The sequence below is a fragment of the Bacillus sp. JJ1533 genome (assembly GCF_036965045.1).
Classification (GTDB): Bacteria; Bacillota; Bacilli; order Bacillales; family Bacillaceae_L; genus Ferdinandcohnia.
In genome coordinates, this window is record NZ_JBALOV010000022.1 from 1 (window position 1) to 111,719 (window position 111,719).

Annotated in this window: 147 protein-coding genes, 1 tRNA gene, 1 other RNA gene, 2 pseudogenes and 1 riboswitch (1 of these 152 running past the window's edge); of the genes and pseudogenes, 118 read left to right on the forward strand and 33 right to left on the reverse strand. The window is 37.5% G+C overall.

Annotated elements, in window-relative coordinates:
• Positions 1-434 precede the first annotated feature (434 nt).
• Positions 435-1,151: a trehalose operon repressor gene (treR, locus tag V7138_RS10540; RefSeq protein ID WP_335396813.1), complete on the reverse strand. Its 717-nt coding sequence runs from the start codon at positions 1,149-1,151 to the stop codon at positions 435-437.
• A gap of 97 nt (positions 1,152-1,248) precedes the next feature.
• Positions 1,249-2,676, reverse strand: coding sequence for a PTS system trehalose-specific EIIBC component (treP, locus tag V7138_RS10545; protein ID WP_335396815.1), 1,428 nt, complete (start codon positions 2,674-2,676; stop codon positions 1,249-1,251).
• A 218-nt stretch (positions 2,677-2,894) separates the two neighbouring features.
• Between treP and V7138_RS10550 the strand changes: the two genes are divergently transcribed.
• The 9 genes from V7138_RS10550 (at position 2,895) to V7138_RS10590 (ending at position 10,561) form a co-directional block, all read left to right on the forward strand.
• Positions 2,895-4,028 (forward strand): zinc-dependent alcohol dehydrogenase, encoded by a 1,134-nt coding sequence (locus V7138_RS10550; RefSeq protein WP_335396817.1) that lies wholly within the window; start codon positions 2,895-2,897, stop codon positions 4,026-4,028.
• Between the two features lie 93 nt (positions 4,029-4,121).
• Positions 4,122-5,243: a M20 metallopeptidase family protein gene (locus V7138_RS10555; RefSeq protein WP_335396818.1), complete on the forward strand. Its 1,122-nt coding sequence runs from the start codon at positions 4,122-4,124 to the stop codon at positions 5,241-5,243.
• 100 nt (positions 5,244-5,343) lie between these two features.
• Positions 5,344-5,922, forward strand: a complete 579-nt coding sequence (locus V7138_RS10560; RefSeq protein WP_335396819.1) for a DJ-1/PfpI family protein — start codon at positions 5,344-5,346, stop codon at positions 5,920-5,922.
• Positions 5,923-5,929: 7 nt separating this feature from the next.
• Entirely contained in the window at positions 5,930-6,439 is a 510-nt protein-coding gene (locus tag V7138_RS10565; protein ID WP_335396821.1) for an HXXEE domain-containing protein, read from the forward strand.
• A 19-nt stretch (positions 6,440-6,458) separates the two neighbouring features.
• Positions 6,459-7,115, forward strand: a complete 657-nt coding sequence (locus V7138_RS10570; protein WP_335396823.1) for an MOSC domain-containing protein — start codon at positions 6,459-6,461, stop codon at positions 7,113-7,115.
• Between the two features lie 54 nt (positions 7,116-7,169).
• The gene (locus V7138_RS10575) at positions 7,170-7,487 is read left to right on the forward strand and encodes a hypothetical protein (protein WP_335396824.1); all 318 of its coding nucleotides are present in this window, start codon (positions 7,170-7,172) and stop codon (positions 7,485-7,487) included.
• Positions 7,488-7,515: 28 nt separating this feature from the next.
• Positions 7,516-7,977, forward strand: a complete 462-nt coding sequence (locus tag V7138_RS10580; RefSeq protein WP_335396826.1) for a hypothetical protein — start codon at positions 7,516-7,518, stop codon at positions 7,975-7,977.
• A gap of 227 nt (positions 7,978-8,204) precedes the next feature.
• A complete protein-coding gene (locus V7138_RS10585; RefSeq protein WP_335396827.1) occupies positions 8,205-9,023 on the forward strand; it encodes an SDR family NAD(P)-dependent oxidoreductase in 819 nt (272 codons plus the stop codon).
• On the forward strand, positions 9,020-10,561 hold the full coding sequence (locus V7138_RS10590) for an AMP-binding protein (protein ID WP_335396829.1): 1,542 nt from the start codon (positions 9,020-9,022) through the stop codon (positions 10,559-10,561). The genes V7138_RS10585 and V7138_RS10590 overlap by 4 nt, the downstream gene beginning before the upstream one ends.
• Positions 10,562-10,599: 38 nt before the next feature.
• On the opposite strand, the gene V7138_RS10595 is transcribed toward V7138_RS10590, so the two are convergent.
• Positions 10,600-11,070, reverse strand: a complete 471-nt coding sequence (locus V7138_RS10595; RefSeq protein ID WP_335396832.1) for a hypothetical protein — start codon at positions 11,068-11,070, stop codon at positions 10,600-10,602.
• Between the two features lie 436 nt (positions 11,071-11,506).
• Here V7138_RS10595 and V7138_RS10600 point away from each other — a divergent pair, with 436 nt between their 5' ends.
• From V7138_RS10600 to V7138_RS10620, 5 genes are all read left to right on the forward strand, one after another.
• Complete coding sequence (locus tag V7138_RS10600; protein ID WP_335396835.1) at positions 11,507-12,517, forward strand: phosphotransferase family protein; 1,011 nt, start codon at positions 11,507-11,509, stop codon at positions 12,515-12,517.
• Between the two features lie 209 nt (positions 12,518-12,726).
• On the forward strand, positions 12,727-14,337 hold the full coding sequence (locus V7138_RS10605) for a spore germination protein (RefSeq protein WP_335396836.1): 1,611 nt from the start codon (positions 12,727-12,729) through the stop codon (positions 14,335-14,337).
• The gene (locus V7138_RS10610; protein WP_335396837.1) at positions 14,330-15,433 is read left to right on the forward strand and encodes a GerAB/ArcD/ProY family transporter; all 1,104 of its coding nucleotides are present in this window, start codon (positions 14,330-14,332) and stop codon (positions 15,431-15,433) included. Before V7138_RS10605 ends, V7138_RS10610 begins: the two co-directional genes overlap by 8 nt.
• Entirely contained in the window at positions 15,430-16,623 is a 1,194-nt protein-coding gene (locus tag V7138_RS10615) for a Ger(x)C family spore germination protein (RefSeq protein ID WP_335396839.1), read from the forward strand. The genes V7138_RS10610 and V7138_RS10615 overlap by 4 nt, the downstream gene beginning before the upstream one ends.
• An 867-nt stretch (positions 16,624-17,490) precedes the next feature.
• Entirely contained in the window at positions 17,491-17,997 is a 507-nt protein-coding gene (locus V7138_RS10620; protein WP_335396840.1) for a GNAT family N-acetyltransferase, read from the forward strand.
• Positions 17,998-18,147: 150 nt separating this feature from the next.
• Here the strand turns inward: V7138_RS10620 and V7138_RS10625 are convergent, their stop codons facing one another.
• Positions 18,148-19,341 (reverse strand): MFS transporter, encoded by a 1,194-nt coding sequence (locus V7138_RS10625; RefSeq protein WP_335396842.1) that lies wholly within the window; start codon positions 19,339-19,341, stop codon positions 18,148-18,150.
• Positions 19,342-19,536: 195 nt separating this feature from the next.
• On the opposite strand from V7138_RS10625, the gene V7138_RS10630 reads away from it, so the two are divergent.
• Both V7138_RS10630 and V7138_RS10635 read left to right on the forward strand, forming a co-directional pair.
• Positions 19,537-19,977 carry an NUDIX hydrolase gene (locus tag V7138_RS10630; protein WP_335396844.1) on the forward strand — a complete coding sequence of 147 codons (441 nt, stop codon included), beginning with the start codon at positions 19,537-19,539 and terminating at the stop codon, positions 19,975-19,977.
• Between the two features lie 29 nt (positions 19,978-20,006).
• Positions 20,007-20,507: a phosphoribosylanthranilate isomerase gene (locus V7138_RS10635; protein ID WP_335396846.1), complete on the forward strand. Its 501-nt coding sequence runs from the start codon at positions 20,007-20,009 to the stop codon at positions 20,505-20,507.
• A gap of 98 nt (positions 20,508-20,605) precedes the next feature.
• On the opposite strand, the gene V7138_RS10640 is transcribed toward V7138_RS10635, so the two are convergent.
• A complete protein-coding gene (locus tag V7138_RS10640; protein WP_438824341.1) occupies positions 20,606-21,829 on the reverse strand; it encodes an MFS transporter in 1,224 nt (407 codons plus the stop codon).
• Positions 21,830-22,286: 457 nt separating this feature from the next.
• Here V7138_RS10640 and V7138_RS10645 point away from each other — a divergent pair, with 457 nt between their 5' ends.
• Complete coding sequence (locus V7138_RS10645; protein ID WP_335396849.1) at positions 22,287-22,559, forward strand: DUF2277 domain-containing protein; 273 nt, start codon at positions 22,287-22,289, stop codon at positions 22,557-22,559.
• A 47-nt stretch (positions 22,560-22,606) separates the two neighbouring features.
• Here the strand turns inward: V7138_RS10645 and V7138_RS10650 are convergent, their stop codons facing one another.
• The gene (locus V7138_RS10650; protein ID WP_438824343.1) at positions 22,607-23,272 is read right to left on the reverse strand and encodes a LysM peptidoglycan-binding domain-containing protein; all 666 of its coding nucleotides are present in this window, start codon (positions 23,270-23,272) and stop codon (positions 22,607-22,609) included.
• Positions 23,273-23,469: 197 nt separating this feature from the next.
• Here V7138_RS10650 and V7138_RS10655 point away from each other — a divergent pair, with 197 nt between their 5' ends.
• The 7 genes from V7138_RS10655 (at position 23,470) to V7138_RS10685 (ending at position 30,649) form a co-directional block, all read left to right on the forward strand.
• Positions 23,470-23,913, forward strand: a complete 444-nt coding sequence (locus V7138_RS10655; protein WP_335396854.1) for a VOC family protein — start codon at positions 23,470-23,472, stop codon at positions 23,911-23,913.
• 333 nt (positions 23,914-24,246) lie between these two features.
• The gene (locus V7138_RS10660; RefSeq protein ID WP_335396856.1) at positions 24,247-24,624 is read left to right on the forward strand and encodes a VOC family protein; all 378 of its coding nucleotides are present in this window, start codon (positions 24,247-24,249) and stop codon (positions 24,622-24,624) included.
• Between the two features lie 231 nt (positions 24,625-24,855).
• Positions 24,856-25,671, forward strand: coding sequence for an undecaprenyl-diphosphate phosphatase (locus V7138_RS10665; protein WP_335396858.1), 816 nt, complete (start codon positions 24,856-24,858; stop codon positions 25,669-25,671).
• Between the two features lie 215 nt (positions 25,672-25,886).
• On the forward strand, positions 25,887-27,050 hold the full coding sequence (locus V7138_RS10670; RefSeq protein WP_335396861.1) for a cation:proton antiporter: 1,164 nt from the start codon (positions 25,887-25,889) through the stop codon (positions 27,048-27,050).
• A gap of 149 nt (positions 27,051-27,199) precedes the next feature.
• A complete protein-coding gene (locus V7138_RS10675) occupies positions 27,200-29,062 on the forward strand; it encodes an LTA synthase family protein (RefSeq protein ID WP_335396863.1) in 1,863 nt (620 codons plus the stop codon).
• A gap of 56 nt (positions 29,063-29,118) precedes the next feature.
• Positions 29,119-29,526 carry a GNAT family N-acetyltransferase gene (locus tag V7138_RS10680; protein ID WP_335396866.1) on the forward strand — a complete coding sequence of 136 codons (408 nt, stop codon included), beginning with the start codon at positions 29,119-29,121 and terminating at the stop codon, positions 29,524-29,526.
• 148 nt (positions 29,527-29,674) lie between these two features.
• Entirely contained in the window at positions 29,675-30,649 is a 975-nt protein-coding gene (locus V7138_RS10685) for an NAD(P)H-dependent flavin oxidoreductase (protein WP_335396867.1), read from the forward strand.
• Between the two features lie 80 nt (positions 30,650-30,729).
• On the opposite strand, the gene V7138_RS10690 is transcribed toward V7138_RS10685, so the two are convergent.
• Positions 30,730-31,029, reverse strand: coding sequence for a 4a-hydroxytetrahydrobiopterin dehydratase (locus tag V7138_RS10690; protein WP_335396870.1), 300 nt, complete (start codon positions 31,027-31,029; stop codon positions 30,730-30,732).
• Between the two features lie 53 nt (positions 31,030-31,082).
• Positions 31,083-32,534 carry a PQQ-dependent sugar dehydrogenase gene (locus tag V7138_RS10695; protein WP_335396873.1) on the reverse strand — a complete coding sequence of 484 codons (1,452 nt, stop codon included), beginning with the start codon at positions 32,532-32,534 and terminating at the stop codon, positions 31,083-31,085.
• A gap of 155 nt (positions 32,535-32,689) precedes the next feature.
• Here V7138_RS10695 and V7138_RS10700 point away from each other — a divergent pair, with 155 nt between their 5' ends.
• The 3 genes from V7138_RS10700 (at position 32,690) to V7138_RS10710 (ending at position 34,622) form a co-directional block, all read left to right on the forward strand.
• A complete protein-coding gene (locus V7138_RS10700; protein WP_335396877.1) occupies positions 32,690-33,262 on the forward strand; it encodes a hypothetical protein in 573 nt (190 codons plus the stop codon).
• 83 nt (positions 33,263-33,345) lie between these two features.
• Entirely contained in the window at positions 33,346-34,053 is a 708-nt protein-coding gene (locus V7138_RS10705) for a DNA alkylation repair protein (RefSeq protein WP_335396880.1), read from the forward strand.
• A 230-nt stretch (positions 34,054-34,283) separates the two neighbouring features.
• Entirely contained in the window at positions 34,284-34,622 is a 339-nt protein-coding gene (locus V7138_RS10710) for a YmaF family protein (protein ID WP_335396882.1), read from the forward strand.
• A 75-nt stretch (positions 34,623-34,697) separates the two neighbouring features.
• On the opposite strand, the gene V7138_RS25295 is transcribed toward V7138_RS10710, so the two are convergent.
• Entirely contained in the window at positions 34,698-34,784 is an 87-nt protein-coding gene (locus V7138_RS25295) for an IS3 family transposase (RefSeq protein WP_438824344.1), read from the reverse strand.
• Positions 34,785-34,997: 213 nt separating this feature from the next.
• Positions 34,998-35,095, forward strand: a riboswitch (guanidine-I (ykkC/yxkD leader).
• 68 nt (positions 35,096-35,163) lie between these two features.
• Here V7138_RS25295 and V7138_RS10715 point away from each other — a divergent pair.
• The 7 genes from V7138_RS10715 to V7138_RS10745 all read left to right on the forward strand — a co-directional run bounded on the left by V7138_RS10715 (position 35,164) and on the right by V7138_RS10745 (position 39,558).
• Positions 35,164-35,505 carry a DMT family transporter gene (locus V7138_RS10715; protein WP_335396884.1) on the forward strand — a complete coding sequence of 114 codons (342 nt, stop codon included), beginning with the start codon at positions 35,164-35,166 and terminating at the stop codon, positions 35,503-35,505.
• A complete protein-coding gene (locus tag V7138_RS10720) occupies positions 35,505-35,819 on the forward strand; it encodes a DMT family transporter (protein ID WP_335396886.1) in 315 nt (104 codons plus the stop codon). Before V7138_RS10715 ends, V7138_RS10720 begins: the two co-directional genes overlap by 1 nt.
• A gap of 217 nt (positions 35,820-36,036) precedes the next feature.
• Complete coding sequence (locus V7138_RS10725; RefSeq protein ID WP_335396889.1) at positions 36,037-36,570, forward strand: GNAT family N-acetyltransferase; 534 nt, start codon at positions 36,037-36,039, stop codon at positions 36,568-36,570.
• Positions 36,571-36,769: 199 nt separating this feature from the next.
• Positions 36,770-37,234 carry a DUF3291 domain-containing protein gene (locus V7138_RS10730; RefSeq protein ID WP_335396892.1) on the forward strand — a complete coding sequence of 155 codons (465 nt, stop codon included), beginning with the start codon at positions 36,770-36,772 and terminating at the stop codon, positions 37,232-37,234.
• Positions 37,235-37,308: 74 nt separating this feature from the next.
• Positions 37,309-37,755: a GNAT family N-acetyltransferase gene (locus V7138_RS10735; RefSeq protein ID WP_335396895.1), complete on the forward strand. Its 447-nt coding sequence runs from the start codon at positions 37,309-37,311 to the stop codon at positions 37,753-37,755.
• 262 nt (positions 37,756-38,017) lie between these two features.
• A complete protein-coding gene (locus tag V7138_RS10740; RefSeq protein ID WP_335396897.1) occupies positions 38,018-38,956 on the forward strand; it encodes an NADP-dependent oxidoreductase in 939 nt (312 codons plus the stop codon).
• A gap of 98 nt (positions 38,957-39,054) precedes the next feature.
• Complete coding sequence (locus tag V7138_RS10745) at positions 39,055-39,558, forward strand: DinB family protein (RefSeq protein WP_335396899.1); 504 nt, start codon at positions 39,055-39,057, stop codon at positions 39,556-39,558.
• 52 nt (positions 39,559-39,610) lie between these two features.
• On the opposite strand, the gene V7138_RS10750 is transcribed toward V7138_RS10745, so the two are convergent.
• From V7138_RS10750 to V7138_RS10760, 3 genes are read right to left on the reverse strand one after another with little or no spacing between them, the layout of a single operon-like run.
• Positions 39,611-41,068, reverse strand: coding sequence for a serine hydrolase domain-containing protein (locus tag V7138_RS10750; RefSeq protein WP_335396902.1), 1,458 nt, complete (start codon positions 41,066-41,068; stop codon positions 39,611-39,613).
• Positions 41,065-41,547 carry a hypothetical protein gene (locus tag V7138_RS10755; protein ID WP_335396905.1) on the reverse strand — a complete coding sequence of 161 codons (483 nt, stop codon included), beginning with the start codon at positions 41,545-41,547 and terminating at the stop codon, positions 41,065-41,067. Before V7138_RS10755 ends, V7138_RS10750 begins: the two co-directional genes overlap by 4 nt.
• Entirely contained in the window at positions 41,544-41,885 is a 342-nt protein-coding gene (locus V7138_RS10760; RefSeq protein WP_335396907.1) for a PadR family transcriptional regulator, read from the reverse strand. The genes V7138_RS10755 and V7138_RS10760 overlap by 4 nt, the downstream gene beginning before the upstream one ends.
• Before the next feature lie 128 nt (positions 41,886-42,013).
• On the opposite strand from V7138_RS10760, the gene V7138_RS10765 reads away from it, so the two are divergent.
• The 4 genes from V7138_RS10765 (at position 42,014) to V7138_RS10780 (ending at position 44,875) form a co-directional block, all read left to right on the forward strand.
• Positions 42,014-42,673: a hypothetical protein gene (locus V7138_RS10765; protein WP_335396909.1), complete on the forward strand. Its 660-nt coding sequence runs from the start codon at positions 42,014-42,016 to the stop codon at positions 42,671-42,673.
• 117 nt (positions 42,674-42,790) lie between these two features.
• Positions 42,791-43,336 (forward strand): signal peptidase I, encoded by a 546-nt coding sequence (gene lepB, locus V7138_RS10770; protein WP_335396911.1) that lies wholly within the window; start codon positions 42,791-42,793, stop codon positions 43,334-43,336.
• A 153-nt stretch (positions 43,337-43,489) separates the two neighbouring features.
• Complete coding sequence (locus tag V7138_RS10775; protein WP_335396913.1) at positions 43,490-44,287, forward strand: HAD family hydrolase; 798 nt, start codon at positions 43,490-43,492, stop codon at positions 44,285-44,287.
• Positions 44,288-44,524: 237 nt separating this feature from the next.
• Positions 44,525-44,875: a VOC family protein gene (locus tag V7138_RS10780; protein ID WP_335396916.1), complete on the forward strand. Its 351-nt coding sequence runs from the start codon at positions 44,525-44,527 to the stop codon at positions 44,873-44,875.
• A 14-nt stretch (positions 44,876-44,889) separates the two neighbouring features.
• Here V7138_RS10780 and V7138_RS10785 read toward each other — a convergent pair whose 3' ends face one another.
• A complete protein-coding gene (locus tag V7138_RS10785; RefSeq protein ID WP_335396918.1) occupies positions 44,890-45,492 on the reverse strand; it encodes a LysE/ArgO family amino acid transporter in 603 nt (200 codons plus the stop codon).
• 176 nt (positions 45,493-45,668) lie between these two features.
• On the opposite strand from V7138_RS10785, the gene V7138_RS10790 reads away from it, so the two are divergent.
• From V7138_RS10790 to V7138_RS10980, 39 genes and pseudogenes are all read left to right on the forward strand, one after another.
• The gene (locus tag V7138_RS10790; RefSeq protein WP_335396920.1) at positions 45,669-46,838 is read left to right on the forward strand and encodes an MFS transporter; all 1,170 of its coding nucleotides are present in this window, start codon (positions 45,669-45,671) and stop codon (positions 46,836-46,838) included.
• A 121-nt stretch (positions 46,839-46,959) separates the two neighbouring features.
• Positions 46,960-48,354, forward strand: coding sequence for a serine hydrolase domain-containing protein (locus tag V7138_RS10795; RefSeq protein WP_335396922.1), 1,395 nt, complete (start codon positions 46,960-46,962; stop codon positions 48,352-48,354).
• Positions 48,351-48,803 (forward strand): GNAT family N-acetyltransferase, encoded by a 453-nt coding sequence (locus V7138_RS10800; protein WP_335396925.1) that lies wholly within the window; start codon positions 48,351-48,353, stop codon positions 48,801-48,803. Before V7138_RS10795 ends, V7138_RS10800 begins: the two co-directional genes overlap by 4 nt.
• Before the next feature lie 142 nt (positions 48,804-48,945).
• Positions 48,946-49,449, forward strand: coding sequence for a GNAT family N-acetyltransferase (locus V7138_RS10805; protein ID WP_335396928.1), 504 nt, complete (start codon positions 48,946-48,948; stop codon positions 49,447-49,449).
• A 59-nt stretch (positions 49,450-49,508) separates the two neighbouring features.
• A complete protein-coding gene (locus V7138_RS10810; protein ID WP_335396930.1) occupies positions 49,509-49,775 on the forward strand; it encodes a hypothetical protein in 267 nt (88 codons plus the stop codon).
• A 300-nt stretch (positions 49,776-50,075) separates the two neighbouring features.
• A complete protein-coding gene (locus V7138_RS10815; protein ID WP_335396933.1) occupies positions 50,076-50,846 on the forward strand; it encodes a serine hydrolase in 771 nt (256 codons plus the stop codon).
• A 29-nt stretch (positions 50,847-50,875) separates the two neighbouring features.
• Positions 50,876-51,670: a class I SAM-dependent methyltransferase gene (locus V7138_RS10820; RefSeq protein WP_335396936.1), complete on the forward strand. Its 795-nt coding sequence runs from the start codon at positions 50,876-50,878 to the stop codon at positions 51,668-51,670.
• A gap of 82 nt (positions 51,671-51,752) precedes the next feature.
• Complete coding sequence (locus V7138_RS10825; protein ID WP_335396939.1) at positions 51,753-52,019, forward strand: adhesin; 267 nt, start codon at positions 51,753-51,755, stop codon at positions 52,017-52,019.
• A 15-nt stretch (positions 52,020-52,034) separates the two neighbouring features.
• Complete coding sequence (locus V7138_RS10830) at positions 52,035-52,376, forward strand: rhodanese-like domain-containing protein (RefSeq protein WP_335396942.1); 342 nt, start codon at positions 52,035-52,037, stop codon at positions 52,374-52,376.
• A gap of 444 nt (positions 52,377-52,820) precedes the next feature.
• Positions 52,821-53,204, forward strand: coding sequence for a hypothetical protein (locus tag V7138_RS10835; protein ID WP_335396945.1), 384 nt, complete (start codon positions 52,821-52,823; stop codon positions 53,202-53,204).
• A gap of 98 nt (positions 53,205-53,302) precedes the next feature.
• Positions 53,303-53,653, forward strand: coding sequence for a hypothetical protein (locus V7138_RS10840; RefSeq protein WP_335396947.1), 351 nt, complete (start codon positions 53,303-53,305; stop codon positions 53,651-53,653).
• 16 nt (positions 53,654-53,669) lie between these two features.
• Positions 53,670-54,158 (forward strand): hypothetical protein, encoded by a 489-nt coding sequence (locus tag V7138_RS10845; RefSeq protein ID WP_335396950.1) that lies wholly within the window; start codon positions 53,670-53,672, stop codon positions 54,156-54,158.
• A 39-nt stretch (positions 54,159-54,197) separates the two neighbouring features.
• Entirely contained in the window at positions 54,198-54,557 is a 360-nt protein-coding gene (locus tag V7138_RS10850) for a hypothetical protein (RefSeq protein ID WP_335396952.1), read from the forward strand.
• A 16-nt stretch (positions 54,558-54,573) separates the two neighbouring features.
• Positions 54,574-55,053 (forward strand): annotated as a pseudogene (locus V7138_RS10855) (NUDIX domain-containing protein).
• A 158-nt stretch (positions 55,054-55,211) separates the two neighbouring features.
• Complete coding sequence (locus tag V7138_RS10860) at positions 55,212-55,430, forward strand: hypothetical protein (protein WP_335396955.1); 219 nt, start codon at positions 55,212-55,214, stop codon at positions 55,428-55,430.
• 280 nt (positions 55,431-55,710) lie between these two features.
• Entirely contained in the window at positions 55,711-56,205 is a 495-nt protein-coding gene (locus V7138_RS10865; protein WP_335396958.1) for an NUDIX hydrolase, read from the forward strand.
• Positions 56,206-56,371: 166 nt separating this feature from the next.
• On the forward strand, positions 56,372-56,920 hold the full coding sequence (locus V7138_RS10870) for an AAA family ATPase (RefSeq protein WP_335396959.1): 549 nt from the start codon (positions 56,372-56,374) through the stop codon (positions 56,918-56,920).
• A gap of 21 nt (positions 56,921-56,941) precedes the next feature.
• Positions 56,942-57,499 carry a histidine phosphatase family protein gene (locus V7138_RS10875; RefSeq protein ID WP_335396961.1) on the forward strand — a complete coding sequence of 186 codons (558 nt, stop codon included), beginning with the start codon at positions 56,942-56,944 and terminating at the stop codon, positions 57,497-57,499.
• 108 nt (positions 57,500-57,607) lie between these two features.
• Positions 57,608-57,970, forward strand: a complete 363-nt coding sequence (locus V7138_RS10880; RefSeq protein ID WP_335396964.1) for a hypothetical protein — start codon at positions 57,608-57,610, stop codon at positions 57,968-57,970.
• Between the two features lie 67 nt (positions 57,971-58,037).
• On the forward strand, positions 58,038-58,217 hold the full coding sequence (locus V7138_RS10885) for a hypothetical protein (protein ID WP_335396967.1): 180 nt from the start codon (positions 58,038-58,040) through the stop codon (positions 58,215-58,217).
• Positions 58,218-58,313: 96 nt separating this feature from the next.
• Positions 58,314-58,628, forward strand: a complete 315-nt coding sequence (locus tag V7138_RS10890) for a hypothetical protein (protein ID WP_335396970.1) — start codon at positions 58,314-58,316, stop codon at positions 58,626-58,628.
• Between the two features lie 134 nt (positions 58,629-58,762).
• Positions 58,763-59,275 (forward strand): DUF4352 domain-containing protein, encoded by a 513-nt coding sequence (locus tag V7138_RS10895; protein ID WP_335396973.1) that lies wholly within the window; start codon positions 58,763-58,765, stop codon positions 59,273-59,275.
• A 182-nt stretch (positions 59,276-59,457) separates the two neighbouring features.
• Positions 59,458-60,414, forward strand: a complete 957-nt coding sequence (locus V7138_RS10900; RefSeq protein WP_335396976.1) for a PstS family phosphate ABC transporter substrate-binding protein — start codon at positions 59,458-59,460, stop codon at positions 60,412-60,414.
• A gap of 53 nt (positions 60,415-60,467) precedes the next feature.
• Positions 60,468-61,406 carry a phosphate ABC transporter permease subunit PstC gene (gene pstC, locus V7138_RS10905; protein WP_335396979.1) on the forward strand — a complete coding sequence of 313 codons (939 nt, stop codon included), beginning with the start codon at positions 60,468-60,470 and terminating at the stop codon, positions 61,404-61,406.
• A 2-nt stretch (positions 61,407-61,408) separates the two neighbouring features.
• The gene (gene pstA / locus V7138_RS10910) at positions 61,409-62,293 is read left to right on the forward strand and encodes a phosphate ABC transporter permease PstA (RefSeq protein ID WP_335396981.1); all 885 of its coding nucleotides are present in this window, start codon (positions 61,409-61,411) and stop codon (positions 62,291-62,293) included.
• A 268-nt stretch (positions 62,294-62,561) separates the two neighbouring features.
• Positions 62,562-63,392 (forward strand): phosphate ABC transporter ATP-binding protein PstB, encoded by an 831-nt coding sequence (gene pstB, locus V7138_RS10915; RefSeq protein WP_335396983.1) that lies wholly within the window; start codon positions 62,562-62,564, stop codon positions 63,390-63,392.
• Positions 63,393-63,407: 15 nt separating this feature from the next.
• On the forward strand, positions 63,408-64,067 hold the full coding sequence (gene phoU, locus V7138_RS10920) for a phosphate signaling complex protein PhoU (protein ID WP_335396986.1): 660 nt from the start codon (positions 63,408-63,410) through the stop codon (positions 64,065-64,067).
• Between the two features lie 19 nt (positions 64,068-64,086).
• Positions 64,087-64,242: a hypothetical protein gene (locus V7138_RS10925; protein ID WP_335396989.1), complete on the forward strand. Its 156-nt coding sequence runs from the start codon at positions 64,087-64,089 to the stop codon at positions 64,240-64,242.
• 138 nt (positions 64,243-64,380) lie between these two features.
• Positions 64,381-65,202, forward strand: a complete 822-nt coding sequence (locus tag V7138_RS10930) for a glycerophosphodiester phosphodiesterase (protein ID WP_335396991.1) — start codon at positions 64,381-64,383, stop codon at positions 65,200-65,202.
• 45 nt (positions 65,203-65,247) lie between these two features.
• Positions 65,248-65,667 carry a GNAT family N-acetyltransferase gene (locus V7138_RS10935; RefSeq protein ID WP_438824342.1) on the forward strand — a complete coding sequence of 140 codons (420 nt, stop codon included), beginning with the start codon at positions 65,248-65,250 and terminating at the stop codon, positions 65,665-65,667.
• 1 nt (position 65,668) lies between these two features.
• Complete coding sequence (locus V7138_RS10940) at positions 65,669-66,166, forward strand: GNAT family N-acetyltransferase (RefSeq protein ID WP_335396994.1); 498 nt, start codon at positions 65,669-65,671, stop codon at positions 66,164-66,166.
• A 161-nt stretch (positions 66,167-66,327) separates the two neighbouring features.
• Entirely contained in the window at positions 66,328-66,870 is a 543-nt protein-coding gene (locus V7138_RS10945) for a histidine phosphatase family protein (RefSeq protein WP_335396996.1), read from the forward strand.
• 112 nt (positions 66,871-66,982) lie between these two features.
• Positions 66,983-67,303, forward strand: coding sequence for a hypothetical protein (locus tag V7138_RS10950; RefSeq protein WP_335396999.1), 321 nt, complete (start codon positions 66,983-66,985; stop codon positions 67,301-67,303).
• A gap of 12 nt (positions 67,304-67,315) precedes the next feature.
• Positions 67,316-67,756, forward strand: coding sequence for a hypothetical protein (locus V7138_RS10955; protein ID WP_335397002.1), 441 nt, complete (start codon positions 67,316-67,318; stop codon positions 67,754-67,756).
• 15 nt (positions 67,757-67,771) lie between these two features.
• Entirely contained in the window at positions 67,772-68,287 is a 516-nt protein-coding gene (locus V7138_RS10960; RefSeq protein ID WP_335397005.1) for a hypothetical protein, read from the forward strand.
• 27 nt (positions 68,288-68,314) lie between these two features.
• The gene (locus tag V7138_RS10965; RefSeq protein WP_335397008.1) at positions 68,315-69,094 is read left to right on the forward strand and encodes an alpha/beta fold hydrolase; all 780 of its coding nucleotides are present in this window, start codon (positions 68,315-68,317) and stop codon (positions 69,092-69,094) included.
• 142 nt (positions 69,095-69,236) lie between these two features.
• The gene (locus V7138_RS10970; protein ID WP_335397012.1) at positions 69,237-70,013 is read left to right on the forward strand and encodes a TerC family protein; all 777 of its coding nucleotides are present in this window, start codon (positions 69,237-69,239) and stop codon (positions 70,011-70,013) included.
• A gap of 68 nt (positions 70,014-70,081) precedes the next feature.
• Positions 70,082-70,270 carry a PspC domain-containing protein gene (locus tag V7138_RS10975; RefSeq protein WP_335397016.1) on the forward strand — a complete coding sequence of 63 codons (189 nt, stop codon included), beginning with the start codon at positions 70,082-70,084 and terminating at the stop codon, positions 70,268-70,270.
• A gap of 63 nt (positions 70,271-70,333) precedes the next feature.
• Positions 70,334-70,807, forward strand: a complete 474-nt coding sequence (locus tag V7138_RS10980; RefSeq protein ID WP_335397018.1) for a hypothetical protein — start codon at positions 70,334-70,336, stop codon at positions 70,805-70,807.
• A 76-nt stretch (positions 70,808-70,883) separates the two neighbouring features.
• On the opposite strand, the gene V7138_RS10985 is transcribed toward V7138_RS10980, so the two are convergent.
• The gene (locus V7138_RS10985; protein ID WP_335397021.1) at positions 70,884-71,327 is read right to left on the reverse strand and encodes a hypothetical protein; all 444 of its coding nucleotides are present in this window, start codon (positions 71,325-71,327) and stop codon (positions 70,884-70,886) included.
• 408 nt (positions 71,328-71,735) lie between these two features.
• On the opposite strand from V7138_RS10985, the gene V7138_RS10990 reads away from it, so the two are divergent.
• Positions 71,736-72,236 (forward strand): DNA-deoxyinosine glycosylase, encoded by a 501-nt coding sequence (locus tag V7138_RS10990; RefSeq protein WP_335397024.1) that lies wholly within the window; start codon positions 71,736-71,738, stop codon positions 72,234-72,236.
• On the opposite strand, the gene V7138_RS10995 is transcribed toward V7138_RS10990, so the two are convergent.
• A complete protein-coding gene (locus tag V7138_RS10995; protein WP_335397027.1) occupies positions 72,231-72,707 on the reverse strand; it encodes a glutathione peroxidase in 477 nt (158 codons plus the stop codon). The genes V7138_RS10990 and V7138_RS10995 overlap by 6 nt on opposite strands.
• 137 nt (positions 72,708-72,844) lie before the next feature.
• Between V7138_RS10995 and V7138_RS11000 the strand changes: the two genes are divergently transcribed.
• Positions 72,845-74,071, forward strand: a complete 1,227-nt coding sequence (locus tag V7138_RS11000; protein WP_335397030.1) for an MFS transporter — start codon at positions 72,845-72,847, stop codon at positions 74,069-74,071.
• A 56-nt stretch (positions 74,072-74,127) separates the two neighbouring features.
• Here V7138_RS11000 and V7138_RS11005 read toward each other — a convergent pair whose 3' ends face one another.
• Entirely contained in the window at positions 74,128-74,397 is a 270-nt protein-coding gene (locus tag V7138_RS11005; protein WP_335397033.1) for a YobA family protein, read from the reverse strand.
• Positions 74,398-74,589: 192 nt separating this feature from the next.
• Here V7138_RS11005 and V7138_RS11010 point away from each other — a divergent pair, with 192 nt between their 5' ends.
• Entirely contained in the window at positions 74,590-75,150 is a 561-nt protein-coding gene (locus tag V7138_RS11010) for an AAA family ATPase (RefSeq protein WP_335397036.1), read from the forward strand.
• Between the two features lie 30 nt (positions 75,151-75,180).
• On the opposite strand, the gene V7138_RS11015 is transcribed toward V7138_RS11010, so the two are convergent.
• On the reverse strand, positions 75,181-75,783 hold the full coding sequence (locus tag V7138_RS11015) for a lysophospholipid acyltransferase family protein (RefSeq protein ID WP_335397038.1): 603 nt from the start codon (positions 75,781-75,783) through the stop codon (positions 75,181-75,183).
• Between the two features lie 79 nt (positions 75,784-75,862).
• Here V7138_RS11015 and V7138_RS11020 point away from each other — a divergent pair, with 79 nt between their 5' ends.
• Both V7138_RS11020 and V7138_RS11025 read left to right on the forward strand, forming a co-directional pair.
• Positions 75,863-76,375, forward strand: coding sequence for a topology modulation protein (locus V7138_RS11020; RefSeq protein WP_335397041.1), 513 nt, complete (start codon positions 75,863-75,865; stop codon positions 76,373-76,375).
• Positions 76,372-76,815, forward strand: a complete 444-nt coding sequence (locus V7138_RS11025) for an ASCH domain-containing protein (RefSeq protein ID WP_335397044.1) — start codon at positions 76,372-76,374, stop codon at positions 76,813-76,815. The genes V7138_RS11020 and V7138_RS11025 overlap by 4 nt, the downstream gene beginning before the upstream one ends.
• Before the next feature lie 19 nt (positions 76,816-76,834).
• On the opposite strand, the gene V7138_RS11030 is transcribed toward V7138_RS11025, so the two are convergent.
• Positions 76,835-77,059: a hypothetical protein gene (locus tag V7138_RS11030; protein WP_335397046.1), complete on the reverse strand. Its 225-nt coding sequence runs from the start codon at positions 77,057-77,059 to the stop codon at positions 76,835-76,837.
• Positions 77,060-77,210: 151 nt separating this feature from the next.
• On the opposite strand from V7138_RS11030, the gene V7138_RS11035 reads away from it, so the two are divergent.
• Genes V7138_RS11035 through V7138_RS11050 form a run of 4 tightly spaced genes read left to right on the forward strand, consistent with a single transcriptional unit; the run spans position 77,211 to position 79,344 of the window.
• A complete protein-coding gene (locus V7138_RS11035; RefSeq protein WP_335397048.1) occupies positions 77,211-77,654 on the forward strand; it encodes a hypothetical protein in 444 nt (147 codons plus the stop codon).
• A 9-nt stretch (positions 77,655-77,663) separates the two neighbouring features.
• A complete protein-coding gene (locus tag V7138_RS11040; RefSeq protein WP_335397051.1) occupies positions 77,664-78,185 on the forward strand; it encodes a GNAT family N-acetyltransferase in 522 nt (173 codons plus the stop codon).
• A gap of 16 nt (positions 78,186-78,201) precedes the next feature.
• Positions 78,202-78,681 (forward strand): SRPBCC family protein, encoded by a 480-nt coding sequence (locus V7138_RS11045; protein WP_335397054.1) that lies wholly within the window; start codon positions 78,202-78,204, stop codon positions 78,679-78,681.
• 42 nt (positions 78,682-78,723) lie between these two features.
• Complete coding sequence (locus V7138_RS11050) at positions 78,724-79,344, forward strand: NAD(P)-dependent oxidoreductase (protein ID WP_335397058.1); 621 nt, start codon at positions 78,724-78,726, stop codon at positions 79,342-79,344.
• A gap of 511 nt (positions 79,345-79,855) precedes the next feature.
• Here the strand turns inward: V7138_RS11050 and V7138_RS11055 are convergent.
• Entirely contained in the window at positions 79,856-80,317 is a 462-nt protein-coding gene (locus tag V7138_RS11055; protein WP_335397177.1) for a CarD family transcriptional regulator, read from the reverse strand.
• A 348-nt stretch (positions 80,318-80,665) separates the two neighbouring features.
• Here V7138_RS11055 and V7138_RS11060 point away from each other — a divergent pair, with 348 nt between their 5' ends.
• From V7138_RS11060 to V7138_RS11070, 3 genes are read left to right on the forward strand one after another with little or no spacing between them, the layout of a single operon-like run.
• Entirely contained in the window at positions 80,666-81,100 is a 435-nt protein-coding gene (locus V7138_RS11060) for a VOC family protein (protein WP_335397061.1), read from the forward strand.
• On the forward strand, positions 81,078-81,608 hold the full coding sequence (locus tag V7138_RS11065; RefSeq protein WP_335397063.1) for a cysteine hydrolase family protein: 531 nt from the start codon (positions 81,078-81,080) through the stop codon (positions 81,606-81,608). Before V7138_RS11060 ends, V7138_RS11065 begins: the two co-directional genes overlap by 23 nt.
• Entirely contained in the window at positions 81,605-82,078 is a 474-nt protein-coding gene (locus V7138_RS11070) for a tetratricopeptide repeat protein (RefSeq protein ID WP_335397066.1), read from the forward strand. Before V7138_RS11065 ends, V7138_RS11070 begins: the two co-directional genes overlap by 4 nt.
• A gap of 24 nt (positions 82,079-82,102) precedes the next feature.
• Here V7138_RS11070 and V7138_RS11075 read toward each other — a convergent pair whose 3' ends face one another.
• Complete coding sequence (locus tag V7138_RS11075) at positions 82,103-83,707, reverse strand: ribonuclease J (protein ID WP_438824345.1); 1,605 nt, start codon at positions 83,705-83,707, stop codon at positions 82,103-82,105.
• A 393-nt stretch (positions 83,708-84,100) separates the two neighbouring features.
• On the opposite strand from V7138_RS11075, the pseudogene V7138_RS11080 reads away from it, so the two are divergent.
• The 4 genes and pseudogenes from V7138_RS11080 to V7138_RS11095 form a co-directional block, all read left to right on the forward strand.
• A pseudogene (locus V7138_RS11080) lies at positions 84,101-84,361 on the forward strand (DUF4181 domain-containing protein); the annotation flags it as partial.
• 57 nt (positions 84,362-84,418) lie between these two features.
• A complete protein-coding gene (locus tag V7138_RS11085) occupies positions 84,419-84,685 on the forward strand; it encodes a hypothetical protein (RefSeq protein WP_335397071.1) in 267 nt (88 codons plus the stop codon).
• Between the two features lie 40 nt (positions 84,686-84,725).
• Entirely contained in the window at positions 84,726-85,148 is a 423-nt protein-coding gene (locus V7138_RS11090; RefSeq protein ID WP_335397074.1) for a DUF1801 domain-containing protein, read from the forward strand.
• A 190-nt stretch (positions 85,149-85,338) separates the two neighbouring features.
• Complete coding sequence (locus tag V7138_RS11095; RefSeq protein WP_335397077.1) at positions 85,339-85,482, forward strand: hypothetical protein; 144 nt, start codon at positions 85,339-85,341, stop codon at positions 85,480-85,482.
• A 66-nt stretch (positions 85,483-85,548) separates the two neighbouring features.
• Here V7138_RS11095 and V7138_RS11100 read toward each other — a convergent pair.
• Positions 85,549-85,622: transfer RNA gene (locus tag V7138_RS11100), tRNA-Arg, on the reverse strand.
• A gap of 120 nt (positions 85,623-85,742) precedes the next feature.
• Positions 85,743-85,937, reverse strand: a non-coding RNA gene (gene ssrS, locus V7138_RS11105) — 6S RNA.
• Between the two features lie 228 nt (positions 85,938-86,165).
• Between ssrS and V7138_RS11110 the strand changes: the two genes are divergently transcribed.
• On the forward strand, positions 86,166-87,173 hold the full coding sequence (locus tag V7138_RS11110) for a DUF3231 family protein (RefSeq protein ID WP_335397080.1): 1,008 nt from the start codon (positions 86,166-86,168) through the stop codon (positions 87,171-87,173).
• Between the two features lie 40 nt (positions 87,174-87,213).
• Here the strand turns inward: V7138_RS11110 and V7138_RS11115 are convergent, their stop codons facing one another.
• Both V7138_RS11115 and V7138_RS11120 read right to left on the reverse strand, forming a co-directional pair.
• On the reverse strand, positions 87,214-88,524 hold the full coding sequence (locus V7138_RS11115; protein ID WP_335397082.1) for a DUF4179 domain-containing protein: 1,311 nt from the start codon (positions 88,522-88,524) through the stop codon (positions 87,214-87,216).
• On the reverse strand, positions 88,517-89,041 hold the full coding sequence (locus V7138_RS11120) for a sigma-70 family RNA polymerase sigma factor (protein WP_335397084.1): 525 nt from the start codon (positions 89,039-89,041) through the stop codon (positions 88,517-88,519). The genes V7138_RS11115 and V7138_RS11120 overlap by 8 nt, the downstream gene beginning before the upstream one ends.
• 133 nt (positions 89,042-89,174) lie before the next feature.
• On the opposite strand from V7138_RS11120, the gene V7138_RS11125 reads away from it, so the two are divergent.
• The 8 genes from V7138_RS11125 to V7138_RS11160 all read left to right on the forward strand — a co-directional run bounded on the left by V7138_RS11125 (position 89,175) and on the right by V7138_RS11160 (position 94,480).
• Positions 89,175-89,810: a Type 1 glutamine amidotransferase-like domain-containing protein gene (locus V7138_RS11125; protein ID WP_335397086.1), complete on the forward strand. Its 636-nt coding sequence runs from the start codon at positions 89,175-89,177 to the stop codon at positions 89,808-89,810.
• On the forward strand, positions 89,803-90,234 hold the full coding sequence (locus V7138_RS11130; RefSeq protein WP_335397089.1) for an NUDIX hydrolase: 432 nt from the start codon (positions 89,803-89,805) through the stop codon (positions 90,232-90,234). The genes V7138_RS11125 and V7138_RS11130 overlap by 8 nt, the downstream gene beginning before the upstream one ends.
• A gap of 65 nt (positions 90,235-90,299) precedes the next feature.
• Positions 90,300-91,154, forward strand: coding sequence for an AraC family transcriptional regulator (locus tag V7138_RS11135; RefSeq protein WP_335397092.1), 855 nt, complete (start codon positions 90,300-90,302; stop codon positions 91,152-91,154).
• A gap of 279 nt (positions 91,155-91,433) precedes the next feature.
• A complete protein-coding gene (locus V7138_RS11140) occupies positions 91,434-92,216 on the forward strand; it encodes an alpha/beta fold hydrolase (RefSeq protein ID WP_335397095.1) in 783 nt (260 codons plus the stop codon).
• 5 nt (positions 92,217-92,221) lie between these two features.
• On the forward strand, positions 92,222-92,605 hold the full coding sequence (locus V7138_RS11145; protein WP_335397098.1) for a VOC family protein: 384 nt from the start codon (positions 92,222-92,224) through the stop codon (positions 92,603-92,605).
• 21 nt (positions 92,606-92,626) lie between these two features.
• The gene (locus tag V7138_RS11150; RefSeq protein ID WP_335397101.1) at positions 92,627-93,889 is read left to right on the forward strand and encodes an MFS transporter; all 1,263 of its coding nucleotides are present in this window, start codon (positions 92,627-92,629) and stop codon (positions 93,887-93,889) included.
• 11 nt (positions 93,890-93,900) lie between these two features.
• Positions 93,901-94,140, forward strand: a complete 240-nt coding sequence (locus V7138_RS11155) for a hypothetical protein (RefSeq protein WP_335397103.1) — start codon at positions 93,901-93,903, stop codon at positions 94,138-94,140.
• Between the two features lies 1 nt (position 94,141).
• Complete coding sequence (locus V7138_RS11160; protein WP_335397106.1) at positions 94,142-94,480, forward strand: hypothetical protein; 339 nt, start codon at positions 94,142-94,144, stop codon at positions 94,478-94,480.
• Positions 94,481-94,490: 10 nt separating this feature from the next.
• Here the strand turns inward: V7138_RS11160 and spoIIP are convergent, their stop codons facing one another.
• The 3 genes from spoIIP to V7138_RS11175 all read right to left on the reverse strand — a co-directional run bounded on the left by spoIIP (position 94,491) and on the right by V7138_RS11175 (position 97,097).
• Entirely contained in the window at positions 94,491-95,636 is a 1,146-nt protein-coding gene (gene spoIIP / locus V7138_RS11165) for a stage II sporulation protein P (RefSeq protein ID WP_335397108.1), read from the reverse strand.
• 162 nt (positions 95,637-95,798) lie between these two features.
• Complete coding sequence (locus V7138_RS11170) at positions 95,799-96,176, reverse strand: VOC family protein (RefSeq protein WP_335397111.1); 378 nt, start codon at positions 96,174-96,176, stop codon at positions 95,799-95,801.
• Positions 96,177-96,212: 36 nt separating this feature from the next.
• Positions 96,213-97,097: a YitT family protein gene (locus V7138_RS11175; RefSeq protein WP_438824346.1), complete on the reverse strand. Its 885-nt coding sequence runs from the start codon at positions 97,095-97,097 to the stop codon at positions 96,213-96,215.
• Positions 97,098-97,226: 129 nt separating this feature from the next.
• Between V7138_RS11175 and V7138_RS11180 the strand changes: the two genes are divergently transcribed.
• From V7138_RS11180 to V7138_RS11215, 8 genes are all read left to right on the forward strand, one after another.
• Positions 97,227-97,991 carry a class I SAM-dependent DNA methyltransferase gene (locus V7138_RS11180; RefSeq protein ID WP_335397114.1) on the forward strand — a complete coding sequence of 255 codons (765 nt, stop codon included), beginning with the start codon at positions 97,227-97,229 and terminating at the stop codon, positions 97,989-97,991.
• Complete coding sequence (locus V7138_RS11185; RefSeq protein WP_335397117.1) at positions 97,972-98,799, forward strand: GNAT family N-acetyltransferase; 828 nt, start codon at positions 97,972-97,974, stop codon at positions 98,797-98,799. The genes V7138_RS11180 and V7138_RS11185 overlap by 20 nt, the downstream gene beginning before the upstream one ends.
• 13 nt (positions 98,800-98,812) lie before the next feature.
• Positions 98,813-99,844 carry a S66 family peptidase gene (locus tag V7138_RS11190; protein WP_335397120.1) on the forward strand — a complete coding sequence of 344 codons (1,032 nt, stop codon included), beginning with the start codon at positions 98,813-98,815 and terminating at the stop codon, positions 99,842-99,844.
• A 134-nt stretch (positions 99,845-99,978) separates the two neighbouring features.
• Positions 99,979-100,167: a hypothetical protein gene (locus V7138_RS11195; RefSeq protein ID WP_335397123.1), complete on the forward strand. Its 189-nt coding sequence runs from the start codon at positions 99,979-99,981 to the stop codon at positions 100,165-100,167.
• Positions 100,168-100,306: 139 nt separating this feature from the next.
• A complete protein-coding gene (locus V7138_RS11200) occupies positions 100,307-100,819 on the forward strand; it encodes an RNA polymerase sigma factor (protein WP_335397126.1) in 513 nt (170 codons plus the stop codon).
• Complete coding sequence (locus V7138_RS11205) at positions 100,812-101,534, forward strand: hypothetical protein (RefSeq protein WP_335397129.1); 723 nt, start codon at positions 100,812-100,814, stop codon at positions 101,532-101,534. The genes V7138_RS11200 and V7138_RS11205 overlap by 8 nt, the downstream gene beginning before the upstream one ends.
• Before the next feature lie 24 nt (positions 101,535-101,558).
• Positions 101,559-101,951 (forward strand): hypothetical protein, encoded by a 393-nt coding sequence (locus V7138_RS11210; protein ID WP_335397132.1) that lies wholly within the window; start codon positions 101,559-101,561, stop codon positions 101,949-101,951.
• A 95-nt stretch (positions 101,952-102,046) separates the two neighbouring features.
• Entirely contained in the window at positions 102,047-102,184 is a 138-nt protein-coding gene (locus V7138_RS11215; RefSeq protein WP_335397135.1) for a hypothetical protein, read from the forward strand.
• 25 nt (positions 102,185-102,209) lie between these two features.
• Here the strand turns inward: V7138_RS11215 and V7138_RS11220 are convergent, their stop codons facing one another.
• The gene (locus V7138_RS11220) at positions 102,210-102,926 is read right to left on the reverse strand and encodes a DUF4181 domain-containing protein (protein WP_335397138.1); all 717 of its coding nucleotides are present in this window, start codon (positions 102,924-102,926) and stop codon (positions 102,210-102,212) included.
• 162 nt (positions 102,927-103,088) lie between these two features.
• Between V7138_RS11220 and V7138_RS11225 the strand changes: the two genes are divergently transcribed.
• The 4 genes from V7138_RS11225 to mqo all read left to right on the forward strand — a co-directional run bounded on the left by V7138_RS11225 (position 103,089) and on the right by mqo (position 106,680).
• The gene (locus V7138_RS11225) at positions 103,089-103,970 is read left to right on the forward strand and encodes a pirin family protein (RefSeq protein WP_335397141.1); all 882 of its coding nucleotides are present in this window, start codon (positions 103,089-103,091) and stop codon (positions 103,968-103,970) included.
• Positions 103,960-104,202, forward strand: a complete 243-nt coding sequence (locus V7138_RS11230; protein WP_335397144.1) for a glutaredoxin family protein — start codon at positions 103,960-103,962, stop codon at positions 104,200-104,202. Before V7138_RS11225 ends, V7138_RS11230 begins: the two co-directional genes overlap by 11 nt.
• Positions 104,203-104,286: 84 nt before the next feature.
• On the forward strand, positions 104,287-104,670 hold the full coding sequence (locus V7138_RS11235) for a YkvA family protein (RefSeq protein ID WP_335397182.1): 384 nt from the start codon (positions 104,287-104,289) through the stop codon (positions 104,668-104,670).
• 435 nt (positions 104,671-105,105) lie between these two features.
• The gene (mqo, locus tag V7138_RS11240) at positions 105,106-106,680 is read left to right on the forward strand and encodes a malate dehydrogenase (quinone) (RefSeq protein ID WP_335397146.1); all 1,575 of its coding nucleotides are present in this window, start codon (positions 105,106-105,108) and stop codon (positions 106,678-106,680) included.
• A 98-nt stretch (positions 106,681-106,778) separates the two neighbouring features.
• Here mqo and V7138_RS11245 read toward each other — a convergent pair whose 3' ends face one another.
• Both V7138_RS11245 and V7138_RS11250 read right to left on the reverse strand, forming a co-directional pair.
• A complete protein-coding gene (locus tag V7138_RS11245) occupies positions 106,779-107,747 on the reverse strand; it encodes a DUF4179 domain-containing protein (RefSeq protein WP_335397149.1) in 969 nt (322 codons plus the stop codon).
• Complete coding sequence (locus V7138_RS11250) at positions 107,728-108,270, reverse strand: sigma-70 family RNA polymerase sigma factor (RefSeq protein ID WP_335397152.1); 543 nt, start codon at positions 108,268-108,270, stop codon at positions 107,728-107,730. Before V7138_RS11250 ends, V7138_RS11245 begins: the two co-directional genes overlap by 20 nt.
• A 310-nt stretch (positions 108,271-108,580) precedes the next feature.
• Here V7138_RS11250 and V7138_RS11255 point away from each other — a divergent pair, with 310 nt between their 5' ends.
• Both V7138_RS11255 and V7138_RS11260 read left to right on the forward strand, forming a co-directional pair.
• Entirely contained in the window at positions 108,581-108,955 is a 375-nt protein-coding gene (locus V7138_RS11255; RefSeq protein WP_335397155.1) for a DUF4440 domain-containing protein, read from the forward strand.
• 106 nt (positions 108,956-109,061) lie between these two features.
• Positions 109,062-109,388 (forward strand): YnfA family protein, encoded by a 327-nt coding sequence (locus tag V7138_RS11260; RefSeq protein WP_335397185.1) that lies wholly within the window; start codon positions 109,062-109,064, stop codon positions 109,386-109,388.
• A 15-nt stretch (positions 109,389-109,403) separates the two neighbouring features.
• Here V7138_RS11260 and V7138_RS11265 read toward each other — a convergent pair whose 3' ends face one another.
• Both V7138_RS11265 and V7138_RS11270 read right to left on the reverse strand, forming a co-directional pair.
• The gene (locus V7138_RS11265; RefSeq protein WP_335397158.1) at positions 109,404-109,610 is read right to left on the reverse strand and encodes a hypothetical protein; all 207 of its coding nucleotides are present in this window, start codon (positions 109,608-109,610) and stop codon (positions 109,404-109,406) included.
• Positions 109,611-109,795: 185 nt separating this feature from the next.
• Positions 109,796-110,032 (reverse strand): YjcZ family sporulation protein, encoded by a 237-nt coding sequence (locus V7138_RS11270; protein ID WP_335397161.1) that lies wholly within the window; start codon positions 110,030-110,032, stop codon positions 109,796-109,798.
• A gap of 638 nt (positions 110,033-110,670) precedes the next feature.
• Between V7138_RS11270 and V7138_RS11275 the strand changes: the two genes are divergently transcribed.
• Complete coding sequence (locus V7138_RS11275) at positions 110,671-110,964, forward strand: hypothetical protein (RefSeq protein ID WP_335397164.1); 294 nt, start codon at positions 110,671-110,673, stop codon at positions 110,962-110,964.
• Positions 110,965-111,089: 125 nt separating this feature from the next.
• Positions 111,090-111,554 carry an inner membrane protein YiaA gene (yiaA, locus tag V7138_RS11280; RefSeq protein ID WP_335397168.1) on the forward strand — a complete coding sequence of 155 codons (465 nt, stop codon included), beginning with the start codon at positions 111,090-111,092 and terminating at the stop codon, positions 111,552-111,554.
• 23 nt (positions 111,555-111,577) lie between these two features.
• Here the strand turns inward: yiaA and V7138_RS11285 are convergent, their stop codons facing one another.
• On the reverse strand, positions 111,578-111,719 hold the final stretch of the coding sequence (locus V7138_RS11285; protein ID WP_335397170.1) for a hypothetical protein. 827 nt of this gene lie beyond the right edge of the window; the window shows 142 of its 969 coding nt (coding positions 828-969); its start codon lies off the right edge, out of view; it ends in the stop codon at positions 111,578-111,580.

Here is a 111,719-nt window from a genome sequence, read left to right on the forward strand (position 1 = left end):
ATATAACAGGTTTTAACACCTTAAATATCATCGCAATTGAATACTAAATTAGAATAGAAATTCAAGGGCAAAATGAACATTAAGGATTCCGTTTTCGGGTGCTGATAACAAGTTGTTGATTTCTGTAACTAGGTCCAGACTAATGGTTGGGGGATCAGGTTAAGCACCGCTGATAATAGACGGAAAAACTCCGCTTAATTAGTAATTTTAATTAAAAAAAGCTTAAATAGACGGAGGGATTCCGTCTATTTACTCAATAAATCTCAAATTGTGGACTTTAGCTTAGCATAATCGGAAAAACTCCCCTTATTTACCCCGAAACGAACTCCATTCTGCATATAACCGGAAAATCACCGCTTATTTTACTAATACTGGTTACTAGATTAAGAACAATACATCTTAATTAAAAGGGAGTGAACTAGCCATAAATCCCTCTATACATGCGTCCGTCTCGCAAAATCGACAAACCGGAATTTGTCCGGGCGGTGACGGGACTCGGTGTATTGAAATAAACTAGCATTGTCCAAATACACATAGTTTTTGATGACGACAATATTATGAAACCCATCCAAATCAAGAAGCTCCCGGTCTTCGTCTGTTGGTTCCACAACCGTTATTTCCTTTTTGGCAAAACTAATTGCCAGCTGCAGCTCATTTTCCAAATACGCATAAATCGAGTCCTGACATATCTCCTTGGTGAGCTCTGGGACGTATTTACGCGAAATAAAATCCTTGTCCAAGATAATTTTTTCGCCACCCATTTCCCTTGTCCGAACTACCTTCCACACTTGATCTTTGCTTGAAAGCTGAAGTTGCTGTTTGATAAACGAATCCGGTTTTCCAACCGTTAATTCGTGCACATTTGTCTGAGGCTTATTCCCCATTTTCTCTGCAAGTTCCTTAAAACTGACAAGACCTGAAACTGGGAAATCAAATTTATTCACGTCAATCACAATGGAGCCTTTGCCCTTCATCTTTTGAATATACCCATTTTGCGAAAGCAAGTTCAATGCCTTACGAATCGTTTCCCGAGAGGTATTATAGGTGTCTTTTAATTCATGTTCAGAAGGTAATAGACTATTCGCTTTAATGTTACCGCTTTTAATTTCATCTACTAATTCGCTATAGATTGCTAGATACTTGTTGTTCATAAAGAATCCCCAATCGATGTATAAAATATTTTTAATTACTATTTTACCGCATTAACGCAAAAAAGAGGAGAGGAATTTTCCTCCCCTCCCTCCTATATTACTTTTTACCAAATGAAATTTTGCCAACATTCGCTTTTGCGAAAACCACAGTTAAGATAAATGGAACGACAACTGCTACAATCATCGCAACGAAGAACATGAACCAGTGTCCAGCCTGGATAGATAAGATACCTGGAAGTCCACCTACCCCGATTGAGTTAGCCATAACACCGCTGCCCACTGAGATGATCGCTGCAACCATCGAACCAAGCATTGCAGCTAAGAATGGGAAACCATATTTTAAGTTAATACCGAACATCGCGGGCTCCGTTACACCTAGATAACATGAAATACATGCTGGGATGGAAACTTGTTTTTCTTCTTCATTTTTACGGTTAATATAAATCATTGCAAGTACGGCAGAGCCTTGGGCAATGTTTGATAATGCAATCATTGGCCAGAGGTTTGTTCCGTTGAACTCGCTCATCAATTGTAGGTCAATTGCATTTGTCATATGGTGTAAACCAGTGATAACAAGTGGTGCATAGGCAAATCCAAAGATTGCCGCAAATAACCAACCAAATGCTGAAGTTAAGCTAGTGTATACAACATCAGAAATCCAAGAACCAATTGTCCAACCGATTGGTCCAAGAATGGTATGTGCAATTAAAACAGTAGGAACTAATGCAAAAAATGGAACAATGATCATTGAAATCGCATTAGGTGAAATCTTACGTAACCATCGCTCTAGATAAACTAGCACGAAACCTGCTAAAATAGCCGGAATAACCTGTGCCTGGTATCCAATCATTTCAATTTGTGCAAACCCAAAATCCCATACAGGAATTTCATCTGCATTAGCTACTCCGTAAGCGTTCAATAATTGTGGAGAAACAAGCGTAATACCTAAAATAATCCCAAGGATTTGTGAGGTTCCCATCTTACGAGTAATGGACCATGTGATTGCGACCGGTAGGAAGTGGAAGACCGCTTCACCGATTAACCATAGGAACGCATGAACTCCAGCCCAAAACTGAGAAACTTCTACAATCGTTTTTGTACCGTCATCAAGTAATTTAATGTCTCCAATTACATTTCGGAAACCTAAAATTAGACCCCCAACAACAAGGGCCGGAATAATCGGTGTGAAAATATCCGCAAGATGCCCCATCATACGTTGTAGCCAGTTCATATTTTGCTTTGCAGCAACCTTAGCTTCTTCCTTGCTTGTGCCATCAACACCAGCGTGTTTTACGAATTCATTATAAAAAGAAGCAACTTCATTACCAACAATGACTTGGAATTGACCGGCCTGTGTGAATGTTCCTTTAACAAGGCCAATTTCTTCAATTTTTTCTATATCGGCGTTTTTCGGATCATTTAAAACGAAACGCATTCTTGTTGCGCAGTGTGTAACTGCAGCAATATTTTCCTTACCACCAATGTGGTCAAGTAAGTCCTTTGCAGGTTCTGTGTACTTACTCATTGTTTTTCCCCCTAACTAACACAAAATGTCGAATCTTGTATATACATGTCGTGATTACGTTTTCAGTTTAACCTGTATATACAAGTATGTCAATTATTTTTATTCATTAATTTTTAGCTTTTACGAACAAAGGGTTTTTATGCCAAATCATCCTAAGTATAACTTCCCACACACCGTGAAAAATAACCAGTAAACCAAAATGGAAATGGAGTGTAATAATGAAAGCTGTAACATATCAAAATCCATATAAGGTTGAAGTGAAAGAAGTAGAGGATCCGAAAATCATCAAAAAGGATGATGTGATTGTTCGCATCACCTCAACCGCGATTTGTGGCTCTGATCTTCATTTATATCAAGGTAATTTTCCGCTGCCAGATGGGTATGTAATCGGGCATGAACCGATGGGAATTGTCGAGGAAGTAGGTCCCGAAGTCACTCATGTAAAAAAAGGAGATCGAGTTGTTATTCCTTTTACGGTAGCCTGTGGAAAATGCTATTACTGTGAACACGAACTTGAGAGCCAATGTGACAACGCGAATCCACATTATGACTCAGGGGGTTATTTTGGCTACTCTGAAAAATTTGGTGACCACCCAGGAGGACAAGCGGAATACTTAAGAGTTCCATTCGGAAACTTTACTCCTTTTAAAATACCGGAGTCATGCGAATTAGAAGATGAGGCATTGCTTTTCCTCAGTGATGTTCTGCCAACTGCCTATTGGAGTGTATTGAACGCAGGTGTCAAAGAAGGAGACACCGTCATTATCCTTGGCTGTGGGCCTGTCGGCTTGATGGCGCAAAAATTTGCTTGGATGAAAGGGGCAAAACGTGTCATTGCTGTCGACTACATTGGGTATCGAATGGACCATGCAAAAGCGACAAACAAAGTAGAAGTGTTTGATTTTACAAAAAATGATGATATGGGTGAGCATTTAAAGGAAATCACAAGCGGTGGAGCAGACGTAGTCATTGATTGTGTAGGAATGGATGGGAAAAAATCACCGCTTGAATTCATCGAACAAAAGCTAAAGCTTCAAGGTGGAACACTAGGTCCGATTCAAATTTCAACAAAGGCCGTTCGAAAAGGCGGTACTGTGCATCTAACTGGAGTGTACGGTGCGAACTATAATATGTTCCCGCTCGGTGCATTTTTCACCAGAAACATTACCTTAAAAATGGGCCAGGCTCCTGTTGTTCATTTCATGCCGGAGCTCTATAAAAAGATTGTCAACAAGGAATTCGACCCAACGGATATCATTACCCACAAGCTGTCCCTTGATGAAGCCAGCCACGGCTACAAAATCTTTAACGGCCGCGATGATGATTGCATAAAAGTTGTTTTAAAACCATAAAGAAGAATCTCGACAAGTGTTGCACTTGTCGATTTTTTATGGAGACGTTTCTCCTAGTTATCTAGTAAAATGGAAATAACAGGGGGGATCTCAGTGGATAAGAAAAATCTGGAGTTGGCTATTCAACTTCGTCGTGAATTACATATGCATCCTGAATTGTCCTATCAGGAAGTCTGGACGAAACAACATTTAATGGATTTCCTTAAAAAACATACTTCAAACTTAGACATCATCGATAAAGGGAAGTATTTTTATGCGAAATATACGGCTGGAGTGGATAAACCAACTATTGCATTTCGAGCAGATTTTGATGCACTCTCCATTCCAGAAACAATTGACCTGCCGTGGAAATCAAATGTTCCGGGAGTTTCTCATAAATGTGGCCATGATGGGCACTCGGCTACTCTTGCTGGATTTGCACTTGAAGTGGATCAGAAGGGCGCAGATCAAAATATTATCTTTCTTTTTCAGCATGCAGAAGAGACAGGACAAGGTGCCATTGAATGTACCGAAGTAGTGAAAGAAGAAAAAATCGATGAAATGTATGGCTATCATAATATGTCAGGTATTGAGTTTAATGTTGTACATGTGATTGATGGTACAGCCCATTGTGCCTCAAAAGGGATGTCCATTGAAATGATAGGTTCACCTGCCCACGCAAGTCAGCCCGAAAATGGAATAAATCCTTCTTTTGCAATTGCCAGAATCATAGAAGCTTTACCTGTGTTAACCTCACAAGACCAGTACGAAGGACTCGTTCTATGCACGGTTATTCAGGTCGATATTGGTTCGGAAAATTACGGGATTGCAGCCCATGAAGGAGTACTCCGACTAACCATTCGGACAGAAAAAGAAGCGGAATTACATTCACTTCAACAAAGGATAGAAAATATCGCATTAACATTAGGAAAAGAGCATGGGCTAGACGTTCATTTTCACTATCGGGATGAATTCCCTGAAACAGTTAATCATAAGGAATCGGTAGAAAAGGTACGCAAGGTTGGCGTCGACAAAGGATTTCGAATCCATGAACTGACCTCACCCTACCGTGCATCAGAGGACTATGGTCACTATTTAAAGCTTGTAAAAGGGGCCTATTTTTATATTGGAAACGGTGAGAAGCATCCGCCGATCCATACCTACGAATATGATTTTCGTGATGAGATTATTGAAACTGGGGTAGAAATGTTTAAAGGACTTGTGGGGATGGTGTGATATATACTAGATACGTTCAACCAACATCTCTCTTTAATAGAAACCTAGAAGGGAATTGTTCCAACCTTGTAGAATCTTAAGGGAAAAGGGGTGCATTTTTATGAAGAAAATATTACTCGCCATTTATGATTCTTTTTCCGAATTTGAGATAACCGTGGCGACCGCCATGCTGAGAGGGACATATCAGATTGTAACAGTTGCGGATTCGCTAAAGACGATTACTGGTGAATCAGGTTTGCAATTTGTGCCGCATTTGATGTATCAACAGGTAGACCCAAAGGAGTATGAGGCGATTCTTATCCCTGGTGGAGACCTGATCAATATTAAGGATACGGAAGAACTGTTTCAACTCACAAACATTCTTTACCAACAGAATAAATTAACTGCAGCCATTTGCAGCGGTACATATGTATTAGCACGGGCGGGTGTACTTGGGGACAAACCTTATACAGTTACCCTTCACCAAGAGCAGCGTAACTTCCTAGGTTGTTTTGAAGAAGAAAAATTTCGTTATGAACCCGTTGTGAAATCGGGGACTATCATCACTGCACAGGGCCACGCTTATGTTGAATTTGCACTTGCTGTTACGGAACAGCTCGGAGTACTAAACCATCCCGAGTTCACGCGGGAGTTTTATAAGGGACAACGAAATCGGCTGATGGAGGAGTCTGTAAAATGACCGAACAATGGGCATTATGAACCGAGCAAGATTAAACTTCTTTCTCTTATTGTTTCCACCACTTTATCTGATTCATGATATTGAAGAAATTTTGACAGTGGAGCATTTTTTAATTAAAAACTCTACTATCATCCCGTTTCATGTTTCAAAGTTAGAATTTGCAGTTGCTTTTTCTCTACTGTGGATTGTTGCTTCGGTTGGGTGTTTGATGGCTAAGCGTGGCAAGCAATTTCTAGGTATGAATCCAGTAACCTACCTATCATTTTTAGTGCCGGGTATCATTTTGGCAAATGCAATTGGTCATGTTCTACAATTTTTGTTTTTCAAAGATTATGTTCCTGGCATTATCACGTCAGTCTTAGTTCTAATACCCTATTCATTTTTAACGGCAAGGTTTTTAATCACCGAAGAAGTAACCGTAAAAAAACTTGTAACCTATTTTATTATCGGTTTTGTGATTCAAGGGCCACTTGCCTTACTTGCACATATCTTCTCTTCATTTATAGTAGAATTATAAATAAAAAGGGGGAACAGCGATGACAATCGAAATCAAGAATTTTTCAATTGGGTTACCTAAAAAAATGACGTACGGAAAAAATGAGGAAATGATGACCGCGATTCGTAAACAAGCTGTGGAAGAGGCATTTTTAACAAAAGACGGATTTCGTGGGGATGGTGTGGCTGATTTAAAGCACCACGGGGGTCCTGACCGTGCTGTTTGTATCTATCCGTATGAACATTATTCACTGTGGCAAAGTGAATTTTTAGTACAGTTTCCGCTTCCGACTTTCGGTGAGAACTTGACACTTACCAATATGGAAGAAAAAGATGTATGCATCGGGGATATTTTTCAGGTTGGAGATTCGGTTATACAAATTACCCAAGGTCGAATTCCTTGCAGCACCATCACAAAAAAAACCAACAACCCCTATCTTCTAAAAATGATGGTTCAAACGGGTTTTACTGGATACTTGGCGCGTGTTTTAAAAGAAGGCATCGTCCGAAAGGATTCTACCATTTCGTTAGAAGAGCGAAAATCAAACCAAGTCTCCATTCTTGAAGCAAATGAGATTTATTATAAAAGGCCACGGGATATTGAGGGGATACAGAAGATTTTGGCAGTTGAAGAATTGGCTGATGAGTGGAAGGACATGTTAAATGAGCGATTAAGTAGACTGGGTAAACGCCACTAATTTTGCGGAAAAGCTGTAAAAGGGATAATAAGTAAATCCGGGGAGTTGGGATGGGTGAGAAACGTTTATTGTGAAAGATGTTCGGCAGAAATTACAGATAAAAGCAATCTTATTATCACGACGCATTTTGTCTCTATTAAAGCCTATCATGATCATTGTTACTCAAAATCGCTGAAAGGCTGGGAAACGGTATTTGTAGGTAATGAGCCAATAAACGGAACATCAGGAAACATTAAAGCTTTCTTTGGATTAATAGTAGCTATGATTCTATTTTTGGTAGGTGGTCCGTATGCGTTTCTCGGGGCTATTGTCTTATACCTTCCAATAATGAGGTGGTATGCCTGGTACAGTATTGAGCGGCATGTAGAGTAGTGTTTCGGGTGTTAAAGGGGGAAGTTTGATGAAGTACAGAAAGACGATTGTCATCACAGCAATCGTGATGATTGCTGGGTTCATTCTATTAAAAAAAGACCTGTGGGACAAGAATGAGGAATTGCTTCGAAAACAGGTGCTTTCTATTGGTCAAAAAGTTGAGACAATCAATTTAGCTGACGTCACCCCTTTCGAATGGGATACGGTGTATTCTTTCGGACCATACACTTCGAAGGAAGATATCTATGAAACAGTGGGTTATAAATGGGACAACATTCAGGAAACTATGAATGAGGACATGGACCAAATTGTGTTTTTAAATGATGGGAAAGTAGTTTGCTATATCTATGGATACCCCACTAACAAGGGTTATAGCATCTTTTACCTAGGAGAAACTGTTTCTGAGTTTGCATCCGTTTTGAAACTGGAAGATGACCTACAGTTTCAGGTAAAACGCGAAAATGAGGTTGTTTATTTAAAAAAAGAGTAATATTTTTTTGTGATAAGGAACTAGCGCGAGCAGTGTCTCGCGGAACACGGTGAAGAGGGAAACAAGCATAAATCCTCTTCATAGCTTGGATGAAGTCCCGAACGAGTAGTCTGAAAAGCAACCGGTTCTTCATAAGGTCGATGAAGTCCCGAGCGAGCCACCACCTACAAGAAACGGTACTTCATTCAAACTAGTATTCCAATATCAATCATGAAAAAGGTGTACACATGCGAAAATTACTAGAATCACTCTTGTTTTTGCCCACATCCCTAAATAAAAAAAAGCTCCACGCCCAGCTCTCCGGCAAAACAATCCTCATCACTGGGGCAAGTTCGGGCATCGGCAAAGAAGTGGCTTATCTGTTAGCTGACATCAATTGTCATCTAATTCTTGTCGCCAGAAGAGTTGAACTGCTCACGAATATCAAAAATAAAATCGAAAAGCAAACAGCTAAAGTTAGTATTTTTCAAGCGGATCTTCGAGATGAGGAGGAACTTAGCAATTTTCTAGTATTTTTACACAAACAACCAACTTTAGATCTCTTCATCAACAACGCAGGTCTCTCCATCAGGCGGTCCATCTATGAATCTCTTGACAGATATCACGATTTCACACGGACAATGGCGATTAACTACTTTGCGCCCGTAAAAATATTGTTATCCATCATTCCACTGCTAAAAGAAAGCCAAGGACAGATTATCAATGTATCGACCATAAACGCTAGGTTAGCACCTGTTCCATATTTCGCAGCCTACCAGGCATCGAAAACAGCATTTGATGTTTGGTTAAGATCGGTTTCGCCCGAAATAGAAAATATTGAAACAACATCTATTTATCTCCCATTAGTCAGGACACCGATGATAGAACCAACCGCTGGATATCGCAATGTACCAGTAATGTTTCCACAGCATGCAGCAACAATCATCTGTAAAACGATGTACACTCGCAAGAAAAAATACCAACCATGGTGGTTGCTTTTTGGACAGCTAGTATCGATTTTTCGAATGAATTTTGGGGACTTCTCAAAGAAGGGGCAGCAGAAATGAAACTGATTAAACTATTTTATGTTTTATATAAAATAAAATTGCTTACTCCAATCGGGCTGTACAACTTATTAAGCTCTTTTTCAAAATGTGGGGTCAATTTGATGACACTCTTACATTTTGCCGAAAAGAAATACGCTAATCGAATCGCGCTCGTAGATGACCACGAAACTCTTACCTACAAACAGCTTCTAGAACAATCAACGAATCTCGCTCATTCATTAATAGAAAAATCTAAGCTCAAAAGCGGGCAGAAAGTGGGGATACTATGTAGAAATCATGCTTCACTTGTAAAATCGATTTTCGCCGTTTCTCAAGTGGGGGGAGACCTCTATTTATTAAATACTGAAATCAGCAAACAACAGTTTAACGGTTTCGCGGAGCAACACCATTTTGACCTGATCATCTATGATGCCGAATTGAGTCCCATCATCCAGGACTATTCCAAACAGAAGATTTTGAGTTATCATCCTGACCTACCAGCGATTAGTAATTTTCTACAATCAAAACCTAATCCAGATTCACTGCCACGAGCCACAAAAGGCAAACTCGTCCTGCAAACCAGCGGTACAACGGGAATGTCAAAAGACGCGGCACATAAACCGTCCCTTTTTCATTATTTACATCCATTTGTGGCGTTTATTAAACGATTGAAGATTTTAGATTATCAGAGTGCCTATATTGCGACTCCTATCTACCACGGATACGGGATTGCCGTTTTACTTTTATTTATCCCATTAGGGAAAAAGGTTGTGATTACTAGGGGATTCAAGGATAAAAAAGCTTGCGAACTCATTCATCAACATCAAATCGAAGTTGTCACCGTTGTCCCATTGATGCTCCAAAAGATGCTGCAATATAACAAAGAATATTTAAAGTCGCTCAAATGTATCGCATCAGGTGGGGCGAAACTGCCAAGCAAGCTTGTCGAGGTGACAATCCAAAAACTTGGTCCAGTCTTATACAATCTGTACGGAACATCAGAAACCGGATTGAATTTTATCGCCACCCCACAGGACTTAATGTATTCAGCCACAACCAATGGCAAAAAGATAACGGGACTAAACGTCAGTATCTTGGACCACAATAAAAATGAAGTTCCATCAGGCACAATCGGTCAGCTCTGTATGAAGAATGACTGGTCCATTCGAAAGGATACTTGGATTGAAACAGGTGATGTAGGATATCGTGACGAAAACGATTATTATTTTATATGTGGGAGAATGGATGATATGGTTATTTCAGGCGGGGAAAATGTTTACCCTATCGAAGTGGAGCAAGTATTAATCCAACACCCGCAAATTCTCGACGTCGCAATTATCGGAACAGACGATGAACAATTTGGACATCGCTTACTAGCATTCATCGTTCTGGAAGAAGACGAAAGCCTAACAGAAGAAGAATTATTGGGGTGGCTTCGCCAAAGGATAGCTAGGTACCAGCTTCCGAAAAAAGTCACTATTGTTGATCAATTACCCTACACGCCTCTTGGCAAATTGGATAAAAAACAGCTAAAATTGACAGTGCCTTTCGAATGTTAGGGTTTATCTTCCACTGGTAAAGGTTCTGATTACAGTTATCATTTTGACACCCCAATTGACATATAAAAAAGCAAAACTCGCTCAAAAAATTGGCGAGTTTTCTTTATCCTTAATCCCAAATAGTAATACCTATAAAAAATAGTACGATTACAATGAATAATGCCCAAAATAACTGTCCACCAATTAATTTTCACTTTTGTTAGTAACCGGTCAATGATAAAAAAGGAGATGGCAGAAGAAAGGCTAAAAAGTTGGAACACTGAACCGAATAAACAATGCAATAGAAAAGAACTTATTTCTCGAGAGCGAGTCGTCGTAAACATCTTTTTACTCATCCAATCGCTACATATCGAAGTAATAACCCCATATGAAACAACAATCATTAAGTTTAAATAATATATGTTAGCAAATGCATTCAGTTGAAAGCCACCTGGTATAGAAAAAATGAATGCAAAGAGCAAGCTACTAATGATGGCCGCTAAAATTTTTCTTTTTATTGTAGTAGACATTTGCCTCTCCTTATTCAATAAAGGATTTTTTGCTGCTAGCAGTTTGATTCGGCATAATTACTAGTCTGGTCAGATAGTTTTTATGAAAGCGAAGTATCTAAGAAGTTCATTTTCCGAAATTGTAATACTATCCGTCAAATCTTTCGTTCTCAAGACGTACTCCTTAACCCCAATAAATTCAGATTCCGCAATTAGGTAGAACGGTGTTCCTTTTTTATATCCCCTAAACGGCGCTTTTAGTGTATATAATTTCATAGAATAACCTGCCTGATTTAAAGATAGTTCAATTATATCTTGATTTATTACTTAAACAACAGAATTATCAACGAAAGGCTTTTAGAGAAGAGTTTAAACTAATGGTAATCAAGCAGGATTAGTTTTACTTTTGTTGAAGTAAGTAAGTTTACGGGGGAAAAATTCATGGGGGGGATACGATATGACTGCTAAAATAATCTTTGCATCAAATAAATTAGGTGAAGTACATGATGAGCAACTACAGTTCATGCTTGATAAATATAATCTAGGCAAACTCATTTCATCGCATAAAACAGCCTTTGGAGCAATGGGTCAAACGATGTTTGTCTCATCATCTGAAGGGGATTTTGTTTTAAAAGGAAACCCACTTTATACGGGCCAGTTAGTGGAGGAAAAGTTCTTTATTGAAAATATTTATAAGCGAACGAATGTTACTGTTCCAATACCGTATATAATCGATGATTCTGTAGAAATTTTTGGTTGGAATTATTCACTTATGCCACGTCTTAAAGGTGAACATATAAATTCAGAAAAATTGAAAGCTAAGCTAAATGTGGAAGATAAGTTTAAGATTGCGGAATCAATTGCTAAAACTTTATCTTCATTTCATAGTTGGAAAGTAACTGATTTTGGTGAACTGGATACTAATACGTTTGAAATAGTACCTTTTAAGGATTCCTATACTAAATGGCTTTTCATGAGAATAAAGTTTTGGGTAGAGGACGCCAAGAAGTATTGGGAAATAACTGATAAAGATGTCAATTGGGTTGAATCTTTATTAGAACAATCCGAAGGTGATTTTATTCAACTTTCGTCACCATCTTTTGTTATGGGAGATTTTAAACCAGGGAACTTTTTGGTCGATCAAGTGGAGCATGGCTGGGAGGTAAGTGGAGTATTTGATTTTACAAATTCGTATTTTGCAGACCCTGTTTCTGATTTAATAAAAATGATTACCTATTATTTAGATGACAATGAAGAAGAAATTGCAAAGCATTTACTGAATGCTTATTGTAGTGAATTGGTAGAAAAAGATGGAATAAAAAAACGTTTAAAGGTACATATGCTTCATCAACGAGTATTAGATTGGGGAAGTGCCAAAGCAACAAATATGGTTACTTGGGATAATAACCTACCATTTTATAAATGGGTAGAATCATACACGGATTCAGTTGAAAGGCTGTTGGAGTGAAAAACTTGGATAATAAATCCAAGTTTTTTTTGTTATTCATTTTGCTGATTCACTATAACATAAGAAAAACTTCACCCGTGACAAATAAAGACCTCATAAACTCCTTCCCCACCCTATAATCCAAAAGTACTAAAAAAGTACTATTTTTCCTAAATGATACATGAAAAAGTATGCATGACACAAAATACCCAATTGAAGGAGGGAGAAGGATGCCGTCATTTTTTAAAAAGAATGAAAGACCTCAACAAGAAGTCTCCTTACCTAATAATCAAGTCCTAGAGTCAAAGCAGATGAATATAAGCAGTGACATTAAACAAACAGTAGAAGAGTTTAAACAAATTTTCGATAAGGATCTTGATTTTTCAACGAGAAGGTTTCATTTATTTGGTGAAACCTTATCTGTCGTTCTTTATATGAGTAGTTTAGTTGATCAAGAAAAAGTGGATAGAGATATGATTAAGCCGCTTCAAGAGCATAGACTATGTAATCAATCCGAATTAAGCTCAAAAAGTCTCACGTCTATCCTCCTTAAAGATGTTCTTTATCATTGTTCAGGAACATCTGAGTCAGGAATGTCAGCTTTACTGTCAGGTTTATTGAGAGGGAAGTGTGTCGTTTTAATAGATGGTTCCGAACATGCTCTCCTTCTTGATGCATTCAAGCCTGAAAAGAGGGGGCTCGCGCAACCTGAGACAGAAAGAGTGGTTCGAGGTCCACGAGATGGGTTTATAGAACAAATCATGACGAATGTATCTCTATTACGTTATCGTTTACCTGTTCCTGAGTTTAGAGTAGAGCACATGGAGGTTGGTAGGCGTACAAAAACTAGAGTGGGAATTTGTTATATGGAGGGTATTGTCAATCAAGAGTTATTGAATGAGGTGAAAAAGCGTTTAGATCGGATCGATATCGACCGGATACTGGATGCTGGATATATTGAGCAGTTTATTGAGGATAATCCTCGATCGCCATTTCCACAGGTTCAAAATACGGAACGGCCAGATAAAGCAGTAGGTAATTTACTAGAAGGTAGAATCGTACTGTTAGTAGATGGTTCCCCGTTTGTATTGGTTGTACCTGCCATTTTTAATCAGTTTTATCAAACGAGTGAGGATTATAATGAGAGGTTCTTGATCACGAGTGCAGTTCGCTTGATCCGTTTTATGTCTCTCATCTTTTCATTAACGTTTTCGTCCTTTTATGTAACAGTTCTTTCCTATCATCCAGAGATGATTCCAGCGAAATTTGTTGTTGCTGCCTCAAGTGGTCGTGCTGGGGTCCCCTTCCCAGCGTTTATTGAAGTGCTGTTGATGGAGGTGGCGATGGAAATATTACGTGAAGCAACCGTCCGAATGCCTCAACAGGTAGGTGGGGCGCTCTCTATTGTTGGGGTGCTTGTTATAGGGCAAGCGGCTGTATTAGCTGGATTCGTTAGTCCAATAACAGTTGTAATTATTGCACTATCAACGATTGGGTCATTCGCAACACCTTCGTATAATGCAGCAACAGCTTTTCGGATGCTGCGTTTCCCCTTAATCATTCTGGCTGGAACCTTTGGATTACTTGGTTTAGCGTTTGGGGTTATTTTCATCCTCAATCATATGCTATCATTACGTTCCTTTGGTCTTCCGTATATGGCACCTGTTGCCCCAGGGAATTTTACGGGCATGAAAGATTCATTCATTCGCGCTCCACTTCGATGGTTAAAGAATCGGCCAGCAGAGATAAAGCCACAGGATGTAAAAAGGATGGAGCCTAAAGAAGAAAGGATTCCAAAGTCGTCATTGAATGGTCAAGAGGATGGTGATTCCAATGGATAAGCAAGGAGATAAAATTACAGCGGTACAATTGGCATTCATTGTAATTAGTTCTATCCTTGGTGTTGCAATGCTCGCCTTTCCGAGATTTGTGGTCAAGGGGGCGGGGATAGGAGCTCCATTTGCAAGCATAATTGGAGTTGGAATTACTTTCATTGGTCTTTTAGCAATTGTATATTTGGGAAAAATATTTCCAAAGCATACCCTCATTACATACAACGAAATAATCTTAGGAAAATTTATTGGCCGTATTTTTAGTATCATGATCATTCTATTTTTTACGATAAACATGGGCCTTGAAACACGACAATTTGCTGAAGTAGTAAAAGGCGCACTTCTACCTACTACACCAATTCAAATTGCCATTTTTATGATGATTTTCTTATGTGCAACAACTGGGTTTCAAAATGTTTCAACCTTTGCCTATATCCATTTTTTCTATATGCCGTTGATCATTTTTCCATTCGCACTTGTCTTACTTCCAGCCTTTGGAGACATTGAGGTGTATCACATTACTCCATTTTTGGGTAACGACCCAACTTGGAGAGAATTTTTAAAAGGAAGTATTGCGGTTACCCAGTCGATGTTAAGCTTTTTCATTATAACAATGGTCATCCCCTATATGAAACAACCAGAAAAATGTCTGAAAGGTGGAGTCTGGGGACTTCTGATAGCCGGTTTTATTGTCATTTTTATTGTGTTCATGACAGTTGGTGTATTTGGAGATGAGGATATTCTTCAAATGATTTGGCCAACATTAGTTCTAGGTAAAATGATTACTGTTCCTGGTGAAATTTTAGCAAGGGTGGATGCTATTTTGGTTATTTCCTGGATATATGGTGTTTTTACGACACTTCTATCCTATTATTTTATAATTGTTCGAGGAATAGGGGAACTTTTTCGCTACTACAATTACCGGGTGATCGCACTAGCAGGTTTTCCGGTTGTTTTTTGTATCGCCATTTTTCCACAAAATATTTATCATATGTATGATTATATATTGCTAGTAACAATGTATGGCCTCCTGTTAACGATTGTATATCCTGTGATCCTTTTAGGGATTGCGAAGCTGCGTAAAAAAGGAGGAGTTTCAGTATGAAAATAATACGAGTTTTTATGATCCTTCTTATATTTATTCTTTTTTTAACAGGATGCTGGGACAGGTACGAACTGGAGGACCGTGCAAATATACTGGCACTTGCAATTGATATTGCTGAGGGGAATGATAAAGCAGAGGTAACACATCTTAACGGAGACTTTCCTGAAGGGAAAAAAGATATTTTATATAAGGTTACTGCCCAAATCGCATTACCTGGAAAAATCAAGCTTGGCCCTGAAGGTGGTGGAGGGCAAGGGTCTGAGAAAACAGTGTGGTTATTAGACACATTTGGTCATACGATAAAGGATGCCATGTCCAACCTCCAGCAACAGCTTGCTGAAAAGTTATATCTTGGGCATCTACAGATTATTGTGGTATCCGATGAAGTTGCGAAGAAGGGGATTAAGGATATAAGTGAATTTTTAAAGCGTGATAACGAAGTCCGAAGAACAGCCTGGATGGCTATTAATAAAAAAGATGCAGCAAAAGTTTTGAGAACAGCGCCACCACTTGAAACAGTACCAGCACTTTATCTAGCAGATACATTAGATAATGCGGTACGTTTTGGAAAGCTACCAAGGGAATATCTCGGGAACTTTTGGATAGATGTTTTAGATAAAGGGATTGACCCAGTATTGCCGGGGGTAAAAGTTATTAACAATGATCGAATTATGGTTGATGGAATCGCTTATTTTCGAGGTGAAAAAATGGTTGGCCTAACATCCCCGATTGAAATAGGTGCCTTTATGGATATGAAAGAGAAAGCCTCCGGCGGTTATCCTTTAAGTATTTCGTTAGATGATCAGAGTGTTTACATGATTCAAACTCAACAACGAAACTCAAAAATAAAAGTCGATGTAAAAAACGGAATACCAAGAGCAACAATTCATGTAGAAATAGATGCGATTCTTGAGGAAGCCATTGACGTTACCTTAAGTGGCGACAAAATGAGGCAAATCGAAAAAGCAGCCAATAAAAAAATGGATGAAGTCAGCAGTGAATTAATCAAGGAGCTTCAGGAGCACGGGTCAGACATCCTTGGTCTAGGCGCTAGAGTCAGAGCCAAATTCGGAACGTATTGGGACGAGGAAGTAAAAACCGATGAAAAGTGGTCTGAAATTTACAAAGACATGGATATTAAAGTGACTTTTGACTATACAATCCGGCGGACTGGGATGAATTGGGAGTAGGGGGCAGTTTCGCTGACAAGAAGGAAGGTGCGAACATCGAAGAAGGATAGCGCACCTTTTTTTAAAGAAGGGGGGATTACCTACTCTCATATGGACATTTTCAAATAAGCTATGATATTAAGCCTAAAATTGCAGCTAGTAAAGCAAAACAAACAAACATGAGCCCTACAATTATTAATCTAAAACGTTTTTTATACCGTGCTGATTTAGTGGCTAAAAACGTTAATTTAGAAAATCCAAATTTATAGATAGATTCAGATAATATTACTAAAATAATAAAAATCATAATTTCAAACAACACAGATATGCACCTCAATATGATAATAAATAACTATACATTCGAAGTATTGAAATTACTAACAAATATAGTTTTAAACTACTAATTAATTGATAGGGTGCTTATCTTCAAAGAAGGAAAAGTACCCTTTTTTGTAGAAGTTATTAATCTTGTTTAAAAGTACCTTTTTAAGGAGGTTATTATGGTAAATAGTTCACCCAATTGGTTCGATTTTATAGCTGTAGTGTTTATTATATTAAGTTTTTATTTTACTCTCACTTTCTTTCAATATCTTAAAAGTGATGACGAGAGAGTAATCAAACAATCAAAATATGCGGCAGTGATTTGTTTAGCAATTGCACTAATCATAATTTTGGGTTTTGTGAATTAAAATTTTTAGAGGGGGATTTTCGGTGGAGAACGCCATCCTTAATTAATGATGATTTATTAGAAATGCTAGATGACTTTTTACGTGAGCCGAAGCATTTTTGGGAACAGTTTTATGAAGACCGAACAAACATAAGGTTCTACTAGAGAAAATACCATTCATTGTATTGGATTTACACAAAAAAGCGCAGGAGGATTAATAAATGGACAATCCAGTTATATCCACTGAAAGGTTATTATTAAGAAGAATGACTAAAGATGATACTAGAAATTTATTGGAAATTTTTTCAGACCCTGTAGCAATGAGGTATTATCCTTCAACCAAAAACGAAAGTGAAACAATGGAATGGATCAAATGGACCCAAAAAAATTATGATGAATATGGGGTAGGTTTGTGGATTGTAGAAGATAAAGGTAATGGAGAATTTCTTGGACAATGCGGAATTGTACCTCAAGAAGTGGATGGTGTAATGGAGATGGAGATAGGTTATTTATTTGTTCGTCGTGCTTGGGGGAAAGGATATGCAACAGAAGCAGCTTTAGCTTGTAAGGACTATGGGTTTGAACAATTAAAATTAAGCAGGATGGTCTCATTGCCCGATGTAAACAATATTCCTTCAACTAAAGTAGCAGAACGAATTGGTATGCAGGTGAAGAAAACGATAAAAAAATGGGGAAAAGAAGTGTATGTTTACTCCGTGTCTATATAAAATCAATGATTAAATTGAAGCTTGTGGAGAATTATATTTAAACTTTCAAGGGCTTTAGTCAAGTAGGGGCTGTCCATAAGTCAAATTTGACACTGGTACAGCCCCGGTTTGTTTTATTTATTCCGTTCGTTTGTGTTATTTAGGTTAGGATTATTTAACCTTATTAGCTTCAAATTTCACCGTTTTCCTGCTCCCAATTAGATACAATAACAAAATAATAATCATAAAAGCTGCTGAATAACTAAAAGTCATGCCATACCCAACACTTTTAGCTAAGAATCCAAGACCTACTGATCCAATAGCTAGACCAAAGTCGATAAAAATAAGTAGCATTGAATTGGCCGTTGCTTTTTTCTCAGGTGGTACAAGAGTTAATGCCCAAGCTTGGAAAATAGGATGGATGATGGCATATGCGATTCCAAATAATACCCCTGAAACCCAAACCATCCACATAGTAGTGGAAAAGCCTAATAAGATTAAACCTCCAGCCCCTGAAATGGCGGCTGGAATAATAAGGATTCTGTGGCCGAATCTATCGAAAATTTTACCTGAGAAAGATCGAAATAATACCATTGCAATCCCTTGTGCGATAAAAAACTGCGAAATCTTTCCGCCGACATTAATCTCTTTTCCAAACGCCCCCATAAAATTGACTGTCCCCGCAATTGTAATATAATTTAATGCTACCAGAATACATGGAAGAAGGACACGCTTATCGAACATGTACTTATAGAAAGGTTCTTTGTTTGTCTCCTTTGGACTTTCCTTTTCTTTTATAACGGTATTTTTTGTGAATAAACTGCACACAAATGAAAAAGACATAAGACCAAGAGTTAACATCATCATGGACTGGAATGAAAACTTTGCAAGATAAGATATTGCAATTAGTGGTCCCATTGTCGTCCCAACGCTTGTAGACATTGCGAAAAATACTATACCCTCACCTAACCGAGATTTAGGAACAATATTACTTGACATCGTAAAGACTAAAATCGTAAGCATACTAAATCCAATACCTTGAAGTGCTCTAATGAATATTAAAAATCCGATCGAGTCGTTTACAAAAGTAAGACCGATTGTCCCCAAAAAATAAAGGAGGGAAATAATAAGGAGCAATTTCATATTTACTTTTTGGATAATGACACTTGCAAAGAAGCGCGTAATTAGTGATGCTACCATTAAGGTGGTGGTCATGGTTCCTGCAATTGCGGGATTATCACTAATAGTTGATACGAAAATTGGGAAACCTGCTGTAATCATATAAAAAGAAGCGAACATCACTAAAGACAATAAAATAATAATTACATATTGGTTTGTCCATAGTTTACCTTTTTTTTTACCCATTGTATAAGACCGCCTTTCGAGGCTATTTCTAAATATGGTGATGATTTATACGTGAAGATTGCTTTTTCATTCATGATAAAATTATTCTTCTCTTATTTTTAAAAAGATATTTAGTTTATTTCCAAAAAAAGCAATTAATAATAAAATATCCTTTATAACAGATTCTATTGACTTAAATAAATGGGGGTGATTTGATTGAAAATAGGTGTCATCAGACCAATCGTTATTTGTGTATTTAAGAAAAACGATTCGATCCTTGTAGCTGAGGGGTATGACTCCGTAAGAAAGGATTACTATTATCGACCAATCGGTGGAGGAATTGAATTTGGAGAATCAAGCTCAGAAGCCTTAGTTCGCGAAATCCAAGAAGAAATAAAGGCAGACATAACTGACATCAATTATCTGGGAACACTTGAAAACATATTTACATACAACGGTGATACGGGGCATGAAATGGTTGTGGTATATGATGCAGCATTCGTTAATAAGTCCTTCTATCAAACTGATTTCTTTGAGGGCATAGAAGACAATGGAACAATAATAAAGATCTATTGGAAGCCTTTAAGTGATTTTCAAAATGGTAAGCTGCGTCTTGTTCCTGAAAGTTTATTAAGACTTATTAGTGTTACTCCATAAAAAGTTTTTAGAGCATATTGGAGGAGAAAATGAGCAATCACAAATTTGATGAATTTATTAAAATTACAAAAAAACTAAATGTTATTGATATTATTCCATTGTTAATGGGTTCAGTTGGTTTAGAGATTATTACAGGAAGGAGTTGGGATGCTCAAGACTTAGATATTCATGTGCCTGGTGATGAAAGAGGATGGGAAGTGCCACCCGAATTGTCTATACATAACTGGTCTGAGATAATGAACATCATGGAGACAATGGGATATAACTTAATAGATTTGCATGAACATGAGTTTTCTAAAGGAGGATTATCAGTTGAATTTGGTATTATCGACACTTTACCAAATTTTGCGGGGGTAAAAATAGAGGATTTAGAAATACATCAGTTTAGAGACGTGAAGTATTATTTACCGAATGTTGAACAATATATAAGTATCTACGAAGCTTCTGCTGAAGACAGTTATCGAGCAGATAAAAATAATAAAAAAGATAGTAGAAAAATAGAATTCTTAAAAAATATGAAACTAGGTTAAAATACGATAAACAAGAGATAACGTATGCATTTAGTACTTAAGTGAATGCAAAAAAAAAGGACAGAACCCCTATTAAAAGATCTGTCCTTTTGCTTGTTTTATTCCTTAGCTAACATTGGTTCTCCATGTTTCGGGCCTTTCAAATTGTATAAAGGTAGGATAACGAGCATACCGAATACAAATAAAAAGGCTGCCAATTCAAACATAACAACAATTGAAAATGTCTCCTTTAAAACACCTGCAATGCTCATTGTTAATACCATGGATCCTGTAAACAAAGGACTAAGTGTACCGTTCACTCGACCAATAAATTCAGCCTTTGTATTTTGAAGGATCATCGTATTAATCCCAATTTGAATACAAGGGAAGAATAGTCCGTTAAAGAATTGGGCTCCTAGTGTAATTGGCAAGCTGGATGAAAAGCCAACGACTCCCATTCCAATAGCATTTGCTAACATACCAATCATTAATAATCTTTGTGGTGGAACTGCTTTGGAAAACATAACAGAAACCGCACCACCTACAATCATACCGATTCCGTTAGCCATTAACAGCCATTGTAAATTTTCCTTTGGTAATACTAATTGCTCTGTCACAAGAAAGATTGTTAACGGTTGAATTAATCCTATTGCTAGCCCGGCTGCCATAAAACAAAGCCCGAGCAGCTTTAGTTCCTTTTTGGAAAGGACATACTGAATTCCACTTTTCATTTCTTCAAGCAAAGTAGACCCCTTCTTTTCCTTTTCCATGGAATGGTCAGCGGGAATAAATGCGAGCATAGCAGCTGAAAGTAAGAACGCGACTCCGGTTATTCCGATAGACACATCGATCCCAAATTGCTGGAAGACAAAAGTTCCAAGTACTGGTCCAAAAACCATGAACACTGCAAAAATTGTTTGGTAAATAGACATTGCTTGTTGGATGAGTTCCTCGTTTAAATGCATTTTGAATAATTTCATCCCGGAAGGCTGGGAAAATTGTGATAAAATAGCCGAAATTAGAGTGGCAAAAAAGATGATTTTCCACGAACCAATTACAAGGGTGATTAAAACGGCAAACACTGAAACGGCACTTAAAATATCACACCAAATCATTGTTCTTTTTGGCCGCCAGCGATCAGCAAAGGTTCCGCCAATAAAGGAGAAGATAAAAATTGGTGCAAACTCTGCAACTGAAATCATTGATACGGCAAAGGCATCTCCATCTGTTTTTTCCATTACGAATAAAAGAACGGCAAAATTCCGAATCCAGATCCCGACTTGGAGAAATAGGGCGGAAAGGAAAATGGCTTGAACAAAGCGATTTTTAAATAATGTTGACATCATATTCCTCATTTCTGAATGTAAATTTCAACTCAGGTATTTATTCATTAGACATGATAAACGTCTGTGTAACACATAAAATCACACAAAAATTCCCATCCGCCATATTTGGATGGGAATCCTAAAAAACCACAGGAAAAGACATAGCACACACATGTACTATTGCAACGATCTTCTTTTACCTATAAAAATATACACTAATCCCATTCAAATATGACTTCGTATTTTACGAATGTACGTATGAAACCGGGATTAGTAGATCATCGCCCTATGGTCACCCTTTCGTATAGTAGTGTAAATATCTTACCTCATGATTATAAGGAATATCAAGCGATTATTTTGTCGCTTTGTGTCATGTGATTTTCTAACCGGAAATGTACATATACTGGGAAAAGTGATGTATGGTCTATCAAGGTATCTAGTGATATATTTATTAAAAAACAATAAGGAGTAAACTATGTGCAGAAACATTCGAACACTATTTAATTTCGACCCGCCAACTACTGATGAAGAGATTCATGCAGCATCTTTACAATACGTCAGAAAGATAACAGGCTTCAATAAGCCCTCCAAAATGAACGAAGAAGCGTTTAATCAAGCCATCAATGAAATAACTTTGGTTACTATAAATTTATTAAACACATTGGAGACCAGTGCAGAGCCTCGTAATCGTGAGGTAGAAGCTGAGCGTGCGCGCATTCGATCGGCTAAAAGGTTTGGAACAAACTAAAATATACAAAGCAAACCCTCCTTACGTTAAAGGAGGGTTGATTACATTTAAAACATATCTGGATACAGCAGCACCATGGCGTCAGAAATAGTATCTGCCATCTCCCGCGCCTCTTTTTCAATTTTGTCATACACATCAATGTCCTTTTGATAATCCTTATTAATCATAAAGACGGCTTCCTGTTTCGTTAAATCCAGATGTAAATAGAACATTTTTCTAAAAGTCTCTTCAGATATATATGGATTTCCTCTACTTAAAAACCTCGCGATCTCATCTGCGTTTTGATACCAATTCTTTTCAGCAGTCGCGGCTGCTTGTTGGTCACCAGCTAAGGCTGCTTTGACAAGGTCTGCAGCAATCAGCAGATGCTCCTTTATTAAATTCCCATACGTGGTTGCAGCGGCATAACCATATAAACGACGAATCATGTTTCCCATGTCTGTAGCGTTCCTTAGTAGCCTTTTAAGGACAAAATCGATATCGGGTAGCTTAAAAATAAGACTAATAATTGCCATCCTTGTCCACGCTACATGCTCCTCCCAAAGGCTTCGCATATCGTTTCGATAGTCTAATTCAGCCTGACTGATGCAACGGTCCTTTTTTAAATGGGGATTTGGGATTTTAATAAATTCTCCAACTCGTAAGTAATATGGATTTACTCCAGGATTTGCAGCAAAAATGTCTTCTACGGTTGTCTTGTATGCTTGCGCCAATTGCCAAAAACTATCCCCTGGTTGAATGGAATGTGTGTAATAACGATTCAATGTATGCCTCTCCTTTTGAATACAATGTAGTTGTTTATTAGGCTATTCAGGTTGGATGAAATGGGTGAGTGTCTAGAAAGATAAAAGAAGGGAATTGGATAAACCTGGAGAAATAAATATACAAAGACTTTTGAGGAGGAAGAGGGATGAACAGACTAAACCTTATTACACTAGGCACAAAGGATATTGTGAAGTCACAGAAGTTTTTCAAAAAGCTAGGATTTGATACTTCTATTAGAGGCTCCGAATCGAATCCAGCCATTATTTTTTTCAGAAATGAAGGAACGAGAATTGCGCTGTATCCGATTGAGGAATTAGCATTAGATATAAATGAGGAAAATCCACCTGAGATTGGCTCAGGATTTCCAGGTATCACTCTTGCCTATAATGCGAAATCCATGGAAGAAGTAGATGAGGTTTTAAAAAAGGCGGAGCTAGCGGGAGCAACCATTCAAAAAGCGCCCAAAAAGACCGATTGGGGTGGCTATGGTGGCTATTTTACGGACCTTGATGGCTACTATTGGGAAGTTGCCTACGGGGAATCATGGGAATTCGATGAATCAAATATGTTAGTGATTGAGGATCAGTGAGACAGATTATTGCGATGGGTGGCTTTTCGATGGAAGAAGGTTACGGTGTTGAAGATGGTGAGCTCTTCATTTTATAAATGAATCACTCACTAAATCTGTAAGCTCCAGACCGAAAGAAAAGGCATATTTTGTTAGAAAAGTTCATAATCAAATTGTGGAAGAGGAAATGAAGACCGTTTATTTAGGTATCTAATTCTTGCTGTTAAGTAACTATATAGCGTAAAAAGCTCAAAAGTAAATAATTGAAATGGATTGGTACCATCGTTTTTTATAGTTAATACTAGGGAATAATAAATTAATAGATGGAGAATTCCGGAAAGGAAGGAGAAAATTATGTTTAGTCAAGTAGGTCAAATTATGTTGTATGTTAACAATCAAGATGAGGTAGTTAAATTTTGGACAGAAAAATTAGGTTTTACGATTATTGCTGAAGAAGATAATGGGCAAATGAGATGGATTGAGATAGCACCAAAAAAGGGCGCAGAAACAAGTATTATTTTACACGATAAGGAATTTGTTTCTAAAATGTCGCCAGGATTAAATCTTGGGACACCTTCGTTAATGTTTTTTACAGAAAATCTTGAACAATTACATAGCGACCTATCAAGTAAAAATGTAACTGTTGGAGATATTGTAAGTATGCCTACAGGGAAAGTATTTAATTTTGCGGATAATGAAGAAAATTACTTTGCGGTTATGGAGAAGAAATAATACTCGTCCTTCTTTCAAACGACTATCGTATAAGGTAGTCGTTTTTAATATGTTGGGATTAATAGAGGGCGATCTTAACTGTCAAAAAGCTTATGGAAATTACTTTTTCACTACATAAAACCTTACAAAAATGTAAGACAAGTAAAAGAATAATCGTTTTTCATATTAGGCAATAGATGATATACTACATCCCAGACAATACAAATTTATGAGTTATCTACGGAGGAAAAAATGGGTGAATCGCAGTTTATAGAAATTGTTAAAATGATTATTATTGGGCTTGTACAAGGTTTCACAGAACCTATACCTGTGTCATCTAGTGGCCATGTTATGATTGCCAGTGAAATTTTAGGCTTGGGTGAACAAGGGTTTACCTTTGCAATCCTCACAAATACTGCATCACTGCTTGCGATTGTGTATATTTACAGACAAGATATCGCAAGGCTTATAATGAATAGCATTTACTATTTGAAAACAAGAGAACAACGTTATAAAAGCGACTTTCTCTTTGCCTTTTATATCGTAATTGGAACAATTCCTGCGGGGGTCCTAGGTATTTTATTAAGTGACTATATTGCAGAAAATGTGAGTATGACAACAATTGCTATCATGTTATTCGTTACAGGTATTGCCTTATGGTTGATTCGAAATATGAAAGGCTATAAAGATGATCGTGACCTGACAATAAAGGATGCGTTCATTGTAGGTTTAGGTCAGGCTGTCGCGTTAACCCCCGGTATTAGTCGCTCAGGTGCTACCATTATTTCAGCGATTGCCGTTGGAATGAAACAAGATACTGCCCTTCGATTTTCATTCATGCTCTATATTCCGGTGAGCCTTGGCGGGGTCATTTTAGGTTTTTCTGACTTTATAAATGAACCGAATAAGGCAGACTTAGCCGTTCCATATTTAGCGGCATTTATTGCCACTCTTTTCATGACATATTTTGCGATGAGATGGTTTATGGGAATTATGAAAAATGGAAAACTCGTTTATTTTACATATTATTGTTTCATCGTAGGGGCATTGCTTTTAGTTTTCTTTTAAAATGGGGCTAAGGTTGTTCGAGACATGTAGCAAGTTGAACTGCTTTAAAAAAATCCCACTTTCATTCCTTGCTTACATGTGTTAGAATGCAAATATACAAACTTAATAGAAAAAGTGTACTTGGAGGAGTCTGTCACCAAGGGATATCTATGTCCTTTGGTAACAGGCTCTTTTTGCATTTTTAGAAATTAATAATATATGAAAGGTGGAAATGTATGTTCATTCTTCAATTAGCTCTTATTATTATTGCTGCCAAACTAGCAGGTGCCCTAAGTGTAAGGTTTGGCCAACCTTCTGTCTTAGGAGAAATCATTGTAGGTGTGTTACTTGGGCCGTCGGTTTTGGGATTAATCGAGGCAACAGATACCTTAGCCACATTCAGTACAATTGGTGTAATATTGTTAATGTTTATCGCGGGGTTAGAAACAGACCTTGGTGAGTTTAAGCGATCTGGCAAATCATCAAGCTTTGTAGGTTTTGGTGGTATTATCGTTCCATTATTTTTAGGGTATTTAGTTGGGGTCATGATGGATCTATCAAACTTGCAATCTTGGTTTTTGGGCGTCATGTTTTCTGCGACAAGTGTAAGTATCTCCGTTCAGGCTCTTAAAGAAATGAACCAATTAAAGACGCCTGAAGGAACGACGATTCTTGGTGCCGCTGTTCTTGATGATGTGGTGGTGATGATCATTTTAGCATTCTTGATGAGCTTTGCTGGCGGGGATGTATCATTAACGACATTGGTGATTAAGAAAGCATTGTTCTTTGTATTTGCTATTTTAGTTGCTTGGAAAGTCGTTCCTTGGTTAATGAATAAACTTACAAAATTACCTGTAAGTGAGGCGGTCATTTCAGCTGCATTGATTATTTGCTTTGTGTATGCATATGTAGCTGATTATACGGGTGTTGCTAACATTATTGGTGCATATATTGCGGGAATTGCTATAGGCTTAACCAATTTCAAACAGGAAGTTTTTGAAAAGGTTGAAGCAATCAGTTACTCCATTTTTGTTCCAGTATTCTTTGCTTACATTGGGATTTCAGCTGTATTTACTGGCATTCTTGATAATTTAGGTTTGATTATTGCGCTTAGCATCTTTGCAATTTTAACCAAATTTATTGGGGCAGGAGCAGGGGCAAAATTATCTGGATTTAACTGGAGAAGCTCTGCAGGAATTGGCTCAGCCATGGTTTCCCGTGGTGAAGTCGCATTAATTGTTGCTTCAATGGGAATCGCATCGAATTTAATCACTCAAGATTTATATGCAACAATGATTGTCGTTGTTATTGTAACTACGGTAGTTACGCCTCCGATGATGAAGATTTTCTTTAATTCAAATATGAAAGTAGATTCAAAATTAAATCGATCCATCAGCTAAGTAACTTAATATGAATTCGAAAAATAAGGATCATCATTTGATGGTCTTTATTTTTTTTGGAAAAGATTTGAAATCTTGTGTTAGTATAAGGCTATAAAGATTTTGTATAAATGACTTCGTATTGAATTTACTTTTGAGAGGGCTTATCCATGCTGAACATCAATCGCTTAACAAATTTTACAGGTTTAAAACTCACCTTACTCGTCACGAGTATTCTCTGGATTAAGACGGTAATTGTTTGTCTTGTCGGCTTTGATCTTAGCATCCAATCATTATTTGATGTTGTCTTAGTCCTAACAAGTTCGATTGGATCCCTATTATTGGTAATGGGTTTAAGCTTTTATTTTGGTAAAAAAGTAAATCGATTTGTATTGTTTGGATTTTTATTGTTGGGGACAGGAATTCTATACGGAGATCTCCTCTATTATCGCTTTTATATTGATTTTGTTACGATACCGATTCTATTTCAGTTCGATAATGTTGGCGGGTTGAGTGCCAGTACAATTGAATTGATGAGCCTGTGGGATATATTTATGTTTCTTGATTTATTTATTGTAGGATGGTTCCTTTTCAAATCAAAGTCCAGCCTTACCGTGCAAAACCGGACGAAAAAGAAGTATATTACGGCAGCTTCGTCACTTGTCGTTTTGACGATTTGTTTGGGATTGGTAAAATCGACTCATCTTTTTTCGGAAGTCTATGACAGGGAGCAAATGGTGAAATTATTGGGGCCACTCAATTATCATGCATATGATATTGCCTTAGGCCTCATAGCTCCTTTAGAGAGATTACTTGTTACAGAGGCAGATGCCGTTGCATTGGAAGAGCAATTACAGCTTAAGGATTCCGAGAGGACGGACTTATTCGGAATCGCAAAAGGTAAAAATATCGTCTTGATTACCTTGGAATCGACGCAGAACTTTGTGATTAATCAAAAAGTAAATGGGGAAGAAGTGACACCATTTTTAAATGAATTAATTGGAGAAAGTTTTTATTTTAATAAAATCTATGATCAAACCGCACAGGGAAAAACATCGGATGCAGAATTTATGATTGATACAAGTCTGTATCCTTTAGCAAGCGGATCTGTTTTTGTGAGGAAACCAGAAAACATTTATTATAGTCTTCCTCATATCTTAAAAGAAAAAGAAGGTTATTACGCGGCAACCTTTCACGGGAATGTAGACACGTTTTGGAACCGCGATGTCATGTACAAAGCTCTTGGATATGATCAGTTTTTTTCAAAGGAAGATTACGTGGTGACGGAAGAAAACGCAGTTAACTATGGGATAAAAGATATCCCCTTTTTCACACAGTCAGTGGAGCATATGAAAAACATTCCTGAGCCGTATTATGCGAAATTTCTTACCCTGACAAATCATTTTCCTTTCTTGTTAGATGAGGAGGATATGTTGATTGACCCTGCAGATACGAAGGAAGATGTAGTCAATCGCTATGTTACAACCGTTCGATATTTGGATAAAGCAATTGAAACATTTTTTGATCAATTAAAAGCAGAAGGTTTGTACGAGGACACCATGTTTGTGCTTGTCGGCGACCACTACGGTATTTCTGAGAAATATCATGATGGCCTGAATGAGTTACTAGATGAGGAGGATACTCTTAGCAATCAGGTAAAACATCAACAAATACCTCTGATTGTTCATGTTCCTGGCCAAGAAGGGGAAACGATTCCCACACAAGGCGGAGAAATCGACATACGCCCGACACTTCTACATCTTCTTGGAATAAAAATTGATAATCGTTATTCATTTGGTCATAACCTTTTTACAAGAGATAGTGATCATCCCGTTATTTTTCGTGATGGTAGTTTTATTTCTGAAAACTACATCTATAAGGGCAATAACTGTTATGAAAAGCAACATGAACAACCTGTTTCCCCACAGCAATGTGAACCATATTTGGATGTTGTCAGAGAAGAGTTAACCCTATCAGACAATATCATTTTCGGGGATGTCTTACGGTTTAGGGATGAAAAATACGATAAATAACAAAAAATAGGCGCTTCAAAAAGAGAAGCGCCTGGTTTCGAAATAGGAGGTGCCTAGTGGAAAATAAGATTAAGTATACAATACATCCCCCAGAAAGTTTCGAAGAATTATTGAGGTTATATGAAGCATTAGGTTGGAATTCACTAAAATTAAGTGCAAATGATGTAGAAAAAATGTGTAAACAGAGTTGGTATGCCGTATATGCTTTTGATAGACAACAATTAATAGGAATGGGGCGGGTCATCTCTGATGGCGTTATTACGGGAATAATTTGTGGAGTGGGAGTTCTGCCAAGCTACCAATCCCAAGGAATAGGTAAAGAAATCGTAAACCGAATCACAAAGTATTGTGAGCAACATAAGGTAATTCCTCAACTTATGTGTGTAGAAGAATTGGAACCTTATTATAAGGAATTAGGTTTTAAAAGATTTTCGATTGGGATGACGAAAAATAGAAGTCTGTAGTTTTAAGCTGTTGGGAAAACAATTTGACTATAACCCTATGATTATAGTATTACTAATAATAAGGTTTAATGTAAGCGATTTCCTAATCTGGCAGTCATCAGGGTTCTACTTTCTTGTAAAAATGTATTAAAATTGGAGGGAAGCAAAAATGTCAAACATTCCATCTATCCTAAAATCATTAAGAATTCCTGTTATCGGTTCACCCATGTTCATCATTAGTAATCCAAAGCTTGTGATTGAACAATGTAAGGCAGGAATCGTAGGCTCTATGCCTGCACTCAATGCTAGACCAGCTTCACAGCTAGATGAATGGTTGGCGGAGATAACGGAAACGCTAGCTGATTACAATGCGAAAAATCCTGACCGACCGGCAGCGCCATTTGCGATTAACCAAATCGTACATAGGTCAAATAATCGGCTAGAACAGGATATGGAGCTATGTGTAAAGTACAAGGTACCGATTATTATTACTTCACTAGGGGCTCGAGAAGAGGTTAATGTCGCTGCCCATAGCTATGGGGGAATTGTATTACATGACGTCATCAATAATAAGTTCGCCCATAAAGCAATTGATAAGGGAGCAGATGGGTTAATCGCCGTTGCTGCAGGTGCAGGAGGACATGCGGGAAGTAAGAGTCCATTTGCTTTAGTTCAAGAAATACGCGAGTGGTTTAATGGGCCATTAGCGTTAGCAGGTTCGATTGCAAACGGAAAGTCAATTTTAGCCGCTCAAGCGATGGGTGCTGATTTTGCCTATATTGGTTCCCCATTTATCGCAACACATGAAGCACGAGCAGCAGCAGAATACAAGCAAGCAATTGTTGAATCCACCTCTGATGATGTTGTATATAGCAATTTATTCACGGGAGTTCACGGCAACTATTTGGCTTCATCGATTCGTGCAGCAGGGTTAGATCCAGATAATCTTCCTGAAAGTGATCCATCCACCATGAATTTTGGTGGTGATGGGAAGGCAAAAGCATGGAAGGATATTTGGGGTAGTGGCCAAGGTATCGGTGTCATCAACAAGGTGACAAGTGCAGAAGAGTATGTCGATAAACTCCATCACGAATATATAGAAGCAAGAGACGAATTAATGAAGGCTAGCCGAGTTTTTGCTTAATAAAATAAAAATGGTGCTTACTTCAAGTTTTATTAAGAAGTAAGCACTTGTTTATTGGAAAAATTAACACGTCATTAGACTTACTTCTTTTTAATGTGTTCATACAATTCATCGTATTTTTCTGCTAATGTAAAATCCAAATCTGTTAGACCTCTCGCGCGCCAAGATGTGATTTTAACGGATATAAGTTTATAGTCAATGGAGATAAAGGGATGATGGTTCATTTTTTCTGAGAGATTGGCAAGTTCTTGAACAAATTCGATACCGTTTAAATAATCTTTAAATCGATACTTTCGTTCAATCCACTTTCCATCGATTAGTTTCCAGTTAGGATGTTCTGTTAGTTTATCTTGGATGGCTTCGCTACTTAATTTTTCCATGTTCATTCCCCTTTGTTGTTTGTGTTGAAGAGACAGTCCCACTGTGCCCTAAATTATGGAGTAATCTCAAAAATAGTCCCTTGGTTTAAATCAGTAACCTTCATTGAGCCATAAACTCCTAAGTATAGTTTGCTTTGGGCAAGATTTGTTCCCAGACTCATATAATAGGCAGCTTGAGACCCAAAATTATAATCGGTTTCAATCACACTAAAATCACTTAGTTTGCAGTCCAGTCTTTTCCTCGTATAAGCTAAAGCCCCTTTAACCGGAGCAAGAGATTCCTGTTTCTGTGCAATGTCGATAAACACCACGCTTCCTGTTAAAGCGGGGATGCCTGTTCCCGTATAGGATTGGACACCTGTCAGTGCAGTTCCTGAAAATTTATCGGGACGGTGATCTTCGTGGTAATAGCTAGTTAATGGCTGAATGCGCGCTACTGCCGTTTGAATGGCCTCATTATAATATGCAATCGTCTTTTCATTCAACTTCGGATCATCCGAGCAACCCCTAATAGTTGAGGTAGGAAATGCTCCTTCCCACCCTCGCCAACCAAAATTAATAAACCCTTCTTGCCTGGTTAAAGGCGTTTTACTTCCCCCATTTTGACCATTGTAGGTGTTCACAAGCTCAGTCACAGGGATTGGCTTGTATTGAACGAATGAAAAAATGGACTCGACTAAATCCTGTCCAACATTTCCTACATATTTTATATATTGATTATGATACCTTTGGAAAGCAACCCCAGGAATATTTCGAACTCCTTTGGCAATGACAGTAAGTGTTTCCTGAAAAGGTATGGGTAGTTCGTTAAAACGTGTGACGACGGGTGGATTAGAGACGGTCACATTTTTAGATACATCAATTTCAATAATTTTACCCGCAATTTCCATCTCATCCTGACTTAAATTAAATGGATCATAGCCAGCTCCACCATCTCCTGTTGTTAAAACAAGTTTTCCGCTTTCAGGTGAAAAATTTAAGCTATTCACTCCGTTATGATTAAAAAATGGTCTTCTTAAATTAAGCAATGTTCTTCGTTTTCGTGATTGACCATTGGACTGTATAATCCATTCTTCAACTGTATCAATATGATCAAATTGAGTATCTCGATTGGTCCATCTTAGGTTTAATGTTTTAGGATCACATGGGTTTGGTTTGAATGGTTCAGGAAGGGCACCCGGACCTTGTGAGCCAGCCACTGAATAATGAAGATAAAATAGACCATTAGAATTAAATTGTGGGTGAAATGCTAGTCCTACCAATCCCCGTTCATCATACCCACCACCTGAAACACCTGATTCAGATGTTCCAAGTTTTAGAATGCGTGAGCGAATATCTAAAAATAGCCTAATAGCTCCGTTTCCTATGTAAAAGATTTCTCCGACCTGGGTTGCAATAAATAATCTTTCTATGGAGTCACCGGGAAGAATGGCTGTTTTCAAGACAGTGGGTAAATTAATCCGTTCGACAATAGGAAGTAAACGTACCTTAACGTTTCTTAACAATTAGTACACCCCTTCTCAATGTTTTCTTCTACCAGAATATGAGTTGAAGGAGTCTATTAGTACCAATGGAGGATACGGAATCTTTAAATCGGTTTTTGCATAATTTCTAGCATAAACTTGATTTCCATTGCATTTACCTATATTGGGGGTGTCAGATGAAATCACTTTTTAAAAAAGTAACGTCTAGTGTTTGGGGAGATAAGCTAATTCCGCATATGGACGGTTATTCTAAGACAATGCGGATTGCAGTTGGTGCCTTACTAGGATCAATCGCCGTTATTTTTCAATCTGCGGGAGTTTTTACTGGTATTGGTTATGTCCTAAGCATGATGAGCACGGGACCTCTAGTGCTCGCTAGCTTAATGTCACTCCGAATCGGTGTAATGACTTATTTTGTAACGTCATTTCTATTAGCAGTACTTCAGCCAAGTGAGCTATTGGTTTTCCTTTTTACAACTGGATTATTAGGAGTCAGCTTAGGCATTGGTCTTAAGTATCTAAAGAAAAGCTTATTTATTATTCTATTTGCTGCCTCAAGTTTGACACTAGGTATCAGTTTATTATTATTTGTATTAAAATTTCCCATTCTGGGACCATCTGTGTCCTCTCATTTTAATAGTATCGTCATTTTAGGAACATTTGCGTTTGCCATCTTGTATAGTTGGATTTGGAAAACAATCAGTATCTCTGGCTTTAGAATGCTCAATAAAATGCTTACTCAACGATAGCGGTTCTGTGTCCCAATTGAAATAAGTGAGGAAGTTGGAGATAATAAAGAGGATGAACATGTCGAATGAGGAAGTGTTAAAAGATGGATTTTGAAACGGTTATGCAGGAGCTTGAGGCTTTCGGCAAGGAACGAACCAAAAAAATGTACATATCAAATGGCGCAAAAGAGCCCCTTTTTGGTGTGGCAACAGGAGCCATGAAGCCAATCGCTAAGAAAATAAAAATAAACCAACCTTTAGCTGAGGAGCTTTATGCCACAGGGAACTATGATGCGATGTACTTTGCCGGAATCATTGCTGACCCAAAGGGGATGACTGAGGCAGATTACGATCGTTGGATGGATGGAGCATATTTTTATATGCTAGCTGATTATGTAGTTGCCGTAACGTTGTCAGAGTCAGATATTGCGCAAGAAGTTGCGGATAAATGGATTGCAAGTGGGGAGGAACTCAGAATGTCAGCAGGCTGGAGTTGCTACTGCTGGCTGTTAGGAAATCGCAAAGACCATGAATTCTCCGAAAGCAAGCTTTCAGATATGCTTGATTTGGTGAAAAATACGATTCATGATGCACCAGAACGAACAAAGTCTGCTATGAATAATTTCCTATACACTGTAGGAATTTCCTATGTCCCACTACATGAAAAGGCAGTCAAAACCGCAACAGAAGTAGGTATTGTAGAAATGAAAAGGGAGAAGAAAAAAAGCAGTTTCCTAAATGCATACGAAAATATTCAAAAAGAATTGGATAAAGGAAGGCTAGGATTCAAACGTAAATATGTAAGATGTTAAAAAAAGCTTTTCATCAGGGTGTTGATCTAAAAAAGATTGACGCCCTTTTTTTATTAAAGATATGAGGAATTTTGTTTAGAACATTGGTTTCCGAAATCTTAGTAGATGAGGATGAATACTTATAAAAATTCTGTTCATAATCAAAACATATTTTGCTAATTAAAGTAATAAAGTTGTAGTAAAAGATATGAGAACTTTGAATATTGAATAACATCAGAAGGAGTGAGTAAATGGCTAAGGTAGGAAAAGATGACTTTGTAAAAGGTTTAGTACCACACCATAACCATGGGTCTGTTGATTATACAGGCTTAAGTGCAGGTCATGTTCATCAGTGCTTAGATGTGACTTCACCTCCAATACCTACACAAGATGGTGGACATATTCATTATACGGAAGGGTATGTATTATTTGAGAATGGTCATAACCATCATTATAAGGCTTATTCTGGACCGGCGATTCCAGTGGGAAATGGAATGCATGTTCATTATTATGATTTTTATACAACTGAAGATGATGGACATCGACACCGTATAAAAGGTGTTGACCATCCTGCTCCAGGTACTAAATAAAAGTTTAAATTTAGTAATAAAAATAGAAAATCACCCTAACTATTAATCTGAACCCAAAAAGTTAGACACAGAAATTCAGGCAGCTACCTGGGCATGATTTCGGTATTGAACCGAATTCATGCCTTTTAATTTTGCCTTAATCCGTTTGTTTAGAAGACGGATATTTTGAGAGTAAGCCTTTTAACCTCAATCGATTGGGGTAGATTTAATCTACCCCATAGTACTGTGATCTTCCATTTCCGGAATTCAAGAACCATTTTTTTGTAAAAAAATGAAGTTATACATATTAATTTCCACCTAATTTCATCTATTTTCCAAAGCTTTAATCTTGGAATTGTAAATAAATGTGTGTATAATGAAAAGCAACTGCATAAATGAAATGTTTTCTAGGGTTCCGCAACGGTATTGTTGGTCTGGTCCGAGAGAAAACTCACAGCTTTGCTGTGTCACGGAAGGATAAAAGCCTGGGAGAATACTAGTAAAACAGTTTCTCTTGGGCTTTTTTGTTTTGTGAACTAATAAAATTGGAGGTGTCCGATAGATGAGTAAAAATTGGATTAAAGTTTTTGTAGCAGCCGTTTTGGAAGTGTTTTGGGTGATTGGATTGACTCATTCCTATGATTTTTGGACGTGGACTGGGACTGTTATCGCCATCATCATTAGTAACTACTTAATGATTACAGCTGCCCAAGTACTTCCGGCTGGAACGGTTTATGCTATTTTTGTGGGACTAGGAACAGGAGGTACAGTTATTGCAGACATTCTTTTCTTTGGAGAACCATTTAAATGGACAAAAATTCTATTAATCATACTGTTATTAGCTGGCGTGATTGGTTTAAAACTGGTCACTGATGAAAAGGTAGAGAAAGGGGCTGAATCCTGATGGCTTGGTTTACTTTAATTATAGCGGGTTTATTGGAGACATTTGGTGTTGCCATGATCAATCAATTGTCAGTTAAGAGAAATTGGCAGACCGTCGTTTTATTGATAATAGGTTTTGGTTTAAGCCTAGCCTTCCTGAGTTATTCCTTGCGATATATTCCTATGGGTACAGGATATGCCATTTGGACCGGAATTGGTGTTGTAGGAAGTGCCATAATCGGCATGCTCTTTTATGGGGAATCACGAGATTGGAAAAGACTTGTTTTCATAGCGATGGTTTTAGGTGCAGCGGTCGGATTAAAACTTGTCTCATAATGGTTAGAGATAAAAGAAGGACAAGAAGCTACTAGTTTAAGCTAACTTGTTCTTCTTTTTTGCTTTAATTACATAAGAAAGTCGTATATTTTTTCGTCCTTTCTTCGTTTGATACATATTGAATGTAGGATGGTTCAAAAAAACAAACATTTTATTTTTAAAAAAATTTTGGAATAATAAAAAGTGGAAGTAATCAATTGAATAGGAGGCAAATGTAATGATCGAACTACAATACTTTGAACGTTCAGATTTCAGACAACTTATTGATTGGATTGATACCCCTCAATTCCTACTCCAATGGGGTGGCCCTGCATTCGAGTATCCACTAACGGAAAGTCAATTAGAAGAGTATATGGAGAATGCAAATAACAGTAAATCAGAAGTTTTAATTTATAAAGTAGTTGAGAAACAAACAGGAAATATTATTGGACATATCTCTTTAGGAAAAATAGACCGTAGAAACAAATCGGCAAGAGTCGGGAAAGTATTAATTGGTGATAAAAATGCAAGAGGTAAAGGAATAGGTCAACATATGATCAAGGAAGTCCTTAAAATCGCCTTTGAGGAACTTGAACTGCATAGAGTCAGTTTGGCAGTCTTTGACTTTAATAGTTCTGCTATTGCTTGTTATGAAAAAGCAGGATTTATAAAAGAGGGATTACATAGGGATACAGCGAAAAATGGCAAAGAATACTGGAGTGTATGGGAAATGAGTATTTTAGAGGATGAATGGTTGCAGTATAAAAACTAATTTCTAAAGTTCATTAATCAATAGAATTGTATAAAAATAGACCCTGGATTTTAGGGGGGAAACATATGCTGGAAAAGCTCTAGAAAAATGTAATGGAAATTTTGATGATACAGCTGCTGCTAAAAATAGTACTTAGAAGTTATGAGACTCCCTCCTACTTGAATATACCTAGGTATAGATTGAAAATGGAGGGCTGTTAATGGCTTTAATTGCAATTTATACAGTAGGTAGGTTAAAACACCCATATGACCACCCTGTCTCTCGGGAGTTTTATGAAATGGGATATAAAGTGATGCGTCAGGCATATGTTTCAGGACATCTTATAGAGGATTTTTCATCAGAGGGAGTGCCCTTACCTAAAGAAGCTAACATGAATGATTACCATGTACTGACATTAACTGTCTGGGATAACCTTCATTCCTTATATCGTTTTACCTATTTAGGTAAGCATAGCCAAGCGTTACGAAATAGGAGCAGATGGATGGAGCCATATCAAGAGAAGCACCTTCCATATGTCCTATGGTGGACAGAGAAGGTGAAGGATGTCTCATGGGAGGAGGCTTTGACGAGATACAATTATTATAGTCAGCATGGCCCTTCCCCTTTTGCGTTTGACTTTAAGAATGCTTTTGATGAAAATGGGAAGACGTGTGTGCTTAAGTAGCAGGCTAATTTAAAGTGAATATCCCAAATTTAGTATAAAATTGTCTGAAAGGAATTGTTATGAGGTGAGGAATTATGGAAATTTTTCAAGCTACAATTGAAGATGTAGAAGGAGTGTCAGATTTATTTAATAAGTATCGGATGTTTTACCAACAGGAATCTGATATGGACGGCGCAAAGACTTACATAAAAGAACGTATTGAAGGCAATGAATCTATTATATTTGTTGCGAAAGACAAAGAGAATTATGTCGGCTTTACTCAGCTATATCCTACATTTTCATCTATCTCTATGAAAAGAGCTTGGATTTTAAATGACTTATATGTTGATCGAAAAGCAAGAAAACAAGGAGTAGGAGAATTGCTTTTACATAAAGCAAAAGAATACGCAATTGAAACTGGTGCTAAAAGTCTTAGTCTCAGTACAGCACCAGATAATCATACTGCTCAAAAATTATATAAAAAAAATGGATACAAAAGGGATTCTCAATTTTATCATTATGAATTAGAGTTGGCCGAATAACCTTTAATCAGGTGCATGAGTGAAATAAGGGATCCTCAACATTATATATTTGTCTCATGGATGGAGACTTCTACAAGATACAACTATTATATTCAACATAGACTATCCCCTTTGCGTTTGACTTTATGTGTGCTTTTGATGAAATAGGAGAGACGTGTGTGTCTTAAGTAGCGTGGTAGTCTCAGATAAAAAGTATTTTTGAAGAGGTAGACTTTCTTAACAATATTTTGTTATTCCTTTAACTAAAGAAAGGAAGGTTGAAATGTTGAAAAAAATGATGAATGCTATCCGAGTTTATCAATATGGAGGACCCGAAGTATTAAAATATGAAAAGATTCCATGTCCCGAACCGAAGGAAGGAGAGGTACTGATACGTGTTCATTCCGTAGGTGTATTACCAGTGGACTGGAAAATTCGTCAAGGATTATTTAAAGATGTGCGTACGATACAATTTCCGTATATCCCTGGTACTGTTTTTTCAGGGGTTGTAGAAGACGTTGGAGCAAATGTAATAACTTACAGGAAGGGACAGCACGTATTCGGAAGAAGCACAATGGGAACATATGCAGAGTTTATTGTCGTTTCTAAGGAATCTCTTGTTCATAAACCTCTTTCGATTAGTTTTAATGACGCAGCAACCATATCTGGCGGTGCAGCAACCGCCTGGCAGGCACTTATTCATGATGGAAGACTAAAAGCTGGGGAAAGAGTATTGATTCATGGAGCAGCAGGTGGAGTAGGTTCGTATGCGGTACAATTTGCTAAATGGAAAGGTGCACATGTGATTGGTACGGCTTCACCGGAAAATACTGATTTTGTTCACTCATTGGGTGCAGAAACAGTAATCGATTATACCTCGACACCATTTGAACAAGTCATAAAAGATGTAGATCTTGTTATTGATACAGTAGGAGGAGACACACTTGAACGCTCTTGGTCAGTAGTAAAGTCTGGGGGAACGCTTATTTCACTATTGGAACAACCGTCATTGGAAAAAGCGAATAAGCGCGGAATCAAGGCGTTAAAGCCAAATCGTCTTTCAACAATTGCAGACTTAAAGGATATAGCTCAATTGATGGAAGAAGGAATTGTGAAAGCGATTATATCGAAGACATTTCCACTTCATGAAGTAAGACGTGCTCATGAAGTAAGTCAGATAGGCCATGGACGTGGGCGTATTATTCTTCACATTGCTAATTAACCGCCATCCTTTGAATGCTTAGATTTGAGACATCTAATTCATTGGATATTTTATAAAATATCGAATATATATGGAGTATTTAAGTGAGGAGGATGAAAATGTTTCAAACACTAAATGGATTTTTTACATTATGGGGCTTTGAATCAGATGCTACCCAAAAAATACTTAATCAGCTCACAGATAAATCCTTATCCCAAGAAGTAACACCTCAAAATTGGACACTAGGACGAATTGCTTGGCACACTGTAACAGCAATTGGCGTTATCGCTTCTCAAACAGATCTTTCCTTTGAATCGCCTACACAAGATTATCCGGTACCAACCTCTGCAAAATTTATATCAGAAAGCTATCAAAAAGCAAGTATCGCTTTGTGTGAAGCTCTAAAAAAGCAATGGACTGACGAAAAACTTAAGGATGTACAGGATGTTTTCGGACAAAACTTTTCCAATTCCGAACTGTTATTTTTTATGATTCAACATCAAATTCATCATCGCGGTCAAATGACAATTCTTATGCGCCAATCCGGTTTAACTGTCCCAGGTATATATGGACCATCAAAAGAGGAATGGGCTGTAATTGGTAGGGAAGCACCAAAGATGTAAGTTAACAATGTGCAATAAAATAATGCTCCTTTCCACTTAAAAAGCCGGAAGCTCATAAAGAGTTTTCCGGCTTGAATTTTTTTCTTTTATTATAGATTAAGAGAAGAATCCCATTTCCAAACAATAATACGGTTAATAGTACCGTGAGTAGAGCAAGATCAGGTGCAAACAATGTTATAGAATGCCAAGGAGAAGATGAAAAATAGATGAGTAGTGGAATTATAATAACAGCTAGCAAAATCAAAATCATGCCAACAACTATTGTCATACGGTGTTTTTTTCTGTCTTTACTAGATTTCAATTTTACTAGTAATCGAACCATGGTTCCAGCGAGTATCAATAGGAAAAGAGAAATAACAACTTGAATGGTTGGTTTATAAGCTTCTACAACCGTTGGTTCCTCTCCATTCATAATGGATATAATCCCATTCCTGAAATGGATGAGGGCGGCTTCTTCTAAAATATGTTCTTTATTTGTTAGAATGACAGCTCCCCAATTACCTTCGGGATAGAAAAAGATGTCTGTCCGAGAGTCAGGAGTGGATCCGGAATGCCAAATCATTTCGTTGTCTGAATCTGGGTCTGTTATTCTCCAACCAAAGCCATAATACCGGGTTTCTCCAGTTTGTACATGTGGTGAAAATGAGAGGTTTAAAAGTTCTTCATTTACAAGCTTCTCTCTATTACTCTCAATCAAGGCCGTCAAATAGTTCACCATGTCATTAGAACTAGCTGTTATGTATCCGTACGAAGCGCCCCCGTTGTCATACGGTACTTTACTTTTAACAGGGAATCCGAACCAGGATTGGTAGCCTGATTGATAGCCATGTTCATAGGCTCTTTCCATGTCCGCTGCAGCATGATTCATTTCTAATGGTTGAAAAACATGTTCATCCATAAAGTCCGCATAAAATTGTCCAGATACTTCTTCAATTAATGCTGCAAGAATGGAGTAGTTTGCATTGCTGTATTGATGCAGAGCACCTGGAGTTTCTGTTAGTTCAACATTTGAGAGTAGTTGTATATTCGTTTGGATTGCATCATTCTGATCGGATCCTAAATCCGAAATAACCATCCCATCATATGTACTTATCCCACTTGTTTGTGTAAGTAATTGCTTTATCGTGATTTTTTCTGAAGCCTGTTTATCTTTTAATGTAAAAGAGGGGAGATATTTTTTGATTGGATCATCTAGTTTGATTAATTCATCTTCTACAAGTTTTAGAACGGCAAGTGCTGTGAACGATTTACTAATGGATCCTAATAAAAATGGAGTGTCCGCTGTTACTTCACTTTCATTCCCACCTGTGATTCCAAAAGATTCCGAGTATATGACCTTATCATTTTCAACAATGGAAATGGCTGCCCCCGGGATGCGATGCTCTTCAATATAATTCTCGATATAAGTATTTAACTCTGAATCTAACGTATCTTCAGCAGATATATGATATGCTGGCATAAAGAATAAGATGAAAATCGCAAGAATCAGGTAATGTGGTATTCTTTTCACCTTGTCGACCACCTTTTCAATATGAAAGGTAATAGAATTGAAAAGGCGAGCGCGGTGAAAAAGCTTATTAATACTAGTAATATATTCCACCAAGGTTGTTCAGAAATTCGATATATAATATTGTATTCAAACGACCTTTCCTGGCTAAAAGATTGAGTTAAAAATAAAGATAAGATCAACTGACAGAGCATATACACAATTGGAAATGAGATGGCCCCCAACATGATAGGTGAAGGTTTGGATTTCTGTTTTTCTGCATCATTCATATCGATTCCGTATATCTCTAAATAATCTTTAACGAGTGTTTCAGAATCGCCTAATTGCTCGATACTGTTTTCGCCGTTTTCATGTGAGGATGATATATGCTCCAACAGTTGCTCTTTGATGCTATGCAATTGCTCCTTAGTGATCTTGTGTTTTTTTAATTCCAAAAGAACCTTTTCTATATAATCTTTTTCAGCTTTTGTTAATGTTGTCATCTTTCACCTATCTCCTTCATGTTATCAGCAAGCAAGGATTTTAAATCGTCTTGTAAATGAAGCCATTCAGCTATTTTATTTGTAAGAGCACGTTTCCCGCTATCATTAATTTCATAATACACTCTCACCTTTCCCGTTTCTGTTAGTTCTCTTGCTGTACTGACCCATTCCTGCTCGCTAAGCTTTGTGAGGATTGGATAAATACTGCCTACCCCTTTCAATTTTAAATTGTGTTTTTCTAACTCCTTCATAATTTCATATCCATAGCTTTTCTTACGAGATAATATCGCTAATACACACATTTCTAAATGACCTTTTATTAAACTTGTTCTATCCATATTTTAACTTTAATACAATTATATACTTGAATCAAGTATATAATTGTAAAAAATATGTAAAGATATGAATCTATAACTTTAAAAAGGTATAATTAGATTCGATAGAAAATTTCCTGGAGCTGATGTTGTTGAAAAAAACTGTACATATTCTTAATGGCCAAGCAATGTACAATTATTTTAATAAGACACATTTTCTTGAACAAGAAGTGATGATTCCTTTTAATGAAGCAATGTGTTATGGGGACACTAGTAGTGACCTTTTTTCACAGCAATTTATTGAGTTACGTGCAAGTGTTCATCAAGTCACTACTGAACAATATTCTGAAGTTGTTCTTGAGCCGTTAAAACCTTTCTTTAATTTAAATTTTAAACGAGTCATACTATGGTTTGACACCGATATGTTTTGCCAAATTAATCTACTGACCATACTTGCTTGGTTAGACCATTCAAACTATAAAGGAGAAATTACTCTTCATCTAGTAGATGACAATTTTGAACTTATTAATCGGATCGATCTAATGGTGAATGGGTATGAAGCTCTTTATAAACAGATTTTAATTAAGAAGGAAACCACTGAGCAAATTGAACCAGCTTGTTTAGAGGTAGGGATTAACCATTATTTAACGTATCTAAATCATGATAGTGAGCTTTTGAATTTTATTCGTGAAAACAAAAATGTTCCGGAAAAAGTACTAATATCATTACTTATTAAGAAATTCAAGGAATATGGGTTAGGGGATCGACAATACGCGGAAATTATCGAATCGTACCGAAAAAGATATTCTTAACTTCATTTTCTAAAAAATGCATATTTACCGTGGAAGGAATTTACTCTTATTTGTGGAATATAACAATTAATACAGGTTTACTTCCTCAAAAAATAGAAAATGTGAGAAGGTGATAAAGTGGTTGAAAAGAGAAATGAGATTTGGGAATGGATTAAAGCCCTTTTTATTGCTATTATAGTAGCTTTTATTGTTCGTGCTTTTTTCTTTACGCCTGTTGTCGTTGAAGGGGCCTCGATGCAGCCGACTCTTCAAGACCAAAATCGAATGATCGTCACAAAAATAGGAGAACCGAAAAGATTCGATGTTGTGGTCTTTCATGCTACAGGGGAGAAAGACTTTATCAAAAGAGTGATTGGTTTGCCAGGAGACCGTATTGAATATAAGAATGATACGTTGTACATAAATGGAGAACCATACGATGAACCCTATTTAGAAAAAAGCAAAGAAGAGGTAAATGATGGTCCACTCACCTATTCCTTTAAGTTAAGGGAAACTCCGGTTGGTAGTGATGTAGTTCCAGAAGGCCATTTGTTTGTATTGGGAGATAATCGCCGAAATAGTATGGACAGTCGTCATATCGGAGCGATTCCGATGGAACAAGTAGTTGGAACAACGAATGTTGTTGTTTGGCCGATAAAAGAGATAAAGATTATCGATAAATAAGTTCTGAAAAAAGGTGTATGTATCCGTGATGGAACAGCACCTTTTTTGTCTTCTGCTTCCCAATAAACTTCATTTAATCTGAACACTGCGTTTACTTAGCTTTAATATTCTAATGATATCATTGGTTTATCAATGAATGGGGAGGCATTATAAATGAATGTGCGTGCAATATTTATTGACATGGATGGGACACTGCTAACAGCCTCAAACAACATTTCTCAACGAAATTTGGAAGCTATAAATAGGTTGATAAATCAGGGAGTAAAAGTTTTTCTAGCAACTGGTCGCCATTATGAAGTAACGGCACCCTACCATAAAGAGATTGGATTGCGAACTCCAATGATCTGTTTGAATGGCGCAGCTATTCATGATCCAATCACGGGAAAAGCGTTACAAATGAGAACCATCCGCTTAAACGAAGAACGATTCCACCATTTGACTGCCGAAAATCCTTGTAATGTTATCGTTCATACAGCAAATGGGCTATATTGTAAGGAAAAAGATGAAGAAATTGATTATTGGACAGAAGTTGGGCAAATTCCGCCACGGTATATTGGGGATTTACGACAAGCACAATATCAAGACGTTCTTAAATATAGTGTACGAACAGGTACAGCAAGTCCTGAGTTTTCTGCTTTATTTAAAAAGGAGGCAGAAGTCATTGACTGGCATGATGGGTTTGAATTAGTTGCTCCCAAAGTTTCTAAATGGTCTGCAATCAAAAGCTTAATTCACGCCTATCGAATTAACCCAAATGAAGTCGTAGCCATTGGGGATGGACCAAATGATATTGAGATGCTTCGTCATGCCGGTACAGGTGTAGCAATGGGGAACGCAGGTGGAGAAATAAAAGCAGTAGCTGATTTTGTTACAGGCCATCATCAAAATGATGGATTAGCTGACTTCATCGAACGTTATTTATATACCCCATATGAACCGTATGCTCTGTAATGAAAGTTCCTCTACCCTATGAGCTGTGTATTCATCCATGTTACCCATAGTAATTTTATATGGATGAAACCTTAAATCTTTCAATACAAGAAAAAAGAAGGATATCATTACTAAATCGCGAAAATATGTAATAGTGATTAATTGGTTCAAACAAAGAGCCAAAGATATAACAACAACAGGAACCATCAACAGGATTGTTCCTGTTTTACTGTTTAAATGAAAGGAGTGTAATGTTTAATGAGCTTATTGGAACGAATTGATACTATCTGTTTAACCGTCCGTAATGTTAAAAAAGCAAGTATTTGGTATCAAGAGGTTTTGGGATTAACCGAATCCTATAAAGGTGAGAATTACCGGATATTAAGTGTTGGGAATAGTGGAGTCCCATTAACGATTGAGGAGGGGAAGGTAAACCCTTCAGATAGTCAAGTTTACCCGATTTTTTACTCGAAAAATATTAAAGAAGTCCATAAGCTGTTGCAAGAAAAAAGTGTAAAAGTTAGTGAAATACAACATGACGGAGTGAATCAGTTCCTTGACTTGTATGACCTAGATGGTAATAGGTTACAAGTTTGCTATTGGAAATAGGTTGTCAAAATGAATTACACTAACCCAATCAAAAGATAAATCGCTGTTCCCCAGATAAAGATGGCAGAGAATTTGTTGAACATCTTCATTAAAACCCCTGTTCCATCTATTTTTTTCATAACCGCACCTGCAAATGTTAAACCAAAGAACCACATCCAAGAAATAAGAATACACGCAGCTGTAAATAAAATTTGTTCTGTCCCAACATATTTTAAGGCACTTGTCCCAATCACACCGACGATATCTAAAATGGCATGTGGATTTAATAATGAAACAGATGAAGCAAAAATGATTTGTTGACGAATCGGCAATGCCTTATTGGTATCATTAGCAGCGGGTTCCGACCGCCAAATCGCATATCCCATATAAGATAAAAAAAGTATCCCAACAATCATCAGACTGACCCGTAACCACTCAAATTGTAGAACAATCACGGACAAACCAAAAACAGCAAGAAGAATTAAAAGCGTATCACACATGGCAGCTGTAAGGGTCGCCGGTAATGCCCGAAATAGATTTGGCTGGGTCGCTCCCTGTGAAAAAACAAATACATTCTGTACACCTAAAGGTAAAATTAGTCCGAAGGCCAAGATGATTCCATGTAGAATGGCTTCCATTTTATCAATCCTTTCCTTTCCTATCTTACTATGATAGATAAGAATGCACTACACAAATTGCGTACAACCTTTGGAAGAATTGTATCGTTTTTTTTATGAATGATTATCAATTTCTTGAGTAAACTTTCATCAAAAGATAGTATAGAGTGTGGGATATAATTAGGAAGGAAGACAACATGGATAAGCGTATTTATTTTTTAATGATCATAGCCTTTGTAATAGGTATGGTTGAACTGATTATTAGCGGGATTTTAGATTTAATTTCGGAGGATTTACATGTAACAATCGGACAAGCAGGTTTACTGATTACTATTTTTGCTGTTATATTTGCAGTTGCATCGCCCATTTTACTCGTCATGACAGCTAAAGTCGAAAGAAAACGGCTGATGTTGGTTTGCTTATATATTTTTTTAATTGGCTGTATCGTAACAGTATTTGCCCCTACTTTTTCTATTCTGTTTTTAGGAAGAATTATTTTAGCATTAAGTGGAGCGTTATTAATCATATTGTGTTTAGTTATGGCTCCAAGCTTAGCGGGAGAACAATATAAAGGTAGGGCGATTGGGATTGTCTCGATGGGAGTCAGTGCTTCATTAGTTCTAGGGGTACCAATCGGGCTTGTGTTAGGAAATAGTTTTGGCTGGAGGGCACCATTTATACTTGTGACAGTACTGACGGCATTATCCATAATTGGCGTTCATGCCTTTATGGGACGTATAGAACCAAAACCTCAGATTCCGTTGAGACAACAGCTCGGAGCATTTAAAAATCATAAAATCACATTAGGTTTGACCACAACATTTCTATATATGACAGGTCACACGGTGATGTATGCCTATTTTAAGCCTTATTTAGAAGTGACCACTGATTTTAATGCGAATTGGATTAGTGTTATTTATTTAATTTTTGGTGTTTCTGCTGTATTCGGTGGAGGGATTGGCGGTGTACTGGCAGATTTATTGGGTTCAAGAAAAACGATGGTTATTTCACTAATCATTTTTAGTGCTGTATTTTTTGTGTTTCCATTTTCAGTGGATTTACTCCCCTTATTTTTTGTTATGTTAATCATTTGGGGAATTCTCAGCTGGGCGATTTCACCCGCCATGCAATCTTATTTGATTGAAATAGCACCTGAATCATCGGAAATTCAGCAAAGTTTAAATAATTCAGCTCTGCATTTAGGTGTTGCTTTCGGTTCTGTGATTGGAGCTGGAATCGTTGATGCAATTTCAATAAATGTAAATCCATTTGTAGCGGGAATCTTTATCATCTTATCTCTCATTACTGTCGTTATTTCAGTTAGAAGCAAGGAAAAGAATATTTACAAAACAAAGAGCGCAATTTGATTCATTTCAAATTGTGCTTTTTTCATGTAATGTGAATCATGTATTTTATCTGGCTTTGAAGGATTTTCCAAAAGAATAGGAGAATAGGTAAGGAAAACCATTAAAAGGCGGAGGGGTTTTGATGCCAGAAGCACTAAATGCGGTGGTTGATTATCGGAATGATTTAAATGAAGGCGATATTGATAAAATAAATGCTTGGATATCGGATAATTTTATCGGTTATTTTGGTTACTACACGGATAAGGAATTTGAAATTTACCGGGCGGATTCTTATAAATTAGATAACATTGAAACAATTAAGGGCTATGAAGGGAAAAGTCCATATTGGAAATACACAGATTTAACGCATAATTTAAGGACAGATCATGAAATCATCTTATCGTCAATCGTGGAGTTTTATTTTCAAGATAAGAAAGTTGCAACTGCTTTAGCAATGGAGGTATTTAAAAAAGAATACGGCGTATGGAAGCTATATAGGCAGCATATGGATTATTATTATGTACCGGGGTTGAGCGTGGCGTTAATTGAAAAAGGTCAAATCAGTCCAATCGGGCATTATGGTGTCCTACAGACAGGTACCACAAAAAGGGTTACTGAAAATACCATATTTAGTGCTTGCTCAATTAGTAAGTTTTTAACTAGTTTAGTAGCTATAAAGTTAACACAACTAGGCCTCCTTGATATGGATGAGGACGTAAACATAAAGTTAAAATCTTGGAAGGTACCTGAAAATGAATGTACCAAAATGAAAAAGGTTACTTTACGAAACTTGCTTAGCCATCAATCTGGAATTCTAGATCCTAAGCATAGTTTTACTGAGTTTGAATCGAGCCTAGGCCCACCTTCTATGGTTTACCTATTAGAGGGGAAAACACCTTATTGCAAAGAACCTGTAAAAGTAAAATATGAGCCTGAAAGTGCATTCCATTATTCGGATGCTGGCTTTTGTATCATCCAGATGTTAATAGAAGACGGTACAGAGAAGCCATTTATGCAAGTTGTAAAGGAACTGGTCTTTGAACCATTAAAACTGGAAAATAGCTCATTTGTTACGAAGCCGTCGGATATTGAAAATAAAAACTTTAGCTGTGGACATAACAAATATGGTGAAGTAGTAACTGGCTATCCAATCTATCCTTACCCAGCGGCTTCAGGACTTTGGACAACTACTACAGATCTTGCTCGATTGGTCCTGGAATTAATGAATGCTTTAAAAGGCGAAAGTGAAATTGGTATTTCCGCAAGTAATGCAAAGGGAATGATAAGTCCTCAAAGAGGCAAGTCTTGGTCCGGCTTAGGTGTATTTTTAAACGGTGAAGGAACAGAATTTGAAATATCCTCACTTGGTTGGGGAGTAGGGTTTCAATGTATGATGGTGGCCTTTCCACATAGAGATACCGGTGCGGTCATCATGACAAATGCTGAATTGGGTGTTCATCAAATGGAAGGGATTATCGGTGATATCTATACATCTCTTGAAATATTACAAAATAAAGAGGAGGTCCCTGAAAAATGAAAGTGCTATCCGTAAAAGAAAATCCTGAATATATGAAAAGAGCGATCACCTATATTCAAAGTAAATGGGCAAATAAACAAAGCAATAAAGTATATGAAAATTGTATCGAACATTGTATTACGAGTCCAAATCCCTTACCACAATGGTATCTCTTGTTGGATGCAGATCAAATAATTGGCTGCGCAGGCCTGATTACAAATGATTTCATTAGCCGAATGGACCTGTATCCTTGGATGTGTGCGGTATACATTGAAGAGGAATATAGAGGTAATCATTATGGGTCACTCCTTCTAGATAAAGCGAAACAGGATGCAAAAGCAGGGGGTTTTTCAAACTTATACCTTTGTACAGATCATATTGGCTTATATGAAAAATATGGGTTCGAGCATATTGGTACAGGCTATCATCCATGGGGAGCGAGTTCTCGTATTTATTCGGTAGCTTTATGATAAAGGTCTGATAGTTAGTCTCAGGCGGGAGTGTTTTTATTACCCCAATAGAAGAAATGTGCCTAGTATGTTCTTTTTTACTAACATGTAAAATAAAATGATCCTCGTAAGAATATCATGATTTGAGAAGGGGGGTTAGAAAATGACAAATAGATTCTCGCCAATGAATTTTGAATTAACAACCGAAAGGCTTTACTTAAGGATGTGGGAGGAATCAGATGCATCGTGGTACCGGGAACTTGTTGGGGAACGGGGAGTTGCTAAGCCAACTCTTGAAGCAGCTCACAAAAAAGTGATTAGTTTTCGTGAAAGAGCAATGGAAAATGGAATAAGTCTTCTCACAATCCGACGCAAAGATGAAGGAGACTTTATTGGATATTGCGGGTTAATCATCGGTCGTTCTACATTAGAGGAGCCGGAAATTGCTTATGAACTGTTTCAAAGAGTCCACGGAAATGGCTATGCGACGGAAGCCGCATCGGCAATTGTAGAAGCTGCGGTCGCCACTGGACGTCAGCGTCTTTGGTCAACTGTGCGTTCTTGGAACAATGCTTCTCTTCGAGTTCTTAAAAAGATTGGTTTTATTCGCCACCATAGTACATGGGATGAGAAAGGAGAAGTGGTTTGGAACATGTGTGATCTTTAGATACAATAGTTCGCTTAGTAAAAGACGTTTTGGATCCTTAGAAGAAAAGGGAGATAAAAATGGACAAAAAGGGACTCTTACTATTCTTTTCAGTAGTTATTTTAAGTATTAGTATAATAATAGCATCTAAAACAATTTCAGATGCTATTAATAATGTAGGTCTATCAGTTCCAAATCCAAGTACTTCTTCAAATGAAAATTATGAGTTAATTGTTACCGATGGTTGGATGTATTTAGTTGAAACAAACAGCGGTCAAGTATGGAAAAAAGCCAATAATGATGATCCAGAATATAAATGGGAAGCAGTTAAACATTTTACAGATTGAATAATTCCTTACCAAATGAGGTATCTCCACAACCTAAATCGAGAATGCTTTTATGTTAAAAATTACCAACGAGATCATAGATGACCAGACCTTCGATTGCATTATTAGGACTATCCTTCCTGTCCCTTCGTTTCATATAATTTGTAAAAAAATCCTCCTGGTCATATGTGCTCGATCCTCTCTATTCCATCGAAACTATTCCCCCTTTGAAACCATTTTTAATCGTTGCTATTGGCTATTTTAATATGTATTGTAAAAATATGGAGGTACTTTAAATCAAATAAAAAGGAGTAGTTTGTAATGCTGAATATCCTTGAAAAATTAAACGAAATAGAATCAGGTGAAGTGGGAATGATTATCTACTCACAGGTAAAACAGGATATTGTATTTTCACATAATGAGAGATTAGTAGTACCACTTGCTTCATCGGCAAAAGTTGCAATTGCCTTCTGTGTAACAAAAATAGTGGAAGAAGGACATTGTAAATGGAATGACATCGTAGCAAATATTAATTTTGATCCAAACGAAGATAGCAATGAGCTATATCCTCACTTTCAAAGTAGAGAGAACCTAGCCCTTCAAGATGCTATTGAAGTAATGATAGCTTGCCACGATCATACACTTGCAAATACTATCGTTGAATATTTGGGTGGATGGGAAAAGGTTAATACAAAAATAAAATCATATTTTAATAGAATCAATATCACTCAAGATCCCAGAAGTTCAGATAACCACGGAGAATTGAACCAGCTAATGAAGCTCTTATGTGGAGTATATCAAGGGTATCAAAATAATCCGGAGTTATGGCTTCCGGTTATTAACGGTCTGGTTAGGCAACGGGGGGAAATAGATGGTATTCCGCACCATTTGTTAAATCACATGACTGGAGGATTAGAAGACCTAATCGTCGACATTGGGATTATAGGTGAATTCACTCAATATCCATTATTGTATGTTTTAGGTGCAAAGAACCTCCCCAATCGCTACCAAGAAAAATTGGCTGATGAAAAAATAATTGAAACTATGAAATTAATTTATAATAAATATTTTAATCAAGGGGACATGCAATAAAATATAGCTGATTGAAAGGAGAATGCCCATTGAGTGAATGGAAGGACCTTATTCAAGACTCGCAGAAGAGATGGGAAATGAATGCGGAACATTGGGATGATTACATGGGGGAGGAGAGCAATCGATTTCATCGTGAACTAATCCGCCCCTATACAGAAAAACTATTAAATGTAAAAGATGGCCAGACCATTTTAGATATTGCGTGTGGCAATGGTAATTTTTCGAAGAGATTGTCTGAATTAGGAGCAAAAGTTGTGGCATTTGATTACTCTGCCAAAATGATTGAACGAGCAAAAATAAGAACGAAGGCTTACAGTGAGCAAATCGAGTATAGAGTTGTGGATGCTACAAGTTACGAGCAAATGTCCGAACTAGGAAATGAAAAATTTGATAGCGCCGTCGCCAATATGGCTTTAATGGATATTGCGGATATCGCCCCATTAGTAAAATCCCTGCATAAAATGATAAAACCAAATGGTGTATTCGTATTTTCAATCACTCATCCTTGCTTCCAACCACCCGGTGTCCGAAAAATTACGGAAACCGAAGACAGGAATGGAAATGTGGTCACGACGAATAGCGTCCAGATATCCAACTATCTCACACCAGAACCCTACAAAGCGATTGGCATAAAAGGCCAATCTATCCCGCATCTTATGTTTCATCGTCCTTTATCGTATTATCTGAATCTATTTTTCGAATCAAATTTTTTATTAGACGGTATAGAAGAACCAAGCTTCCAAAATGAATCCAATAAATTTGAATGGACTGAGATTCCGCCTGTACTTATTTTACGGTTTCGAAAACAAGATGAAATGGAATAAAAGATGCTTGTTTTTTTCACAGTACTTGGGTATACGAGGAAATACAATTATAATAAATATAGATGGATAGGAGGGTATCACGATGTACATAACTGACGAAGCTAAGCAATTGTTGGAAAAGTCGGGTGCGGTGGGAATTCGTCTTTACACCATCCCAAGCGAAAATAGTGGGCCGCAAATTGCTCTTGCAATAGATGAGCCACATGAATTTGACCGTGTTCAAACAATTAAAGGAATAAAAATAGCTTTCGATCCAAGTGTAACAGGAACCGAAATCTTAACGTTAGACAAAGAAGAAAATGAAAATGGTGTTGGATTGGTCTTAAAAGGCCCAGGAAGTTATTCGTAAAAGGAGGAACATAAAATGCCCCTTAAAAAGATTACACCTGAAGAACTATATCAAAAAATGAACGAGAAAGAAAAAGTCGTCCTTTTAGATGTAAGAGCAGAGGATAAATACAATGATTTTCATATAGAAGGTCCCAATATCGAGAGTCAAAATATACATAAAACCGAGTTTTTTAAACTTGAGGAAGATAAGAATGAGATGATTGATTCTCTGCCAAAAGAAAAAGAAATAGTCGTAACATGTACAACAGGAAACTCTGCAACCAAATGTGCAAACATCCTTTCAGAGCACGAATACAAAGTTGCCGTTTTAGAAGGTGGCATCACTGCGTGGAAGGAATATTTAAAAACGAGATAAGACAACCGAAAGTTGATATGCAAACCGTGTAAATGGAATACCAGCAGGCAGCAAAACGGCAATTGATATACTGCTAACGCCATAATCGGTATACTAGCTAGTCGCAAAACGACAAATGATATATCGCAAACAGCGTAAACGGTATACTGCCTAATCGTAAAACGATAAGTGATATCCCGCAGACACCATAATCAGTATACAACCTATTCGTAAAACGATAAATGATATACCGCAAACAGTGTAATCGGTATATTGCCTAGTCGCAAAACGATAAATGATATACCGGAAACAGCATAAACGGCATATCACCAATCTGTAAAACGTTAAACGGTATACCATAAACGCACTAATCGGTGATGGCGATTGCTAAGATGAAGGCAATCGCCTTTTTCATAAATGTAACTTTCTCTGAAAATGTATAGTCTAATTGTAGGGGTGTTTCATTTGAAAAGAAAAGGCTTTTTATTATTAGCGTTATTGTTTTGTCTACTAGCTGGGTGTAATCAAGCAGATTCGGTTACAGTTACGACAAGTAAAAACCCTGATGCCGAAGAGACTTTGAGGCTGGACAATAAAGCTGATATTTTTCAATGGGATAGCAGCATATACAAAACAAATATTGAGTGGGTAGATGAACTTGATCTGACCGAAAATGAACAAATTGGTGAGATTCAATTTAAAGCAACAAACGCAGAGGATTTTACGGACGGTGCAGCGAATTATTTACCACTAGGTGCAAAAATTTATACAACTAAAGAACGGAACGATATATTAATCGTGAAATATGAGAATGTGGTGAAACGTTATTTAGTTCTTGCTGAAGGCTAAACAAGGCGAAATCCCTCATGATTAAATTATAGAAACATATATTTACTTACGATAGGTTCTCCTGATTTTAAGTCATGTATCAGAGGGGAGAGGGCACAATGAGTTATGAGATGCGGATTGCGACGATGCTAGCCGAACAGATTGATGGTTTTATCCAATTCGTTCAGGAAAACTATGATAATAAACATAAAAGCTACGTGGAAAATCCCGATAAATGGTATCAGGTCAAGCTATTAACCGAAGAATATAAACTCCTATTGAATGCAGCGGAACTACGGAGAATCAACCGCTTTTCATGGAATGAAAAGTACACACATCTATTAGTCGAAGATGTGAAAAAAGGATTGGATGTTATTGAGGAATATGCGGAACGGAACTACAACGATTTATTTATGTTAACTGGCAGGCTGCATACGTTACGTAGCCTCTGTTCTTCCTTTGAAAATTAATATTACGAGGTTGACTATGTTAGGAATTAAAAATTATGAACCAAACTTCTTTTCGGATACAACGGAATTAATAAAACAGCATGCACAACATTTGCGAATATTAATAGGCACAAAACTCGAGGGAATCTGGACTGTTCATGAAGCAACGGATGGAGAGATTTGGGCGGATTGTCCTGTTATTTTAGGAATTGGAGGAAAACAGGTAGAGCTTTGTTCATTCAAGGATGGTTTTTCAATAACGTGGAATAAAATAGATATAAAGAAAAAACTAAATTGGTACGGTAGTGAAGAATTACATCTAGTGTGGGAAAAGAATAGAGTTGAAGACCTATCTATCAATCTTGGAAAACAAATAAAGGAAATTGAAATAATAGAAACTTCTCCAGGATCCCTTCATGGCATTGGGTTCCAAATGGGCTCAAGTTATTTTTCAGTTTTCAATGGATTTGATGAGACGCAATTTTCATATGAGAGGGATAAAGATCTACTATACACAAAGCTTTAGCAAGGGGGAAAGGGTATAAAACAGGCTATCTTATTCATAATGATTTTTGTGATGACCGGGTGTTTTAGCGATGAACAATATATAAAAATTCAAAAACGAACAGGCAATGATAATAATTATGAGGACTACAAGGAAATTACTAATAACGAGCAAGTTCAAAAGGCAAAAATGATAGTTGATCATGCGGATTGGGAAAAAGCCAAAGTTGAAATGGAAAGGCCAGCTGATTATCGATTTATATTCCAATTTAAAAATCCCAACACTGAGGCAAAGGCAGTCCTATATGAAATTTGGGTAAATAACAACAGTCTGACATTAGTTAGCGGCAGCTATAAATACGTTCATCTCAATGAGGAAGACTCGAAGGTGTTACTTGAAATAGTAGTTGGAGAAAATTAATCGAGAGGATTCTGTCATGACCTATCATATACGAGTAAGAGCGGGTGCAGTTATAATCGAGAACAATTCCATTCTCTTAGTTGAATTTAGGGACGAAAAAGGTCTCCATTATAATTTGCCATCGGGTGGGGTAGAGCCAAACGAAACAGTAGTTGAAGCGGTTCAAAGAGAAGCGATGGAAGAAGCAGCAATTGATGTAGAGGTCGGTCCATTAGCGTTTGTATACGAATATGCCCCTCATTAAAACTCCAATAAATATGGTGAAATACATTCATTATCCCTATTATTTGAGTGTAAAATAAAGGACGACTCCACACCAAATTTTCCTAGCAATCCGGATCCAAATCAAACGGGTGTTAAATGGATTCCATTATCTGAATTACATCAAATCGTTTTATACCCAAATATAAAAGAGCAACTTCTTAACTACGTCACTGATAAAAGAAATGTGGAAATAATCGAAGAACATTTAATATCAGAAGATGATTGGCATTAGACGCTTGCTATTAAAGTACCAAAATATAAAACTAATACCCTAAATATGTTTATAAGTTTTCACTATATCCCCCTTTAATAAATAGTCCTTACACAAATTGTAACTTGATAATGGACTAGGCCATGATACAATTTAAAGAGGAAATGGGGAGTGTTGGGATGGAAGAATTATTAAAGCAGATATTAACAGGGCAAGATGCGATAAGACATGAAATAAGACATATGAAAAATGAAATATCAGCAGTTAGAACTGTATTAAAAAGTGAAGTAACTTCAGTAAAAACTGAATTAAAAGTTGATCTAGCAACAGTAAAAACTGAAATATTAGAAGTGAAGGAGGCTGTTCATCGTATTGAGCTAAGTAGCCTCAAGATATAGTTGCGATGCTAGAGCGGATGAACAAAAATCTCGAAAATAAAACAGAAGTTTTAAATAAACGGGTTTTTAATGTAGAAACAGAACTGGAACGGTTAAAGCAACAATAAAATTCCTTCAAAAGAACTCCCAACATTATCATGAATATAAAGGAAAAATTCATCACTATTGCCTTAAATTTAGGGTTATGGTGATTTTTATTTTTAAGGAATAAAATCATTAAAGGATTAGTGTAATGTTTGTGGAAATAATTACTAGAGTTTATTTACACGGAGGAATTTTGATGTACTCATATACGATTTGTTTTATCAAACAAGGAAATAAAATATTGCTGCTCAATCGGGAGTCCCCTGAGTGGATGGGAATCTGGAATGGTGTGGGAGGTAAGGTTGAGGAAGGTGAAACTCCATTTGAATGTATCATTCGAGAAATAAGAGAAGAAACGGGTATTGAAATGGCACCTCAAAACGTAGTACATAAAGGAAATATTACCTGGACGAACCCAACGCATTCTTATTTTGACGGAATGTACGCTTATATAGCAGAGCTGCCAGAGGCTTACGAATACAAGACACCACTTAAAACGGATGAAGGTATTTTAGATTGGAAAGACTTATCCTGGATTTTACATCCCAAAAACGTAGGGTTGGCGAACGTAAAATACTTTTTACACGAAATTCTAAATGACGAAACAAATTATGAACATCGATTTGTGTACGATGGGGACGATGTTGTGGATTTCTCAAGAATACCCTTAGTCGAACCTGTTTTAAAATAAGTGATAATAGAGCGCTAATCTAATGATTAACGCTTTTTTGTTGTTTAAAGAAATAAGCTGGAGGAAGTATACCATTTATTCTATTCAGTACATATCAATATTTCTCAGAAGAAAAAGGAAAAATCCTGTCGATATCGAATATACATATCATGGCAGGTGGTTGAATTTGGAAAAAGAAATCCCGAAGCGAATACACATTATTGGTTCGGTTGGAAGCGGTAAGACAACATTCGTAAAAGTATTATCTTCAAAGTTGAATATCTCATTTTATGAACTCGACAATGTTGTCTGGATAAGAGATGAGGCTGGAGACATAAAGAGAACCGAAAAAGAGAGAGAAGAGTATCTCAATACGATTCTTCAATCTAAGAGTTGGATCATTGAAGGTGTCCATAACGAAGAGTGGGTATCTAGCAGTTTTAATCATGCTGATTTAATAATCTTTCTAGATCCCAGCTATCCAACCCGGACATATCGAATCATCAAAAGGTTTTTGAAACAAAAACTTCGGCTGGAACATTCAAATTACAAACCAACCTGGAAAATATTCTTTAAAATGTTCAAATGGAACCGCCATTTTGAAGAGGTGGGCAAACCTAATTTTCTGAGTAAGTATGAAGTTTATAAAGATAAGATTTTAATTATGAAAGACGGGAATGCATTAAAACATACATTAAATACTGATTATTTTAAGGATTACAAGGGAGAGATTTGAAAAGAGAAGGGAGTAGCCTATTTGCGAACAAATTTGTATCTTGTACGTCATGCCCATTCGATCTACACCCCCGAAGAATACACAAGACCTCTATCTGAAAGAGGCAAGGCTGATGCACAAAGAGTAACTAGCATTCTAACAAAAGAAGAGATAGATATAGTTATCTCAAGTCCTTATAAAAGAGCGATTCAAACAGTGGAAGGTGTTGCGGATTCCATTCATCAAAACGTAATCCTCATAGACGATTTTAAAGAAAGAAAGTTATCGGAAGGCCCTGTAGAAGATTTTAATTTAGCCATTCGAAAAGTTTGGGAGGACGAAACCTTTTCGTGGGAAGGTGGGGAATCCAATCTTATCGCTCAGAAACGGGGCGTCGAGGCAGCTAGTAAGGTACTAGAAAGCCACCAAGGAAACAATATCGTTATCGGAACTCATGGTAATTTGATGGTGCTGATTATGAATTACTTTGATAAGATATATGATTTTTCGTTTTGGAGTGAACTTCATATGCCCGACATTTATAAGCTCTCTTTTGAAAATAACAAAGTAATGGAAATGAAGCGAGTCTGGCAGGGGTAAGGCGGTAAGAAAACTACAATCAAGAACAAATAGGATGGTGCCAATACCTTGAAATACTTATTTTTGTGGGCCATTTTTATAGTGCTCTTAGTAGGGTGTTCTTCTGAATTGGGAAAAGTCATCGCTAGTGAACAGACGGCTCCGGCCAATATGCATTCAGTGGTACAAAAAGTCACGAATGCCAAACAATTAACAGAGGCTTGGGATTACTTTTCTATGAAGAAGAAACCACCTAAAGGGGATTTCAACACGTATGAATATTACATTGTAAGTATGCATGAATCAAGCGGTTGTCCATTTAAATTAAAAAATATAACCGTGGATGATGATAAACAAGAGCTTAATTTTTATTTTAAACATAAAGGTGGTTCGTGTACGGCTGATGCATTGCCTAGAACCTTTGTAATTAAAGTAGATAAAGATGCTACGATTGGTTTGGAAAATGTGTCTATTATCATTCTGGAAAGTTGAGAGATAAGATTTACAAAAAAGTATTGCCTGAAAACATTTCTGCAAATTGGAAGGTGAGGACTAATCTATGGTATTTATGCTTTTGTTTGTCATACCAATATTAGGAGTTCTATGGTTTATTAATTTTACTACATTTTTAAAGAATTTAAAGCATGGAAAAAGCACTCATAACCAAGATGTTTTAGGACCGGTCTTAACATTTATTTTTATCTTTGCATTAATGTACAGCTATCTTGCAAGTCTCTAAAAAGTTTAACAAAATCAGGTTTTAAAAGGGGATATAAGCGTTTATAAGAATGAGGTGATTACAATAAAGAAAAAAGTTGGTTGGGTAATAGCTTTTATGACACTTTTGATAGGAGTTGGGGTGGGTTATTATTTCATAACATTATCGCTTTATGAGCCATCAGAAGAATTATACGGATTTCCAATTCCTAAAAATGCTGAATTAGTTCAAAAAAGTAACCAATCAGAAAGCTATGATTGGTTAAAGGCCTCTGAAGAAAATGGAATCCCATTCGGTTATGAATTCGTTCTAGCGAAAAACGACTGGGTCAAGGGAGAAAGAGACGGTGCTTCTGTAACATACACAAAGGGAAAACACACGATAGATTTGATTTCTACTAGCAAGAAATTAGATATTATTAAAGTAAAGTAAGTTTCTGAGAAAAGTCTTTTTTAAGTCATTTTTTAGTTGTAAATGGTATGGAATAGCTTTCATTCACGTAAGACTTTTGGTATAATATTTCTGAATATTAACAATTTTTTATATATAAAAAGGGGGTCTGTGGGATGAAAAAATTTTGTCTTTGGTCTGTACTCGTTTTGTTGATGCTTGTAGTCAGTGCGTGTGGCGGAGGTTCAGAAACTGGAGGAGACGGAATCAGTGAGGATGGAACCTTAACAATAGGTGAAACCGGCCTTTTCAAAACCAATTCAGGTGAGTTTGAGGTAACGATTAACAGTATTAAGCTTGAGTCAGGAGAAGATGGTGAAAAGGCACTAAGAGGTACATACGTTGTTGCAAATGCAACCGTAACAAGCAGATCATCAACAACGGTAAATATAGAAAAAGTATTACCATTTAAAATTTTTGTTGATGATGTCGTGAACTGGAACAATGTTGCAGCCGGAAAAGAATTCAGTTTTGGTACTCAGATTTCAGGAGAGATTAAGGATGGGGATTCCGTAACGGGTGAAATTATATTTGATGCGAGAGAATCTGAAACATATAAAATTTTGCTCGGTGCAAAAACAGATCCTAACAAACTTGAATGGAGTCTAACCCCCGATGATTTTCAATAAAAACGGATATATCTAGTTAAAAGGAAGCATTGATCTTAAGATGATCAATGCTTCTTTTTATTTACAGAGGCGTTCATTCAAATGAAAGAGAACCTGGCTATGTCTTTTTTTATGCTGTTTTAATAAATTACCTTTTCAGTGGGAAATGTAAGAGAGAGAAAAAAATAGATAGGGTGATTCAAATGAAATGTTGGAGAACGATAAACATCATTATGATGGCAATAGTACTTTTAATATTAGGTGCATGTGGTGGAGGAAACGATAATGGTACTGGTGGAGGATTAGAGGGTAGTGTCGTAATTGATGGGTCAGGAACTGTTTTTCCGTTAATGTCAAGGCTTGCTGAAGACTACATGATTAATGAACAGGAGAACGTGTCGGTTGAGGTAAGTCGAGCTGGGACAAGTGCTGGCTTCAAAAAGTTCCTGGTTGAAGGTGGCGGAACAGATTTCAATGATGCTTCACGAAAAATAAAAGAAGAGGAGCTAACCAAAGCCGAGGAACTAGGTATAAAAGTGAAGGAATTAAAGGTTGCTCTAGATGGAATAACGATTGTCGTTAATAAGGAAAATGATTGGGCAACAGAGCTTACACAACAGGAAGTCGTGGACATATTCCTTGCGAGTGCAGGTAAAAAGAATTGGTCAGATGTTCGAGAAGGATTCCCTAACGAACCGATAAAAAGATATGGTCCAAACGAAAACCATGGTACATACGAATTCTTTTGGGAAACCATCATGAAAGAGCAGGATCTTGTAGCAGGGATTAATCTGCAGCAAGATTATGCGACCTTAGTGGACTTGGTAACAAAAGATAAAAATGCCATTGCGTTTTTTGGATATGGCTACTATGCAAGCAACACGGATAAATTGAATGCGATAAAAATTGATTTTGGTAATGGTCCGGTAGAACCATCACTTGACACGATTAAAGAAGACGGTGCATATGCCCCATTTACTCGTCCTGTCTTTACCTATTTGAACGAGGGAAATGCTCAAGAGAAGCCGCAGGTTCTAGATTTTGCGATCTATGCGATGAAGAATGCAGAAACAGCTGCAGCGGAAACAGGTTTTGCACCATTACCAGCAGAGGAACTTCAGGCATCTGTTGATTATTTGGAAGGCTTAAAACAGCAGTAATTGGCTGGAACGGGTTTTCTCTTTATATGCCTGTGTGAAAGGGAGGTAAGGAAATGGGAAATCAAAAGGAATTAAGTGTAAGAGAGATGATTCAAGAAAAACAAAAAAGAGTAAGCTTTAACAATGTAACTGAAAAGTTAATGCCCAGAATCCTGTTTATTATCGCAATCATCTCAATTCTTACGACAATTGGAATCCTATATACCCTTTTAAGTGAAGCGGTGCATTTTTTTAGAGATGTACCCTTCCTTGATTTTTTTACTGGGACCGAATTAAAGCCGCTGGGGGCGAACGCGAAATTTGGGATTCTGCCATTATTAACCGGTACTGTTATTTCCTCAACGATTGCCATGCTTGTTGCGATCCCGATTGGAATCATGTCAGCTATTTATTTAAGTGAATATGCATCAGAAGGGGTTAGAAGAATATTAAAACCATTGTTGGAGGTACTAGCGGGAATACCGACCATTGTATATGGATTCTTTGCATTTACCTTTGTTACTCCTTTATTGCAATCGTTTATTCCCGGATTAGAATCGACAAATATTCTAAGTCCAGGTCTTGTAATGGGGGTCATGATTATTCCGATGGTTGCCTCTCTCTCTGAAGATGCGATGAGCTCTGTGCCAAATGCAATGAGGGAGGGAGCTTTAGCGCTAGGGGCAACAAAGCTCGAAGTAACATGGCGTGTTGTCATCCCGGCTGCGATTTCTGGAATTATCGCATCCTTTGTACTCGGAATATCCAGAGCAATCGGTGAAACAATGATTGTCACCATTGCGAGCGGTAGTTCAAAAAATTTTACCTTTGATGTTACTCAATCCATGCAAACAATGACCGCTTATATTGTTGAGGTAACAGGCGGAGAAGCAGCGGCAGGATCAACTTTATACTATAGCTTATATGCTGTTGCCATAACGTTATTTGTATTTACGTTGATTATGAATCTTATTGCCCAATATATCTCTAAAAAGTTTAGGGAGGGGTATTAATCATGAAATATGTGGATGCAGAGCAAGTACAGAAAAAGATGGGTGCTCGACTCGTTACGAATCGAATTACGAAAATCATCTTTCTTTTATCTACATTATTAGGACTAGTTGTTCTAGTATTGTTGTTTTATCAAGTGATTTCTGATGGGCTTGGCTGGATTAATCTAGATTTTATAACCAGTAAATTATCTACAGATCCAGATAGAGCAGGGATTATGGGGGCCATTTTAGGTACAGTTTGGCTGATGGTTGTTGTTGCACCAGTAACGATGTTTCTTGGGATAGGTACTGCGATTTATTTAGAGGAATACGCAACAAAAGGTAGGTTACAAACCTTTATTCAAACGAATATTGCAAATTTAGCGGGTGTTCCTTCAATCGTTTTTGGTATCCTTGGGTTGACTGTCTTTGTAAGAATGATGGGACTCGGCAATATTGTTCTTGCAGGTGGTCTTACCATGTCGCTGCTTGTGCTTCCTATTGTTGTGGTGGCAAGCCAAGAGGCACTCCGAGCGGTTCCCCAATTTTTACGGGAAGCGTCCTATGGATTAGGGGCAACAAAATGGCAAACGATAAAAAAAGTGGTACTTCCTGCTGCCATACCCGGAATTTTAACAGGTGTAATATTAGCTTCATCACGCGCAGTTGGTGAAACAGCGCCACTGACTGTAATAGGCATCCCTGCGTTGTTAATTCCATTTCCGGATACGATTTTCGACAAATTTACAGTGTTACCAATACAAATTTATTATTGGACATTAGACGCAGCTTTGGTGGCAGAATATGCAAACTTAGCAGCTGCAACAATAATAATCCTACTTTTAATACTCTTGATAATGAACTCTATTGCAGTTATCATCCGAAATAAATTTCAAAAAAGGTATTAACTTTATTCAGCAGAAATTCCACCTCTATAAGTGGTGGGGTAAATGCATAAGACTATAAAATTCAGTTGTGGTGCAAGCCTTGCTGAATAAAGTTAAAGCCTCCGGCGGATGCCTCGATTTTTTAAAGGAAATTTTTCGAGCATAGGATCAAAGACTAATAACGCCACATCCTGTGGCAACGTCTTTGTGACCCACCTCGTGTGGGCCTAAAAATCGGGCGCAAATAAGCCAAGGCTCATTTGATTATACTACTGGAGGAGAAAAACAAATGCCAGTTGAAACTGAAAAAAAACAGAAGTTTGTTCAAGGAATCAATAAAAAGTCCGAGGAAACAAATACAAATAAGAAAATTGTATATGATACAAAGAATTTGAACTTATGGTATGGAGAAGACCAGGCATTAAAGGAAATTAATCTTCAAATAGCGGAAAATGAGGTAACGGCAATTATTGGTCCCTCAGGATGTGGGAAATCGACATACCTTAAAACGTTAAACAGAATGGTTGAATTAATCCCCATTGTTCGTACGTCAGGTGAAATTTTATACAATGGGAAGAATATTTTCGATAAATCCTACCCTGTTGAAGCTTTAAGAACCAATGTGGGAATGGTATTTCAGAAACCAAATCCTTTTCCAAAATCAATCTATGATAATATCGCTTATGGACCACGAATTCATGGGATTCGCAATAAGAAAGTGTTAGATGAAATCGTGGAAAAAAGCCTGCGTGGTGCAGCTATATGGGATGAGGTTAAAGATCGTTTAAAAGAAAATGCTTATGGAATGTCGGGGGGGCAACAACAGCGTCTTTGTATTGCGAGATGTTTGGCGATTGAACCTGACGTCATTTTAATGGACGAACCAACCTCAGCACTTGATCCCATTTCTACTTTAAAAGTAGAGGATTTGATTCAAGAATTGAAAAAGAATTACAGCATCATCATTGTGACACATAATATGCAACAAGCTGCAAGAATCTCAGAAAAAACCGCATTTTTCTTAAGTGGTGAAGTTATTGAGTTTACGGATACAAGCAAGATGTTTTCGAACCCGGATAAAAAGGAAACAGAGGATTATATCACTGGTCGTTTCGGATAAATAGGGGGTAATTTCGTGACGGTACGAGCGACGTTTCAAGCAGAGTTAAATGAGTTAAAAGAAATGATCATACAATTAGGTAATCAGGCACAAGCAGCAATTAAACAAGCAATCGAATCGTTGAAAAATCAAGATGTGGACAAGGCGTTAAAAATCATCGAAAATGACATTCATCTAAATAACATGGAAGAGGAAATTAATGATAAAGCTAGTTTGTTAATTGCGCAGCAAGCTCCGGTCGCAGTTGACCTTAGAAGAGTGATTGTTGCGATTAAAATTTCCTCAGATCTTGAACGAGTCGGAGATTTAGCCGTTGATATAGCCAAATCAGTTATCCGAATTGGAACGAATCAACTAATTAAACCAATCGAAGAAATACCGCGTATTGCAGAGGTAGCAAGTAAAATGGTATCTGATTCTCTAAAAGCATATAGTGAAGAGAATATTGAACTTGCTAAAAATGTTGCAAAAGAGGATGACGAAGTAGACGAGGCATACGGAAGACTGATTAAGGAATTATTAGAGCTAATGACTCAAAAGCCAGAGTACAATCCACAAATTACTCAGTTGTTATTTATTTGCAGATATGTCGAAAGAGTTGCAGATCACTCGACCAACATTTCAGAAAGTACCCTCTATTTAATAAAAGGGAAAAGATATGATTTAAATCAATAGCGAATCAGGAGGTGGCGCAATGAAGGACAGGAAATCAGAAGCTGAATCAGCGAACATAAAGATAAACCAAATACTCAATGGAGAGGAAGATAATGATTCCTTTGACGTCGATTCTCTCATAACGAATAATAACAGAGCACTTGTCGTGGAGAATTTGGATAAAGAAAATAAATAGTAATGCGTAAAAAATGCTTGGGTAATCGAGCATTTTTTATTTTACTTTACATTTCAATATATAATATTTGTTATCATATAATAAAACTAATCTTTGTTTATTATTTCTAAATCATAAAAAACGTTAGGAAGATCGAGTTTGATAAAAAGATATATAATTCTTACATTGTTAATCAGCCTTGGATTTGCAACGATTGCCTTAGCTATGGTGGAACGAAAGGAAGAACCAGCGGTAGCTAGGGAGCCTTTGATTATTGCACATCGAGGAGCAAATGATCGTTTCAATGAACATACATTAACAGCCTATAAAATTGCTTCTGAAGATGGAATTGATTATTTAGAAATTGATTTGCGGATGACAAAAGATGGTGAACTCGTGGCCATGCATGATGATACCATCGATCGAACGACGAACGGAAAGGGCAAGGTTTCTGATTATACGTTGGAGGAACTGAAAAACTTCAAGACGGTTTCGACTTTCGATGGCGAAAGGGTATCAGAGGAAATCCCAAGTTTACGTGAAATTTTGGATGAGTTTTCTGATACCGAGAATTTTTATATTGAAACGAGACTCGTGAATAATCAGTTAGCCATGGAGGAGAAATTAATTGAACTCTTAAACGAATATCACTTACTTGATGATAAAAGAGTAGTCTTTCAATCCTTCTCAACTAAAAGTCTAGAAAAAATTACATCGTTAGCACCGGATCTTCCGCTTGCACATTTGTTTAAAAAGGGGAAATTTGATTTAAATCATGCTCTTTCATCAAGCTACCCTATTATAGGTATAGAATCTAGCGACGTTACGAAACGAATTGTAGAAAAATTGCACAACAACGGGAAAAAGGTACATGTCTATTTTACGAACAAGAAGACCCAAAAAAGAGAACAAAGCCGGGTGAGGGAACTTCAAGTGGATGGGTATTTTACAGATTATATCCTTTATACAAAGGGATTATGATGGGGCAATGTACCTGTCCCTTTGTCTAACAACGAGGAGGGGAACATGGGAATCAAGATAACAACAATTAATAAAGAAGAAACGTGGGAAGTCAGACATAAAGTCATGTGGCCTGAAAAGGACTTTGATTACATCAAAATAAAAGAGGATGATGTGGGAATTCATTTCGGTCTTTTTGAAGAGGACAAGCTGATTTCTGTTATCTCCCTTTTTATCACTCATAAAGAAGCTCAATTTCGTAAGTTTGCAACACTTCAGCATGAACAAGGTAAGGGGTACGGAAGCAGATTATTAGACCATGTCTTAAAGGAAGCGGAGAATCGCGGCCTGAAAAAGATATGGTGTAATGCTAGGCAGAATAAGGTAGATTTTTATAAAAAGTTTGGCTTAACTGAAACCAACCAAACTTTTATAAAAGGCGGTAAATCCTATGTCATCATGGAGAAGATGTTAGGGGGGAAGTAGAGTGTTAGTTCGAGAGATTATACCTGCAGATGCGGAAGAATTCGTGAGGCTCACCCAGCAAGTGGAAACAACCTCAGATTATATGTTGTGGGAAGCGGGTGAAAGAAAAGCAAGTCCTGACCAGCAACGAAAAATGATAGAAAGAATTAATTCAGAAGAGAACTCAACAATTTTAGTTGCTGAAGAAGAAGGTCGTTTGATCGGGTTTTTAATGGCGATTGGTGGCCACGCAAGACGAAACAAACATTCAGTCTACATCGTTATAGGAATCTTGTCGGATGCTAGAGGAAAAGGCGTCGGCACCCAATTATTTAATGAACTGGAAAAATGGGCGTTAACCCATCAAATCCATCGTTTGGAGTTAACTGTTGTGACTCAAAATGTGGCAGGTTTATCATTGTATAAAAAGATGGGATTTGAAATCGAAGGCACAAAAAGGCATTCCCTGTTAATCGATGGTGTATTTGTTGATGAATACTATATGTCTAGGCTTTTATGATGACGAAAGTGTGATGTTCCAAGCAGGAATCACACTTTTTTTGTGGAATTAAACATACAAATGAAATCGTCCTATAAGGGGAGAGCTAATATGTTGAGCATGGAAAGTGGTTGCTTGTCAGGGAAGTGGAAGAACCAATTTAATCTTAAACTGGAGTGATAATGTTGAAAAATATCTATATTATCAGGCATTGTAAAGCAGAGGGGCAGGCACCAGACGCACCCCTAACCGAAGAAGGTCAAAAACAAGCGATTGATTTAGTTGCGTTTTTTGAAAATAAGAAAGTTGATCAAATTATCTCAAGTCCATTCAAACGGGCTATGCAAACGATAGAGCCACTCGCAAATGAATTACATATCAAGATTGAAACAAATCCTCAACTAGCTGAACGTGTATTAAGTTCAATCAATATGCCAGATTGGTTTGAAAAATTAAGAGCTACGTATGAGGATTTTGACCTTTCATATGAAGGCGGAGAATCTAGCCAAGAAGCTGCAAACCGAATCATTGAAGTTGTCGATGATGTGATAAAAAGTGATGCTGCAAATACAATCATAGTCACACATGGTGGCTTAATGTCATTGTTATTAAACCATTATGATAAAAACTTTGGATTTGAGCAATGGGCCACACTTAGCAATCCTGATGTTTACAAGTTAACAATTGATCATCAAATGTCACTAGAACGAATTTGGGTCTTGTAAGCGTTGATCTTGAAAGGTCAGCGCTTATTTTTACGTGGAAGAAAAAAATGGTAAAAATACTGAAACCTCTGATAATCTCATGCGTAAATGTATAGAGAAGGGAGTTGGTTCCTTGAAAAAGTATATCATTCTTGTCTTTTTAGTTTTAGTTATAGAGTTAAGTGTACTTTTCGGTATATCGCTGTTTTTGGATACAAACCTCGTCAATACCATGTTCCTTGGCTCCTGCATATTCATTGTATTTGCTTTTTTAATGAGTTCTACTGGGGATGTCTTATCGAAAAGTAGCCAAGCGGCCGTTTTTGATATGTTATTAGGACGCTACAAACCACAGTACGAAAAGATGACCTTAAACATCAGTCCTTTTTTAGTAGGTTCTATTCTTTGCTTTGGAATGTATTTTGTTTTGTATTATGTAGGAATTTTGAATTAATGGAGAAATAATATGAAAAATATTCTTTGTTTAGCTATTTTATCTTTATTACTAACTTCAACCACTGCTGGAGCTCTTAGTTGGGCGTATACCTTTGTTGTTCATGATGGGAAGGTATACGAGGTAAACAAAGAAATGCCCATACAACAAACCGAGTTAGGAAAACAAATTGGTAAAGTGGAAACTAAAGCTGATGAGTATAGTGGGGACTATTATGGAAATGCATCAAATTATTATGAGATAGGAACCCGTTATTTTAAAATTGAGGGTATCTCTATTAATGAAGCTATTGCAGTTGAAACAGATGATGGCCACTATGTAAAAGCAGACTATGTCCACGATGCTGCATTTGGTTTTAAAAATGTGCTAATGAACTTTAACTTTTGGTCGGTTGTTGGAATATTTGTAATTGTATTGGTCGGGATAACTGTGTTACGCTCAAAACAAAGGTAATTTTGGATGGGTGGAATGAATTTGATTGAAAAAATAAATCAAATATTACCAAGAAAACTAATTACAGCATCCATCACAGGCTCTCTATTTGCAGTCTTATTCGGGATATTTCTTTCAAGCCTATTTGGGGATGAAATCAACTCCATAAAAGAATATTTCTGGAACTTCACACTATCTGTGCCCTTCTACCTCATGTATAGTTTTCCTGTTATCTTTGTTTACGGAACGGTAACATCAATCATAAGCGACTTCCTTTCAAGACTCATTGCAAAAAATAGGATGAAAAGGTCGGAGCCGTATTTTTCCTTGATCTTTCATTTACTATTCGGTTCCATTCTCCAATGGGTAAGTTTAAGCGCAGCAATCCTGTATTTTATAATAGATCGCATACTACAAAAAAAGTACAATCAATATAAATGGAGTCAAGCTTTCATTAGCCTTGCCATTCCATTACTAGTATGGGTTTTCTTTATGGGAATTATTTGGATCGCGGATTTTTTTAAGGATGGCGCGGACTATATTGTGTATTAAATTTAATTGGAGGAAAAAAATTAGGCCATGTATTTTAAAGTGAAAGACGAAACTGAGATATATTATGAGTATGATGGTAAAGGTGAGCCGTTAGTATTTATTCACGGCTTAGGAGCTTCTTCTGAAATGTATAATCCTCAAGTAGAATATTTCAAAAAATTTTTCAAAGTAATCCTAATTGATTTAAGAGGTAACGGAAAATCTGGAAAGTTAGATTGTAGCGTAGATAAAGTGTTGGATAAACAGATGGAAGATATTAAAGAACTTTTACAAACATTGGAGATAGAACAAGCAATATTTGTAGGAGTATCATATGGTGGAGTATTAATTCAAAAACTCGCCATTACTTATCCTGATATTGTTAAAGCAATAGTAATTTCGGACAGTTTTTGTGATACAACCATTGACTCCTTACAAAAACGTATTGCGATGTTTGGTGCTAATCAAACGTGGGTATTGCAAATGCCTAAAAAATGGCTAGCAAAATTAACAAAAGCATCCTACAAAAATTGGATATTAGCTAGTCAAGAGATGGAAAAGGTTATGCTGAATTTGAGAAAGGAAGAAACAATTCTTCAAAGAAGAGCGATAAATAATATTAAATTTAATAAAGCTTTAGAAACATTGAACAAACCTATTCTATGTATAGTTGGAAACCATACTAAATTAGGCATTCAAATGATGAAACAAATAAGTGATATTACAAATACAGAATTGCGGATCATCGAAGACTCTTTTGACCCAAGTAATCTTTGTCAGCCAAAAGTATTTAATGGAATTGTTCATAATTTTTTATTAAAGCTTTAGCTTTATTCAGGGGATTTGAATTGACTGTTATTTTGGTAATTACAACCTTTTAAAAATGAAAGGATAGCTCTTTTATTAAAGGAAAATCTAATAGTAGCTATATTTTCGAATGACATTCTTAGTTATGATGGGAGCGAAATGGATGGAGACAATATGGCTAGAATATGCTTGGGCTTTGTTAATCTTAATCGGCTTAGAAGGTTTGCTATCAGCTGACAATGCCCTTGTACTTGCAGTTATAGCCAGACATTTACCAGAAGATGAGAAAAAAAGAGCAATAAATTACGGAATTATTATGGCCTTTGTATTCCGGTTCGGTGCACTTTTCGCCATTTCATTTATTGCAAACGTGTGGCAAATACAGGCGATAGGAGCACTTTATCTCCTTTACTTAGGCTTAAAGCATGTGATTCAGGCAAAATTCGGAAAAGACAATAAGAATATTCATAAGGACGACGAAAAGGAAGCGGCTGGTAAGGGTTTTTGGCCAACAACCGGGAAAATTGCATTAGCTGACCTTGCGTTTGCAATTGATTCAATTTTAGCTGCGGTTGCACTTGCACTTGGTCTTCCTGATTCCCCATTAGGTGATTTTGGTGGTATGGATGGAGGTCAATTTATTGTCGTAGTACTTGGCGGTATTGCCGGCTTAATCCTAATCAAATTTGCTGCAACCTGGTTTGTGCAGCTTCTCGAAAAACGTCCTGCATTAGAAACAACCGCTTATGCCATTGTAGCCTGGGTCGGTGTCAAACTAGCTGTCATTACCCTTGCGCATAAGGATATTGGGATCCTAGATCATGACTTTCCTCATAGTACCGTTTGGTCCATCATTTTCTATGGAGTATTAGTGGGGATTGCCCTATTAGGATGGTTTGCACCAAGTAATAATAAACATTCAAATAATAAAGCCTCATAATGTGTAAAAGGTACTCTTCTTCTTCTTGGAAGAAAAGTACCTTTTTTCTAAAAATGGGAGGGGATGGATTGAACCAAAAATTAAGAAAGTCTTCAACTGATAGGTCAATAATGGGAGTTTGCGGTGGCATCGCCGAGTATTTCGGAATATCTTCATTTGCAGTAAGACTTATCTTTCTTCTTTTACCACCTGTGAATCTATTAATCTATATTATTCTTGCTAACACGATGTCAGATAGCTCAAGGTCACTATATTGATTTTATTTGTTGTTAACAGTTTATAGTACTGGGTTTATTAATATGGTGATTGGGGGATTGCACATGAGATTAATCAGCATGTTTTTGATTCTATCTGTTTTCGTGGGCGTTTTAACTGGTTGCCATACAACAAAGAGATACCATCAGGCCTTTAAAGGGACTAGTGATAATTGGTCTGTAGAATGGATTGAAACTGCAATGATAACATTTAGAAATAGTAAAGAATTTGATGATCAATATGAAGTTGAGTACGAAAATCTAGAAACGCTAAAATTGCATTACATTGGGGCTGAATCAGATTTAGGTCAACAGGTTGAATTCTTGTATAAAAATGGTCGTGCCTCAGTAGAAGCTTCAGAGGGAGAAGTGATTGAAGTAGGAAGAATTTTTAGCCACACCGGTGCAACAGGTAGTACTACACATATTCCAAAAGATATGGACTTTGAACCTATACAAAGCAAAGAAAGTATCTTAGAAACAACCGTAAAATGGAATGGGAAAGAGGAAAGTATCGAATTAAAATATGATGAAAAATGATTAAGTAGTAGCCGAACGGTAATCGATGCAATAGGAAATTCAAAAAGTCCTGCTAGGTAAGAAAAGAAGGGTAGACCTATTCAACTCTTACCCTAGCTTCACAAAATTCCGTTAAACTTTTTAAAACATATTCACCAGTCTGTTTCGTGGAGCTTTTAAAAAGCTTATCGACGATATTCATAACAGGGCGATGATATTTGGTTTTAAACTCTTGCTGTACCAAAGTGTGCTCTCCCTGTTGCCCCAAACGATACGAAAATGTCATAAGATAGGTTTGTGATTCAACTTCGAATGCGAAGAATGTGGGGCGAGTGACATCCTTATTTCTCCCCTGTAACGAAACATGCTCCTTACCTTCCGCCGCCGCCAGCTGAAAGGATGCTCCTGCTTTCGCCTCTTCCATTGGGTTCGAATAACGAATAGAAGTCACGTTCGGAAACCACATTTCCCGCATTTTAGCAGTTGAAAGGCAATCAAATACATCAGTAATGGTTGCTTTGATAACGGTAGATTGTTTCATAATTAGATACCTCGAATGATATGATAGTATAAACTTTATTCAACGAAACATCCTTATCTGTTGATTGAATGTAAATTAGAGCTATAATTTTAGTGTCCGGTTCACACTATACTGAATAAAGTTTAAGCCTCCGGCGGATGCCACGATTTTTTAAAGGGAATTTTCCAGCATTAACTGGCACTAAGCCCTCACGGAGGGCAATTGCCAGTAAAATCCTGATTGGTTCAACTAACAATCTGTGGAAAAATACATCCACAGATTGAAGTTTCACTGTATCTCGCATAAGATCAAAGACTAAGTACGCCACATCCTGTGGCAACGTCTTTGTGACCCACGTCGTGTGGGCCTAAAAAAATCGGGCGCAAATACGTCAAGTCGTATTTGATCATAGCAGAAAAGGTGATATTTGTGGAGAGAATTTTTGGGCTAGCACCTGTAGTGGGCAAAGACCCGAGAGTATTGATCCTTGGCTCAATGCCAAGTGTAGAATCATTAAGGAAACAAGAATACTACGGAAACAAACGTAATCATTTTTGGAAAATCATGTTCCTGCTTTTTGAAAATCAGGAGATAACAGCTTATGAGGATAAGATTGGCTTTTTAAAAGAACGAAAAATTGCCCTTTGGGACGTGTTATATAGCTGCCATCGTGAAGGAAGTTTGGACGCCAATATTAAAAATGAAGAGCCGAACGAGATTGAGTCTTTTGTAAAAAAACACTCAAGTATTCGCTTAATCGTTTGTAACGGCACAAAATCATACAAAAGCTATTCAACATACATTGGGCTCAATCGCTTACCGGGGGTTGAGGTCATTAAGCTTCCATCCACAAGTCCTGTGCCCGGAAAATATAACAAAACTCTTGAAGGCAAGCTCCAAGAGTGGAAAATTATCAAAGAATATCTATAACACTTTTTCAATGTCTTCCTCTATTTTAGCCGGCTCGGTTTGTGGGGCATAGCGTTCCACGACCTGCCCATTGCGATCTACCAAAAACTTAGTGAAGTTCCACTTAATCGCTTTAGATAATACCCCTTTTTGCTCGTCCTTTAAAAATTGAAACAATGGATCTGCATGATCACCATTCACGTCAACTTTTGCAAACATTGGGAATGTCACTCCATAATTTGTTTCGCAAAAAGAGGTCGTCTCTTGTATGCTTTCGAATTCCTGATTCCCAAACTGAGCACACGGGAATCCAAGAACAACTAAGCCATCATTTTGATATTTTTCATATAGCCGCTGCAATCCCTTAAATTGCGGCGTGAATCCGCATTTACTTGCTGTATTGACAATTAAAAGTGGCTTTCGTTCGTATTCTTTAAGCGATTTCAATTCGCCATTTGTCGTTTTTACTTCAAAATCATACACACTTGCCATTTTTTTCACTCCCTTATGTACAAATTACCATAATCGTAATTGATGTTTGTTGGACATTCAAGTTTTAGCTTCTTTTCAAAGGGGTTTTCATGTAATATTCAGGAGAGAGGAAATCTTTTGTAAACGAGGGCATCTAAATGAAGCAGTTATTAGAAAAGTGGAAGTTCCCTGCAATTCTTTTAACCGGGTTGGGACTATCCTCTTTGGGGGATTTTATTTATCTAGTAGCAATTAATTTATTAGTATTAAAAATGACGGGCTCAGCCGCGGCGGTTGCAGCTCTCTGGGTTGTCGGACCCATCACATCCATCCTTGTAAATGGGTGGTCTGGAAGCATCATTGACCGCTCAAATAAAAAGAAAATTATGATTGTCACCGACATTATTCGGGCAATTGGAGTTGGCATTATTCCACTTCTTCCAAGTATTTGGATGATCTATGCCTTGCTATTTGTCATCAGTGTAGCAAAATCTTTTTTTTACCCGACATCAACTACTTATATAACAGCCCTTATTCCAAAGGAACAGCGGAAGACCTTTAATTCGATTAGAAGCTTGGTCTCTTCTGGTGCCTTTATTACAGGTCCTGCAATCGCGGGTTTGCTTTTTATAATTGGTAGTCTTGAATTAGCAATCTATAGCAATGCGATTTCCTTAGTTATTTCAGCAATTTTGATTGCATTGTTACCAAATATCGATAACAGTGAAAGCCACACAACGGAAAAGCTTCAATTAAAAAGTTTACTAGAAGATTGGCGAGTGGTTATCCGCTTTGGAAAAGAAACAGCATTTGTCATGACTATCTATTCCAGCTTTATTGTATTTGATATTTTTACAATGGCGATGGATTCTCAGGAGGTTGTTTTTACACAAAGGGTGATTGGTCTATCTGAGGTGCAATATAGCTTCCTAATGAGTGTGACTGGGATTGGCTATGCTGCTGGCGGTTTATTAGTTATCTTTGTTTCAAGATTTCTATCGATTCGCACGCTTATTGGAACGGGACTCTTTATGCTTGCAACAGGTTATTTAATCTACTCCTTGGCAAGTTCCTTTGCAATGGCCGCAACTGGTTTTGTCATTTTAGGCTTCTTTTTTGCCTTTTCAAATACAGGCTTTACTACTTTTTACCAAAACAATGTACCTGTAGAAATCATGGGGCGTGTTACGAGTATCGTAAGTGTGCTGCAAAGTGCAGTGTCTGTCGTTTTTCTGTTATTTATAGGAATCATGGGTGACCTACTGCCATTAAGATACACGATTGTCACATTATCCGCAATCAGCGTGGTGCTTGCTGTTTTTGTGATTATTCTCGTATCTCGGCCAACGAAACAAGTATATTTTACGGAGGAGAAAGCCGTATAAGTTTAGGAAGCAAAAAGTCACCCAAAAACAAAGGCTGCGAACTTAAATCGCAGCCCTCAATCCTCCACAATTTCAATCTTGCTCGCCTTCGCTTGTGCCGGTGCCGACTCTGCGATGGCACCCTCAATCACGATCCTGACCTTTTGACCCACCTTAAGCTTTGACACAACCGAGGAATCAATAGAGTTAATGCTGAAAAAAATACTTGTAAGGTAGTATTCATCATGGAGTTCCTGTTCTGTCTTTGTGTCAAATTCCTCCCTGGAAATCTTTTCATTTACTAAAATTCGGTCGCCAACTTCAAGAACATAACCAGTTATGGTCATCTCATCAACGCGCCATTTTGACCACCCGTACCACAGCCAACCAGCAACAAAATAAATAGAAATACAATCCGCTTCATAACGTCACCTCATTCTATTTGGCGTGATTAAAGGTCAAAAGGTTACGAATAAAAAATATAGCGTGAAATTTTGTGCAATTATGTTAAAATATTCAAAAAGCAAAGGGGAACGCTTATGAAATTTGTACATATCTTTGGTCCGCAAGCGGTTGGCAAAATGACGGTGGGGCAGGAATTAGCGAAAATAACAGATTTAAAGCTGTTTCATAACCACATGACGATTGACTTGGTGAGTCACTTTTTCGACTACAGTACAAAAGAGGGGAAACGGCTAGTCAAATTGTTCCGTCAGGAAATCTTTGAAGAAGTTTCAAAAAGTGATTTATATGGCATGATATTTACCTATGTCTGGATGTTTAACCTCGAATCGGATTGGGAGTATGTAAAGCGACTATCCGATCTTTTTGAATCAAGAGGGGCCACTGTATATTATGTTGAATTAGAGGCCGACTTAGAAGAAAGATTTAAAAGAAATAAAACACCAAATCGATTGGAACACAAGCCAAAAAAACGGGATATAGAATGGTCTGAAAATGATATAAAACAAACGATGGAGAAGCATCGCTTGAATTCATATGAAGGTGAAATTACGTTTGAAAACTACCTGAGGATAGACAACACGAATCTTAGCGCTGAAGAAGTAGCTAAAATGATCAAGGAAAAATTTAAATTGTAAAATAAACGCTTGGAATTTCCACTCCAAGCGTTAGTGTTGTCCACCATGTAACTCATCGCGAAGCAACTCAAATTTTCTCTCTAATTCTTGTGTAAAATGTTCACGTGCCTGTTTGGCATCCATGTCTGGTGATGCAATCAAAAAGGGTTCACCGAAGATAATCTTAGCTTTTTTAAACTTTACTAATTCTTTAACGGTATTCGGTCCAACATACACGGCAGGAACAACAGGAACCTTGCTTCGCTGCGCAATCGTAATGGCCCCCTGCTTCAGTGCAGTTTGTTCATTCGTCCGTGTTCCACTCGGGAAAATTCCAACAATCTCCCCCTTTGAGAGTAATCTGGACGGAACTTTTAAAACACTAGGACCTGGGTTGCTGCGGTCTACCGGAAATGCATTCAGCTTTGATAAAAAGCCTCCGATTAATTTGTTGGTGAACAATTCCTTTTTTGCCATATAATGAATTTGCCGTGGCAGCAATGATACACCTAGCCACAAAATATCGACATACCCTGTATGCGTACAAGCAACAACATAGGCGCCTTCCTTTGGCAGTTTCTCTTTGTGATAAAGCTTAATCCCACCTGTTGCTGTAAGTATGCCTTTTACAATATTTGCAACGAAATAATACACTTTGACTTACCCCTTCTTAAAAACTTTCATACTAGTAAAATTATAGCATGAAATAAATACGAATAAAGCGAGGAAACACATGAAAAAAATCATGGTGATTGGAGTTTCAGCAGGTGTTGGAAAGTCAACTTTTGCTCAAACATTAGGAAAACAACTCGAAATTGACGTGTACCACTTAGACCGTTACTTTTGGAAACCAGGCTGGGTGGAAGCATCGCTTGAAGAATTTACACAAGCTCAAGAGGAAATCCTCACAAAAGACAGTTGGATTATAGACGGAAATTATAGCAGTACCTTCGAACTGCGTGCACAGCAAGCTGACACCATTATCTATCTTGAACTTCCTAGATACCAGTGCCTCTACCGTGTGTTTAAACGCTATTTTAAACATATTGGAAAAAAGCGCCCAGACCTCGGATGTACAGAAAAAATAGATTGGAAGTTCATTAATTTCATTTGGACGACCTACAAACCAAGAATCCATAAAATGCAAGAAAGACTTAATCGTTTATCGAGGGATAAAACAGTGATTATCTTACGGGGGAAAAAGGAGATTAAAAACTATATAAATAAATTGGAGGATATTAGATGAATAATGCAGCCCAACAATATTGGAATGACTTCTGGGAAGGGAAAGAAAAACCAGAATCTGTTAATGCATGGCAGTTTGGGGCAGACCCTGACCACCTTGGACAATTAGTAATTGATGGTATTAAGACAGCAACCTGTTCCGGATATGTATTTTACGAGATTGAAAATGAGCCACTTCCAAAGGTGGATGATTATAGCATTCTATTAAATAGTAGTGATGAACCCGTAGCGATCATAAAAACGATTGAGGTAACGATTCAACCGATGAATGAGGTTCCTGAAGAATTCGCAATTGCTGAAGGGGAAGGAGATCGAACCTACCAGTTTTGGAAAGACGTACATGTTACGTTTTTCATGGAAGAACTACGAAAAATTGGCCGTGAATTTTCAGAGGATATGTTACTAGTCTGTGAGCGTTTCGCATTAATTAATGTAAAATAAAAAACACCCAATCGGGTGCTTAGATTATTTTCGTTCCATCCTTTGGAGCCTCAAGCCTCATTTTTTCAAGTTCGACACGCATCTTCTCTGTTTCAAGCAAGTAGTTCTCATGCTTTAATTTTTCTAGTTCTAACTCTTCCTGTATCATTTTCTGTTTATACTTTGATTGTGTTTGAAAATGGCTCGTAATAATCGCAACAAGTGGAATTGAAAATACCATAACAACCGCAACTAGACCCGTCATCGAATGCCCTCCTTAAAAAATAAACCCGTTTCTACATTTATTTTCCATTATACCAAATATACGGAAAAATAAGCGTTTTGGTTTCAAATTATGTAACCTTTTTTTGGAGGTTTCGTCAATTTAGTAAAAGAGCACAATAGGAGGAAACAAAATGAAAAAATGGATGTTTGTATTTTTAATAGGAATTTCGGTTGCCCTTGCAGGTTGTGGAGAAGGCGGGCTAACGGGAAGTAATCCACCTGAAACCAGTATTCAAATCGGAGATGAAACATACTCAACAGTTCTTGGAACATATTGCTGGAGAAGTACATGCGCTGACACAGCAGGACCCGAAGTGCTTTTAGAAGGAAAGGATCCGATTGTTGTGGAGCCTGGTGAAGAGATAACCTTTATAATGGACTATGAGCCGATGCCCAATGAGGTGCATGTAGCTTATTACCTTGGTGACAAGGAAACAGAAGTTGAAGTAGATAATCACCACATTACTGCACCTGAGGAAAAAGGCGTGTACTATTATTCCTATGGTGTTTGGTGGAACGACGGAGAAGTATCAAAGGGTGACGCATTTTATGCATTTGCACTTGAGGTCAAATAGGAGGTTCTAATGAATATAAGAAAAGCGATTTTATCTGACGCAAAAGGCATCGCCAAAGTACATGTTGATAGCTGGAGAACGACCTATTCCAGAATTGTTCCTGATGAATATCTCGAGCAATTGTCCTATGAATCTAGGGAAAAGATGTGGAAAAAAGGTATTCCTAACGGACATATTTTTGTAGCGGAAAATGATAACGGAGAAGTCGTCGGGTTTGCTTGTGGTGGAAAAGAGCGTAGTGGAGAGTATGAAAACTATCAGGGCGAACTCTACGCCATCTATTTGCTTCAAGAATATCAAGGACAAGGCTTGGGTAAAAGGTTAGTAATTCCTGTTGTAAAGCAGCTTTTGGACAAGAATATAAACACAATGCTAGTATTAGTATTGGAAGATAATAAATCCTGTCTATTTTACGAAGCACTTGGAGCACGAAAACTAGATGCTGTTGAAGTCGAAATCGGCGGAAAAAAACTAAAAGAAGCGGTGTACGGATGGGACAATCTGAAAGCAAGCTTTGACACGAGATTCTAATAATAGGAGGCACAATATGCTCGCAACTCTTACAAAAAAGGAACCAAATTACATAGCAACTTTTGAACGACATTATTCCCACTCAATTGAAGAAGTTTGGGCAATGCTAACTGACAATGATAAACTACCAACGTGGTTTCCAGAATTAAAAGTAGATGATCTTCGAAAAAGCGGCCGGCTTCTTTTTGATATGGGAAATGGAATTTTCGAGGAAATGACGATTACTGACTTTAGTGATCATTCTGTGTTGGAATTCACATGGGCAGATGACAGTGTTCGCTTTGAGCTTTCTTCTGAGCCAGATGGATGTAAATTGCTGTTAATCGAAACAATTACAAAGCTTACCGACCACACACCGAGAGATTTAGCGGGTTGGCATGTGTGTCTAGATGTAATTGGCATGTTGCTAAATGGCAACCAGGTGGAAAATCGTAAACAAATGTGGGAACCTTTGTATGAACAATACGTGCAAGCGATCAATCACCTAACCAAATAAATAGAAGAAGCCTGTCCATTACTATGAAGGAGCCTCATCCTTATGAATATTTTAATTTTAGGTGCAACTGGACGAGTTGGAAGTCATATAGTTTCTTTAGCTCTAAATGACAGACAAGATGTGACTGTATTAGTCCGATATCCAGAGAAGATCCAAATAGATAATGAAAATTTAACGATTATTCAGGGTAATGTTTTAAATAAAGATGATATTGTACGTGCGATGCATGGGATTGATGTAGTTATTAGTGCACTTAATACCGATGGGACAACGACTCTATCAGAAAGTATGCCACTAATTATTGAAGCAATGGAAAACGAAGGAATACAACGAATTATAACGATAGGAACTGCAGGTATTCTGCAAAGTAGAACCAACCCAAATTTATTGCGGTATCAGTCAAGTGAATCAAAGCGTAAGTCAACCCGTGCAGCGGAAGAACATCATAAAGTTTACAATCTGCTCAAACAATCTACCCTCGAATGGACGATTGTCTGTCCTACGTACTTGCCAGATGGAGAAAGGGTAGGTAAATATCGAATAGACCGCAATTTTTTACCGGAGGGTGGAGTTGAAATTTCTGTACCGGATACAGCATTTTTTACATTTACTCAGATAAAAACAAACGATTATCTAAAATCGCGTGTAGGTATTGCGTATTAATATTCTTGTTCATATTATGTAAATAAAAAATGGTTTCCTTGTCTGGAAACCATTTTTTGTAGTTGACCATATGGTGATACTTATTCGAAAAAAAGATAAATAATTCCTATTCTCTGTCTCAGTAATGTAATAATTCTAAAAGATAGAGGTGTAGTTAATTGTTGTTTTTCCTTCTAGAAATAATGACGTAAATAATATCTTGATTTACCTAATACAATGAAAGCCCTACCTCTCTTTCATTCTTACGGCTCCTTGTCCGTGCCAGTGTGAATTAGGATCGCAAAAAATCAAGTGACTATTTTGCGGAGTTTTTGATGAAATTTCAAACGTTCATAAAAGAAATTAAAGAATAAAAATGGATTCGATTGTTGAAAGAACAAAAGAGGATAATGCTCTAAAGGTGAGTTGAAGAAGCTGAATGTCTTTGAAAAAATTTAATTTTATTAAAAAACATAATCCCCAAAAATTCAGGATATTTTTGGGAGATGTAATACAATAACTTAAATTACCTCTAACAGAAAATTTTTATTTGATTTTCAGTAATCCCTTTAATTAATCCTAGTTCACCAACCAAAAATTCATGTGCATTATCTAACATTTTTTTTTCACTCGTATTAAGTGCTTTTTCTTCCTTCATACGCATTAAATCACGTACAACTTCTGCACAATCTTGTATTTTACCCGTTTTTATTTTGTCCGTGTTCACTTTAAACCGTTGTTTCCACGGCAGTAATCTATCTGATTCTCCATGCAGAAAAATGTTTATGATGTGTTTTAGTGCAGCTATGTCAGTAACAGGGCGTACATTAGAAGTCAATATTTTACCCGTAGGAATCATGACTTGCATATTACCGATTAACATTTTTATAACATAATATTGTTGTTTTTCCCCTGAGACTTCCTTTTCTTCTATGGCTTTAATTATTCCTGCTCCGTGCATTGGATAAACAATGTTATCGCCAATTTGAAACAAATAATCCACCTCCATATTTGGTAACCTTCTTAACTCTAACACATATACAAAATTTAATCAAATTTATAATAATATCATAAAATTATTTTACGTGTCAATACTTTTTTGTTTGAAAATCGAAAAATAAAAACAAAAGGAAATCGTGTCGTGTTTTCAAGAAAGAGGAGGTTAATACTCCGTATAAAATTTAAAAATTAAATTATTATTCTACGTAACGTATTTAATAAAAATGCGACTGCCTTGTTCAGCAATCGCACCTAAAAAGAATTGAAGGAATATGAAACCATATCTCGAATTTAAATACATAACGTATTTCATCGCAAATGAAGAGAGTGAGGGGAACCTACTATGAAACAAAAACTACAACGTGTTGGAACCACCTATCTGCCCGTTACAAATGTTCGGCTTTCGGCCAATTGGTACACAGAAAACCTAGGGGCAGCGCTAAACTATATAGACGAGGACAAGGCGATTCTTAATCTAGCAGATCAAAGCTTTTTCCTTGTGGCTGCTCCTAAAGGGCAAACTGCAAATTTCGATGATGCAAAAGGACAAGAACGATTCTCGCTAACCTTTGAGGTTGATGGTTTACAAGCTTTAGAAAACCTACATAAGGATTATAAAGAACGTCAAATTTCTGTTGGAGAAATTGAAGATCGAGGCCATGCCGGGAAAAATTTTGTATTCAGAGACCCGGATGGCAACCTATTTGACGTCTGGAGCGAGCTTAGTCCAATTTTTAAAAAGAGGGGGAAAGAGAATGCAAGCATTATTGGTGATTGATGTCCAAAACGGTATTGTGAATTTCAAAGATTTCAGTGAGGAACTTACTAAAATTCAACAAATCATTCAAGATTTCAAAGCGAAAAAACTACCGGTGATTATGGTAAGACACTTTGACAAAAACGAAGAGAGCCCTCTCCATAGAGATTCAAGCGGTTCTATGATTCATGAATCGGTCAGGGATTTCGCTGATTATATAGTTGAAAAAGAGACGCCAAGTGCATTTTTTAAGACGAATCTTGCGTCTATTCTAGAGGAATTAGGGGTTGATCATATTTTCATAACAGGTTTCGAATCCGAATTTTGCTGTATGTTTACAGCGATTTCAGGATATGATCGAGGATACAAAGTTACCTTCATTGAAGATGCTACTGGCACAACGAATACCGAAGATACCTATGAGATGAAGGGACTCGATATTAAGGATTTTGTGGGAACCGTCCTTAACTGGTCAGAAACAATAGAAGTCCTTTATTACAACGAATACCAGGAGACCTATCAAAAATGAAGACAGCTATGGAGCTTAGAAAAGAGGGACGGCTCAAAGAATCGAACGAGCGTCTATTGAAGTTGGTGAAGGAAAACCCTGAGAACCCCCAGCTAAACTACCAAGTTGCTTGGAGTTTTGATGTGTTAGGGCTAGAATCTGAAGCTGTTCCTTTTTACGAAAATGCAATTAAGCTTGGTTTACCCGATGAAGATTTGGAAGGGGCCTTACTTGGTTTAGGAAGCACGTATCGAACTCTCGGAGAATATGAGAAGTCTGAGACGACTCTATTAAAGGGGATAGAGCTATTTCCTGAAAATCATGCGTTGAAGGCTTTTTACGCAATGGCACTCTACAATCTTGGGAGCTATGCTGAAGCGATGGAGCTTCTTTTAAAAAGTTTGGCTGGAACATCGAGTGATACGTCCCTACAACGGTACAAGCGCGCCATCGAATTTTACGCTGATAAGCTAGATGAAACTTGGAAATGAAAGAACCCTCCTGTTTTAGGAGGGTTAGACTTCGATTATAAATGGCAGAATCATCGGTTTCCGTTTTGTTTGTGCGAATAAATATTGCCCCACTGTCTTTTTAATTTCCTTTTTCATTGCGTTCCACTGGTACTTGTTTTCACTTTGCAGATCAAGGATTGCTTTTTTTACAATTCGGTTTGTCTCACGAAGAAGTACTTCTGAGTCTCGATTGAACACAAATCCACGTGTAATCGTATCTGGTCCTGATAGGATTTTCTGTTCTCTTTTACTTAGCGTGACAACAATGACGACCATACCGTCCTCAGAAAGCTGCTTACGGTCACGCAAAATAATATCGCCAACATCCCCAACACCAATTCCATCCACATATGTATCACCTGAAGGGATTTTTCGAGTTTGATGCGCTTCTGATTGTTTCACATCTACTACATCGCCATTTTGAATGATAAAAACATTTTCAGGCTCCACCCCAACTGAAACCGCAAGTGACCTATGCTGATGAAGCATCCGGTACTCCCCATGAATAGGGATAAAGTATTTGGGTTTCATTAAAGTCAACATAAGCTTGAGGTCTTCCTGAAACCCATGACCGGAAACATGCATCCCAGTCGCGCTTCCTCCATATAAAACAACCGCCCCAAGCTGAAACAAATTGTCGATGATACGTGAGACATTTTTTTCATTACCTGGAATTGGACCGGCCGCTAAGATGACTGTATCTTCAGGAAGGATCTGTACATCGCGGTAGCTTGCATTGGATAGACGAGCTAGCGCTGCCATCGGTTCCCCCTGACTGCCTGTACATAAAATACAAACTTTCTCAGGCGCAAGGTTTTCTACCTCTCGGGCATCAATCAGCATGCCATCCGGAATGTAGAGATAGCCGCGTTCAACCGCAACATCTACGACATTCACCATACTTCTTCCAAGTAGCGCAAGCTTTCGATTTGTCTTAATGGCTGCTTCCACAACCTGCTGAACCCGACTGATATTCGAAGCAAACGTCGAGACAAATACTTTTCTAGTTGCTTTCATAAAAGCTTCTTCAATCGAATGCCCAACTTTTAATTCAGTCGGAGTTGATCCTGGGCGCTCCGCATTCGTACTCTCCGATAATAAAACTAGTACACCTTCCCGCCCGATTTCAGCCATCCGGTGAATGTCCGAATGCTGGTCATTTACTGGAGTCAAATCAAACTTGAAATCTCCAGTATGGACAACCTTGCCTTCAGGTGTATCGAAAACAATTCCAAGGCAATCCGGAATACTATGATTCACTTTGAAAAAGGAAACTACAGTTTTGTCAAACTCAAGCTTGGAATCAGAGTCAATCGGAATTAGCTTGGTATCGGCAAGCAGACGATGCTCCGTTAACTTCAACTCAATTAATCCGAGCGTAAACCGTGTCGCATAGATCGGTACATTGAGCTTTTTGAGAAAATAAGGAATTCCGCCAATATGATCCTCATGCCCATGGGTTACCAGCATCCCGCGAATTTTTTCCCGGTTTTCCTCTAAATAGGTCAAGTCCGGAATAATCAAATCTATTCCAAGAAGGCTTTCATCAGGAAACTTCCCCCCACAGTCAATCACAAAAATATCATCATCATACTGCACCACATACATATTTTTACCGATTTCATTTATTCCACCAAGTGCAAAAATGGACAATCCGTTCTCCACTACATACGCCTCCTACTTCTTACAGCATGTCCTTAGTTTTACCAGAGATGGAATGATTTATTTATATGGAGTTCCAGAATATGTTAAAATAGTTTTGCGAGGCCTATTGAATGGGTGGAGTATGAATTTGAATTACGAAATATTATGAAGTAACGCATTGAGCGTATTTTGTCTTTCCGATTGAATTAATGGTGAACATATATCGGTGAATATAATGGGTGTGAACCAACGGAAAGGATAAGGTGAATCTATGATTGTTAAATTGATTATTCTTGTATTAGTTACAATCCCTATTGGATGGGCTGGTGAAGTTTTTTTACGAAGAAAGTAGAAAAAAGAAGAGGATGGGTGTACGGATGGGTAAATAAAGCCCAGGTTCGCATTGAAATAGCTCTTTTTGTTGTCTATATTATCGGTTTGTGGTTTGCCATGGACTATATCTTTCTATACATAATCGGTTTCTTTTGCATCCTTAATTTGTTCCGCGCATTCATGCACTGGAAATACGAACGCGAAAAGAAGCATCATAACCTTTTTCTGTATGAATTAGTAACGTTATTAATAATCTTTGGTGTGGCTAAATGGTGGATATTTTAATGATAGACAGTAAACTTCAAGTAAATGTATGGTAGAAAAAATAAAAGGAGCATGCAAATGAACAAAAAAGAATTAGAAGTCCCACTTAGAATAAGAAAATTAGCTGGTTTGATCGGAAGACTATCAGATTCACATCCAAAATATCAGGAAATTAGCGATGAATATGGTAGAAGAATAGCGGGATACCGCGGGGAACAATCATTGCAGTACTATTTGCCCTATTTAAAAGAAAAAGACTACCTCATTTTCCACAACCTTCGTCTTGCCATTAGCCAATTACCAGCCCCAAAAAAGCAGGAATCCCCATCCAACGTCTTGAACTAATAAATAATGTCAATCCTACTACTACCAAGGAGGCCAAAAAGTGTACGAATTAAAAACGAAAGAAAACGATGCAAGTGTCATTGAATTCATTGAGAAAGTCGATAATCCAAAAAAGAAAGAAGATGCATACAAACTTTTAGATATTTTTACAGCAGCATCGGGGTATCCAGCCAAAATGTGGGGACCGAGCATTATTGGGTTTGGATCCTACCATTACAAATATGCGTCCGGCCATGAGGGCGATGCGCCGCTTGTTGGTTTTTCACCGCGCAAGGCAAAGATTAGTTTGTATTTTGCAACAGGCGATACGAAGCGCGAGGAGTTACTCGAAAACTTTGGTAAACATACAACAGGAAAAGCATGTGTATACATCAACAAAATTTCAGATATCGATGTGGAGGTGCTGAAAGAGCTTATACATCAATCTATAAAATTTTTAAGAGAGACCTACCCAGCGGAATAAGTAAAACTTATGCAAATACATAAAGTTAATCAAATTTAGTTATCCCCCAAAATGGAGTGCGATGGTAGTAATAACCAATTAGGGGGATTCACATGACCTCAAATCGTTCGTTCACAAAATGCATGAACATCGAGCTGATTGCCCACAATAGGGCTAATGTAGAAATTTGCCAATGTTGGGGGTGTTCCGTTTGCCAAAGGATACGAAAGAAGAAAGCATTGAAATTTTTTCAAATAAGGCCCTTCGTGGGAAGCCATATCTGGATATCGATCGCACAATAAGCGAAGGTATCTCGGCATATGCTGAAAAAGAGACGAAGACAAAGGAAGTGTAGAGGCTTGAAGCCTCTTTTTTCTTTGTGTAAAAAAATAGCCCCTCAAATCGAGGGGCTATTCTTTAGCGTCCCAGATAGGAATCGAACCTACGACCTACAGCTTAGGAGGCTGTCGCTCTATCCTACTGAGCTACTGGGACATGATGAAATGTAAAACTACTTCAGAAAATAATTATAAAGTTAATTTGCACGAATGGTCAAGACTTACAACCCAAATAAAAAATCCATTCTCCATACGGAAAATGGATTGATCTTTAATTGGGAAAGCCACAATTGCCGTAATACCCTAAGAAAGTTTAAAACCACCACTCCTCAAAGTGGGTGTTTGCAGAAACGTTCCTGTATGTCCTTCAGGTCGCCATGGACGAAGGCCTGCCATTCCAGCTTCAATGTTAAACTCCCTATTTCAGTTCAAAGGTTAAACTTTATTATGATTACGTACAATGTAGCTTGTATATGTATACTACATGATTGAATCCATGAAATCAAATGTAAAAATCATCCAAAATGTAGATCTATGTCTAATGACTTTTCTGATAATGTGGAGTGCCATTGATAAAACAGCAATCGTACAAGATGCTAATCGTGATTTTTGTCGAAAAATATTTCGGAAACCTACATTATTTGAATACTTCCGCTTATCTTGAAAATACTACATAAAAAAGGAAAGAGGAGTTTAGGAAATGAAATCCAACAACGAACAGCTTACTTCAGCAGAAATGGGGAAACTTTGGGCCGTTTATATGGGAAATACCATGTCAATTTGTGTATTAACTTATTACCAAAAACATTGCCAGGATCCTGATACAATGGAAATCCTCAAACATGCGAAAAGCCTTAGTGAAAAATTCGTCAAAGAGATTAAGACGATCTACAATAAGGAAAATTTCCCGATTCCGATTGGTTTTGATGTCAAAAAAGATGTAAATATAGATGCTCCAAGATTATTTGCAGATGAATTCTATCTTCATTATTTAAAATATACAGCGAAAGCGGGTCTAAGTCTTTACTCCACAGCAATACCAATGATGATTAGGCGGGATGTCAGAGATACGGTCCTTGGATTTAACAAAGATACGACAGATTTTTTAGTTGCATTAAATGAAACGTTAGAGAAAAAAGGATTTTTAACAAAGCCACCAGTCATTCCAATCCCAAAAGAAGTGAGTTTTGTGGAAAAACAGAGCTACCTATCTGGATTCTTTGGTGACGTAAGACCTCTTCATGCTTTAGAAATTGCTCATCTCCAAGATAATCTTGAAAATAATGTGGCGAGTAAAGGATTATTGATGGGATTCAGTCAAGTGGCCAATCATAAAAAGGTGAAGGAGTTTATGCTCCGTGGCAAGGAAATTACCATGGATCATATTAAGGATTGTTTAGCGAAGCTTCACGAGGATAATCTGCCTGGTCATCCTTTACTTGATGATTTGGTGGAGGCATCCACGATTCCACCATTCTCAGATAAGTTAATGACATTCCATAAAATTGATATGTTCTCGATGAAGATTCGGTCTTATGCGAATGCAATGTCACTAAACGGCAGACGAGACCTAGGGTTGATGTTTAGTAAGTTTATTTTAGATATTGGAAGATATGTAGAAGATGGTGCTAATCTCATGATTGATGAAGGATGGTTTGAAAAACCACCACATGCTGTTGATAGAAAGGCACTTGCAGATAATGAATAACGAAAAAAGTCAGGCTAACCATGGCCTGACTTTTTCTTTTTTAAGGTAATGTGACTTCGAATGGTTCAAAAACGATTGGGTTCGGGATATTATAAGCCTTAAATTTTACATCCTTACTTTTCGTAGTTTTAAATTCTTGTTTAAATAAGTTTCCTTTAATTCGTTGAGCAAAAGGATCGTCTTGGAACGATAAATCCTTGTCATCCTTCGATTCTAGCCATGTTCGATTCATCGTTAAGTTATCGTCAAATGGAAATTCACTGTTTAATTCAAAATACACGACTGTTTTATCATCAAGAAAATCAACATCCGTCACCGTTATTTTCCCAACCTCACCTTGATTGATTTCAACAGGAAGTGATTCATTTAATGAAACGGATAACTCCTCAACTGCTCCTATTCCAGTAGGAATCTTATAAGGAATAATCGTCATGCTTTTTACTCCATCTTTAATTGGCGTATAAAGAAAATCAAGGTTTGCAACCTCAACCCCGTCAATCGTCTCTCCATGCCCACTGCCAGAAAGACTTCGTAGAACTCTCCCCTGATCATCGATCATGGCAAAATGCAGATCCAGATAAGGATCCATTTTTGTATGATTTGGATCCGATTTTATTTGAATCGCTAAATCTGTTCCTGCTGGTCCGACCTTTATAGACTCAACAGTCACTTCAGCATCATAAATAACATTTGTTTTGTTAAGTTGAATAACTGTCACTTCGTTTGATTGCTTCACCGGAAATTCAAATTTCCATTTCCCTGGTAGTAGCCCAACAGCATCAATGATGACCTTCATTTCAAACTCTTCCGGAAGATCTTCAGTCGGCTTAATATCCATGACTACTTCATATTTAGATGGGGTAATAAATTTTCCAGAGGTACCTGCACTAAAATTAATCTCTTTTCCGTTTACCAAAATAGTTGGTCGCTCGATATCGCCAATCGCAACGAGTGACTCGTGGGTCATGCCAAATGTTAATCGAGTGCCATCATAAAAAATTTCATTCATTGTCAGCGTCACACCATTATCCTTTGCTGTCTGGTTAATGACTTGAGTAAGCCCACTCTTTCCGGCAATTTGTAACCCTTCATCACCAGATTCATTGAAAAAGGTTCCGACTAAAGGAATTTCAGAAGCAACCTTTGCTAAAGTAGGGGAAAATGTAGCTGATCCTAAAAACAGGATAAATGCTGCAGCAACAGACCCGACTGTGGTTAGGACAATTTTTTTACTTCTGGGTTTCTGTTTTCGATTATCGTTGATTGTTTGTTGAATGATGCGATCAAGCTTATCAACGGGCACATGAATGTTTTCAAGTTCATTTTTAAATTCAGGGAATTTGTTATTCATTCGCAATATCCTCCTTTAATTGATTACGCAATAGGGCAATCCCACGGTGAATATTTGTTTTCACAGTTCCTTCTGGACAATCAAGAAATTCTGCGATTTGCTTGATGGTAAAGTCCCTGTAAAATCGTAAAACTAAAACAGTTTTATATTTTTCATCTAAGCCTTTCATTGCGTTCAATAGGTCAGAGTCGACTTCCTTATTTGAGTAAGAGGGAGCTTTACTCTCAAGGAAATCCCGTTCCATTGGGATCACTCTTTTTTTCCTGCGAAGCTGATCAATTGCGGTATTAATCAAAATTCGAGTAATCCAGGTCGAAAAATATGTATCATTTTTTAAATCCTTAAGCGAGGCGAGCGCCTTATACACTGTTTCCTGAAACACCTCAAGCGCTTCGTCCTCATTTTTCATATACAAATAGGCCATTTTATAAAGCTTCGTTTTTTCGGTATCAATTAATTCCTGAAAAGCACGGGTATTTCCCTTTTTTGCCTTTGCGACTAGTTTACTTATACTCAAAACCCTTCCTCCTTTCATCTAAGAGTTAGATAAATTAGTCATCCAAAACGTTTCAAATTTATAAAAGGATTTTAGCATTTATTAGTCGAAATACATATAAATCTTATCATTTTCGAAAAAGGACTGAAGTAAAATGTCGGATACACACTTATTTTTGTTTGGGGGAGGACCTCCATTTAATGACAAATTAGGGAAGAGATTTGCAGATTTAGCGGGCAGTAAAGTGGCTAGAATTGCTATTTTGTTTCTTGAGCGACCAGGCTGGCAAGAATATAGGCCGAGTTATACACAGGTTTTAGGCAATTGTGACGTGCAAGATTTTTATTATTTTGCACTTTCAGAAACTCCAACTCAGGAACAACTGACTCAGCTAGAAAAATGCACTGGAATTATTATTGGAGGCGGGGTAACCGAGCTTTACCGTACCTATATTGTTGATACCCCCGTCGGAGATACCATTCGAAAAATGTTTTATGAGGGTGTACCTGTAGCAGGTTTCTCAGCAGGAGCTTTAGTCTCCTGTGAGCATTGTGTGATTTCACCAGAAGACACTCTAAAACAAGAACAACAATATTTATCAGGCTTAGGTTTGCTTAAGCATTGTGTGATTTCCGTCCATTTTTCGGAATGGGGTGGTGAAGAAAATCTTTTAGAAGCCATTTCTACATTAAATGTACCTGCATATGGAATCGACGAAAATTCAGGTATTTATTTTAAAAATGAACAGCTGCTTGAACATGAAGGAAGTGAGCCCCATTTTTATGATTAGACGTGCGGTTGGAGCAATTATCTATAAGGATGAGCAATTTTTAATCGTTCATAAAGTCAAAATCAGTTCCGATAAGATACCAGGGGAGTGGGATTTCATCAAGGGTGGAATTGAAAACTTTGATAAATCACCTCAACATGCCTTGCTCCGTGAACTTAAAGAAGAAACGGGTTCGACTGATTTTTTAATTAGGGAGGAATTCGAGGAGAAGATTTGCTTTCGATTTCCTGAAAAAATTAAAGAAAAAATCGGTTACGAGCGTCAGGAGACGACGATGTTTTTAGTGGAATTCAGGGGTGATATAGAGAATTTGTCGCCACTGGATGAAGAAATTGCGGAACTTCGATTTATGCCAAAGAATCAGGTCCTAAGCAAGCTCACCCACGATGACACACGGACCTTTTTTATTCGAAATCTGTCTTAACAAAGCACAAAATGACAGGAAGAAATATCGTTTGGTAGATAGAATTGAGGTAAGGAGTGAGGAGAATGAGTTGGCTAGAATCTTTACAAAGTGCAATCGATTTTATGGAGGACCATTTGCTGGAGGATGTGTCAATCGAGGAAATAGCAGGGCATGCCAATGCTTCACCGTTTCATTTTCAACGGACCTTTTCGATTTTAACAGACATCACAGTAGGTGATTACCTCCGCCGTCGCCGGTTAACACTTGCAGCGGAAGAATTAATGAAAACAAGCACAAAGATTATTGATCTAGCCTGCAAATATGGCTACGACACTCCCGAGGCTTTTTCAAAAGCTTTTCGGAAGCAACATGGGGTAACGCCAAGTGATGTCCGAAAGGGGATTGGGAAGCTGCAATCATATAGCCGCCTGGTCATCCAGGTGAGTTTGAAAGGAGCAGATCCGGTGAAGTATCGAATTGTTGAGAAGGAAGGATTCAAAGCAGTAGGTGTAAAGCGAAATTATTCATGTGTGAATGATGAACATCTCCGTAAAATTCCGAAGTTATGGGAGGAAGTCAATACCGACGGTACCTGTGATGCCTTGATTCCACTGAATAACGGCGACATTAATGGGATTTTGGGAGTCTGTGTCAGTGAGCCGAACGTCAGAGCAATCGATTATTGGGTGGCGGTGGAAAATGTAAATGGAGAATCAGGAAAATTTGAAACTTTAGACATTCCAGCATCAAAATGGGCGGTATTCGAGGTGCATGGCGCGATGCCACATGCGATGCAGGACGCGTGGAAAAAAATCTACTCGGAGTGGTTCCCATCAAGCGGATATGAGTACGGCGGTATCGCCGAGTTCGAACTATACCCCGCAGGAAACGCATATGAACCTAATTATTATTCAGAAATTTGGATTCCAGTGAAGTAAGCTGTGAGCCCCAAGGAGTTTCCTTGGGGCTTAGTTAGTCAATTCCCAACTGGAAAGTAATGACTTTATAGCAAAGACCCAAAGAATATCAATCTATGGGATATTTTATTTTTATGGGCAATAGCCTCGTTTCTATGGTCAATATTTTATTTCCATGGCCGTTATTCAATATCTATGATTATTAGAGTAATCTCCAAACCGCACTAAACAAAAATTCGACGGAAATTTTCGAAAAATATATAATGGAAACAGTGAATTACAAAAAGTGAGGTGACTCATATGAATCTACATTATCAAGAATACGGGGATACGAGTGCGCCTCTGATGGTCTTTTTACACGGCGGTGGGGTGAGTGGATGGATGTGGGATGCACAGGTCCACTATTTCACCCAATACCATTGCCTTGTTCCGGACTTACCAGGCCATGGGAAAAGCATCGCAATTCCCTTCTCTATTAAAGACAGCGCAGAAAGAATCATAAACTTAATCGTAGAAAAATCAAACGGAAAGAAAGTAATCCTGATAGGATTTTCCTTAGGTGCTCAAATTACCGTGCAGCTGTTAAGCATGAAACCTGATCTAATCGATATTGCTATCATTAATAGTGCCCTTGTACGACCGATGACATCTGCAAAAAAATGGATTCGCCCGACGTTTAAACTATCAGCTCCACTTATTAAGAAAAGATGGTTTTCCAAACTCCAAGCAAAAACACTATATGTCGGCGATGATTATTTCGAAAAGTACTACGAGGAAAGCTACCAAATCACAGCCGACGGTCTGACACGTGTCTTGGAAGAGAACATGTCGTTCACAATTCCAACTGATTTTCAAAAAGTGAACTCCAACATATTGGTGACAGTAGGCGAACAAGAAAAGTCGATGATGAAAAAGTCAGTCAATGACCTCGTAAAAGCAAATCAACATGTTACAGGTGTCCTTATACCAAATATGGGACACGGTGTTTCGATGGCGATGCCGGACTTTTTCAATCAGATGGTCGAAGAATGGATCAATAAAAGGGAAGTACCAAGAGATTGTAAAATAATAGAAAAGGAGTAGCTTAAATGAACCTAACACATATTCGACTTTTAGTAGACAACTATAAAGAATGTTTTCTATTTTATAGAGACATACTAGGATTTGAAGTTTCGTGGGGGGATGAAGATTCACGTTATGCTGATTTTACTAGTATCGGCGGGGTAAAACTTGGTCTCTTTGAAAGAGAACAAATGATAGCAGCAATTGGTGCTGAATATACAGCACTTGTAGAAAATCAGGACAAAACAACATTGATTTTTAAAGTGGACAGTGTTGAGAATACATATGAAAAAATGAAAGATAAACTAGAATTCATCACAAAGCCACACGAGCAAGTCGACTGGATGCTGAAGGTTGCCCATTTCCGAGATCCAGCCGGCAACCTCATTGAAATCTACGAAAATCTTTAAACAAAAGAAGGAGAGCTGACCATGCATTATGGCTGGGTTGTGGTTTGGATTACATTCGTTGCAGTACTAATCGCGGCGGGGATTCGCTCAATTACCGGAGTCATTATCATTCCGCTTGAGCAAGAATTTGATTGGAGCCGTTCTTCCATTTCATTTGCATTTGCCATTAATCTAATACTTTATGGAATTTCCGGACCATTCATTGCAGCAGGACTTGAGAGATTAGGTGTCCGCAAAATCATGTCCTATTCGATGATCTTGTTAGTTATCGGTTTAGTAACCAGTCTCTTCATGGCACATATTTGGCAGCTCCATCTCATTTGGGGAGTTATTATTGGCATCGGTTCGGGCATATTTTTATCCGTACTTTCTGCTAATATCGCAACGATTTGGTTTGAAGAGAAGCGTGGAATGGTTCTAGGATTACTTATGGCCGCAACCGCAGCAGGACAAATGATTTTTTTACCATTGTTATCCTTTTTAACGGAGGAATATTCCTGGAGAGTGGGAATGGCTGTGTTCATTGGACTCGGTCTCCTAGTAACTCCGATCATCTTAATTTGGATGAAGGATCACCCTCGTGATAAAGGACTTCTTCCGTACGGAGCGACTAAGGAAGAGACAAAAGATAATAATAAAAAGAATCCAATCACATCAGCTTTTGAGGTACTCTGGATTGGAATGCGCTCAGGACCTTTTTGGTTATTATCGGGTAGTTTCTTCATTTGTGGTTTATCTACCGCAGGACTTTTAGGTACACATTTTATCCCAGCCTCAACCCATCACGGGATTCCTGAGGTCCATGCAGCAAGTATATTCGCATTCATGGGGGTTTTTAATATCATCGGAACTATGGTTGCGGGCTGGCTATCCGATCGTTTTGACAACAGATGGCTCTTATTTTGGTTTTATGGGCTTCGTGGTGTCTCATTACTTGTGTTGCCATACGCACTGCAGATGCAATCATATGTGATGCTTATCTCATTTGCCGTATTTTACGGTTTAGACTGGATTGCTACTGTGCCCCCAACGGTAAGACTCGCAGCCGACTTTTTCGGAAAGGAAAATGGACCGATCGTATATGGCTGGGTGTTTGCAGCACACCAAATTGGATCAGGTGTTGCGGCGTATTTAGGGGGCTATTTTTACGAGGTCTTCCATAGCTACACGATCACGTTTATATCTGCAGGAGTCCTTTGTATTGTCGCAACACTGTTTGTTTTAATTATAAAAAAACAAGCCGCAATCGTCTCACAAAGTACGGAGATGACGGTAGGTAAGTAAGGAGGGAATCTATGAAATTATGTTTGCATTGCGAATCAGATATGCTTGTAAAAAAGAACTTTTTTATGTTCAAAATTCCGGCTGCGATCCTAATGCTTTTAGTCCCATACGGATTCGTAATTTGTTGGCTGCCATTTTTAATACCGCCAAACTACGCATGTAAAAAATGCGGAAGAGAATTTCGTAAAGTAAAAGAGGTAGATTGGCGAGAATTTGAAAAAATGAAGCAGGAAAAAGAAGAAGGTCATTGACATGATGTATGTAGGGGTCATCTTAGCTCTTGCACTCATTCGTTGGGATCAAAAGAAGTTACATGTAAAAACCTTTTTAATAGAAGCCATTTTTGTATGTCTCTTCGTTTTCATCTGGCAATTTATTAAGACTTTTATTACAAATAAACTTAATAAGACACAGGAAAAACAACGGAAGCCTTCACCCCCGTTGTTTTTTGTTCTCCACGATCGCTTGTTTAATCAACGCTTTGCAGCACATGATAATTCCCGACAAAAATGCCGTGATGGTGTAAGCAAAGGGCAAATAGAAAAAACAAAACAGAGTGGAGACAAACAACCAAATCAACCAAAAGAGTAACTCTTTATTCTTAGGATGAGTTCACTTTTTCTGCATTTAGGATATGATCACTAATCACCTTACCTAGAGCCTCAACGGTATTTTTTAATTCCTTCATATCGTTATCGACTCCGCCAATCTCGATGAGTATGGAGTTCTCCGCTAAATCCTGATTGTACACACCATTCCCTTGATTCAATCCCTTGGCAACCACACCCCTACTGATTCCTGGAAACTGTGATTCGATTGCCTTGTCTAGAGATTCGGCTAATGCATAACTTTTTTCAAAGTTATCACTTGCTTTTCCAACTACAAATAGAACTTTTGCATATGGTTTATTGTGAATGGAAACTGATGTCACATCTTTTCGCATACTATCACGGTGAAGATCGACTACAAAGTCGATGTTTGAGTCATTTGCCATTGCTGATTGGACGATTCCTCGTGATAATGCATACGCTTGGGTAGTTCCCCAGCCTTTTTTCTTCAACTCTTGCCCGATATTGGTTGTATCGACTACAGAACCAATTCCGTATTTTTTTAACTCCTTACCTAAAAGATCGCCCACAAGTGTAATATTTGTTTTTGAATCAACTGCTTTGTTCATATCGGGGTCGCCTGCAAGTCCAAGAAGCGGCAAGTAGGATTCATAACTATGTGAGTGATAAATGAACACCTTTTTATCGGTTACTAGATTCACAGGTGGTGTTTTCGGGTCCTCTTTATTTAGTTCTTCTAATTCCTTCTGAGCCATTTCCCTTTCTTGTAGTAGAACATCTAAAGGTGGTGCTGATTCGTATGGCAGATTGGTGAAATCTGTGCCGTCCCTAGGAATCAGAATTTCAGTATGGTACATCGAAAAACCAGGGAGTTCTTTACCGAAAAAACTACGTAAATCACCATACTTAAATTGAAGCGTAGATTCCACTATAATTTTAGCGAAAGATTCGTGTTCTTCATTTAAGGTTTGTCCGAAATAAGCATTCTCAAATTCAAGCAATGTAACAAAAAATTCGTTTGGAAGGGTTCGAATGTTAATATCAAAGTGTTGAAAATTAATCCATTCTTTTTTGAAAGTGGATATGCTTGAAGCAGCTGAGAAACATATGATTACCGTAAAGATAAACATTAAGGCGATTTTTGAAATGTAAATTGGCCCATATTCAGAACTTTTCATGATATCCGTCCTTTATCCAAGCATTAACGAGCAGTAAACCCACGTTGAAAAGTGATTGAAGTTTCACTTTATGGCTTTTGGACATATATATGAACAATAGGGCGGAATTAGAATCGATTTCAAATGAAAAAAGCATGGCGAGCCATGCTTTGTCTGTGTATCTTATTTATCTTCTCTTAACAAATACTCATTGCCATCTTGATCATAAAAGTTAAACATCGTGCCAAACGGCATTCTTAACATTTCCCCAACCTTTACGTCATTTTGCTTCATTTTTTCATAAGCTGCATCAATGTCGTTAGTGCTAAAAAGCACAGATGGATGTGAAACCTTTGATGGATTGTGCTGTTCCATAGCAGCCTTTGAATAGAGAACTAACGTCGTGAATTCATCTTCACTAGGTCCAACTTCAATCCAGGAAAATTCTGGTCCCATCGGTTGCTCAAGTTTTAAAACAAAACCCAGTTTGTTGACCCAAAACTCCTTTGCTTGCTCTTGGTCTTCCACATAAACAGTAATTTTTCCAATTTTATTAATCAATGCTATCACCTGTTTTCATTAGATTCTTCCAACTCTTTAGTGACCTTCACCGTTTCCGAAATTACTACCCGTTACATCTGCCATATTTTCGATTGCGATCAACGCACTTGGATCAATATCATGTGCAATTTCCCTTAGTGTGGAAAGCTCAATCCGGCTAACGATTGTATAAATGATCTTTTTAGGTTCATTGGTGTAGGCCCCTTCACCATGAATAAAGGTAACCCCACGCCCCATAACCTCATTTAATTTAGTCGCAATCTCGTCAGGCGAGTCTGAAATAATCGTGACTGATTTTAATTCTTCGATACCTTCAACCACAATATCAATCATTTTAAAAGCAATGTAATACGTAATAATCGAATACATAGCCGTTTCCCAGCTGAATACGAGCAAGGCAGCAAGGATAAAAATAAACACGTTCATGATCATGACTGTTTGTCCAACTGATACTGGTCGCTTCTTGCTTACAATGATGGCCAAAATTTCAGTACCATCTAATGCGCCACCAGTACGGATAACCAATCCGACACCTGTTCCTAAAATAACCGCGCCAATCACCGTTGCTAAAAATAAATCATCCGTTACGGGTTCAAGATGATGTAAATAGGCTGTAAACGCAGATAATACTAAAACACCAAACAACGTATGTAAAGTAAACTTTGTTCCCATTTTTCGATATCCAAGAATGAGGAACGGGATATTTAAAACAATAAGAAAGATACTCATTGGAACTCCAAATATCTTGGACGCAATGATGGAGAGTCCAATAACCCCACCATCCAAAATATCATTTGGTACTAAAAACAATTCCAATCCAAAGCCCGCGATAAGAGCCCCAATGGTAATCATAATGAGTTGTTTAATTTCAGTTAATACACGTTTTTTCTTTGTTTTTACCACAAAAACCAAGCCTTTCAATTTCAAGATAGATTTTCCTTTTTAATATTACCACAATCATAGGTTAGCTTACAGGATTTGAAGGAATTTAATACCTTTATGTGGAAAATAGAAATACAACCTTTTTTATCGGATTTGAAAGGAGCAAAAATGCAAATAAACAATTTTGAAGAGTACGAGGATCCGATTCTATACGACCAAGAAAACGACCCTTATCAAGACGACGTGACATTTTTACAAAAAGGGGCTGCGAAAGTGAGCGGTCCAATCATTGATTTAGCGTGCGGAACTGGTCGTGCAACAATCCCCCTTGCGAAAGCAGGGCATACCCTTATTGGGGTGGACATACATCATGGCATGCTGACTCAAGCTAAAATGAAAACCGAAAATACAAGTCTAAACATAGAGTGGATTGAACAGAACTGCACGAAGCTTCAAATAGATATAAAAAGTCCATTTATTTATATCGTTGGAAATTCATTTCAGCATTTTCTTACAAATGAAGCTCAGGACCAGCTATTACATTCCATTTATAACCACCTTGAACAAGAGGGGATTTTCATCTTTGGCACGAGGTTCCCTAGTCCCGATGAATTGCTTCAACAGTCGACCGAGGAATACTGGCGGAGTTATATGGACGAAAACGGAAAAAGAGTAGATGTTTACACGATTAGTAACTATGACACGATTCAACAGGTTCAACACTATATAACCATTAGAAGACAACGGGATGATAGCGGCAATACGATAGAAGAAAAGAAAACAAACATCAAATTGCGATATGTATTCCCTCAAGAAATGGACCGACTCTTAAAAGGTAACGGATTTGAGATTTTAGCAGTTTACAAGGATTGGAACGAAACACCGCTGACCGAAGATAGTCATCAAATGATTTATGTATGTAAAAGGAAGTGACAAAGTGGTCGTAACGAAAAAATTAGCCCAAACCTTAGAAACATCTGAAATCGAGATGTTGAATTCAAGATTAAGCACGATACAAGCAATCGAAGGAAATCCGATGGACGTTGAAATAGAACAGTTTGGAAATGCCACAGCCTTTTTAGTTAAGAACATTCCCGGACCATCATTCAACACAGTAAAGGGTTTATCTGATGGAGATGAAGATTACATCGAACAAATCATTCACTTTTACAAACAAAAAGACATTCCGGTTCGATTTGAACTAACCCCTGGTCATGTTTCATCTGAATTTCTTACATACCTGAGTAACAAAGGTTTTTATCAGTATGACTTTCATACAACCCTTTATTCAGAACTTGATTCACTTTCTGAAACCGACTATCCTTCGAAAATCTCAATTCGAGATTTTCAAAGAGATGAATTTGATTTATTCGCCGAAATTTATACAAAAGGATTTGGGATGCGTGCCTTTTTAAAGGATGGGGTTTCCATAAACAATCAAATTCTTTACGACCATGAAAATTGGTCATTCTATCTTGCAAGTTTTGACGGTAAACCAGCTGGGAGTGGGGTTTTATTTACGGGAAATGGCATTGGAACCCTCGCATCTGCAACGACATTGCCGGAATATCGTAATCAGGGTATTCAAACAGCATTAATTAAGCAGCGTTTCCAAAAAGCGTTGGAACAAGAGTGCGGATTGATTGTTGGCCAGGCAAGATTCGGTTCTGTTAGTCAAAATAACATGGAACGAGCAGGAATGAGAATAGGTTATACAAAAGCAATTTGGATCATGAGATAAAGGGGAGATAACAATGGCAAGGAGGTATTCAAAGATCCAATATCCTGTTTTAAAAAATAGAGCAACGATAGGTGTAACAGCACCTTCATCTGGAGTAGAAAAAGAACTGCATGAACTTGTTAAATCAGCATGTAATCGTTTCGAACAGAAGGGTTTTAACATCATTTGTGGTGATACAGTTTGGACACAAGAAAAAGCAAAGTCTGCTCCAGCAACAAAGCGAGCGGCAGAGTTTAATGACATGATGAAAAATGAGGCGATCGATTTTATTATTCCTCCCTGGGGTGGAGAATTACTGATCGAGATTTTAGAGTATATTGATTTCAACCACATCCAAAACAAGTGGATACTTGGCTACTCGGATACTAGTCTTTTACTATTGGCTATCACATTAAAAACGGGAATAGCAACTGCCCATGGAACAAACCTAATTGATTTAAGAGGGAAGTATTCCGATCAGACAACTGCTATGTGGCAGACAGTTTTATCAACAAAAAAAGGAGAAACAGTCACTCAATACTCATCAGAAAAATTCCAAAAGGAATGGCAACATGATCAACCAACTCCTCATATTTTTCATCTAACGGAGCCTACGTACTGGAAGTCGACTGAAACTGGTAAAACAAATGTATCGGGAAGATTCCTCGGAGGATGTATTGATATAATCAGGCATTTAATAGGTACACCTTATGGGGATGTTAAGAATTTTAGAGAGACTTATATTCAGGGAGATTCTTTGATTTGGTATTTTGAAAATTGTGAGTTATCGACGACAGACATTCGTAGAACACTGGTTCAAATGAAGTTAGCAGACTGGTTTGAAAATACTTCGGCAATCTTGTTTGGACGAAGTTCAGCCAATACACCAGTAGAAAATTATACGGTAGAAGATCTCTATCAAGAACTTTCAGAAGAACTTCAAATTCCAATTGTTTATGATGTTGACTGTGGCCATGTTCCACCACAAATTACGTTTATCAATGGAGCGTATGCTGAAATTGAAGTTGAAAATGGAAAAGGGATAGTTGTACAAACGTTTAAATAACATAAAATAGTCATTAACCAGCTAATTAAAGGCTACTTTTACTCATGGATGTTTTTTTATTACTACTAAAATACGAATCACACAAAAAGTCGTATTTAAAAATGTTAATATCGATTTAGGGGGAGGAAAATCATTTGTATTACGATAGCATCGGTGCCGTGATTTATATGTTGTTGATTTGGTGGGCTGTGTTTTTGTTTTTCCAACGGATTAATAACCGTTATCCAAAAAGCAATCCGTGGAAGAAGGATATCATTTTAACATTCGTCCAATCATTAGTAGTCACACTTGTGTTTCCATTAATCTTGATGATTTTTATATAACCGATTATTGTGAAGTCATTTTCTTCGAAAGTGACTTTTTTCCTACTATTTTAACTATTTTTTAGAAAAAGTGCGATAATTATGAGCTGATATCGTCTTATGTTATAGAAGGAAAATAAATTGGGGAGAAAATTTGGATATGAGAGAGAAAGAGATCATTTCAGATTGGTTCCATCAATATAGCGATGACATTTATAATTTCCTGTTGTATCGATTAGGAAAGGCAGATGTAGAGGATTTGGTTCAGGAGGTTTTTATAAAAGCCATGAAGGGGCTTCATGCCTTTAAAGGGAACTCTCATCCAAGAACTTGGCTCTACAGTATTGCAAGGAACATTGCGATTGATGAAATCAGGAGGAGAAATCGAAACAAATGGAGAACGATGCTGTCTTTTGATTCTAGTCACGAACCTAGGACGGACCAAACGCCAGAGGCAGTTCTTCATTTATCCGAGGAAAACAGGTTACTGTATGAGGCCATTCAATCCTTAAAATCTAGTTATCGGGATGTCATCATTTTAAGAGGCATTAAGGGACTGTCTGTTCAGGAAACAGCTGAGATTTTACAATGGAGCGAAAACAAAACGAGGTCGACCTATCATCGAGCTAAAATGGCACTAAAGCAACGGGTAGGAGGTGCTACATATGAATGAACATTTGGAAAATCAACTGCGATCAATGCCGACAGCTAATCTGAGTCTCCAAGATAAAAAAAGGATCCACGATACATTGATGAGTTTCGAGGAACACCCTGTTCAAAGGACATGGAAAAAGTTGAAATGGGCGTTATCTACGATTGGGGGTCTTGTGGCAGCTGCACTGTTAGCCTTTTTCATTTGGACTGTGCCACAAAATCCATTTACTGACCAGGAGACTTTTTTAGGGGCAGAACAATTAAAAGAAATCGAGGAATTGAACGACGTTGAAAGGGCTATAAAGTTACCAACCTATGCACCGTTTAAAATTGATAAGATTGAATTTTTTCAACAATATCTAGGACCAAAGGATTTTGGTAATGGAGAGGGGGAACCAACACCACTAGAACCTGTTGATCCTAAACTTTATGTCCAAAACATTAGTTATCTTTCAAATGAGGAGCCTTTTCAGGGTATTCATCTGATCATTGCAGATAGCAATGCGGAAGAAGTAGCTAGAAAAGGATATGAACCTATTGAATTGAAGGATGGAATCACAGCATATTATTTTAATAACGGGAATGCTCAAATGATGTATTGGTCAGATAATGGGGTAAATTATCACTTAAATGTTATTGTCGAAAACAAAGACAAAACAAGCTTCCGAGAAGAACCAATCCCAATAGAAGAAATGATCAAGATTGCAGAGTCATTTAGAGTTTATAAAAAGTAAATCTGTAAAAAGGGGGATGATTTTTTGTACTTACTTTTAATGGCCTTATATGCAATTGGTATTGGGGCAGTCGGTTGTTCTATCTTTATGCTCATGGTGCAGAAAGACAAAAAGAAGGCTTTGGTAATCGGGATAATTGGACTTTTTCTTATTATAGGTGCCATGGTTTCTAATAAACTACGTCCTTCCTACGAAAAAGAAAGTTCGATTTTGGTAGAAGAAATGGCTGTTACAGACGAAAAAAATAGCGATGGACTTTATGTGTGTAGGGTCAATGACCCCTATACAATGTTCCAGTATTTCGACGAAAGTAAAGGTAAGGCTGAAGAATTTTGCTCGCAGTTTAAAGTGGGGGAAAGGTATGATATCAAATACCGCTTTAAATCAGGGACTTATACAATAGTAGAAGTAAAATAATTTAATAGACAATTTTTCTCCAAATTTTTTTGAACTTGACCCTCAAACTAAGAAAAGCCTACTCGAATTATGTAACGAAAGGTTTGGTGGGCTACATGAATGAACATGCTATAAAATTTAGTTATGATGAAATCGACCAACTTATCGAAGCGATGGATAAAGATGTGTGGAAAGATATAAAATGGAAATTTGTGACTGACGAAGAAATGGAATCTTTATTAAGTACCCCCTAACCGATTGGTTTAGGGGATTTTATTTTTAAAAAGATGCTGGTTCCCATTCGAATTTTTCGTCCTCAATGAAATTTATCAGTTCATTTTCATCTAGGATAAAATACTTATTGTCTACTATTCTGATATCATCCTCTGAAAAGGTTACGGTGTGCAGATCCGTATTTGTGTGAATCATTAAAATAAAATCAAGACCTGGGTTTGCTGAATTTGACTTTCTAAGTTCCATTTTTGAAGGTAGGGTTGAAAACTTTTCTATACTATTTTGATCAATTATGGTTGCCTGTTCACGAGAGAACTCCTGATTGCCACCACTTACTGTCCGTAAAATTTCAATTTTAGAGATCTTCTCATTTTCTAGCATATCCTGTAATTCTGTACCGAAAGTGGTATGTGTAAGTCTTTCGTCTATAAAAAAGATGCCCCAAGTACCAACAACGCCCACTATCAATAGTTGTAAGGACAACCGATACTTCTTTCCCTCTACATACTTCCATTCCATGAATGCTTGGAATCCCCAGTGCATGATTAATACTAAAATGATAAACCATTTAATGGTATCCGTATCATTATAATCAATCACAAAAAGACCAATAATTGCTGGGATTAAAATAAGAATGCTACCCACCCGATATGTAACACTTCCATCAGACTCCATGACATCATAACCAGGTTCTAACCTTTTTCCTACCAATCTATCAACGAAACTGAGCAGGAGTAAAAACAGTACCAAAATGATCCACATACGCTTACCTCCGAGTTAAAAACTGGTTCCTTAGTCCATTATATGAATGTATGGGTAAATATTCCAGAAAAAGTTAAGCGTAATTTTTGTACAAATCCGTCTAACATGTCAAAATAACAGATAATAAGGACTATGAAGATATCGAATCAGGAGTGAACGTAAATGAGTTCTCATTTTAAAAGAAATATTAAAGATCATTGGTATGTAAAATACAACAATAATGGCTTCCCACATGTTCAGCAAGGCTTTGTGCTGCCTCCGAATCGGTTTGAGGATTTTGATCCGTTTGTGCTAATGGCAGAGGATTGGTATAAGCATGGAGCATTTCCAGACCACCCTCATAGGGGGTTTCAAACGATTACGTATGTCATTGACGGACGATTAGAGCACGTTGATAATCATGGCGGTAATTCCATTTTAGAAGCAGGGGACATCCAGTACATGAATGCTGGGAGTGGTGCGAGACATGCAGAGGAACCAGTTGATCATGACATCGCGCATACCCTTCAACTTTGGTTGAACCTTCCGAGTTCATTAAAAAACACAAAAACTTCTTATCAAAATGTTTATCTAGAGGATGTTCCATGTGTTAAAGTTAAAGGTGGAGAACTAAAAGTCTACTCCGGTGAAATTGCGGGTGTTAAAGGACCAATGAACAGTTTAGTGCCAATCACAATGACCGAAATATCGCTTGCAAAAGGAGCAACCTACAAACATATTTTTCCGGAAAATCATAATGCGTTTGTTTACGTGCTTTCTGGTGAGTTAGAGCTTGGTGAAAATAAGACAAGCTTGAAAAAAACAGGTGCAGCAACCCTTACCTTCAATGAAAATGGTGAATACAAAAGAGAATTTATCATGAAAGCAAGTAGCCGTGCTAAAATCCTTGTTTTCTCTGGTGTTCCACTAAGGGAAGAGATTGTTGCATATGGTCCATTTGTCATGAACTCCATGGAAGAAATCCAACAGGCATACCGTGATTTTCATGCAGGAAAATTTGGCCCACCTGCAAAATTAAAGGAGATTAATAACAATGGCGAATAAAGTAATTGTCTATACGACAAATGATTGTGTGGAGTGTACTTTTGTAAAAAAGGTCCTCACTGAAAATGGGATTCCTTTTGACCTCCGCAATATTGCAGAAAATGAAGTCTATCAGAAGGAAGTTGAACGGTATGGATTTTTAGGCGTACCTGTAACAGTTGTGGGAGAACGTGCTGTTAAAGGCTTTACTCCTGAACTGATTAAACTGTTAGAACCATTAAAAAAGGATTAAACTGGTAAATGTGGGGAAGCCTATATAGAAAATCACATTTTGTATTTGAAGGAATAAAATATGGGATCAAAATTAATGGGTGAAATGATGGAGAAAATTAAAAGTTGGGCAAAGAATTTAAAAAGACAAATATTCATTTTATACTTGGCATACAAGGATGAACGAGTGCCTTGGTATGCGAAGCTTTTTACGGCTGGAGTAGTGGCGTATACTTTCAGTCCTATCGACCTTATTCCTGATTTCATTCCAGTCCTTGGGTACCTGGATGAGGTCATTCTTGTTCCAATTGGAATTATGTTTGCCATGAAAATGATCCCAAAGGACGTCATCATGGACTGTGAAGTGAAAGCGGAAGAATTAATGAAAAACGGCAAGCCGAAAAATTGGATTGCAGGGTCACTTATCATTCTACTGTGGACACTCTTGTTCATCTGGATTTCCATAAAAGCATACCAATATTTTCAGTAAACCTGCATTTAGGAGTAAATGCGGGTTTTGTTTTTAAAAAAAGGATAGAAAAGATTTATTGCTGATAAAACACATAATAAGGTCGACAAAATAGAATAATTGACGATGGACATCTATAAACCGTTTAAAAAAGCGCTACCACTTATCAAATTATTATGATTAATTTTACTTCTACCTGATGTTTATGATGTTTTTACGTGGTATAATGATAAAAATGAAGAATTAGAGTTTATTCGGTTTACCTTAACAAATGAGGTAAGCTTGGGATGTCGGAGCCTTTGCTAACTACTGGATGAACTATACCTTTTAACTGGCTTAGAAATAGCCTATAATTATCATATAATATTAAATTTTTAATCTATAATAATTGCCGTCTAGAAATGGCAAAGATGGAGACGAAAAAGAGCTTGTCCGACATTGGTGAGCATATTTTTTGTGACCGCATACATCTTTTTTTGTCTAAATTTTAAGAAGAAAAGGTTGATAAACATGAGCAACATAGAAACTAAAACAGATGTTATATTAATCGGCGCTGGGATCATGAGTGCGACATTAGGAACACTCTTGAAGGAATTAGTGCCTGAATGGAACATTACCGTTTTTGAAAAGCTCGACAAGCCAGGAGAGGAAAGCTCTCACGAAATGAATAACGCTGGGACAGGTCATGCAGCACTGTGCGAGCTTAACTACACCGTTGAAAAACCAGACGGTACATTAGATATTACAAAAGCCATTAATGTAAATGAACAATTCCAGATTTCCAAGCAATTCTGGGCACATCTTGTGAGGAACAATCTCATTCGCAACCCACAGGATTTTATCATGCCACTGCCACACATAAGTATGGTGCAAGGTGAAAAAGATGTCGCCTTTTTAAATAAACGTTTTGAAGCGCTGTCAAACAATCCATTGTTTAAGGGAATGGAATATTCAGAGGATCCTGAGAAATTAATGGAATGGATACCACTTATTGTGAAGAATCGCACATCTACAGAGCCAATCGCCGCTACAAAGGCTGACTCTGGTACGGATGTTAACTTTGGAAATTTAACACGCATGTTGTTTGACCACTTAAAAACTAAAAACGTCAAAATTAATTACAATCATAGTGTCAAAGATGTCAAACGTTCAAGCGACGGGTTATGGGATTTAAAAGTGAAAAATCTAGGTAACGGCCAAGTTGAACACCATAAAGCAAAATTTGTCTTTATTGGTGGCGGGGGCGGAAGCCTGCATCTTCTTCAGAAATCTGGCATCCCGGAAGGAAGACATATTGGCGGATTCCCAGTTAGCGGAATTTTCATGGTATGTAATAATCCAGAAGTCATTGAACAGCACCATGCGAAGGTATACGGAAAAGCAAAGGTCGGTGCGCCGCCGATGTCTGTTCCGCATCTTGACACAAGATACATCAACAACAAAAAATCATTGCTGTTTGGACCATTTGCGGGCTTCTCACCAAAATTCCTAAAAACGGGTTCAAACTTGGATCTGATCACATCCGTAAAACATGATAATTTGTTAACTATGTTAGCTGCAGGTGTAAAAGAAATGTCGTTAACTAAGTACTTGATTCAGCAAGTCATGCTAACGAAGGAACAGCGCATGAATGAATTGCGTGAATTCATCCCGAACGCTAAGAGCGAAGATTGGGACTTAGTAGTGGCTGGTCAACGTGTTCAAGTCATTAAAGACACCGAAGCCGGCGGCAAGGGAACGCTTCAATTCGGTACCGAAGTTATAACCGCAGCTGACGGTTCAATTGCTGCCTTACTAGGTGCGTCACCAGGTGCATCCACCGCTGTTCATGTTATGCTTGAAGTGATTAAGAAGTGCTTCCCAGAGCATATGTTAGAATGGGAACCTAAAATCAAAGACATGATTCCTTCATTTGGGCTATCCCTGATGGAACACCCAGATCTTCTAGAAAAGATTAATTCTTCTGCAGACGAGGCACTGGGCCTTGTCGAAAAAAAAGCAAAGAAGGAAAAGGAACTTGTCCTAAATTAGTCCTTTAAGACAAAAAGAACCTTCAATCTCGATTGGGATTGGAGGTTTTTTAATGTGAAAAATCCGAACCAACAAGCGGAACGGATTTTTCATTTAACTCAATTCAAATTAATTTTTGACGTCTCTAAATTGATGGTTTGCTTGCCAATTTTATACGAGGGCTTCACCTCGATAAACTTCGGTGGATTTTTACTATCTATATCAAAGATAATGGTTGAATTTGAAACACTATTTAAAGAAAGTTTTTCACCTTGATCATCAACAATATCAACCCGTAAATTTTCGCCTTCAACTCCAGCTGTTTTTAACTCTTCATAGGTTAAAAGTGCATTTGTTTTTCCAATGTTTAAATCTTTGACATGTAGACTATAGTCGTGATTTGTTGAATATAATGTTTGGTTCAGTTCAATCTCCCTAGAAGGCAATTTTTCAACAGAAAGGTTAAAAGACCATTCGCCCTGAACCCCGGCCATATGGGTAAATGTAATCGGGAGTGTTAACTTGTCAGGATTTTTCACATTGCGGGTTTCTAATATCATCGCACCGACATAGGCGTTTCCTTGTCTTGTTAATGTCCCCATAACGCCTCCCCATGTAGATTCATCCTTCCCGTCAAACATCTCAAAGGCATAGCCAGCCTCAGGTCCTGTTTCTCCGCCAAATGTATCGGATAAGCTTTCACCAGTTGCTTTAAAGGTTATACCAACATAGGAACCATCATAAAAAATCGATGTAATACTCATTTTAACGCTATTATTTTCAACAGTTTCATTAATCTCCGTAATCAATTGTTCGGCTGCCAAATCCTGACCGGCGGGCATTTGATAATTTTCGTAAATGCTTCCTAAGATTGGAACTTGTGCTAGAACCTGATTGACAGGTGAGAACATAAAACCTGACGCAAGGAGTATAGCTGCTGCTCCACTCGTGAGAAGGGATGTGCGTTTTAATGGCTGTATGTATTTTCTTTTTTGACGGAACCCTTCTCCGCGCTTAATCCCTTTTTCGATTGCCAAATGCAGTTCTTTTGTTGGTATCTCTATTTCGTTAAATAAATCTTTTTCCATAATAATCAGCCCCTAACGTATTTCTTAATTCAGCTTTCGCACGACGTAAATAGGTTTTAATCGTTGATTGTGGCTTATCAAGAATTGTAGAAATTGTCCGAATCGGTAAATCATAATAATAGAAAAGTAAAATTGCATTTCGATAGTTTATGTTTAGCGAGTCAAGCGCCTCTGATAAATCGATGGATAGGTTCAACTCAGGCGCTTTACTAGACTCAATGAGATAATCGAATGTTTCTTCAGGTAGATGTACAATCTTCTTTTTACGTGCAAGTTCTTTGTAGGCTGAACGCATTAAGATTTTCACTAGCCATGTACTGAAAAAAGCAGGCGATTCCAATTGGTGTATTGAAATATAGGCTTTGTAGGTAGCTTCTTGTATGACATCAAGTGCATCCTCTTTGTTGCGCATATGGAGATATGCAATTTTATATAATTTTTCACTTTCCAATTTAATAAGTTGTTCAAATGCGTATTTGTCACCTGTAATGGCCAACTCAACTAGTTTTGTAGAATACGACATTCGCTAACCTCCTTTCACCTATTAGAGGCAGGGCATAGACTAAAAAGTTTCAAAAAAATAATTTATTTATTGTACTATATCATTTTGTCGAAAAACAAACTTCCTGATGTACACTTTTCTTTGAAGGATGAATCCTTAAAATGTTGAATTTTATAGGATAGTACATATCCTTTTTGAATAAGTTGGTCAATACATTTTACCAGAAATTGAAAAGTTTATTGCAGGAATCAGAAAAGAGTGAAAGAAACTTAATCAAGCAAATGAAAAAATCGTTGTGTTGTTAAAAGATATAAAGGAAGGAGAGAAAATGATGATTAATAGTCTAAAGCAACATCTAAAAAAATTAGAGGAAAAGCACATAAACATTGCAGTTCGGAAAAGTCGCGAGGAGTTAGATCAAATACTGGCAGATGATTTTTTTGAGATTGGTAGCTCTGGTTATATGTTTGATAAAAAAGAATGCCTAGAGTCTGGGATGGCATTAACGGAAATGTCTCTCCATAACTATGAGATTTATCCGCTGGCACCCGATGTTGTTTTAACTACATATTTCATTGTCGATAAAACGAGGAACCGAAATACCCTCCGAAGCTCCATATGGAAATTAATGGATGTGAGATGGCGATTGTATTTTCATCAAGGTACAATCACGCCATTGAAGTTGAGTGAAGTACTAAAAGCCTAGGAATACTAAAGGCTAATTCCTAGGTAGAGTGTCATTATTTTGTCTGAAAACGTCTGTGAGTGCTATAATGAACACGAATATTTTACAGTATTAGGACGTGGTTTACATCTTTCAAGCAATTTTCCTTTTTATAATAGCAGGTATCGCTGAGATTGGTGGAGGCTATTTAATTTGGCTTTGGTTAAGGGAAGGGAAGCCCTTTTATTGGGGGATTGGTGGCGGAATAGCTTTAGCATTATATGGAGTGATTGCGACCTTTCAAACCTTTCCATCATTCGGAAGAGTGTATGCTGCCTATGGGGGTGTTTTTATCGTGCTCTCAGTTCTTTGGGGCTGGGGGATTGATAAAAAAACACCTGATTTTTACGATTGGTTAGGTGCAGGCATCTGTATTATTGGTGTATCAGTCATGTTATTTGCACCACGGCAATAATGAAAAGGCGTTGAGCTATGGAAGAATCAGCGCCTTTTTTCTTTTGTTTTCTTTTTGCGACTTTGAATTTTTTGAGAGAGTTCGAATGAAAAAAACACCTGCAAGAAGAGCAAGTAAATTTAATGAATCACCAAAATTAATCGTAAACTGAAAATTATTATTAACCCGTATATAGTTTCTATTATCCGACTTCGCATGTGCTACTTTTTCGTGGTTATCCAAAATCATCCCTCCAATTTATAAGACAGGCTATTGGTTGTCTTAATCCATTATATGGGGGAGTATGTACTTATATGCAGTGTGTGGGTACAAGGGTTCCAGATATTTTGATATTCAAAAAACAAGAACATATCACGTTTAATATGTTCTTGTTTTTGTGTGGTGTTTTTTAGAAGGAAGTTTTTGAATTAGCACCTAGGAAGGTAGCAAGCACCAATAATGATTAATAAAATAAACAATACAACGACTAAAACAAAAGTATTGTGACAAGGTGCGGGATAAGCACACCCATAACCATAACCATAGCTAGGCTCGATATATTCATAGCTAGGTGCTGCATAAGTTGGTTGAGGTGCTATATAAGTTGGATGTGGTGCTGCGTAAGCGCTTTGTAACGCATTTACGTTAGATATATTAAACTCCATACTCCATTCTCCTTTTCTTTATTGTGTAGGTTCCCTACAGTATACTCACCTAGTTTTAAATTGCCACGTTCCACAAAGAAAATGGGTAATTGTCCCGAACGTTCCAGGACTGTTACTTTAACTCCGTATTTTCGAGGAAGAGAGATGAAAAATAATGTAATATCCTGGTATTTATATGGTAGAATCGATAACAAATCCGTATATTTAGCTAACTATCAGTTTAAGTTGAGGTGTTGTAATGAAGGCTTATTGGTTTATCGTGGTACTTTTCTTTACCATATGGATAATCGTTTCACACCTATTTCCAGAACCAAGTTGGTGGTCAATTTTTTCATCCGATCGCTCAACTCATACTCCGCTCATAGAACAAATGTCTATCATCAAAGTATCCCTTAGCATATTTATTTTTATAGGATTGGCTTCCCTATTGAGACGCAAAATTCCAAAGTAAAATGGGAGAATAAGTGGATGGGTAATCGTATAGTCCTTCAGATAGGGTGGTTAGAATATTTTAACTAGAGATCGTGATCAGTTGGATAGAAATATCGGAATTTTGAAACTAAATGATGGTCGTAAACGTAATATCTTAGAAAAGGGTCATATCAACTCAAGTGGGGACTGGTTTGGGTGATGCCGTTTTGTATTTTATTTTTATGATTCCTATATATGCAGCGTTGATTTGGACCTATTTGTATCCGGAAGAAAGTATGTTATTAGGGCAAAGATGGATGTATAAAGAAGAACCGGAATTTACGGATGAGGCGATTCGCCACACGAATTTTGGAGCAATCTCAGGTATATTCCTGCTAACAATGGTGTTAGCTCTCTATCTTATTGATCATTTCGTGTTTCGCTTTATTCTCATTTTAGGATTCATTTCTTTTGTCATCATCGGTGGCTATAGACAGTTAAAAAGATATTTAGACTCCTAGAATAAAAATTGGAAATGAACGTAAAAAGGCTCATTTTTTGTAAGGGAATTTTGTATAATGTATTTATGCACTAAAGAGCATTTTACGGTGCTTTCTTTTATGAAAAAAGTGGAGGGGACAGATGAATGGAGAATGAGGTTTTTGTGGATAAAGAACAACCGGAAAAGCCGAAAGTGAAGATAGAGCGGAAAGAAGGGGAACCGACTGCAGCCTTTAAAGGAGCTTCATGGGCAGCGTTGTTAGTGGGTGTTTCTGCTTATCTCATCGGTTTATTTAACGCAGCCATGGAGCTTAATGAAAAAGGGTATTATTTTGCTATTTTAATATTTGGCCTCTACTCGGCAGTATCTTTGCAAAAAGCAGTGAGAGATAAAGAAGAGGGAATTCCAGTTACAAGTATTTATTATGGTATTAGCTGGGTAGCCTTGATTGTATCGATTTCATTAATGGGCATCGGTTTATACAACGCAGGAAGTATTGTTTTAAGTGAAAAAGGATTTTATGGAATGGCATTTGTTCTTAGTGTTTTTGCAGCCATCACCGTCCAAAAGAACATTCGAGATACACAAAAAGCAAGAGAAAGAGATTAAGAGAAAAAAAGGGCCATCCAAGTCTAAAGCCGATGGTCCTTTTGTGATTTGCGTTTTTTCTGTTTCCATAACAGGAACGGAACGCAACATAATAAAACGATTAGAATAATAGATATCGCTGTTAGAAACAAGGCGTCAGTCATAAGGAAATCTAAATAGTCTGCA

Excerpts from the sequence above, each read along its gene's own strand:
- V7138_RS10620 (WP_335396840.1), top strand. The coding sequence starts at position 17,491 with ATGGACAATCCAGTTATATCCACTGAAAGGTTATTATTAAGAAGAATG.
- V7138_RS10780 (WP_335396916.1), top strand. The coding sequence starts at position 44,525 with ATGAGCTTATTGGAACGAATTGATACTATCTGTTTAACCGTCCGTAAT.
- V7138_RS11250 (WP_335397152.1), bottom strand. The coding sequence starts at position 108,270 with ATGTCGTATTCTACAAAACTAGTTGAGTTGGCCATTACAGGTGACAAA.
- V7138_RS10645 (WP_335396849.1), top strand. The coding sequence starts at position 22,287 with ATGTGCAGAAACATTCGAACACTATTTAATTTCGACCCGCCAACTACT.
- V7138_RS10965 (WP_335397008.1), top strand. The coding sequence starts at position 68,315 with ATGTATTTTAAAGTGAAAGACGAAACTGAGATATATTATGAGTATGAT.
- V7138_RS11040 (WP_335397051.1), top strand. The coding sequence starts at position 77,664 with ATGAATATAAGAAAAGCGATTTTATCTGACGCAAAAGGCATCGCCAAA.
- yiaA (WP_335397168.1), top strand. The coding sequence starts at position 111,090 with ATGGAGAATGAGGTTTTTGTGGATAAAGAACAACCGGAAAAGCCGAAA.
- pstB (WP_335396983.1), top strand. The coding sequence starts at position 62,562 with ATGCCAGTTGAAACTGAAAAAAAACAGAAGTTTGTTCAAGGAATCAAT.
- V7138_RS10610 (WP_335396837.1), top strand. The coding sequence starts at position 14,330 with ATGGATAAGCAAGGAGATAAAATTACAGCGGTACAATTGGCATTCATT.
- V7138_RS11270 (WP_335397161.1), bottom strand. The coding sequence starts at position 110,032 with ATGGAGTTTAATATATCTAACGTAAATGCGTTACAAAGCGCTTACGCA.
- V7138_RS11155 (WP_335397103.1), top strand. The coding sequence starts at position 93,901 with ATGAAATTATGTTTGCATTGCGAATCAGATATGCTTGTAAAAAAGAAC.
- V7138_RS11140 (WP_335397095.1), top strand. The coding sequence starts at position 91,434 with ATGAATCTACATTATCAAGAATACGGGGATACGAGTGCGCCTCTGATG.
- V7138_RS11010 (WP_335397036.1), top strand. The coding sequence starts at position 74,590 with ATGAAATTTGTACATATCTTTGGTCCGCAAGCGGTTGGCAAAATGACG.
- V7138_RS10725 (WP_335396889.1), top strand. The coding sequence starts at position 36,037 with ATGATCGAACTACAATACTTTGAACGTTCAGATTTCAGACAACTTATT.
- V7138_RS10935 (WP_438824342.1), top strand. The coding sequence starts at position 65,248 with ATGGGAATCAAGATAACAACAATTAATAAAGAAGAAACGTGGGAAGTC.
- V7138_RS11220 (WP_335397138.1), bottom strand. The coding sequence starts at position 102,926 with ATGTGGATCATTTTGGTACTGTTTTTACTCCTGCTCAGTTTCGTTGAT.
- V7138_RS10675 (WP_335396863.1), top strand. The coding sequence starts at position 27,200 with ATGCTGAACATCAATCGCTTAACAAATTTTACAGGTTTAAAACTCACC.
- pstC (WP_335396979.1), top strand. The coding sequence starts at position 60,468 with ATGGGAAATCAAAAGGAATTAAGTGTAAGAGAGATGATTCAAGAAAAA.
- V7138_RS11185 (WP_335397117.1), top strand. The coding sequence starts at position 97,972 with ATGTATGTAAAAGGAAGTGACAAAGTGGTCGTAACGAAAAAATTAGCC.
- V7138_RS10955 (WP_335397002.1), top strand. The coding sequence starts at position 67,316 with ATGAAAAATATTCTTTGTTTAGCTATTTTATCTTTATTACTAACTTCA.
- V7138_RS10760 (WP_335396907.1), bottom strand. The coding sequence starts at position 41,885 with ATGGATAGAACAAGTTTAATAAAAGGTCATTTAGAAATGTGTGTATTA.
- V7138_RS10890 (WP_335396970.1), top strand. The coding sequence starts at position 58,314 with ATGACACTTTTGATAGGAGTTGGGGTGGGTTATTATTTCATAACATTA.
- V7138_RS11230 (WP_335397144.1), top strand. The coding sequence starts at position 103,960 with ATGGCGAATAAAGTAATTGTCTATACGACAAATGATTGTGTGGAGTGT.
- V7138_RS10985 (WP_335397021.1), bottom strand. The coding sequence starts at position 71,327 with ATGAAACAATCTACCGTTATCAAAGCAACCATTACTGATGTATTTGAT.
- V7138_RS11150 (WP_335397101.1), top strand. The coding sequence starts at position 92,627 with ATGCATTATGGCTGGGTTGTGGTTTGGATTACATTCGTTGCAGTACTA.
- V7138_RS10790 (WP_335396920.1), top strand. The coding sequence starts at position 45,669 with ATGGATAAGCGTATTTATTTTTTAATGATCATAGCCTTTGTAATAGGT.
- V7138_RS11045 (WP_335397054.1), top strand. The coding sequence starts at position 78,202 with ATGCTCGCAACTCTTACAAAAAAGGAACCAAATTACATAGCAACTTTT.
- V7138_RS11005 (WP_335397033.1), bottom strand. The coding sequence starts at position 74,397 with ATGACCATAACTGGTTATGTTCTTGAAGTTGGCGACCGAATTTTAGTA.
- V7138_RS11025 (WP_335397044.1), top strand. The coding sequence starts at position 76,372 with ATGAATAATGCAGCCCAACAATATTGGAATGACTTCTGGGAAGGGAAA.
- V7138_RS11135 (WP_335397092.1), top strand. The coding sequence starts at position 90,300 with ATGAGTTGGCTAGAATCTTTACAAAGTGCAATCGATTTTATGGAGGAC.
- V7138_RS10665 (WP_335396858.1), top strand. The coding sequence starts at position 24,856 with ATGGGTGAATCGCAGTTTATAGAAATTGTTAAAATGATTATTATTGGG.
- treR (WP_335396813.1), bottom strand. The coding sequence starts at position 1,151 with ATGAACAACAAGTATCTAGCAATCTATAGCGAATTAGTAGATGAAATT.
- V7138_RS11020 (WP_335397041.1), top strand. The coding sequence starts at position 75,863 with ATGAAAAAAATCATGGTGATTGGAGTTTCAGCAGGTGTTGGAAAGTCA.
- V7138_RS10590 (WP_335396829.1), top strand. The coding sequence starts at position 9,020 with ATGAAACTGATTAAACTATTTTATGTTTTATATAAAATAAAATTGCTT.
- V7138_RS10865 (WP_335396958.1), top strand. The coding sequence starts at position 55,711 with ATGTACTCATATACGATTTGTTTTATCAAACAAGGAAATAAAATATTG.
- V7138_RS11070 (WP_335397066.1), top strand. The coding sequence starts at position 81,605 with ATGAAGACAGCTATGGAGCTTAGAAAAGAGGGACGGCTCAAAGAATCG.
- V7138_RS10960 (WP_335397005.1), top strand. The coding sequence starts at position 67,772 with ATGAATTTGATTGAAAAAATAAATCAAATATTACCAAGAAAACTAATT.
- V7138_RS10710 (WP_335396882.1), top strand. The coding sequence starts at position 34,284 with ATGGCTAAGGTAGGAAAAGATGACTTTGTAAAAGGTTTAGTACCACAC.
- V7138_RS10815 (WP_335396933.1), top strand. The coding sequence starts at position 50,076 with ATGCTGAATATCCTTGAAAAATTAAACGAAATAGAATCAGGTGAAGTG.
- V7138_RS10775 (WP_335396913.1), top strand. The coding sequence starts at position 43,490 with ATGAATGTGCGTGCAATATTTATTGACATGGATGGGACACTGCTAACA.
- V7138_RS11190 (WP_335397120.1), top strand. The coding sequence starts at position 98,813 with ATGGCAAGGAGGTATTCAAAGATCCAATATCCTGTTTTAAAAAATAGA.
- V7138_RS10565 (WP_335396821.1), top strand. The coding sequence starts at position 5,930 with ATGGGCATTATGAACCGAGCAAGATTAAACTTCTTTCTCTTATTGTTT.
- V7138_RS10825 (WP_335396939.1), top strand. The coding sequence starts at position 51,753 with ATGTACATAACTGACGAAGCTAAGCAATTGTTGGAAAAGTCGGGTGCG.
- V7138_RS11060 (WP_335397061.1), top strand. The coding sequence starts at position 80,666 with ATGAAACAAAAACTACAACGTGTTGGAACCACCTATCTGCCCGTTACA.
- V7138_RS11235 (WP_335397182.1), top strand. The coding sequence starts at position 104,287 with ATGATGGAGAAAATTAAAAGTTGGGCAAAGAATTTAAAAAGACAAATA.
- V7138_RS10810 (WP_335396930.1), top strand. The coding sequence starts at position 49,509 with ATGGACAAAAAGGGACTCTTACTATTCTTTTCAGTAGTTATTTTAAGT.
- V7138_RS11115 (WP_335397082.1), bottom strand. The coding sequence starts at position 88,524 with ATGAATAACAAATTCCCTGAATTTAAAAATGAACTTGAAAACATTCAT.
- V7138_RS10745 (WP_335396899.1), top strand. The coding sequence starts at position 39,055 with ATGTTTCAAACACTAAATGGATTTTTTACATTATGGGGCTTTGAATCA.
- V7138_RS11075 (WP_438824345.1), bottom strand. The coding sequence starts at position 83,707 with ATGTATGTGGTGCAGTATGATGATGATATTTTTGTGATTGACTGTGGG.
- V7138_RS11085 (WP_335397071.1), top strand. The coding sequence starts at position 84,419 with ATGAACAAAAAAGAATTAGAAGTCCCACTTAGAATAAGAAAATTAGCT.
- V7138_RS10720 (WP_335396886.1), top strand. The coding sequence starts at position 35,505 with ATGGCTTGGTTTACTTTAATTATAGCGGGTTTATTGGAGACATTTGGT.
- V7138_RS11145 (WP_335397098.1), top strand. The coding sequence starts at position 92,222 with ATGAACCTAACACATATTCGACTTTTAGTAGACAACTATAAAGAATGT.
- V7138_RS10600 (WP_335396835.1), top strand. The coding sequence starts at position 11,507 with ATGACTGCTAAAATAATCTTTGCATCAAATAAATTAGGTGAAGTACAT.
- pstA (WP_335396981.1), top strand. The coding sequence starts at position 61,409 with ATGAAATATGTGGATGCAGAGCAAGTACAGAAAAAGATGGGTGCTCGA.
- V7138_RS10845 (WP_335396950.1), top strand. The coding sequence starts at position 53,670 with ATGTTAGGAATTAAAAATTATGAACCAAACTTCTTTTCGGATACAACG.
- V7138_RS10860 (WP_335396955.1), top strand. The coding sequence starts at position 55,212 with ATGGAAGAATTATTAAAGCAGATATTAACAGGGCAAGATGCGATAAGA.
- V7138_RS11255 (WP_335397155.1), top strand. The coding sequence starts at position 108,581 with ATGATTAATAGTCTAAAGCAACATCTAAAAAAATTAGAGGAAAAGCAC.
- V7138_RS10895 (WP_335396973.1), top strand. The coding sequence starts at position 58,763 with ATGAAAAAATTTTGTCTTTGGTCTGTACTCGTTTTGTTGATGCTTGTA.
- V7138_RS10705 (WP_335396880.1), top strand. The coding sequence starts at position 33,346 with ATGGATTTTGAAACGGTTATGCAGGAGCTTGAGGCTTTCGGCAAGGAA.
- V7138_RS11030 (WP_335397046.1), bottom strand. The coding sequence starts at position 77,059 with ATGACGGGTCTAGTTGCGGTTGTTATGGTATTTTCAATTCCACTTGTT.
- V7138_RS10970 (WP_335397012.1), top strand. The coding sequence starts at position 69,237 with ATGGAGACAATATGGCTAGAATATGCTTGGGCTTTGTTAATCTTAATC.
- V7138_RS10755 (WP_335396905.1), bottom strand. The coding sequence starts at position 41,547 with ATGACAACATTAACAAAAGCTGAAAAAGATTATATAGAAAAGGTTCTT.
- V7138_RS11200 (WP_335397126.1), top strand. The coding sequence starts at position 100,307 with ATGAGAGAGAAAGAGATCATTTCAGATTGGTTCCATCAATATAGCGAT.
- V7138_RS10805 (WP_335396928.1), top strand. The coding sequence starts at position 48,946 with ATGACAAATAGATTCTCGCCAATGAATTTTGAATTAACAACCGAAAGG.
- V7138_RS10640 (WP_438824341.1), bottom strand. The coding sequence starts at position 21,829 with ATGTCAACATTATTTAAAAATCGCTTTGTTCAAGCCATTTTCCTTTCC.
- V7138_RS10685 (WP_335396867.1), top strand. The coding sequence starts at position 29,675 with ATGTCAAACATTCCATCTATCCTAAAATCATTAAGAATTCCTGTTATC.
- V7138_RS10830 (WP_335396942.1), top strand. The coding sequence starts at position 52,035 with ATGCCCCTTAAAAAGATTACACCTGAAGAACTATATCAAAAAATGAAC.
- treP (WP_335396815.1), bottom strand. The coding sequence starts at position 2,676 with ATGAGTAAGTACACAGAACCTGCAAAGGACTTACTTGACCACATTGGT.
- V7138_RS10655 (WP_335396854.1), top strand. The coding sequence starts at position 23,470 with ATGAACAGACTAAACCTTATTACACTAGGCACAAAGGATATTGTGAAG.
- V7138_RS10595 (WP_335396832.1), bottom strand. The coding sequence starts at position 11,070 with ATGTCTACTACAATAAAAAGAAAAATTTTAGCGGCCATCATTAGTAGC.
- V7138_RS10625 (WP_335396842.1), bottom strand. The coding sequence starts at position 19,341 with ATGGGTAAAAAAAAAGGTAAACTATGGACAAACCAATATGTAATTATT.
- V7138_RS10850 (WP_335396952.1), top strand. The coding sequence starts at position 54,198 with ATGATTTTTGTGATGACCGGGTGTTTTAGCGATGAACAATATATAAAA.
- V7138_RS11160 (WP_335397106.1), top strand. The coding sequence starts at position 94,142 with ATGATGTATGTAGGGGTCATCTTAGCTCTTGCACTCATTCGTTGGGAT.
- V7138_RS10995 (WP_335397027.1), bottom strand. The coding sequence starts at position 72,707 with ATGGCAAGTGTGTATGATTTTGAAGTAAAAACGACAAATGGCGAATTG.
- V7138_RS10585 (WP_335396827.1), top strand. The coding sequence starts at position 8,205 with ATGCGAAAATTACTAGAATCACTCTTGTTTTTGCCCACATCCCTAAAT.
- V7138_RS10945 (WP_335396996.1), top strand. The coding sequence starts at position 66,328 with ATGTTGAAAAATATCTATATTATCAGGCATTGTAAAGCAGAGGGGCAG.
- V7138_RS10730 (WP_335396892.1), top strand. The coding sequence starts at position 36,770 with ATGGCTTTAATTGCAATTTATACAGTAGGTAGGTTAAAACACCCATAT.
- V7138_RS10795 (WP_335396922.1), top strand. The coding sequence starts at position 46,960 with ATGCCAGAAGCACTAAATGCGGTGGTTGATTATCGGAATGATTTAAAT.
- V7138_RS10550 (WP_335396817.1), top strand. The coding sequence starts at position 2,895 with ATGAAAGCTGTAACATATCAAAATCCATATAAGGTTGAAGTGAAAGAA.
- V7138_RS10735 (WP_335396895.1), top strand. The coding sequence starts at position 37,309 with ATGGAAATTTTTCAAGCTACAATTGAAGATGTAGAAGGAGTGTCAGAT.
- V7138_RS10635 (WP_335396846.1), top strand. The coding sequence starts at position 20,007 with ATGAGCAATCACAAATTTGATGAATTTATTAAAATTACAAAAAAACTA.
- V7138_RS10980 (WP_335397018.1), top strand. The coding sequence starts at position 70,334 with ATGAGATTAATCAGCATGTTTTTGATTCTATCTGTTTTCGTGGGCGTT.
- V7138_RS10740 (WP_335396897.1), top strand. The coding sequence starts at position 38,018 with ATGTTGAAAAAAATGATGAATGCTATCCGAGTTTATCAATATGGAGGA.
- V7138_RS11035 (WP_335397048.1), top strand. The coding sequence starts at position 77,211 with ATGAAAAAATGGATGTTTGTATTTTTAATAGGAATTTCGGTTGCCCTT.
- V7138_RS11130 (WP_335397089.1), top strand. The coding sequence starts at position 89,803 with ATGATTAGACGTGCGGTTGGAGCAATTATCTATAAGGATGAGCAATTT.
- V7138_RS11125 (WP_335397086.1), top strand. The coding sequence starts at position 89,175 with ATGTCGGATACACACTTATTTTTGTTTGGGGGAGGACCTCCATTTAAT.
- V7138_RS10580 (WP_335396826.1), top strand. The coding sequence starts at position 7,516 with ATGAAGTACAGAAAGACGATTGTCATCACAGCAATCGTGATGATTGCT.
- V7138_RS10570 (WP_335396823.1), top strand. The coding sequence starts at position 6,459 with ATGACAATCGAAATCAAGAATTTTTCAATTGGGTTACCTAAAAAAATG.
- V7138_RS10660 (WP_335396856.1), top strand. The coding sequence starts at position 24,247 with ATGTTTAGTCAAGTAGGTCAAATTATGTTGTATGTTAACAATCAAGAT.
- V7138_RS10605 (WP_335396836.1), top strand. The coding sequence starts at position 12,727 with ATGCCGTCATTTTTTAAAAAGAATGAAAGACCTCAACAAGAAGTCTCC.
- V7138_RS10715 (WP_335396884.1), top strand. The coding sequence starts at position 35,164 with ATGAGTAAAAATTGGATTAAAGTTTTTGTAGCAGCCGTTTTGGAAGTG.
- V7138_RS11245 (WP_335397149.1), bottom strand. The coding sequence starts at position 107,747 with ATGGAAAAAGATTTATTTAACGAAATAGAGATACCAACAAAAGAACTG.
- V7138_RS11050 (WP_335397058.1), top strand. The coding sequence starts at position 78,724 with ATGAATATTTTAATTTTAGGTGCAACTGGACGAGTTGGAAGTCATATA.
- spoIIP (WP_335397108.1), bottom strand. The coding sequence starts at position 95,636 with ATGAAAAGTTCTGAATATGGGCCAATTTACATTTCAAAAATCGCCTTA.
- V7138_RS11215 (WP_335397135.1), top strand. The coding sequence starts at position 102,047 with ATGAATGAACATGCTATAAAATTTAGTTATGATGAAATCGACCAACTT.
- V7138_RS10925 (WP_335396989.1), top strand. The coding sequence starts at position 64,087 with ATGAAGGACAGGAAATCAGAAGCTGAATCAGCGAACATAAAGATAAAC.
- V7138_RS11180 (WP_335397114.1), top strand. The coding sequence starts at position 97,227 with ATGCAAATAAACAATTTTGAAGAGTACGAGGATCCGATTCTATACGAC.
- V7138_RS10560 (WP_335396819.1), top strand. The coding sequence starts at position 5,344 with ATGAAGAAAATATTACTCGCCATTTATGATTCTTTTTCCGAATTTGAG.
- V7138_RS11065 (WP_335397063.1), top strand. The coding sequence starts at position 81,078 with ATGCAAGCATTATTGGTGATTGATGTCCAAAACGGTATTGTGAATTTC.
- V7138_RS10700 (WP_335396877.1), top strand. The coding sequence starts at position 32,690 with ATGAAATCACTTTTTAAAAAAGTAACGTCTAGTGTTTGGGGAGATAAG.
- V7138_RS10840 (WP_335396947.1), top strand. The coding sequence starts at position 53,303 with ATGAGTTATGAGATGCGGATTGCGACGATGCTAGCCGAACAGATTGAT.
- V7138_RS10670 (WP_335396861.1), top strand. The coding sequence starts at position 25,887 with ATGTTCATTCTTCAATTAGCTCTTATTATTATTGCTGCCAAACTAGCA.
- V7138_RS10615 (WP_335396839.1), top strand. The coding sequence starts at position 15,430 with ATGAAAATAATACGAGTTTTTATGATCCTTCTTATATTTATTCTTTTT.
- V7138_RS10690 (WP_335396870.1), bottom strand. The coding sequence starts at position 31,029 with ATGGAAAAATTAAGTAGCGAAGCCATCCAAGATAAACTAACAGAACAT.
- V7138_RS10900 (WP_335396976.1), top strand. The coding sequence starts at position 59,458 with ATGAAATGTTGGAGAACGATAAACATCATTATGATGGCAATAGTACTT.
- V7138_RS10785 (WP_335396918.1), bottom strand. The coding sequence starts at position 45,492 with ATGGAAGCCATTCTACATGGAATCATCTTGGCCTTCGGACTAATTTTA.
- V7138_RS11205 (WP_335397129.1), top strand. The coding sequence starts at position 100,812 with ATGAATGAACATTTGGAAAATCAACTGCGATCAATGCCGACAGCTAAT.
- V7138_RS11225 (WP_335397141.1), top strand. The coding sequence starts at position 103,089 with ATGAGTTCTCATTTTAAAAGAAATATTAAAGATCATTGGTATGTAAAA.
- V7138_RS10800 (WP_335396925.1), top strand. The coding sequence starts at position 48,351 with ATGAAAGTGCTATCCGTAAAAGAAAATCCTGAATATATGAAAAGAGCG.
- V7138_RS10885 (WP_335396967.1), top strand. The coding sequence starts at position 58,038 with ATGGTATTTATGCTTTTGTTTGTCATACCAATATTAGGAGTTCTATGG.
- V7138_RS11110 (WP_335397080.1), top strand. The coding sequence starts at position 86,166 with ATGAAATCCAACAACGAACAGCTTACTTCAGCAGAAATGGGGAAACTT.
- V7138_RS11000 (WP_335397030.1), top strand. The coding sequence starts at position 72,845 with ATGAAGCAGTTATTAGAAAAGTGGAAGTTCCCTGCAATTCTTTTAACC.